The organism is Brevibacterium sp. CCUG 69071 (assembly GCF_021023135.1).
Classification (GTDB): domain Bacteria; phylum Actinomycetota; class Actinomycetes; order Actinomycetales; family Brevibacteriaceae; genus Brevibacterium.
In genome coordinates, this window is record NZ_PGFV01000003.1 from 400,546 (window position 1) to 515,888 (window position 115,343).

The following is a 115,343-nucleotide window of genomic DNA, read 5'->3' on the forward strand; positions in this document are numbered from 1 at the left end:
TCGCGCCCTGGCCGGGCTCGTCGGCGGACTCACGGTGTCGAACCTCGTCGGCGTCCCGCTGGGCACCTGGGTGGGCACGCAGTACGGGTGGCGCGCGACCTTCTGGGCCGTCGCCGTCGTCACCGCGCTCGCTGCGGTCCTCATCGCCGTGACCACCAGGTCGACGAAGGAAGAGCGCGCCGAGGCGGAGCTGCACCTGCCGACCCTGCTCAGGGCCGAGCTCGTGGCCTTCAGAGGCCCGCGGATCTGGTTGGCCCTGGGCACGACGGCGCTGTTCCAGGCCTCGGTGTTCGCCGCATTCTCCTACTTCTCGCCGCTGCTCACTCAGGTCGCCGGACTCTCCCCGGCTCTGGTCCCCGGTGTTCTCGCGGCCTTCGGGATCGGCTCGTTCATCGGCGTGGTGGTCGGCGGCAGGCTCGCCGACCGCAGCATCTTCGGCAATATCATCGGCAGCCTCGCGGCCCTGGCTCTCAGCCTGCTCGCCCTGTGGCTCGTCGCCGACAACGGCTGGGCCACGATCGTCATGATCGTCCTCGTCGGTGCCAGCGGTTTCTCGATCGCCGGAGCGCTCAATGCCCGCGTCTTCCAGATCGCCACTCAGGCGCCGACCCTCCCGGCGAGCGTCAACACCTCCGCCTTCAACGTCGGCAATGCCGCGGGGCCCGCACTCGGCGGGGCGGTCATCGCCCTCGGGTGGGGCTTCAGAGCCCCGGTTCTCGTGGCGATCGTTCTCGCCCTGGCCGCCCTGGCGCTCGTCTGGGTGGCCCTTCGCGTCGAGCGTTCCTGGCACGCGAGCGATGGGCCCGCTCCTGCGGCGCCGTGCCCCGGTGCCGCACAAAGCGCAGCAGAGTCATCCCGCCGGGAAGAGTCCGCACTTCCTTCCGAATCCACCCGGTGCTGTCGAAGCTAGATTCGGTTCCCCACAGCGGGACCCCTGCGCCGAGGCTGATGGGAGCGAGCTTGATGATCAGCTCTTCGATCTCGGACCGCAGGCTCGCGGCCACCGCACCGCCTCCGACGAGCCAGATCCCGAGGCCGGGTTCGGCCTTGAGCTCACGGATCCGTCCCACCGGGTCCTCGCCGATGACTTCCACGGCGGAGTCGGGTTTCGCGGTCAGAGAGCTCGAGATGACGAGATGTCGCAGATGCGGGTAGGCGTCCGAGAGGCCAGCAGCCAATCCGACCTCGAAGGACCGCCGCCCTTCGACCACGCTGTCGAAATGTCTTCCCGATGCTGTCAGCCCCATCGCCTCTCTTGCCGGACCGGGCAGCGTCTCCGGGTACTCCTCGCGGAGGAAGGAGACATAGTCCTCGGTGATCGGCCACCAGCTGCTCGGGTCGCCTCCATCGGGTCCGGCGATGAAGCCGTCGAGGGACATCGCGACGAAATAGGTGAGGGTGCGTACTCCCGCCGTCATCGCTGCCCCTCTCCGTCGTCGCTGGGCGGCTGCCAGAGTTCGATCCGATTGCCCTCGGGATCCTGGACCCAGCCGAAGCGTCCGACCCCGGCCAGCTCCTGGGTCTCGGGATCCACCTCGGCGCCGGACTCCCGGACCTGAGTCAGCATCCTATCGAGATCGGGGACCCGGAAGTTGAGCATGGTCTGCTGCTGTCCGAAGCCTTCGGAACGGGACCCGAAGTAGTCGGTGTCGGCATCGAAGGTCGCGATCACCGTGGGACCCTCCGGCTGATTCCACAGGCCGTGTGCACCGAGGTCGATGCCGAGAACGTCCCGGTACCAGGCCAGCATGGACTCAGGATCCTGCGCTCGTAGGAAGTACCCGCCGATTCCGCTCACTCTCTCCATGGACCTACATAAAGCCCGCCAGCGCCTCGAAGTCGCGGCCTCGGCGACGGCCGATGTCTCAGCCGACCGCCGAACGTGCCATTATGGACACGCCTGCCAGGAATAGGGACTCCCCTCTACTGTGTTAGATGCAGAGACGATGGACGAAAGGACGTTCTATGAGCAAGTTTGCAGTGACCAACGCCAACACCGGTGAAGTGGAAGAGGAGTTCGCCTCCGTCCCCAAGGAAGAGATCCCCGGTTACATCGATCGTGCCCATGAGGCCCACCTTGCGTGGAAGGAGACCCCGCTGCATGAGCGCGCGGCGATCCTGCGGAAGTTCGCCGACCTCGTCGATGCCAACGCCGAAGAGATGACCGACGTCATCGGTCGTGAGATGGGCAAGATCAAGAAGCAGGGCCTCGGCGAGGTCGACAAGGTCGCTCGCACCGCTCGGTGGATGGCCGACAACGCCGCCGCCAACCTGGCCCCCACCCACCTGGCCGCCGCGGGTGCGGCCAGCAGCTACGTCCGCCACCAGCCGTTGGGCGTGCTCCTGGGCATCATGCCGTGGAACTTCCCCTACAACCAGATCGCGCGCTTCGTGCTGCCCAACCTCATGGTCGGCAACGCGATCATCATGAAGCAGGCCTCGATCTGCCCGAAGTCGTCCCAGTACTTCGAGGAGCTCCTCGTCGAGGCGGGTCTGCCGGTGGGCGTGTACCAGAACATCTACCTCGATTCCTCCCACGCCGAGGAGGTCCTCAAGGACTTCCGCGTCAAGGGCTTCTCGCTCACCGGCTCCGAGGGTGCGGGTGCTTCGGTGGCCGCGATCGCCGCGAAGTACTACAAGCGCGCGGTCCTCGAGCTCGGCGGCAACGACCCCGCCGTCGTCCTCGATTCGAAGGACGTGCCGGCCCTGGCCCAGAAGCTCGTCGGCCTGCGCCTGGCGAACGCCGGTCAGGTCTGCACCTCGCCCAAGCGCATGATCGTCGTCGATGATCTCTACGACGAATTCCTCGCCGAGGCGGTCAAGGCCGCCGAGGCGACGAAGGTCTCGGACTTCGACGACCCCGAGGTCGGCATGGGCCCGGTCTCTTCCGAGGGTGCTCTCAACGAGATCGTCGAGATGATCGACAAGGCCGTGTCCGACGGCGCCACGCTGCACACCGGCGGCAAGAAGCTCGACCGTCCGGGCTGGTTCATGTCCCCGGCCGTGATCTCCGACATCGACCCGAAGTCGGACCTCGGCTGCAACGAGCTCTTCGGACCCGCCGTCATGGTCTACCGGGCCAAGGACGAAGAGGATGCTCTGCGTCTGGCCAATGACACCGAATACGGCCTGATGAGCTCGGTGTGGACCGATGACCTGGAGAAGGGTGAAGCCTTCGCCGAGAAGATCAACGCCGGCATGACGCTGATCAACTCCCACATGGAGTCGGGACCGGAGTACCCGTTCGGCGGCATCAACCGTTCGGGCTACGGCCGCGAGAACGCCCAGTGGGCGTTCCAGGCGTTCACCAACGAACACCTCATCCGCGTGCACGCCTGACCTAGTCGGGCACCGAGCACAGACGAAGATCCCGTCGACAGCGTTCACAGCGCTGTCGGCGGGATCTTCTTGTGCGAGCTCTGTCTTACGAGCTTTTCGAGTGGAGGTAAGGGGACTCGAACCCCTAACCCTCTGCTTGCAAAGCAGATGCGCTACCAATTGCGCCATACCCCCGGGTACTGGCAGATTTTACTCGGCCGCCGAGACTCCCGCAACGGAACTGTCGAGGACGTAGAAGGGCACTCGGCTCAGACGCTCACTTCAGCATAGAGAGCCGAGACCAGAGGTGCGAGTTCCGGGGTCTCCCGCGCCTCGGCGAGAGTCTCCTCGAGCACTTGGTCATGTGTCGGATGAGCCTCGGCGAGCAGCTTCTCCCCGGTATCGGTCAGCTCGGTGTAGATGCCGCGCCGATCGTCGTCGCAGAGAACTCGGGTGAGCAGACCACGATCCTCGAGACGGGTGACCAGACGGGTCGTCGCACTCGAGGACAGCGCCGCGGCACGGGCGAGCTGTCGCATCCGCATATGCCAGCCGTCTTGCCGGCTGAGCGCGTCGAGAACGGTGAATTCGACCACGGACAGTCCGTGCTCGCGCTGCAGGCAACGCTCGAGCTCGGTCTCGATGAGACCGTGCAGAGCCGCCAATGTGCGCCAACCGCGGGCTCTGATTTCGACCGCGTCATCCCTGATGCCCACGTGATTCTCCTTCGCTTCCTGTTCTCTCCAGAATACACCACTTGCGCACATAGTCCGCGTGTGCAACTATTTATACCGTTGCGTCTGCAATTAGTGCACACGCGGCATATTGCGTACGCACAGTCACCATTCGCATAGTCATCGTCCGCGCCGCCAAGTCTCCGACGGCATCTGCCTCGCCTGAAAGGTTCGCATCACCATGCCACTCGCACTGCTCGCACTCGCCATCGGCGGGTTCGGAATCGGACTCACGGAGTTCGTCATCATGGGTCTGCTGCCCGAGGTGGCCGCCGACTTCGGCGTCACCGAAACCGTCGCCGGCTACCTCATCTCCGGCTACGCCCTGGCCGTCGCCATCGGCGCCATCCTCGTCACCGTGGCGCTGACCCGCGTCAACCGCAAATTCGCCCTCATCGGACTCATGATCCTCTTCATCATCGGCAACGCCCTCTCGGCTCTGGCCCCGAGCTACGAGGCGATGATGCTCGGACGCATCGTCGCGGCACTCTGCCACGGCGCCTTCTTCGGCATCGGCTCCGTCGTTGCGGCCTCACTCGTCGCACCGAACCGGCAGGCCTCCGCCATCTCGATGATGTTCGCGGGCCTGACCAGCGCCAATGTGCTCGGAGTGCCGCTCGGTACCTTCCTCGGCCAAGCCGCAGGCTGGCGCTCGACCTTCTGGGCGATCTCCGTCATCGGCATCATCGCCCTCATCGGCATCGCCGTTCTCATCCCCGCCGCAACGACTCAGGCGAACAGGACCGGGAGCATCCTCGGCGAGTTCCGGATCTTTGCCTCCGGACAGGTCTGGGCCTCCATCGCCATCACCGTTCTCGGCTACGGTGGCATGTTCGGAGCCTTCACCTATATGGCCTTCACGCTCACCGGGGTCTCCGGCTTCTCCAGCGCGGCCGTGCCCTGGCTGCTCGTCCTCTTCGGGGTCGGACTGTTCATCGGAAACTTCTTCGGGGGACGTGCCGCGGACAGGAACCTCGGAGCCACCCTGCTCACGCTCTTCATCGGACTCGCCGTCATCCTCGCCGTATTCTCGCAGGTCGCCGGCAGCCAGGTCGCGACGATCATCGCGCTGTTCCTCATGGGCGGATTCGGCTTCGCAACGGTGCCGGCGCTGCAGATGCGCATCATGCGCCATTCCGGTGACGCCCAGACGCTGGGGTCCGGTGCCAACATCGCCGCCTTCAACATCGGCAATGCCGTCGGCGCGTGGATCGGCGGACTGACGATCGCCGCAGGTCTCGGCTATGCCTCGCCGCTGTGGGCCGGGGCACTGGTCACCGTCGGCGGGATCGCGGTTCTGCTCCTCGCGGGGGTCGCTCGCGGTGGAGAGCTGCGGCGTGCCGGAAGAGAGGCGGCGGAAGTCGAGGAGGGCGACCGAGTCTCCAGTTCGGTCTGATCCCGGCACGCTCGTCGCTCGGCACGCCAGACGAGCGGTCGGCCGATGCTCTGACCGTCAGCCGACGCCCTCTGACCGTCAGTCGAGCTCAGGTTCGACGCGGATCGCCTCGGCGGCATCGAGAGCGAGTTCGATGCTCTCCCCGGCGATGTCCACGGCAATCGACGAGGCCGCGGAGCTCACCGAGACCACCCGCAGCTTCGTACCGATGACGATGCCGCGTTCGTCGAGGTAACGCAGCAGCTCGGGAGAGCGATCGGAGACTCGGACGACCTCGACCTCAACTCCCGAGTCCGAGTCGGCCAGCGGTCGGCTGGGGAATTCGGCGGTATGTCCCTCGGCATCGGGGATCGGGTCGCCGTGCGGGTCGCGGGCCGGCCTGCCGAGGACGATGTTCATCCGCTCGAGCACGAGATCCGAGACCGCGTGCTCGAGCCGGTCGGCCTCCACATGGACCTGATCCCAGGTCAGACCGAGCGCCTCGACGAGGTAGGTCTCGACGATGCGATGGCGCCTGACGATCTCCACGGCGATCTGCCTGCCCTCGTCGGTGAGCGTGATCTGACCGTAGGGCTCGTAGTCGATGTAGCCGTCACGGGCGAGCTTTTTCAGGTTCGCCGAGACCGTCGAGGCGGTCACTCCCAGCTGCTCGGCAAGGTCCGTGGTGGCGGGGCGACCGCCCGGCCACTCATAGGCCTTCCAGATCAGGGTGACGTAGTCCTCGACCATCCGGGTGACGGGAGGGCGCGGCATCGTGCTCATTCTACGCACGCACCCGTTCGGATGTCTCCGACTCCTCTTCCACCTCGGCGACGACCTGCTCCGGACGCCGGAACGGAGCACGCAGGGTCGGCACGATATCCCGACGATGGATGATGAGGAAGACGATCGCCAGTCCAGCCTGGATCGCCGAGAGCACATAGCGTCCGGTCGTGTCCGTGATGAAGAACTGCAGCCCGAACAGTGCGGCGAGCCCGAGCGCGGGCACCCAGTGGAAGCGCAGGGCCAGAATGATCGCCACACCGAGGATGGTCTGCGTGGCCGTGAGCGTGAACTCCTCGATCTGCCGACCGTCCAACGGCAGCATGACGTCGCCGCCGCCGAACAGGTGAGCGACCGGCAGCGAGCCGACGAGCAGACTCCACTGGTTGACCTTCGAGGCGATGAGGGTGCCGATGGCGGCCCCGCCCATCCCACGCAGGGCGAACATCGCGGCGATGATGAACTCGGGTGCCTCCGAGGCCAGCGGGGCCAGCCACTGGACGAGGAAGTAGCTGTCGATGCCCAACGCCGACCCGGAGGCCACGAGCGCCTCGGCGAAGGGTTCGGCGGAGGTGAGGATGATCGCGGCAGAGACGAGGAACATAGCCACCACGGTGATCCGACGGGCCCGGGTGGGCATCTCGACGATGAGGGCGGCGGCCCCGACGAATTCCTCGTTCTCGTCACCGGCGGCCGAACCCGCCCGCCACAGGTAGGCGATGAAGATCAGGATGAGTGCGATGCCGAACCAGACCGGAATGCTCCCGAGCAGCGGGATGGCGAAGGCGATGACGCCGAGGATGACGAGGAACCCGATGTCCATGCGGCTGCCGGATTCCAGACGCAGCGAGGTCTGCACCGGTGACTTCGTACGCTTGGCGATGCGGCGGGCGACGAGAAGGGCGATGACGACGACGAGCGGCCAGCCGAAGCCGAGCAGAAGCCGATTCGATCCGGTCATGTTCGCCGCGGCGAAGTGCAGATACTCGGGATCGGACCCCGAGCGGAAGGCGTAGTAGAGGTCCACGGCGTACTCGGGGAGCACGGCGATGAGCGCCAACAGGGCGATGGCCAGAGCGCCCGAGATGTCCTTCTGCGCCGCCTCGGCGGCCCAGGCCAGCAGGAACGCGGCGGACACGATCGCGGCTCCGAAGGCCAGGAGTTCCAGCGGCGGTGCGAGTTCGATGCCGGTGATCCGCAGGATCAGGGCGGGTGATGCGATGACGAGGCACAGAACGATTCGTCTCACGATTGCTGCAGGCATTCAGTCTCCAGGGACGTGCCGCATCCCGGGGAAGACCTCGGACACGACAAGCGGCCGAAGGTCTCGTTCGCCTGCCGGTGGCAGGTGCGTCGCCGGGCGGATCATCGTGATCGCCAGTATGTCGACGAAGCGCGTCCCACTCATTCGCTCTCAAGAATGCGCGGGGCGGAACTACTCCCCTTCGACATCAAGGCTGTCGAACCCGGTCCCGGTGTGTCTACGCACAACTGAGACTTAGACACGCCTAACAATTTCCGAGGCCCCGCTGTTCCGCGTATCTGCGCGGAACAGCGGGGCCTCAGCCGGTCTCCGATGTGTTTCGGATCACCGGCGTGATCGCTTGGGATCAGCCGGGGGTATCACCTGCCGAGATCACTCGGCGGGTGAGCCTTCCACCGGTTCGACCACCTCGGCGGGGGTGTCGTCCTGGTCTTCTGGCTTGCGAATGAAGAACGCGAGCACGACCGGCACGAGCGCGATGATCGTGGCCAGCAGGAAGGCCGAGTGCCCGCCAGGAGCACCGGCCTCCGGGATCGAGCGCCCGGCGGCCTGCCCCGAATGCAGGGCCGCGGAGTAGATCGAGATGAGCAGCGCCGTTCCGGCCGCGCCCGCGACCTGCTGGAGCGTGTTCAGCGCCGCCGAACCATGCGAGTACAGGTGCCGTCTCAGCGATCCCAGGGAAGCGGAGAACAGCGGGGTGAACGATCCGGCCAGGCCCAGGGACATGACGATCTGGATGATGATGAGCAGCCAGATCGATGTGCCCACACCGACGTTCGAGTAGGCGAACATCGCGGCCGCGATCATGATCGTGCCCGGCACCAACAGCGTCTTCGGGCCCTTGGCATCGTAGATCCGACCCATCACGGGCCCGAGCAGGCCCATGAGCACGGAACCGGGCAGGAGCACCAGCCCGGACTGGGTGGCTCCGAGGCCGACCACGCTCTGCAGGTAGAGCGGCAGCAGCGAGAACGTGCCGAACATCGACAGGGCGACCACGGCCATGATGATGACGGAGAGGACGTAGTTGCGCGAGTTGAAGACCCGCAGGTCGAGCAGCGCCCGGTCACCGCGCTGGAGCACAAGCTGCCGCCAGACGAAGAGTCCGAGGAAGACGATTCCGCCGCCGATCATCGCCCAGCCCAGTCCTGCCGCGGAGCCGCCGCCGGATTCGCCGCCGTGGCCTCCGCCGAACTGGCTGAGGCCGTAGACGATGCCGCCGAAGGCGAAGACGGACAGGACGATGGAGACGACATCGATGGGTGCGTGGGTGGACTCACCGAGGTTGGTCATCCACTTCGCTCCGAGGCCGAGGGCGACGAGAGCGATGGGCAGGATGATGCCGAAGAGCCAGCGCCACCCGAGGGAGTCGAGCACGATTCCCGACATCGTCGGTCCGATGGCCGGTGCCAGGGAGATGACGAGTCCGACACGGCCCATCATCCGTCCGCGCGAATGCGCCGGCACGACGTTCATCATGGTCGTCATCAGCAGCGGCATCATGATGCCCGTGCCTGCGGCCTGGACGACCCGGCCGACGAGGAGCAGGAAGAATCCGGGCGAGACCATGCAGATGAGCGTGCCCGTGGAGAAGAGGATCATCGCGGCCAGGAAGATGTGGCGCGTGGAGAAGCGTTGGATGAGGAAGCCGGTGGTCGGGATGACCACGGCCATGGTGAGCATGAAGGCGCTGGTCAGCCATTGTCCGAGCTCGGGCGGGATGCCGAGGGTGGCATTGAGCTCGGGGATGGCGATCGCCATCGTCGTCTCGTTGAGGATGGCGACGAAGGCGGCCACCAGCAGCAGCCAGATGACTCGCATGCCGGCAGGATCGATGGCATCGCTGTGCGACTCGGGCGCGCGTGAATGAGTGGCGTCGCTGGACAAGGAGGTGCTCCGATCGGAAGTGTCGTATATCGCCCCGGCCTGGGCGGAATGTGCTGCCGCGATCGCTGACGCTGGCAGACAAAGCAGTCAACGGCAATCAACGTTAGCTTATTCCGCGATGGTGAGAATATGGGGAGAACCCCACTTTCGGCGGAGTTCCGCCGGGGGGCCGGGTCCGGGGACCGCGGCTGGGTAGCTCGGCCGGGCACCGCGGCCGGTGCCTTGCGGTGCGACGTCATCCGCACACCGCCGCGTGCGTCAGAGTTTGCTGAGCAGAAATCTGCTGTTGCCTCGTATTCATGTTCCGCCTGTTAGCGTCGACGCCGGAAGCACTATGGCTTCCATCACAATGTCTAGCGGAACGAATGGATGAGTGAGTATAACTCTCAAGATCGTCACCACGAAGACCCCGGCGGCTGCGATGATCGCAGGCACCGCCGTACTCGGCACCAGCACCTACGCAATGGCCGCCGAGACCTCAGCACCCGCCGGCACGACCGGCGCTCCCGCATCAGCATCGCCGCAGGCGGAGAAGAAATTCGACAGCATCGGCGACTTCCTCAAGCACTTCAAGGGCCAGAGCCTCACGAACTCCCAGGGCGGTTACCAGGGCGAATGCGTGAGCCTGATCTCCCGCGCTCTTGAAGAGGTCCACGGCGTCGACCACGGTGCCTGGGGCAATGCCATCGACTACCAGAAGGGCAGCTCAGGCGGCCAGCAGATGGAGAAGAACGGCTTCAGCTGGCACACCGACCAGAAGTTCGAGAACGGGGACATCCTCGTCTGGGGCCAAGGTCAGAACACCACGGTCTACGGACACATCGCCATCTACTACGACGGCCAGATCTGGCAGCAGAACTTCAACGGGGACAAGACCCTCCACCCCTATGACGGCGAAATCGACGCCTACCTGGGCTACTGGCGAGCCTGAGGGACTCGTCCTGAGTACCCTCGGTCACCGGCCGATCCGCTCCTCGGTCCACGCGAAACTCGAAAACACCGTCTCGGGAGACGACCTTTTCGAGGTAACTGTTGACTGAAGAGCTCACACGACGATGCCTGAGGGACTCGTGAAACGACTCAGGCTCCGAACCGCAATGGTTCGGAGCCTGAGTCACGAGTGCTGTCTCAAAACGCTCGAGTGGAGGTAAGGGGACTCGAACCCCTAACCCTCTGCTTGCAAAGCAGATGCGCTACCAATTGCGCCATACCCCCATTGGGTTCTCACCCTCACACCGAGTCGGTGTGTTTGGACCATTCGGCTTGGGCAGATTGGTTCTGCTGCCTCCACCTGAAGAACACTCCGAGCCCCACTAGCGTGAGACCGCCGAGAATCCACCTTTTCATGATCCTCCTCGAAAGGAAGTGGGCCTACCTGGACTTGAACCAGGGACCTCTTCGTTATCAGCGAAGCGCTCTAACCGCCTGAGCTATAGGCCCTTTTCCGGGGGTGAACCCGAAGTAAAACTGTACCCAACCAGCAACGACAAACACAAATCCGCCGTCAGTGACGCCTCTCACAGCATCCGTGCCCCAATCACCTGGGAAGCGTTCGGGCGTTGAGCAGGCCGCACTCGGCCAGCTCAACGCCCGAAACCTGCTCAACGCCCGATACGGACGGAAGAGGGACGAAGCCTCAGTCGTCGGTCAGCGTCAGGTGGAAGCCGCCGGCGATGAGTGAGCCGATGTTGTAGATGAAGGCTGCCAGCGTCGACAGCGCAGTCATCAGCACGATGTTGATCACGGCGATGATGAAGCCCGCGGCGACGACGCGGCCGAAGCCGAAGATGCCGACGATGCGCTCGGCCGATTCCGCACCGGCCAGCTCGCTCATCGTGGTCTCGAGACCGCTCATCACGCCGGTGGCCTGAAGGACGACCCACAGCACGATGAAAGCGACGATGGTGGCGATGCCGATGGCCACGGACATGAGGAAGGACATCTTCATGACCGACCACGGATCGACGGCGGCCACGGTCAGGCGAACGGTGCGTGGGCCTTTCTTCTTCTTGCCCTTGCCGTTCTCGACCATGTTCTTCACGCCCATCTTCACGCCGCCGGAGCTGGCGCGGACGGTGTTGGCCGCAGAGCCCATCACCGAGGTGGCCGTGCGGTTTCCGCCCGAGGAGCCCTGGGATCCTCCCGTGGACCCCTGGGAACCGCCGGTCGCTCCCTGTGACCCCTGCGCACCCGACTGGGCTGAGGGTGCCGAGCCGCCCTGATTCTGAGCGGACCCACCGGGGGCAGAGCCGCCTCGGGGAGCGGATCCCGTCGAGGGCGCACGATTGGGCTTCGGGGAGGCCTTCGGTGCCGGTGGGGCGACGACGGTGGCCTTCTCGGAGGCCTGCGACGACTGCGCGGACTGCCCGGATCCATTTGCGTCGGACTTCGCCGAGTTCGACGAACCCGAATTTCCTGCCGATCCCGAGCTTCCCGAGGTCTTGTCCTCGTTCTTCGATCCGCCTGCCGTCAGGCGGGTGGAACCGCTCGACGTGCGTATGATCTTTCCTGAGCCTGGCTGCTTGCTATCGCTCACTCTTCCACATCCTCGCTGCCGGTCTGAGGCTGATCGACCTCGGCCTCCGGTACCTCAGCTTCGTCATCGTCTATCTCTTCGACCGCCGTCTCGGGTCCACGCGTTACAGCGATAATACGATCATTCTTGCCCGGTTTCGCGAACACCACACCCATCGTGTTGCGTCCCTTCGCCGGAACTTCGTCGATGCTCGACCGAACGATCTTACCCTTCTCCATGACGACGAGGACTTCCTCACCCTCATCGACGATGAGTCCGCCTACCAAGTCTCCGCGCTGTTCGGTGATCTTCGCAACCCGGATACCCAGACCGCCACGACCCTGCAGGCGGTACTCCTCGACGGGGGTCCGCTTCGCATAGCCGGCCTCGGTGACGACGAAGACGTAGGTGTCGGGCTGGACGACATCCATGGTCAGCAGCTCGTCATCGTCCTTGAACTTCATTCCCGTGACACCGCCGGTGACGCGTCCCAGGGGCCTGATCGAATCGTCGTCCGCAGCGAAGCGGATCGACATGCCCTTGCGGGAGATCATCAGCAGGTGATCCTCGGATCCCACGATCCGAGCCGAGACCAGCTCATCGGGCAGACCCTTGTACTCGCGGAGGTTGATCGCGATGACCCCGCCGGTGCGGTTCGAGTCGTATTCGCTCAGGCGGGTCTTCTTCACGACACCGGACTTCGTGGCGAGGATGAGGAATTCGGCTTCCTCGTAGTCGCGGATGGAGAGCACCTTCGCGATCGTCTCACCCGGCTGCAGCGCCAGCAGGTTCGCCACGTGCTGGCCCTTGGCATCGCGTGAGCCCTCGGGCAGCTCATAGGCCTTGGCCCGGTAGACGCGACCGGTGTTCGTGAAGAACAGCAGCCAGTTGTGCGTCGAGGTGACGAAGAACTGCTCGACGACGTCGTCGCCGCGCAGCTGTGCTCCCTTGATGCCCTTGCCGCCGCGGTGCTGAGCACGGTAGAGGTGGCTCTGGGTCCGCTTCGCGTAGCCGCCGCGGGTGATGGTGACGACGACTTCTTCCTCGGGGATGAGGTCTTCCATCGACACGTCCCCGTCGAAGCCGGCGAGGATCTTCGTGCGGCGGTCGTCGCCGTAGCGTTCGACGATCTCGTCGAGCTCCTCAGAGACGATCTCGCGCTGGCGCGCGGGGGTTTCGAGGATGTGCTTGTATTCGGCGATCTGCGCCTCGATCTTGTCGGCCTCTTCCTGGATCTTCAGACGTTCCAGGGCGGCCAGGCGGCGCAGCTGCAGATCGAGGATCGCATTGGCCTGGACCTCGTCCACCTCGAGCAGCTCCATCAGTCCGGACCGGGCCTCGTCCGAGGATGGGGACCGACGGATCAGGGCGATGACCTCGTCGAGGGCGTCGAGGGCCTTGAGGTAGCCGCGCAGGATGTGGGCGCGTTCCTCGGCCTTGCGCAGGCGGAACTGGGTCCGCCGCACGATGACCTCGATCTGGTGCTTGACCCACAGGCGCAGGAAGGAGTCGAGGCTGAGCGTGCGCGGCACGCTGTCGACGAGTGCGAGCATGTTCGCGGAGAAGTTCTCCTGCAGCGAGGTGTGCTTGTAGAGGTTGTTGAGCACGACCTTCGCCACGGCATCGCGCTTGAGCACGATGACCAGACGCTGACCGGTGCGACCCGAGGACTCATCACGCAGATCGGCGATGCCCGCGACCTTGCCGTCCTTGACGTAGGAGGCGATCTTCGCGGCCAGGGTGTCGGGATTGACCATATAGGGCAGCTGCGTGACGACGAGGCAGGTCCGACCCTGGATCTCCTCGACCTCGACGACGGCGCGCTGGGTGATCGATCCGCGACCGGTCCGGTAGGTGTCCTCGATGCCTTTGCGGCCGAGGATCGTCGCGCCCATCGGGAAGTCCGGGCCTTTGACGAGGCCCAGCAGCGCCTCGAGGGCCTCTTCCTTGCTCGCCTCCGGATGGGACAGCAGCCATTGAGCGCCCGCGGCAACCTCGCCGAGGTTGTGCGGAGGGATGTTCGTGGCCATGCCCACGGCGATGCCCGAGGAACCGTTGACCAGCAGGTTCGGGAACCGGGAGGGCAGCACCATAGGTTCCTGGTTGCGGCCGTCGTAGTTGTCCTGGAAGTCGACGGTGCCCTCTTCGATGTCCCTGACCATCTCGAGGGCCAGGGGAGCCATCTTGCACTCGGTGTAACGGGGAGCGGCGGCTCCGTCGTCACCCGGGGAGCCGAAGTTGCCCTGGCCGGCGACCAGCGGGTAGCGCATCGTCCACGGCTGCACGAGGCGGACCATGGCATCGTAGATGGCCGTGTCGCCGTGCGGGTGGTACTGGCCCATCACATCGCCGACCACACGCGAGCACTTCGAGAAGTTGCGATCGGGGCGGTAGCCGCCGTCGAACATCGCGTAGAGCACGCGCCGGTGGACGGGCTTGAGACCGTCCCGGACATCAGGCAGGGCACGACCGACGATGACGCTCATCGCGTAATCGAGGTAGGACCTCTGCATCTCGAGGTTGAGATCAACCTGTTCGACCCGGTTGATCTCGGTGCCGATATCGTTCTCGTCAGCCAATGTGGGCTCTTCCCTTGTGTCTTAACCGTGTGGGACGGCGGTGAGTGGATTTCTCTGAGTCTGTGGGGGCGTCGGATCCGAGCATTGCCAGTGGGCGCAGCGCCACCGGATTCCGTCGGTTCGGATCAGATGTCGAGGAAGCGGACGTCCTTCGCGTTCTCCTGGATGAACCGGCGGCGCGAATCCACGTCGTCGCCCATGAGCACCGTGAAGATCTCGTCGGCGACGATCGCATCGTCGAGCGAGACCTGCTTGAGCAGACGGTAGTCGGGATCCATGGTGGTCTCCCACAGCTCCTCGTAGTTCATCTCGCCCAGACCCTTGTAGCGCTGGATCGCGAGGTCCTTGGGCAGGCGCTTGCCCGCAGCCCGACCGGTCTCGAGCAGTCCGTCGCGTTCCTTGTCCGTGTAGGCGAACTGGTGCGGAGCGTTCGACCACTTGAGGCGGTAGAGCGGAGGAGTGGCGAGGTAGACGTAGCCGTGCTCGATGAGCGGCTTCATATACCGGAAGATCAGCGTCAGCAGCAGCGTTGTGATGTGCTGACCGTCGACGTCGGCATCGGCCATGAGCACGATCTTGTGATAGCGCAGCTTCTCGAGTTCGAACTCTTCGCCGATGCCCGTGCCGAAGGCGGTGATCATGGCCTGGACCTCGTTGTTGCCCAGAGCCCGGTCGAGCCGAGCCTTCTCCACGTTGAGGATCTTTCCGCGCAGCGGCAGGATCGCCTGCGTATTCGGATTGCGTCCCTGCGTCGCCGAACCGCCGGCGGAGTCACCCTCGACGATGAAGACCTCAGAGATCGTCGGGTCCTTCGACTGGCAGTCCTTGAGCTTTCCGGGCATTCCCGAGGACTCGAGGAGTCCCTTGCGGCGGGTGGCTTCGCGGGCCTTGCGGGCGGCGAGCCTGGCCTGGGATGCCTGCAGCGCCTTGCGGACGACATCCTTGGCCTGGGCCGGGTTGGATTCGAACCAGTGGCCGAGCTCATCGCGGACCACGCGCTGGACGAAGCCCTTGACCTCGGAGTTGCCGAGCTTCGTCTTCGTCTGGCCTTCGAACTGCGGATCGCCGAGCTTGACCGAGATGACCGCGGTCAGACCTTCGCGGATGTCATCGCCGGTGAGGTTGGGGTCCTTCTCCCGGATGAGCTTCTGCTCACGGGCGTAGGCATTGACCAAGGAGGTCAGCGCAGTGCGGAAGCCCTCTTCGTGGGTGCCGCCCTCATGCGTGTTGATGACGTTGGCGTAGGTGTGGACGGATTCGCTGTAGGCCGTCGTCCACTGCATGGCGATCTCGAGCGCCAGCGTCTGCTCCTCTTCCTCGGCCTCGAAGACGATGACGTCGGGGTTGACGAGCTCGGCCTTCTTCGTCGAGTTGAGGTACTGCACGTAGTCGAGCAGACCGTGCTCATAGAGGTAGGTGACCTCACGCGGCTTGGATTCGGTCTCCTCGTTCTCATCGATCTGGACCTCGTCGTCGTCGACCTGGACGTGACGTTCATCGGTCAGGCTGATCTTGAGGCCTTTGTTGAGGAAGGCCATCTGCTGGAAGCGCGCCCGCAGGTACTCGTAGGAGAAGTCGGTCGTCTCGAAGATCGAGCCGTCCGGCCAGAAGGTCACGGTGGTTCCGGTCTCCGAAGTTGCCTCGCCCTGGCGCAGATCACCGGTGGGAACACCCTGGACGAAGTCCATGTTCCACGTGTGGCCGTCGCGCTTGACCTCGACCTCGAGGCGTTCGGACAGGGCGTTGACGACGGTCGAGCCGACGCCGTGGAGGCCACCGGCCACGGCGTAGCCGCCGCCGCCGAACTTGCCGCCTGCGTGGAGCACGGTGAGGATCACCTCGACGGTGGGTTTGCCCTCGGTCGGGTGCATCGCCACCGGCATTCCGCGGCCGTCGTCAACGACCTTCACTCCTCCGTCGGCCAGGATCGTGACCTCGATATGGTCGCAGTAGCCGGCCATGGCCTCATCGACGGAGTTGTCGACGATTTCCTGCACGAGGTGGTGGAGACCGCGTTCCGAAGTCGAACCGATGTACATGCCAGGTCGTTTGCGAACTGCTTCGAGTCCTTCGAGTACCGTAATGTCCCCGGCATCGTAATGGGGTTGGTCCTCGGTCGTCATATGACTCCTTGTTCGGCTGGGCGCTATCAGCTCACCATTCTACCGCGCCGGGAGCTCAAATGCCCGTAAGAGGCCTGAGAAGGTGCATTTCCGGATTTTTCATGCGCCCGGTGTACCCCCGGGCACGAAAGGGAGCGGCTGTCGCCGTTTAAGGGCCTCTGTGGTTCGCGCGATCTCCTCGCCGAGGTGGCCCGAAATTTCGCGGAGGTGATTCAGCCGAAGGTGTCCCGGGGCCCCCGACCCGCGACCGAGCGGCGGCCCCGCTTGAAGCTGCGTCCGGCGGGACCGCGGATCTCGATCTCGGTGATCGTCTGCGAACCGAGTCCGGCCTCGAGCTTCTTCAGGATCGTCGGCTTGAGCACGCGCAGCTGGGTCGCCCAGGTCGTCGAGTCCGCGGCGATGATGAGCAGGGGCGGGGAGAAGTCGACGGGAGTGCAGTGCATCGCGACCTGCGCCCCGACGAGCTGCGGCCACCTGCCGAGCACCTTGCCGATATCGATCGAGGACGACCAGCCGCGCTCAGAGTTCAGCGAGTCGAGCACCGAGGACACCGCTGCCGGATCCCGCCGGTCCTTGCCCGATCCCGAGTAGACGGCTTCCCCGCGCAGACGTGAGCGTCGCCGGTGACGAACGAACTTCGCCTCGCTGACCTCCATCCGGCGGACCCGGTCGAGTGCCTCGAGTGCGGCGACCGGGGTGGAGAAGTCACGTTCGAACCCGCTCACGGAGTCTCCGCACCCTCGGACTGCCGCGGAGCTGCATCGGCGCCGTCTGTCGAGCCCTCGGTCACCGCGGATCCATCCGCGGAATCGTCCGGAGATCGATCCGCGGAATCGTCCGCAGCCCCCACCTCGGTGTCGGTCCGACCGCGCAGCGTCTCCTGCCCGATGCGCCTTCCCTCGAGGCCATCAGGCAGATCTCCGTCGACGGCCGCGGTGACGAAGACCTGCTCCGCCGAGGTGATCCGGGAGGCCAGACGGTTCCGCCGTCCGGTATCGAGTTCGGCGAAGACGTCGTCGAGGACGAGGATCGGCTGCTCGGCGACGGAGCCGGCATCGGCGCTGAGCAGGTCCCAGCCGGCCAGCTGCATGGCCAGGGCCAGAGACCAGGTCTCGCCGTGCGAGGCATAGCCCTTGGCCGGATGATCGCCGATGGTCAGGGCGAGGTCGTCCCGGCCGGGCCCGTGGAGGGTCAGTCCGCGTTCGATCTCCGTGGTCCGGCGTCGTTCGAGGGCGGCCAGGAGCAGTTCGCGGCATTCGGCCGCCGATTCGGCCTGCGAGTAGTCGATGCGCGAATCGTAGCGGGCCCGGATCCCCTGGCGTTCGAGCCGGGCGTCGGCGGCGATATAGGCGAAGTTCTCCTGCAGCGGTTCGACGATGTCGGCCAGGATCCGCTGGCGGCCGTAGACGAGTTCGGCCGCCGAATCCGCGTAGGCCATGTTCCAGATATCGAGTGTGGCCTCGAGGCCGGGGTCCCGATCCTCCCGCAGACGTTTGAGCAGGGCGTTGCGCTGTTTGAGTGCCCGCTCGAAGTCGGTGATGACCGAGGAGAAGCGCGGATTCCGAGCGACGACGAGGGTGTCGATCCAGGACCGGCGCTCGGCCGGTTCCCCACGGACGAGACTGAGGTCCTCGGGGGCGAAGACCACGCAGGAGACGAGGCCGAGGATGTCCTTGAGCTTGACCGGGGAGCGGTTGACCCGGGCCCGGTTGGCGCCCTTCGACTGGATCGAGACTTCCACGGTGGCATGCCGCTGGTCGCGATTGACCAGGGCGGAGACGGTCGCGGTCTGAGCGTTCTCATGGACCAGCGGAGCATCGAAGGCCACCCGGTGCGATCGCTGATGAGCCAGATATCCGATGGCCTCGACGATGTTCGTCTTGCCGGTGCCGTTGTCGGCCACGAAGGTGGTGACTCCGGGTGCGAACTCGAGATCGAGCTCAGGATAGGACCGGTAGTCACGCAGTGAGAGCCGCGATATCCACATTCAGATGCGGGTGGGCATGAGCAAGTATCGGTAGGACTCGTCGGCCGGGGCATCGAGTTCCCGCTGCCCGGAGATGATGACGGGCTTCATCGGCTGGGTGAAGGAGAAGTTCACGTAGGGGCTCTCGATGGCGGCGAGGCCTTCGGCGATGTAGTGCGGGTTGAAGCCGACCGTGATCGCCTCACCCTGCAGGGTCGCCTCGACGGCCTCGGAAGCCTGGGCATCGTCGCCGGTGCCGGCGTGGAGGGTGAGCATGCCGTCGCTGACCTCGAAGCGCAGCGGGGTGTTGCGTTCGGCGACGAGGGAGACACGGCGGACGGCCTCACGCAGAACGCCGGTCTCGACGATCGCGTGGATCGGCACCGAGTCCGGGAACAGCGAGCGGACCTTCGGGTATTCGCCCTCGACGAGGAGGGAGGTGGTGACTCGTCCCGCCGAGGTGAAGGAGATGAGGTCCTTGCCTGCATCGGTGCTCAGACCGATGGTGACATCTCCGCCGAGGGACTTCGAGACGTCGGAGAGCGTGCGTCCGCGCAGCAGGGCGACGGCCGAGACGTCCGGGCGTCCGGGGTTCCAGGTGAATTCGCGGACGGCCAGGCGGTAGCGGTCGGTGGCCAGGAGTGTGACCTTCTCGCCCTCGATCTCGACGCGCACGCTGGTGAGGATCGGCAGGGTGTCGTCCTTCGAGGTCGCGATCGTGACCTGGGAGACGGCATTCTGGAATTCTCCGGCGGAGACGGTGCCCGAGTCGTCGGGGACCTGCGGCAGCGCCGGGTATTCGGCCACCGGCATCGTCATCAGCGAGAACCGGGAGGATCCGCAGGTGACGTCGACCTTGGAGTCGATCTGCTCGAGGGTGACTTCCTGATTCGGCAGGGCCTTCGAGATGTCGGCGAGGAGACGACCGGAAACGAGAACGGTCCCGGCGGTGACGACATCGGCGGCGATCTCGACCCGGGAGGAGACTTCGTAGTCGAAGACGGCCAGACGCACGGTTCCGCCCGCCTCGGCGGTGATGAGGATTCCGGTCAGCACCGGTGCGGAGGGACGGTTGGGCAGAGTCTTGGTCGCCCAGGTCACCGCGTCGGCAAGGACGTCGCGGTTGACTTTGAACTTCAGGGGGGATGCTTCGGCGTTCACTTTACTCCTTCGGGGCGGCCACCCGACCTACTCAAGACTCTGGCTGACGACACGGGCTGGCGTTGCTCGGAAAACTTTACACAGCCTATCCGATATCTGCCCACCGGAGCAGGGGCAGGAAAAGTTCACAGAACCCGTGCCAGCCCCTCGCCGAGGCGGTGCTGAGAAGGCTCGGAAGTTCCCGAATCTCGGATTCGAGAATCGATCCCGACGGGATGTTCGAATAGTCGAAGCGTGCCTGTGTGACTCGAGAGCAGTTCGCGCTCGAGGCTCATCGTCGAGCCGAGCAGTCGGTGGCGGTCGCCCTCTTAAGAGTTGAATTCACTTGGTAGAAGTATCAGCACCTGTGGAGTGTGTGGATAACCTCTTCTTACGCCTGAGTAATCAAGGGAAGGAGCGCCTTGGCTGCCTGTGGATCCCCTGTGCAGGCCGAGGTCGCCCTCGGTGCGCCCTTGTGTAAGCACAAGCATGTAGTTCACATCCGTCCACTCGAAGTCTCGAGTTGTCCACCATCTTATCCCCAGTCAGGAGCATTTCTCCCCAGGCTTATCCACAGATGTGTACGACGCGTTCTAGAGGCGGTGCTGTTGTTTGATGCGGTTTGTTAGTTCGGTGACCTGCGTGTAGACGGCCCGCCGTTCGGCCATCTGAGTTCGAATCTTCTTGTTCGCATGCATCACCGTGGTGTGATCGCGGCCGCCGAAGGCCTGCCCGATCTTCGGCAGCGAGAGATCGGTGAGCTCGCGGCAGAGGTACATGGCGATCTGCCGGGCCGTGGTCAGCGTCCTGGATCGCGAGGTGCCGCACAGGTCATCGAGGGTGAGACTGAAGTAGGCGGCGGTCTGGCCCATGATGTCGGCTGCCGTGATGGCGGGGGTGTCGTCCTGGGTGATGAAGTCCTTGAGCACGGTCTCCGCCAGGGACACATCGACCTGCTGGTCATTGAGATTGGCGAAGGCAGTGACGCGGATGAGCGCCCCCTCGAGTTCGCGGATATTCGAGGACACCCGCGAGGCGATGTACTCCAGCACGTCATCGGGAACGTCGAGCTGGTCGCCGGCGGCCTTGCGCCGCAGAATCGCGAATCGGGTCTCCATGTCCGGCGGCTGCACATCGGTGAGCAGACCCCATTCGAAGCGGGAGCGCAGCCGCTCCTCGAAGCCTTTGAGCATCTTCGGCGGCTGGTCCGAGGTGATGACGACCTGCTTGGCCTCGTTGTGCAGGGCGTTGAAGGTGTGGAAGAACTCCTCGACGGTCGCATCCTTTCCCTGCAGGAACTGGATGTCGTCGATCATCAGGAGGTCGACCTCGCGGTAGCGACGCTGGAAGGCCGGCCGCAGGGAGTTCGAGGTCCGAGAGGATCCGATCGTGTTGATGAAGTCGTTGACGAACTCCTCGCTCGAGACGTACTTCACGCGGATCTCGGGGAAGAGCTGTGTGGCGTAGAAGCCGATCGCATGCAGCAGGTGGGTCTTGCCCAGACCCGATTCGCCGTAGATGAAGAGAGGGTTGTAGGCCTTGGCCGGGGCTTCGGCAACGGCGAAGGCCGAGGCATGGGCGAAGCGGTTGGAGGCACCGATGACGAAGGTGTCGAAGGTGTACTTGGGGTTGAGCTGGGAGACGCCGGGAACGTCGACGGGCGGATTCATCGGGGCGGCGGTCGCCTCGGCGATCTTGGCCTCCCGATCGGAGATCCCAGGGGATTCCGGCCTCGGCTGCGTCGTCGTGCGTGCAGTCGCGGGGATTCCCTGCTCTGCGGGCTGGGCCGGCGCTGTGCTGTGGTCGGCGGGGGCCACCTCGGCGGGCATCGATTCCGGCACCGAGCCGGGTGCGCCCACCGAAGGCTGCGCGACCGACTGCTGCCCCGGCTGCGTCGCCGAGGTGGAGGTGACCGGGTCGATCTCGATCGGTGAGCCCGGGGTGGGCTCGCCGATGAGGTCCTCGAATCGGATCGGCACGTCGAGTTCCGGGTCGACGACGAAGCCGAAGGTCACATCGAAGCCGAGGACCTTGGAGAACTCTCTGGTCAGGGGTCCGAGCAGACGAGTCTCGATGGTGCGGCGGGTGTGTTCGTCGCGGACGGCGAGGAGGACGAGGGCGTTGTCGACCAAGGCTTTGGGCACGGCCAGAGACAGGAAGCCCTTCTGATGGGCACTGAGATCGGCATCCTGATCCAGGGTCGAGACCACCGTTCGCCATTGGCTGATGAGCTCATTCTTGGAGTTCGACACCGTCACTCTTCCTCTGCTGTTTCGAAATCGACTTCTGCACAATCCACACCTGTGCATGACTTCCACATAGTTTTCCACAGTTTGTGGACTGCTGACGAGTGATCCGAGCAATACTCCACATGAGTGGATAAGCATGTGGAAAACTACACGGTTGTGACTTGTGGAAGCCGCCCGGCAACGGGAAGGTGAATCACGGTGAATGGTTGACAACCGTGATCTGAAACATGCCCGATCGGTTTGACCGCCCGGTTTGCGTCTCGCTAAGATGGAGTGTCCTGTGTACCGGGCTTCATCCGATTATCTTGAATATCTTTTGGCTCTTATGCACAGGAGTGCTCGGCGGTCGAGACTCGCACCGCCGTTTTTTGTGAGAACGCATCGGCGTTCGCCCGCAACCTAGAAATCGGAGACTGAAGTGAGCAAGCGTACCTTCCAGCCCAACAACCGTAAGCGCGCCAAGAAGCACGGCTTCCGTCTGCGCATGCGCACCCGTGCAGGCCGTTCGATCCTCGCCGCACGTCGTCGCAAGGGACGTTCCGAAGTTTCGGCCTGAGCGTGCTCACTGCTGCACACCGGATCCGCAGCGGCGATGACTACAGACGAGTATTCAGAGCCGGCATCCGGGTGCGCTCCGAGCACCTGATGGCGCACAGCCTCAGAGAAACCGATGATTCCCACGCTGTCCGCGTGGGTTTCATCGTATCCAGGGCCGTGGGAAACGCCGTAGTCCGCAATCGGGTCAAACGGCGGCTGCGCGAGATCATGCGAGTCCGGTTGGACGAGTTGGCACCCGGAACACTGTTCGTGATCCGCGCCCTGCCGCAGGCCGGGGAGAGCGAGTTCGCCGTCCTCGAATCCGAGGTCGAGACGCTGCTGACGAAGGCAGGGAAGAAGCTGGCGGGACGTGGACGCCGAACATGATCTGAAGCATGAGTCGGAGGTTCCGCGCCGACCGGCAGGATTCTGGCCGAGCCTGTGGTGGCTGATCAGGATCGGGCCGCGGATGCCGTTCGTGTGGTTCATCCGGGCCTATCGGATCGTCATCTCCCCGCTCTACGGTCAGGTGTGCCGCTACTATCCCAGCTGTTCGATGTACGGCCTCGAGGCCTTCGAGATACACGGAGTTCTCAAGGGAATGGTGTTAACTGGGTGGCGAATACTGCGCTGTAATCCTCTTTCCCACGGCGGAGTCGACCACGTGCCCGGTTCGGCTCGTCAAACCCGCTCCCAGACGATGCACACCGATGACGGACAGTGAGGCCCGGCGAGGGCCGCTCGAAGGCGGCCCAGTGTCGCGAACACCTGTGAACAATGGCAAAATGAACGACGCGCAAGAGTCGTTGTAACGAGGAGAACTGAATGGACTGGATGGACAAGCTGCTCTACCCGCTGCAGTGGGTAGTTGCTTGGATCCTCGCGATCTTCCACGAGATCTTCACCGCGATCGGCCTGCCCGCCGACGCCGGTTGGACGTGGGTGCTCTCCATCGCCGGGCTGACCGTGGTCATCCGTGCCGTGCTCATCCCGCTCTTCGTCTACCAGATCAAGTCGCAGCGCAAGATGCAGCTCCTGCAGCCGGAGATTCAGCGCCTGCAGGCCAAATACAAGGGCAAGAAGGACCAGTACTCGCGTCAGGCCATGGCCGAGGAGCAGATGAATCTGTTCCGGGACAACAAGACCAGCCCTTGGGCCTCGTGTCTGCCTCTCCTCGTGCAGATGCCCATCTTCTTCTCGCTCTTCCGCGTCATCCACAACATGCCGAACGTGGCCGACGGATCAGTCGGCGCAATCGGCGGTTTCACTCAGCAGCTCGCGATCCAGGCTGAGAGTTCGTCGGTCTTCGGCATCTCCCTGTCGGCGACGTTCACAAGCCCTGGCATCGGCGTCAAGCTGCTCACCGGTGTCCTCATCGTGATCATGGCCGCGACCATGTTCATCACGCAGAAGCAGATGATGGCGAAGAACATGTCGGAGGCCGCGATGGCCAACCCGATGATGCAGTCACAGAAGATGCTTCTCTACATCATGCCGCTCGTCTTCGGCATCGGCGGCATCTACTTCCCGCTCGGTGTGCTCTTCTACTGGCTGGTCTCGAACACCTGGACCATGGCCCAGCAGCACACGGTGATCCGCAATATGCCCGCTCCCGGTTCGAAGGCCGAGAAGGAGATGCTCGAGCGCAAGGCTCGCAAGGGCAAGGCTCCCAAGACTCCCGAAGCCAAGGCCGCCGCCGGTGAGCCCGTTGTCGAAGAGGCCCCGAAGAAGAACGGCCAACGACAGCAGCCCGTGAGCAAGAACCGCAAGAAGAACAAGAAGCGCTGAGGAAGAACATGACTGAAGAGAACCTCGACACGAGCGTGGACGAGACAGACGAGAGCACGGTCAAGACGTCTTCCGACGACACCGCAGCCGAATCGACAGAGGAGAGCTCGTCGAAGCCGACGCGCGCCGAACTCCTCGAAGAAGAGGGCGAGATCGCCGCAGACTACCTCGAGGAGCTGCTGGATCTGGCCGACATCGACGGTGACATCGACATCGATGTCGCCGACGGACGAGCACAGCTGTCGATCGTCTGCGAAGACGATGAGGATTCGAACCTGCGCACACTCGTCGGCAAAGAGGGGCGCACCCTCGGAGCGCTCCAGGAGCTCAGCCGTCTGGCCGTGCAGACGAGCACGGGACAGCGTTCGTGGCTGATGCTCGACATCGACGGCTTCCGCAACAGCCGTCGTGATGAGCTCATGAAGAAGGCGCAGCGTGCCATCGCGGAGATCAAGGACAGCGGTGAGGAGTTCGCCTTCGCACCGATGAACAGCTTCGAGCGGAAGATCATCCATGATCAGGCCGCGCAGGCGGGTCTGGTCTCGGAGTCTGAGGGTGAGGGCGACGGACGGCACGTCGTCATCCGTCCTGCCGATGACTGAGTCTTCCGCGATCGAGGTTCCGCCCGTCGGCACCGAAGAATACTTCGGCGCCGCATATCCGCTTGCACAGCGTTACGCCGAACATCTGGCGACCACTGGGATCGAATGGGGGCTCATCGGTCCCAGGGAGATCGACCGCCTGTGGACTCGGCACATCCTCAACTGCGCCGTCGTGGCCGAATACATCGAAGACGGTGACGTCGTCGGCGATGTGGGCAGCGGTGCAGGTCTGCCCGGTATCCCCATCGCGCTGCTGCGGCCCGAGGCGAAGGTTGTTCTCATCGAGCCGATGGAGCGGCGTGTCGAGTGGCTGAGAATGGTCATCGATGACCTGGGCCTGGAGAATGTGCGCATCGTTCGCGCCCGTGTGGAGGAGCTCGTCGACGAGGAGATGTTCAGCGTCGTGACTGCCCGTGCGGTCAAGGCGATGACGACGCTCATCGAGTGGACCCATGAGGTCATCGGACCCGAGGGCCGGATCCTCGCGCTCAAGGGGGCCTCGGTGGAGGCGGAGCTCGCCAAGACGAAGAAGATGCTCAAGCGCTACCGACTCTCCCAGCCGCAGATCCACCTCGTCGACAGCGGCGGGATCCTCGATGTCCCGAGTCGTGTCGTCGAGATCGTGAAGAAATAGAACCCAGTAGATTTGGTCTAGGCTGAATATAGCTTTGTAAACCCGATGGATGATGGAGTGCGCCGAATGCCGATCATGGACGAGTCGTCTCCCATAGGGGCTGCGATCGCACGGGACAATCGTCGTGCCGATCGACTGTCCCAGGCGAGCTTCCCGCCTCCGGATTCGACGCGGGTGTTCACGATCGCCAATCAGAAGGGCGGCGTGGGCAAGACCACGACAGCGGTGAATATCGCCGCCGCCTTGGCGAATCAGGGGCTCAACGTCCTGCTCATCGACATCGATCCTCAGGGCAATGCGAGCACCGCCTTGGGCATCGATCACTACTCAGAGGTCACGAGCATCTACGACGTCATCATCGATGATGTGCCGATGCGTGATGCGGTGGCGCAGTGCCCTGACTTCGAGACCCTGCGGTGTGTGCCCGCGACCATCGACCTCGCGGGAGCGGAGATCGAGTTGGTGTCGCTGGTGGCCAGGGAACAGCGGCTGCAGCGTTCCTTGGGGATCTATCTCGATGAGGAAGCCGCCGCCGGCAACCGAGTCGACTATGTGATCATCGACTGCCCGCCGAGCCTGGGGCTCCTCACCGTTAACGCCTTCGTCGCCGCTCGTGAGGTGCTTATTCCGATCCAGTGCGAGTACTACGCGCTGGAGGGCCTGAGCCAGCTGCTGAAGAACATTCAGCTGATCCAGAAGCATCTGAACCCGGAGCTGGCGATCACGACGATTCTTCTCACCATGTACGACGGACGGACCAACCTCAGTGCGCAGGTCGCCGATGATGTGCGCACCCACTTCCCGGAACAGGTGCTGGGGACCGCCATTCCGCGTTCGGTGCGGATCTCCGAGGCACCCAGCTATGGGCAGACCGTGATCTCGTACGACCCTCATTCCAGCGGCGCTTTGTCCTATCGGGAAGCGGCCGAAGAAATCGCCAATCGAGGAGTAAGCCGTGGCTGAACGTAAGAAGCGGGGTTTGGGACGTGGGCTCGGTGCTCTGATCCCCGACGCTAACTCCAGTGATCGTCCAGTGGACGTCTTCTTCTCCGGCGGCGACTCCGAGCAGTCCAAGGATGCAGAGACCGAGGCGAAGAGCCCTCGTGCGGCCAGGAACGATCCTGCGGCGTCGATGCAGTCGTCGCGGCGGCGTAAGCCCAAATCTGGGGCCGCAGCGAAGTCCTCGGAGCCCAAAGAAGCGGGTTCGAAGGCCACTGCGACGAAGGCCTCCGGTTCCAAGGCCGCGAAGCCAGCGGCAAAGCAGACCGCTGCGAAGAGCGCTTCCGGCACCAAGAGCACTGTCGGAGCCAAAGCAGCTGCAGACACAAAGACTGTTGCCTCCAGCAAGACTGCTTCCGGCACAGGGCCCGCTGCCGGTGCCAAAACTGCCGCGAGCACCAAGAGCACTCCTTCGTCGACAACCACCCGGAAATATACTTCGAAGGCGGAACCGGCGCGCAAGACTGGGACCGCAACGAAGTCCGAACCGGTTGCGAAGTCCGAACAAGCTGCGAAGTCCGAACCGGCTACGAAGACGACTCCAACGACAAAGAGCGCTGGTACGACCGCAAGCTCAGCTTCGAAAGCCTCCGGGTCGCGGACAACTGAGTCAGAGAAGTCCGCTGCAGGGGCAACGACGGCCTCTCCAAACGTCTCTGCGTCTCAATCCTCCGACGACGTGCTGGAAACACATCCAGGTGTCTATACGTCTTCGGGTGCCGCCGCACTCGACGAGTCAAGTGGGCACGACAATGACTCTGAGGATACTACGAACGTAGTTGCATCTTCCGCTGAGCCTCCGCAATCGAATGAGTCTTCGGTGACCGATGACGCATCGGCAGAGACTGCTTCTGAGACTCCAACGCCCGCAGAGCACGATTCAGCAGGCACCGAGGCCTCTGATGGCGGTGCGGACGACGATCCTAGTGATGACAGTGGCTCAGGAGAGCTGGATGGTGTTGAGTCGATCCCAGACACCGAGTTCGGTGAGATCGATGTCGAGCTCATCGATGCCAACCCTCGACAGCCGCGTACCGTCTTTGATGAGGATATGCTCGCAGAGCTGGTCCACAGCATCCGTGAGATCGGTGTGTTGCAGCCTGTCGTTGTCAGGCAGAAGCCGAGCGATCCGGGTCGGTTCGAGCTCATCATGGGCGAACGGCGCCTTCGGGCGACGAAAGACGCCGGGCTGTCGTCGATTCCTGCAATCATCCGCTATGTCGAGGATACGGATCTTCTCCGGGACGCACTCCTTGAGAACCTGCATAGAGCGGAGCTGAATCCCCTTGAAGAGGCAGCCGCGTACGGCCAGCTGCTGGAAGACTTCGGATGCACCCAGGAAGAGCTGTCCGAGCGTATTGGACGCTCGCGACCGCAGATCTCGAACACTCTGAGACTTTTGCGGCTCCCCCCGCTCGTGCAGCGCCGGGTAGCGGCAGGCGTAATTTCCGCCGGCCACGCTCGTGCGATCCTAAGGCTCCGCGATGCAGAACATATGGAGGTGCTCGCCCAGCGTATCGTTGCTGAGGGCCTCTCTGTCCGCGCGTCGGAAGAAGCCGTTGTGCTGCTTAATCGCGGTGACTCGGTAAATGTTTCACGTGCAACATCGAAGGTTTCGCCTGAGTTCCTTGAAGTCGCTGAACGCCTGGGCGATCGTCTGGATACAAAGGTGAACATCACTGTCGGAAAGCGCAAAGGCAAGCTCAGTGTTGAGTTTGCGAATCAGGAAGATCTTGATCGGATTCTGACATTGCTTGGCATTTCGCAGGCCGAGGAGTAGGCGTACTTGATGCGGTGAGCTCCCGTTGGACCATATTCGGTCCGACGGGAGCTTTTTGCTGTGCTACTTGAACGCTTCGGTTCTCGATCTGCGGGTCCTACCTCGATGGTGACACCGATCGTAGAACTGCTGTTCGTTGGTTCCTTCGTGATGCTTCTTGCCGTTGATGGTCGCGTTCGTTGGCCCGAGCGTAAGTGAGAGCTGTCGCTTTAGTGCCTGATATGTTGGGCCAACTAAGGTGTTGTGTTGGTAAGCAGATGGCCATGAGTGTCGAGCCGAGGACACCTGCTCGAAGTTGCCTCTTGATCGAGGTTGCGGTTTGTTTTGCATTTACACCTCGGGTTCGCGAAAGGCATCGGGTTGGATTCCACGGGTAGTGTTTCACGTGAAACGCAATCGTGCTCATGCTGCTCGGACCGATGTTATTGGAGTCGAACTGCGCGAATTGAACTAAGTGCGTGGCCTAACGCGAGAGGTGCTGCCCGACCGCTTCGTACGTTTTCTTATGAGTCGGCGCCCCGCCAGGAGGATCGTGATGTCATCAATCGATGTGGCTACCTGCGGTGTCACCTCGCTTTGCTATCCAACTTGAGACTATTCCTTCATCTTCCGAACATTGTTTCCCCTGCTCGATCCCGAATTCGCGGCTGGCGGTCTGGGTAGGGTGATGTTTGCGCAGAGCCGTTCCACTTGTTTCACGTGAAACGGAGGTAGAAACGGTTTCCGCGGTAGTGACCACCCCGATGTTGACACGTCTTGGTGTTGGGAACGTTGGTGATGTCCTTGTTTGCTGGCGCCATCGACTCCCCGGGAACTGGGCCGCGCTATCGTGCTGGGTCCTCCGCTATGGCCAGTTGGGGACGCCGTCCTCCGATCGGCCGGAAGCAGACGCATATGAGTAGTCTGCGTTGCTCGGATGGCTGTAAATGGTCAACTACCGGTACGGCGCCGTTTCATGTGAAACATAACTACCACGATTGCGCTGGTTCAGAACCTCTGGACGCAGGCGGAACTCCTGTTCGTGAATCTCTAGTAGCATCGTGACTTCCCGATACGGGCTCGACTTGTAACGGCATTTCGCATGTTTCACGTGAAACATTGACCTAAGAGTTGAAGAAGCATGATTCGAAAGCTCGACATGGGAACAATTGTATTGTTCTGCTTCGGTACAAGTTGTGCGGATTGTAATGTCTGGTCGGGTTAGATGGATCCAATTGCGGGCTCTGGCGGGCCTCGGGTAGCCAACTTCGTTGTCGGCAACAGTCTCTATGAGGCGGGGTATCTGCACGCGCGGTGAAACCTGATTCATCTGGTTGTATCTATTAGTTGGGGGGAAATGGGTTATGCCCTCTAGCCGTCCCACGAATCGCGGCAAGATCGGAAGCAGCGCTGGGTCCCCATGCAGTGTGGTCGAAAGGTGTTCCCAATCGTCTGTATTATGCGTCTGAACTGGACCGGCTTGGTGTCCTGGTTGTCTCGAGCGCAGTTTGGGTTAGTGAGTAGAGTGAATTGGCTGCGCCCAGTTGAGCACCGCACGTGGAAGAAGAGGGTGTCCGATCTATCCCGCAAATAGGGTTCGGGGGTGGGCACGTTCGAAGCGGGACGCGTTCCCCGTGTTTCACGTGAAACACGGGGAACGCATCGAGTTTCGGTGTGTTGGATGTTCTAGCGCTTGATGTGCATGTGTAGCTGTATGTCGATCTTGTTTCACGTGAAACGATCCTCGGCTCCGCTATCTTAAGCCGATACTCTTCCTGGACTGGGATCCAGGTTGTTCCTGTAGATACGGGAGGTTTGTGACGTCTGCATTTTCCCGTCCACAGACACTGTGATGGAGAGAGGATTCGACGTGGGGGCTCCGACGCGGAGGGATCCAGGGCCGGGACCTTCTAGTGCGGGGTGGCTCTAACGCGGTTGTCGGGAGGCGGGATGTAGTTTATCTCATTACGCAAGTCGAATTCTTTATGTTGGTGGTGCTGAACGATGGCGATCTCAAGTGCCATAGCGGGCCTGGTGCTGCACCGCCCGAGCCGCGGGCGCTCTACCGTCCCCTAATGATGCTTGCGACGGGCCCACGATAGTTTGGCGACGCATCAACCGCACCTCGATGATGGTCGGTGGTGCTACCGCCCTCGGTCAGGCGATCAGTGATTGCTGTCGGTAGACGATTGCTTGTATAGGGCTCAGTGACAAGGGCTAGTTCATGCTTCTTGCTTCTAGCGGCATGAGTAGTTTGGGACTGATGGCTGTTTCACGTGAAACAGCGGAGTGGGTAGGGTCTGGCTCTCGATCGATCCGTGGTGATTGTTCTATGTGTCCGCGACACTTGTGGCGACCGGGATTTGCTGTGGCAGAGGAATAGCGAGGGCGGCTGGCTGGGTTCGCGTTGAGGATCGGGAGCCCACCCAGCGGTGACGCCGGTGACATTGGCACAGCCATAGACGCAGGGTTAAGAATAGGCGAAAGAGCAAGCGTAATGATTCGGGGAAGAACAGGCTTAGACGCTGTAGCCCTCTGACTTTGAGGAGAAGGTTGCTAATCGATAGTGGGGCGGCTCGCCAGGTGTCTAATCAGGCAAGCACTGAGTCTGCCGTCCCGAGGCGTGCGGTGAGTTGTTCGGCAGGCGCTGTCAGCCGGTCAGAAGGAGTTGTTTCACGTGAAACGAGTCGCGAGAAACGGGAGGCGACTCAGTTGTAGGCTTTGATGGCTGCGAGGTTGAGCGTGCCCGTCTCCGGGTCCGCGTCCTCTTTTACGTAGAGGCGCTGAAGTGCCGCAGCGATACCATCCGCTATCACGTCTCTGACCTCGCCATTTTCGAGGTTGTCGCGATCCTTCTCGTTGGTGAGATAGCCAGTGACGACATGGATCTTTGGAGTGCGGAGTCGCTTCAATGAAGACCAAGTTCGTGCATGAGTTCGGCAGTCCAACATTCCGGTGCGGGCGACGACTTCGCTCTGCACGAGCTCTGCCAGTCGTTCACCAGTGGGCGAGTTCATCTCCGGTTGCCGTTCGTGGCCGAAGAAGAATGTCGCTACTCCGTTTGCGTCCTTTGACTTATTCACGTCGGCAGTGACCGTGATGACGGCGGAAGCACCCAGTTGATCGGCTTTGTTCACCTCGGCCGCGTCTCCCTGCAGCACCAGTGCTCCAGCTCCGACCGCTTCCAAGCGCCCGGCAAGGCGGGTTGCTATATCGCTGGTGATCTGTCGTTCCAGGTCTGCCTGCTCTTCGGTCATCGGCAGGGATTCGAAATCTACAACTGTAGTGGCGGCTTCGACGATGAACGTCCGTCCCGCCAGGGACGTGCCGGACGCGGCTACTCGAGCACTCTCTTCGAGTGCGAAGAGGTTTCCCGTGTCCTGATCGCGGTCGATCGCGCGCATTCCGCGCAGGGTCTGCGGGCCGGCGACGCCATCGACCTTGGTTCCCAGGCTCATCTGCAGCTCTTTGACTGCCTGTTCGGTGAGCGCAGCGTATTCGGCGTCGATGCGTCCTGGATAGAAGCCGAGTCCTGCGAGCTTCCTCTGGAGCTTGAGCACGTCGTCGCCTGTGAGCACCCTGACGGGGTCATAGCGGAGGACACGGTCGCCGATTTGATACCGAGCTCGTTCGAGCTCTGAAAAGGTCTCAGGGCCCATCACACCGTCGCAGAGTATGCCCCTAATCTGCTGGAACTGGCGAACACCGAGTTCGAAGGAGCGGTCGAATTCGGGCGAATCGGATCGGCCGACATTGAGCCCCAGTCGTGCCATCTGAGATTTGATGTTGGGTAACATCTCAGAGGTGTCCCCGCGCGTGAAGCGCGGCAGCGGGTTGTGGGTCAATGGTTTGCCAATCTTCTGTACTGCATGCCTAAGAACGTGCGCCTCGGTGCTGATACACCGAAGGCGCCTGTTGATAGTACAACAGGCGCCTTGGAAGTTGATCAGATGAACTCGGAGAGCTCTTCCTCAAGTGCCGGTTTTGGACGCGCTCCGATGATGGTCTTCGCCACCTCTCCGTCCTTGAAGACGTAGAGAGCTGGGATCGAGGTGATCCCGTAAGTGCTCGCGGTTTCGAGGTTCTCGTCGGTGTTGACCTTGACGACTGACAGCTTTTCGCTGTTCTCTTCGGCGATCTGGTCGACGATCGGGCTGACCATGCGGCAGGGGCCGCACCAGGGAGCCCAGAAGTCGACGAGCACTGGCTTATCGGACTTCAGAACGGTTTCTTCGAACGTGGCATCAGTGACTTCTGTCGACATGAGCTACCTTTCTTCAAACGATGGTCTTAAGCGAGAACAGCGGTGGTTCCGGTTTCATTCCCAGCGCACAGGGCGGCCCTTCGCACTGGGTTCAGATTCTGATACGAGTGATGTTTGTCAGGATCCGATCGGTGCCGCCACGACAGCCTCGCCGAGGCTGTCAGCGGACTGCTTCGCGGCGGCCTCGAGGTCGGCGAGGTAGTGCTCGGCATCGAGAGCGGCTGAGCAGCCTGAGCCGGCCGCGGTAATGGCCTGACGGTAGACCGAGTCGATGACGTCTCCCGCAGCGAACACTCCCTCGACGGCAGTCTTCGAAGAGCGTCCCTCGACATTGAGATACCCGTCTGGTCGCAGGGACAGCTGATCAGCGAACAGACTCGTACGCGGATCCGATCCGATCGCCACGAACAGACCGGTGACCGGCAGTTCGGAGGTCTCACCGGTGACGGTGCTGCGCACGGTGAGTCCGGTCAGGGCATCGTCTCCGTGGATCTCGGCGACCTCGCTGTCGAGGAGGAACTCGAGCTTCTCATCGGCATTCGCCCGATCCTGCATGGCCTGGGAGGCACGAAGCTCCTGGCGGCGGTGGATCAGAGTGACCTTGGAGGCAAAGCGGGTGAGGAAGGTGGCCTCCTCGAGAGCAGAATCGCCGCCGCCGACGACCGCGATGTGCTGATCGCGGAAGAAGAAGCCGTCGCAGGTCGCACACCAGCTGACTCCGTGTCCGGAGAGCTTCTTCTCATTGGGGAGGTTGAGCTCGCGGTAGGCAGAGCCGGTCGCAAGAATGACCGCCTTGGCCGTGTAGCGGGCACCGAGAGCGGTCTCGATCTCGTGAGCACCGGGATTGAGCTTGAGGGTCGAGACATCGTCATAGACGACCTCGGCGCCGAACTTCTCGGCCTGCTCGCGCATGCTTTCCATCAGTTCGGGGCCTTGGACTCCTGCGGGGAAACCCGGGTAGTTCTCGACATCGGTCGTGTTCATCAGCTCGCCGCCGGCGGTGACGGAGCCGGCGATGACGACAGGTGAGAGGTTCGCGCGGGCCGCATAGACGGCAGCGGTGTAGCCGGCCGGTCCCGACCCGATGATCACCAGTTGAGTATCAGTCATGTGAATGGATCCCTGTTTCTGCTCGCTGTTCTCGGTCCGTCACTGGGGACGGCGCGGAATGTCTATCGTATGTGTAACCGTACGGTGCTGGCGACTATTCCGCAGTCAAATGGGGCGCACAGCAAGCGGCATGCCCGCTCCGTTAGCGAGAGGCCGGCGCTGCCTCACGCCGATCGACGCTCGTTGAACTCGCCGCTATTTGAATTCGACGGTGTTGATGGTCGCCTTGTATCCGCCGGAGGCACTGGGCAGTTCCGTGATCCAGAGGATGAGCTTGTCGGTCTCGACGTCGTCATCGAGCTTCACGGTCGCGCCGCCGTCGGAGTCGAACGACCCTTCTCCGACCTTCTTCGCGTCCTGCGGGTCATCGCCTGAGAGGATTTCGAACTTTCCGCCCGAGCTCTCCGAACTGACCTTGACCTCCTTCACGGTCGTCTCGTCCTCGAGTTCGAAGAGGAGTCCGACTCCGGACTTGAGATTGCCGAACTCCGCCGAGTTGTACCGGTCGGTGTTCCATCCGCCCTTGGTGTCCGGAATGACGAGTTCTGCTTCGTCATCGTGTTCCTCGTCGTCCCCTTCGGGGTCGAGTGCCTCGACGGACGCGATCTTCGGAGGGGTCGCCTTCGGCTCTTCCTTTTCCTGGCCTGCGTCGTCGCCGGATTCGGTCGGCTCTGAGGTCTCGGCGACCGGACCCGAGTCGCCGCCGTCAGAGTTGAGGTTGATGGCGACGATGCCGATGACGATGGCTGCGAGCACGACGAGTCCGAGCACCAGCCAGAGGAACGGCTTTCGCGTAGCTGCGGGGTCGCGGTCCGAGTCGCCGTTCGAAGACCCGCCTGATCCGCTTCCTGCAGCGGATGCGGTGCTCGGGGCGGACGCTGTGGCGGCAGCTGCTCCGGAACCGGCATGGCCGCTGGCTCCTGACCTCGAGGCGCCTGCTGCGGCTCCTGCGGTTCCGGCGGCTGCTGCCGCGGCACCCGCACCAGCGGCTGCAACGCCTCTGCCGGCGCTTGCGGAGCGCTGATCGCCGGCGGCCCGGTTCGAGGTTGCGTCCCTCTCAGCGCGTGGGCGTTCGCTCTGCTGCTGACGCGGCACGCCTGCCGCTGTGCGATTCTTCGGCTGGTGGGAGTTCGACGTCTGACCGGTGCCGATACTCGAACCGGTGCCGGCACTCGAACCGGTGCCGGCATTCGAGTCTGCGACTTCGCCCGCGACGGAGTCGGGTGAGAGTCGGCGCATCTGTTTGGGCGGAGCGGCGGCGTTCGCCTCTTCCTGCCTGGCGGCCGAGCTCTCCTCGAGGGCGGCGAGACGGCGGCGAGCCTCCTCTTCCTTCGCCCGTGCGATGCGACGCTCGCGTTCGTACTCCCGCAGTTGATGCTCGCGCTGCTGTTCATTGGTTTCGAACATTCCGCCGAGGAACCAGGAGCCGTCATCTTCGTCATCCATGATGACTCGGGTGTCGTTGTCGTCCTCGTCATCCTCGGCGACGATGTCGATGGCCTGCGTGGTCGGGTCGGACTCCACATCGTCGCGATTCATGATCGGAGTCGTGACATTCTCGTCGTATTCGCGCTCGGCATAGGTCGAATACTGGGAGTAGGTCTGTTCGGGCTCCCACTCATCCCAATCCTGGGCGGCGTTGTCGAGCTGCTCCTTGGCGATGGGGAAGCTCGAGGCCTCACGCATCTGCATGCGATCCGCATAGCGTCCGGTGGTGTTGCCCGAGACCCCGGCGGCCAGGCCGCGGGTGCCGGGGCGGGTGATGCCGATCCGCACCAGCGCAGCCTGGACCTGGTCCTCACTGGCGGTGGTGCCGCCGATCGTCTTCGACCGTGGGGCGGGCAGGCTGGTGGCCTCATCGAAGCTGCGCGGCGACTGCTCGAACAGAGTGTCGTTCTCCGCCACCGGAGCTCGATTGACGTACCGCAGCAGGCCGGCATCCCACTCGTCGATGTAGCCGAGGATCTCGGCAACGGAACCGGGGCCGGGATCGGAGCCGGTGATGATTCCGCTGACGAAGTCATCGAGTTCATCGGAGATCTCGGGATTGAGCGACTTCGCTCGGGCGATGCGTGAGTTCTCCCGCTCGGCGGCCGGAATCCCATCGAGCGGCTCATCGGCGGGCCAGTAGCCCGTCAGAGCCGCATAGAAGAGCCGGATCAGGTCGAGGGCATCCTGGCGTGAGGCCTTCGTCGGTGTGTAGTCCTCGGGGCCGATCACCTCGGTGCCCAGGCCGAGAGCGGCGTCGATCCCGATGCCGGAGACGAGCACCCCGCCCTTCGAGGTCAGGCCGATGACTCCGGGATGGAGGAACATGTGGAACAGGCCTCGCCGGGCGGCGGTGACGAGCACCGACCCGATCTCGCCGATGAGCGCGCAGGCGGCATCGACGGGCAGCGGGGACTTGGGAAGGATCTGGCCCAAGGGGGTCGCAGCGATGCGCTTGGACACGATGTAGTCGAGTCCGTTCGAATGGCCGACGTCGAGTGTCGGTGCGATGCGCTGATCGCCGAGGATCGATACGCGGCGGGCGGCCTCGAGGACATCGGTGGATCCATCGGCATCGGCGACGTGGATGAGCACGGGCTCGTCGAGGATCGCATCGAGGCCCGTGCAGACGGCACCGACCCCGGGATTATCGAGGAGCCATCGGCGATCGACCGTTGATACGACGTAACGACCGGCGACGACCATGCCGGGTTCGATATCGATCAGGGTGACCACCTCCGCGGGGATTCAGGGCTCAGGCTGCTTTCCTTAGTTTTCCAGCAACGACGCCAATAATCGAATGCAACTCTCTGACTTTGAGCAAATAACAAGCCCCGATGAAGAATAGGAGCATCACGATGCCGACGAGTGCGGAGCTCAGGAACGCCTGCCAACGCCCGGCGAGCGAGAAGTCGGGGAAGAAGTAGAGCAGCCCGAAGCCGGCTCCCGCTGCGACGATCGCGGCGATGAGGAACTTGAGATGAGAGGTCAGGATCGTCCGCAGGTCGATCGAGCCGAGGCGTTTCGACAGGATCGAGAACGAGAGGATCATCGCGAACAGATACCCGAGGCTCATCACCAGGCCGATGATCGCCACCGTCACCGACTTCGGGAAGATCGAGGCAGAGAGCACCGCGAGGGACTGGAAGACGATCTGCGGCAGCTGGATGAGGAACGGGGTCTTCGCGTCCTCATAGGCGTAGAACACCCGCTGGGCCAGATAGTTTGCGCTGAATGGCACGAGCCCGAAGACCATGGTGACGATGACGAGTCCGATCGCCATGGCCTGCTCGCGCCCTGCTCCGGCGATGACCATGGCCACCGGAGAGGCGAGGACGATGAGCGCGGCGGTGGCGAAGGCATTGACCAAGCCGACCATCCGCACCCCCATCGAGAAGTCCTGCACGACCGCCTCGGTGTCCTGATTCGCTGCATCCCTGCTCAGCGAGGTGAACAGCGCCGTGGCCAGTGAGACCGCGATGAGCGAATGCGGAAGCATGAACACAAGGTAGGCGTTGGTGTAGGCCGCATTCGAGGCATTGCCGTCGCCGGGAATCGAAGCCCCCGAGGCGACACGCGAGATGACGAGGAAGCCGAGCTGACCGATGAGCATGGCCGCGAAGGTCCAGAACGCGACCTTGCCGGCCGTACCCAGCCCGACCCCACGGAAGCCGAAGGTCGGCTTGTACTTGAAGCCGATGCGCTTGAGCGGCCAGATCAGGATGAGTGCCTGGGCGGCCACACCGAGTGTGGCAGTGCCGGCGATGAGCGCGATCTTGTCCGGAGACCACGTCGCCAAGGTGTGCGGGGACGCCTCGTTGACGCCGAAGACGAGGATGAAGGCGGCGAGGCCGATGATCGCCACGACGTTGTTGAGCACGGGTGCCCACATGTAAGGACCGAACGAGGACTTCGCATTGAGCACCTGGCCGAGCAGTGTGTAGAGGCCGTAGAAGAACAGCTGCGGCAGACACCAGTAGGCGAAGGCCGTGGCCAGAGCCATCTGCTCGGGACTCCAGCCCGAGGAGTAGAGCCAGACGAGCAGCGGGGCGGCGAGAGTGGCGATGACGCTCACCCCGGCCAGGATGAGGAAGGACAGGGTGAGCAGCCGGTTCGTATAGTCCTCGCCCCCGTCCTTGCGCTTCGAGGCGCGCACGAGCTGCGGGACGAGCACGGCGTTGACCACACCGCCGGCCAGCAGCATGTACAGGGTGTTGGGCACCTTGTTCGCGACGTCGAAGGCGTCGGCCTGGACGGCGGTGACGCCGATCGCGGTCGCCAGCATCGAGGCCTTGACCAGGCCGAGGATCCTCGAGGTCAGAGTCCCGGCGGTCATGATCGCCGAGGATCTGGCCAGGGATGAGAAGCTGGACAAGCTCTACCTCTTTTCCGGTTCGTCGTTCTTCGCGCGTGCCATCGCATCGGCGAGCTGCTCTTTGGGGATCTTCGGGCGACCGCGCCTGATCGTCTTGACCAAGCCGATCATGAATACTGCGGCCAATGCCAGTCCGACCACGGCGGTGCCGATGTTCTCCCAGTCGGCGCGAACCCTGACCAGCAGCGATTCGTCCTTCGGCAGGACGGTCCCGTCGCCGGTGACCATTTCGATCCGCGTCGGCACATCGGCGTTCGCCAAGCCCTCCACGGGCACGTCCACACGCATCGTCTCCGCAGGTGGGACCGCAACGGTCTCGGTGGTCTGGGCGCGCAGCTGCGGGGTCTGCGGTTTCATCCGGATCTGCAGCTTCGCCTCGGCGGTGGAGTCGTTGACGATCGTGACCGGGATCGTCGTCTTCTCGCCGGTGACGAGGAGGACCGAGGATCCCTTCTCGAGGTAGAGGCTGTCCATCGCCTGCTGACTTCCGGTCTGGGCCTTGGAGGCACAGCGATTGGCGCTGCCGCCCAAGGTCCAGGCCACCGAGGTGCAGCTGAGCAGCTCGCGATCCATCCGCGTATCGGCACCCTCCGGGTCGGTGAAGACGCTGTTGAAGCGGGCCTGCGTGGCGCGGGTCCGGGCCAGCGACTGCAGGGCACCGGCACCGATGCCCTCGGCATCGTCGGCGGTCTGCAGGAGGCCGCGGGGTTCGGCATCGGTGCCGAGCAGCTCGTCGACCCCGGTCGGGTCGACCCACGGTGTGGAGGAGAGAGCGTCGATCGTCTCGGCCCAGTTCGCCGAGGCGGCCGTCCGCGGCAGCGGAAGCAGCAGGTGGCGCGTCCGGTAGGGGGCTTCGGATTGGATCGCGGCCGTTGTCGCGACGAGCTCCGAGACCCCGGCGGCGGGATGCTTGGAATCGATCACCTCGGCGCTCTGCTGGGTCAGTGCAGAATCGGAGACGAAGGTCTCGATCGTCGTCTCGCCGTCTTCGGTGGTCGGTGTCTGCGAATGCGCATCGTCACGGATTCCGGTGATCGAGGGCTGTTGGAGGTCATCGATGATCGCCGCCGCGTTGCCCGATTTCTGCAGCTCGTGCAGGGAGTTCCTGTCGGAGGTGCCGGCGAGCGGCCAGGCGATGTCCGTCTTCGCCTCCGGCAGGACGTCCTTGACGATCTCTCGCTGGTCCTGAGCGAAGTCGTCGAGCTTGTCCAGCCCACCCTCGTTGAGTCCGACGAGGTCGGGATCGCCGTAGGGCAGAGCGATGACCGTGTGTTTGCGCGCCTCTTCGAGGAAGTCCTGATACCAGTCGTCGAGGCGTTTGCGCTGGTCTTCCCTGGCCTTCTTCTCCTCGGCGCTCTCCTCACCCTCATCGCTGCCGTCGGCGTTCGCCTCCGGTCCCGGCGGTGGTGTCGCGGCCTCATCCGTTCCCTCCGGGGAGGGCTGTTCGCTGGGCGGCTGCTCCGCCTCGTCTTCGGGCGGCGGTTCAGCCACGGCGGCTTCGAAGGAGGCGATGACCCGCGGGTCGAGCGCGAGACCCAGCTCCTTGTGGTCGAGGAGATCCTTGATCGTGCTCAGCGACCCGCCTTCCCCGATCGCCTCGTCGAGATCGTCGGGGGTGATGATCCCGTCGGCGGTGTGGCCGGGCAGGGTCACCGGCGCAAGCATGCTGACCTTGGTCTTGTCGAACTTCGGGCTCGGGTACCAGGTGGAGAAGCCGACTCCCGTTGCGAGCAGGCCATTGGCGTCGGCGAGTTGCACGGCCAGTCCGCGCGGGCCCCAGGACGAGACCGGCGAGGATTTCGGCAGGCCGAGCTGATCGGCGGGCACGGAGATCGTGAATTCGTAGGAGGCGCCGGGGGCGATGGAGTCATCGAAGGTCGCATCCACCGAGGTGACCGGGTCCTTGTCATCATCGTCGGAGTCCTTCGCCGCCTTCGCTGCCGCCTTCCGGGCCTCGGGGCCGTTCTCGCCGAGATCGGCGATCATCCGATGCTGGGACTGATCGGTCTTCCATGCTTCGATCCGGTACTCCGCATCGAGATTGCGGGTGGACATGGCCAGACCGAGGTTGGGATCGGTGATCGCCTGGTCCGTGGAGTTGACGATCAGCCCCCGAACCTTGAGAGTGCCGTCCTCATCGACCCACGGAGTCACCTCGTCGAGGGTGATGGAGACTCCCGAGGAATCGCCGGAGCCATCGGCACCGTCGGCACCGCCCGTCGAATCCGCCGTGCCTGTGCCTGAGTTCGTGCCGTCGGTGTCGGCCTGAGCGGCTGCGCTCGCCGCTGCGGGAGCCGCGCCGAGGAGCGGAAATGCGAAAACCGACCCTGCCAGCAACAGGATCGAGCTCAGCAGGGCGGTCAGGAAACGCATACGGCTAATGGGTTTCACTGCTCCAATCGGGACACCATCGGACGGGCGGCGGCGACGATTCGACGTTCATTGGCGAACGAGAGCCTCGAACGCAGGTCATTGAAGGGAACCCATGCGGCATCGATCGCTTCCTGGTCAGGATCATTATCCACGGTCAGAGTCCCCGAGCGGGCACGCAGCAGGAAATGGTGGACGAGTTTGTGGATCCGGATCCCGGTCACGGTGAACCAGTAGTCGACGGTGCCCAGCGGGCAGATGATCTGGCCGAGGATCCCGGTCTCCTCCTCCACCTCACGGCGGGCCGCCTCGGCGGGGGTCTCCGTTCCCTCGAGATGACCCTTGGGAAGGCACCATTCGATCCGGCCCGCCCGGTTGATTCGGGCGATGACGGCCACGCTCAGCTCCGGGCGTGAGAAGTCGACGACGATGCCCCCGGCGGAGATCTCCTCCACCGTGGTGCGACGGGACGCTCTGGGTCCCGGTTTGGGCATCGGTGTGGTCATTCTCCTACCTTAGTAGGCGATTCTTGGAAGTTTCGTGTCACGGCCTCCCGGTAGGCTGGTCACACCCCGGTCCCTGGCCTCATTTTCGGGGTCGATGAATTGTGAGAAGAACGCGAGAAGAAGGAGCTCGGTGGATCCGCAGACCGCGCACGCCCGACTGCATGACAAGCTCGATGAGCTCGAGCACATCCTCGGCCCGCTCGGGCAGCGCTTCTCCGAGGCCGGGTTCGAGCTCGCGCTCGTCGGCGGCTCCGTCCGTGATGCGCTGCTCGGCCGACCGATGCCCGACCTCGACTTCACCACGGATGCCCGTCCCGATGACATCCTGAGCCTGATCTCCGGCTGGGTCGATACGCACTGGGATATCGGCCGCGAATTCGGCACGATCGGGGCGATGAAGTCCGGCGTGCAGATCGAGATCACGACCTACCGCGCCGAGGCCTACGAATCCTACTCTCGGAAGCCCGAGGTGCGCTTCGGCAGCGATCTCGACGCGGACCTCGTGCGCCGCGACTTCACGATCGGGGCGATGGCGATCCGCCTGCCCTCGAAGACCTTCGTCGACCCGCATCACGGATTCGACGACCTCATCGCCGGAGTGATCCGGACGCCCGGGGCCGCCGCCGACTCCTTCTCCGACGATCCCCTGCGGATGATGCGGGCCGCCCGCTTCACCGCCCAGCTCGGACTCGCCCCCGCCGCCGAGGTGGAGGAGGCGATGCGGAACATGGCCGAGCGGATCTCGATCATCTCCGCCGAGCGTGTGCAGGTCGAACTCGTCAAGCTGATGACCGGAATCGACCCGGCCGCGGGCATCGACCTGCTGGTGCGCACTGATGTCGCCGACCATGTCCTCCCCGAAGTTGCGGGACTGCGGCTCGAGACCGACGAACACCACCGGCACAAGGACGTCTATCAGCATTCGCTGACGGTCCTGCGCCAGGCCGTCGAACTCGAGGAGCGCTATGCCGCGCGGCAGGGGGAGGCCGGACTCGATCCGAAGGACCCGCAGCACCTGAGCGTGCCCGACTTCACCGTCCGCTTCGCCGCCCTCATGCATGACATCGGCAAACCGGCGACCCGCAGGTTCCAGCCGGGCGGTGCCGTGACCTTCTATCACCACGATGCTGTGGGGGCGAAGATGACGGCGAAGCGGATGAAGGCGCTGCGCTTCGACAAGGACACGACGAAGGCGGTCGGCCGCCTCGTCGAGCTTCACCTGCGCTTCTACGGCTACGGCGATGCCGGGTGGACCGACTCGGCCGTGCGCCGCTACGTCACCGACGCCGGGCCGCTGCTCTCCCGCCTGCACATCCTCACCCGCGCGGATGTGACCACGCGGAACAGGAAGAAGGCCGATCGGCTGGCCTTCGCCTACGACGATCTCGAGGCACGGATCGAGGCCCTGGCCGAGCAGGAGGAGCTGGCGGCGATCCGCCCCGACCTCGACGGGCGGCAGATCATGGCGATCCTCGACATCGCGCCCTCGCCCTTGGTGGGCAAGGCGTACAAGCACCTGCTCGAGCTGCGGATGGAGCACGGACCTCTGGGCCCGGAACGCGCCGAGGCGGAGCTGCGGGCCTGGTGGGCCGAGAACGGTCCCGCGGAGTCAGGGGCGCCGGCAGAAGGCGGGTCCGCGGGGACTGTGGACTAAGTCGATCTCGCGGGGACTGTGGACTGAGACACTCCCGCGGCGAACGAGGTCTGAATTCTCACCCCCGACTGTTGCAAGCTCACGCGGTGCTGATAGCTTCGGTTTCAGATGAATCTGTGCTCGGCGTCACATGCGGTGTCGTCGACGAGAACGTGAGGAGATCACAATGACGGTGACCGACGATTTCCGGGCGGCCAGGGACACGCTGATCGAGCTTCGCAGCGACTATGAGGCCGCGCGTGAGCGTTTCGAATGGCCCCGCTTCGAACACTTCAACTTCGGCCTCGACTGGTTCGACCGGGTGGCGGAGAACAATGACAGTCCGGCTCTGTGGATCGTCGAGCAGGACGGCTCCGAGGGCAAGTGGAGCTACGCCGAGCTCTCGGCCCGTTCGAATCAGGTCGCGAACTTCCTGCGCCGAGCCGGAGTCAAACGCGGTGATCACGTGATGGTGATGCTCGGCAACCAGGTTGAACTCTGGGAGACGATGCTCGCCGGCATCAAGCTCGGTGCGGTGCTGCTGCCGACGACGACTCAGCTCGGGCCGATCGATCTGAGCGACCGTGTGGAACGCGGCCAGGCCGAATTCGTCGTCGCGGGCGTTGCGGATGCCGCGAAGTTCGATGATGTCGACGCCGAGGTGGTCCGCATCATCGTCGGTGGTGAGGCTTCCAGACAGCAGGACTGCGCCTACTCCGAAGCCGATGAGGAATCTACCGACTTCGATCCGCAGGGCAGGTCCCGCGCCGACGATCTCCTGCTCCTCTACTTCACCTCGGGCACGACGTCGAAGGCGAAGATGGTCGCCCATTCGCATGTCTCCTACCCCGTCGGGCATCTCTCGACGATGTACTGGATGGGCCTGCAGCCCGGAGACATCCATCTCAACGTCGCCTCTCCGGGCTGGGCGAAGCACGCGTGGTCGAACATCTTCACCCCGTGGATCGCCGAGTCCTGCGTGTTCCTCTACAACTACACGCGGTTCGACGCGAATGCGCTGATGGAGACCATGGACCGGGTCGGCGTGACGAGCTTCTGCGCCCCGCCGACCGTGTGGCGGATGCTCATCCAGGCGGATCTCGGTCACCTGAAGAACCCGCCGGCGATTGCGCTCGGCGCCGGTGAGCCCCTCAACCCTGAGGTCATCGACCGGGTGAAGAACGACTGGGGCGTGCTCATCCGCGACGGGTATGGGCAGACCGAGACGACCCTGCAGGTCGGCAATTCCCCCGATCAGGAGCTCAAATACGGCTCGATGGGCAAGGTCCTGCCCGGATACGACGTCGTCCTTATCGACCCGGCCACCGGGGAAGAGGGCAATGAGGGAGAGATCTGCCTCCGCCTCGATCCCAGGCCCCTGGGACTGACGAGCGGCTACTGGAGCAACGACGAGAAGACCGCCGAGGCCTTCGAAGGGGGCGTCTACCACACCGGTGACGTGGCCGAACGCGATGAGAACGGCTTCATCACCTACGTCGGACGCGCCGATGACGTGTTCAAGGCCAGCGACTACCGGCTCTCCCCGTTCGAGCTCGAGAGCGTGCTCATCGAACACGACGCGGTCGCCGAGGCGGCAGTCGTCCCCTCGCCGGACCCGGTGCGCCTCGCGGTGCCGAAGGCCTATGTGGTCGTCTCCGAACGGTACGAGGCGAATGCGGACACGGCGCGCGAGATCCTCGCCTACTGCCGCGAGCATCTGGCACCGTACAAGCGGATCCGCCGCCTCGAGTTCTCGGACCTGCCGAAGACCATCTCCGGCAAGATCCGCCGCGTCGAGCTCCGAGCCCGTGAGGACCAGCTCCACCCGTTCAGCGGAGAACCGGCCGTCGCGGGCAAGGAGTACGCCGACACGGACTTCGACCTCAAGGGCTGAACCCGGGAGGCTGTCGAGCCCGGCGCTCGCGGGCCCCACCGCCGGTCGATTCGGCTCAATCAACGCGGAGCTCGAAAAAGTCGTCACCAGCGACGACTTTTTCGAGCTCCGCATTGCTGTCCGGGTGGGTACCGGTTTCTGGGCGTCGACTGACCGTCTGCGGCAACGACTGACCGGCGTTTTCGCGGGAGGTAAGGGAAGGGCAAGTCATTGAATGTGAGCAATGCCGCACTCGGGGTAGTTGATTCCTCGCCGAGGGGCTAAAATTCCTGGTGAGCAGGGTTGCGGCATGTTACCGGCCATACCGCCGAGTAACTACAGGGGGTGCCGCAGGTGTCGATTCAGCGGTTTTTCACGATCTACTAAAGATCGCGTGCGACACTGAAATGCATCTCTGACCTTATCGAACCTCGTCGCCACGCAATGCGGCAGGCTGACTGACCTGGAGGACCTTGGGTGGCTAAGGGACAAAATCAAGCCAGAACCAAAGGCAAGAAAACAAAGAATCTTCTCAACTACCCGCGTGCGGGTGTGAGCGGATGGACTCGTTTTCTGCCCAGCATCCGCGTACTCGTCGTCGGCGGACTCAGCCTCATCATTGCTCTGTGCGTGCTGTTCTCCATCGGCTATGCGACCACGGATGTCCCTGAGCCCAACCTCGAGGCGACCGGTCAGACATCGACCATCTACTACAACGACGGCAAGACGCCCATCGGCCAGTACAAGGTCGAGGATCGCAAGTCCGTCCAGATCGACGAGATCTCGGAGCCGATGCAGAAGGCTGCCATCGCAGCCGAGGACACCTCGTTCTACGAGAACCGCGGCATTTCGATGAAGGGCCTCTCGCGTGCCGTCGTCGGCGTGGCGACGAACAAGTACGCCGGTGGCGGTTCGACAATCACTCAGCAGTATGTGAAGAACTTCTACCTGACGAATGAGCACTCCTTCGATCGCAAGATCAAGGAGATGTTCATCTCGCTGAAGATCGATCAGCAGCAGAGCAAGGACGAGATCCTCGCGAACTACCTCAACACGATCTACCTGGGTCGTCGTTCCTACGGCATTGAGGTCGCGGCTCAGAACTACTTCGACAAGCCCGCCAAGGATCTCAACGTCAGCGAGTCGGCACTGCTGGCCGCGATGATCCAACGACCCGGTGTCGCCGATCCCTCTGAGAATCCCGAGGCCTACCAGGGTCGCTTCGACTATGTCGTCCAGTCCATGGTCGACGAGGGCTTCATCACCGAGGAGCAGGCCGCGAAGGTCGAGATGCCCGACGTGAAGAAGGCCAACAAGGAGTCTTCGCTCTCGGGTCAGAAGGGCTACATGTGGGACTTCGTGCGCCGTGAGGCCATGGCGAAGCTTGACATCGACGAAGCTCAGCTCGATCGCGGTGGGTACAACATCGTCACGACCTTCGACAAGGATCGGATGAAGCAGGCCGAGAAGGCCATCCAGACCCTGCCGTCGAATCAGCCGAAGGGGATGCAGGCCGGTCTCGTCTCGATCGACCCGGACAACGGCGGCATCGAAGCCTTCTACGGCGGCAAGAACTATCTCGATCAGGCCTTCAACGCCTCGACCCAGAGCCATGTTCAGGCAGGCTCGACATTCAAGCCCTTCGCCCTCGTGGCCGGGCTGGAGAACGGCGTGCGACTGACCGATACCTACCCGGGCAATCCGACGACATTGAACAACGACGGAACGCCGTGGCCGGTGCAGAACTTCGGTAACTCAAGCTATGGACCCGTAAGCCTGCTCAAGGCCACGCAGAACTCGATCAATACGGCCTATGCCGCACTCAACGTGCAGGTAGGACCCGACAAGACCGTCGATGTCGCACAGCGAGCCGGACTGAGCGGCAACTGCACCGATGAGCAGATGTCCTCGGGCGACACCGGCCAGTGCACGATCGAACTCACCCCGAACGCGGCGAACGTGCTCGGAACGCCGAGCGTCAAGCCCATCGACATGGCCAACGCCTATGCAACCTTCGCCTCCAACGGCGTTCACCACGAGACTCATGCGATCAAGAACGTGACGCAGGGCGCCGAGGACAAGGAAGTGTACAAGGCTGAGACCAAGGGCAAGCGCGTCTTCGATAAGGCCGTGGCCGCGGAGACGTCCTACGCTCTGCAGCAGGTCGTCAACGGGGGCTCGGGCAGCTACGCCGCGAACCTCGGTCGTCCCGCAGCCGGTAAGACCGGTACGACAAGCAGCAACAAGGCAGCCTGGTTCACCGGGTACACTCCGAATCTCGCGACCTCGGTGGTCCTCTACCGTGAGGTCGACGGGAAGTCTGTGTCCATCGGCGCCTACGGCGGTCGCAGCGAGGTCACGGGCGGTTCCTTCCCGATCCAGGTCTGGACCACCTATATGAAGGGTGCGCTCGAGGGCGAGAAGGTCGAACAGTTCCCCGAGCGCGGAACCCTGCCTGACAAGCCGAAGCCGGAGAACACGAACGCTCCGGCGGCTCCGCCGAAGACACGCGCGCCCAGCGGAAGCAACAGCGGCAGCGACGGTGGAAGCGGATCCGGGAAGACCAAGGCGCCGGTCGAGGAGCCCAAGGACGACGAGGACAAGAAGAAGGACTCCGACTCCAAGGACGACGGCAAGGACTCCAAGGATGAGGACGGCCGTGAGGACAACGGCTCCTCGAAGGACTCGGACAAGGGTTCTGATGATGGCAAGGAGAAGCCTGCGCCTTCGGTTCCCGCTGATCCACCGAAGAAGCCGAAAGATAGCGAAGGCAATTCCAACGACAGTTCTGGCGGTGGATCATCAAACGGTTCGAACGACAATAAAGAAGGTGAGCTCGGAGGCGATGACTGACGCCCGCTGACCGCTAGCATCGAGTCATGCCTTCGAAGCCCAGCACCCGGATCGCCGAGCCACTGCTCGGCGGTCCGGACGGCATTCACCTCGCTGCTGCCGGAGCCGGATTCCGCCGCGGACAGGCCTATGTCCTCGCTGGCCTGCTCGGCCTGACGACCTTCCTCGCCCTCGCCCTGCAGGGTCCGTGCCTGAGCTCGGGATACGAACAGCCGGCCGCCTCGGCGAGGATGTGCGCGGGACCGCTGTCCACAGCGTTCCTCGGCCACGTCAACCCCGAGGTCGACGGCCGCTCCCATGGCGGCATGGCCGGTCTCTCGGTCCTCGAGGCACGACTGGCCGACCTCATGCGGCTGATGACCGACGACGTGTCGGTGTTCATGGTCGCCGTCCTTCTGCTCAACGTCCTCGGCATCGCCGCGCTCGGCGCCGGTCTCCTCGTGCTCGCTCGGAGCCGCGCCTGGCTGGTGGGGATCTTCGCCTCCCCGCTCATCCTCTTCACCCTCGGCTCCACCCTCGACCCGGTCGCTCTGGCGCTGGCAGTGTGGGCGATGGCGCTCTTCGCAGGCTCCCCGCCCCTGCGACCTCGTCCCTGGCTGTCGGGTCTGCTCCTCGCCGTAGCGGCCTTCATCAACCCGCTGGCACTCCTCGTCCTCCTCGCCCTGACCCTGTCGGGTCCGCACCCGGCTGGCCGTCTCGCACCGCGCAGCCCGCAGATGATGCTCGCGGCGGCAACGATCACCTCGGCGATCCTGCTCGTCCTCAACGGCGACGCCATCGACCGGGTCATCCACTGGCTCTCCGACGCCGTCGACGGGGGCTCCTTCGCCGCGATCCTGCTCATGGCACAGCTCGGCGACGCCGAGGTGTGGGCGCCGGTGTGGATCATCGGCAGCCTCGGTGTGGTGGCCGCGGTCGCGATCTCACTGTTCATGGTCCGCAGGTCCGGGCTGGACCCAGCAGTCTCGGCCTGCCTGCTCATCGGCGGCTGCCTGCTTCTGGCCCCGGGCCTGATGCCCTGGGACAGTCTGTGGCTCCTGCCCTTTCTCGTCCTCGCCGTCCACCGCTGGTGGGTGCTCATCGTCTGGGCGTGCGCGGAGACCGTCTTCGCGATCGGAATCCAGCTCGGAGACATCATCGGCTTCGACACCGACAAGGGACTCGAACCGGCGTTCGTCGCCCTCTTCACCCTGCTCCGCCTCCTCGCCCTGGTCCTCGTCGTCATCTTCGCCGGTGAGAACCTCTACAGACGGCGGATCCGCGGTCGCCTGCGACCGGTGGGACCGCCTCGGCGCAGGGACGGCGAAACCCACCCCGACGCCGCTGACCCCGGTGATCGGCTGTCCCCGGACGAACCGCCTCGGCGGGGATCTGCGGCGACCGTGGCCGGCGACCCGGACGAGACCGGCGCCCACGATGCCGACGGCGTCCGAGGTGGGCAAGGGCACGGGAATCGGACATGACAGGCCGGGCCGAATTCGACTAGACTAGGCAGGTCTGTTCCCATTTCGCGCCCATCGCGGGGGACGGAGCGGACATGCATATACCCTCCTGCCATGGAACGACCATGGCCGCAAAGACCAGAGGAGGTGGGTGACACATGCGTCATTACGAGCTCATGCTCATTCTTGACAACGAACTCGAAGAGCGGACGTTGGCTGAGACCGTGGACAAGCTGATCAAGGTTGTCCCGGCTGAGAACGGAACCGTCGACAACGTGGACATCTGGGGACGTCGGCGCTTCGCCTACGACATCCAGAAGAAGTCCGAGGGCTACTACGTCGTGGTTGATTTCCACGCCGAGCCTGCAACGACCAAGGAACTCGATCGCCAGCTCGGACTCAACGAGTCCGTCCTGCGCACCAAGATCCTCCGCCCCGACGCCAAGTAAGGCGTCACGCTACCTCGCTTCAAGGAGCATTCAATGGCAGGCGAAACAGTCATCACGGTCGTCGGGAACCTGACAAGCGATCCCGAACTGCGCTTCACACCCAACGGTGCTGCTGTCGCAAACTTCACCGTGGCCTCGACGCCGCGTATCTTCGACCGTCAGGCCAACGAGTTCAAGGACGGGGAAACCCTGTTCCTGCGCTGCTCGGTCTGGCGTGAAATGGGAGAGAACGTCGCCGAATCCCTGCAGCGGGGTACCCGGGTCATCGTGCAGGGCCGGCTGAAGTCACGGTCCTTCGAAACCAAGGAAGGCGAAAAGCGCACCGTCATGGAACTGGACGTCGACGAAGTCGGCCCCAGCCTGCGACGCGCAACCGCCCAGGTGACGAAGAACCAGAGTGGCGGAGGCGGCAACTCCTATGGCGGCAACTTCGGCGGAGGACAGGGTGGTGGCTCCCAGCAGGGCGGCTTCCAGCAGCAGTCCTCCGGCTGGGGCAGCAATCCGCAGCAGGGCGGCCCTCAGGGCGGCCAGCAGCAGGGCGGCGGCCGCCAGGGTGGTTACAGCCAGGGCAACAACGGACCGGCGAACGACCCGTGGGCATCATCGAGTCCACAGAACGACAACGGCGGCTGGGGCAACCCGGGGGCCGATGAACCCCCGTTCTGACCACGTTCTTAGACATTTCGTAAACAGGAGATACTCATGGCAAAGCCAGAGATCCGGAAGCCTATCAAGAAGAAGGCTAATCCGCTCAAGAAGGGCGAAGCGGCGACGATCCACTACAAGGACACCGCTACGCTCCGTAAGTTCATTTCCGACCGCGGCAAGATCCGTGCTCGTCGCGTCACCGGCGTGACCGTGCAGGAACAGCGCGTCATCGCAAAGGCTGTGAAGAACGCCCGCGAGATGGCACTTCTGCCCTACTCGAGCTCAGCTCGCTGATCGAAGGGAGAGAAACATGCCTAACCGCAAAGTGATTCTGAACCAGGAAGTCGACGGCCTCGGTGCCGCCGGCGATGTCGTCGAGGTTCGTGCCGGATACGCACGCAACCTGCTGCTGCCCCGTGGCTGGGCATCCGCATGGTCCGAGGGCGCAGAGAAGCACATCAATGCTCTCCGCAAGGCTCGTCAGGCCAAGCAGATCGCCGACCACGACGAGGCTGTCAAGGTCAAGGGCGAGCTGGAGTCCAGCTCCGCTCGCATCGAGATGAAGTCCGGCAAGAACGGCCGCCTGTTCGGCGCCGTCACCCCGGCCCTCGTCGCCGAAGCCCTGCAGGCCGCGACCGGACACGACTTCGATCGTCGTCAGGTCGCCCTGACCGGTCACGTCAAGGCGCCCGGCAGCTACACCGCTGTCGTCCGCGTCAACGACTCGATCACCGCGAACGCCAAGTTCGAGGTCATCGGCAAGGCCTGATCCACCGGATCGGCTGAGTGGGCCCGAGCGATCGGGTCTGCTCACCGGGCTGCGTCCCAGTGATCAACAGCTATACAACGCCGAGGCGGTACCCCATGAGGGTGCCGCCTCGGCGTTTCTGTGTGGGTGGGAGTTTTCGGGCGGGGCGTGTGGGCGTGGGGGGTGTGACGTGAGCGTCTCGCGGGGCTCGAGGCGTGTGGCGTGAGCGTCTCGCGGGGCTCGAGCGTTACGTCCTACAGGGAGTGACACATCGGCGCAGGAGTGACACGTCCTACCGGAGGGACGGGGCGTTGTGTCACGCAGTGTAGGACGTAATGCGCGCCCGGTACGCGACGGCGCGTGGGATGCGCGCCGGGACGCTACGGCACGCGTTATGTGCCAGCGTCAGACACTTGCACCCGGGCACGTGCCAGTGCCCAAGCACGTGGGCCTCAGGCGAAGAGCTTCTGACCGATCATCGTGTCGCCCTCGGCCACCCCGGGTGGGATCGCGAAGAGCGCCGAGCCCTGATGCTGCAGGTATTCGGTGAGCAGGTCCTTCTGCGCCATCTTCTTCAGGATCGGGTAGAAGTTCGTCCGTGGATCGCGCACATAGGCGATGAAGAACAAGCCGGCGTCGAGGCGGCCGAGCGAATCATTTCCATCGGTGTAGTTGTACCCGCGACGAAGCATGAACCGTCCGTCGTTGTGCTCGGGGGCGACGATCGAGACATGGGCCCGGGGATCGATGGCCGGTTCGCCCTCGGCGTCCTTCACGGCGAAATCGAGCGGGGTGAACTCCTCGTCGGCGTCCGGTGCCGCCACTGACTGCGGCGCCCCGTAGCGCTTGTCGCGACCGATGATGTCCTCCTGCTCGCCCAGGGAGACGCGATCCCAGATCTCGAGGAACATGTGGATCTTGCGCGCCATGAAGTAGGTGCCTCCGGCCATCCACCCGTCCGAGGCCGGATCGTCGCCGGACTGGACCCACAGATGCTCCGCGAGCTGCTTCTGCGCGTCCTCGCGTTTGAGGTTGTTCGTCCCGTCCTTGAAGCCGAAGAGATTGCGCGGCGTCTCCTGCGACGTCGAGGTCGAGGAGGTGCGTCCGTACCCGATCTGGCCCCACCGCAGCTTCGCCGTGCCGAAGGCGATCCGAGTGAGATTGCGGATGGCGTGGACGCAGACCTGCGGATCGTTCGCACAGACCTGAACGAGGAGATCGCCGTCGGATTCGTCGGACCGCAGCGCCTCGTTGGCGAACTTAGGCACCCCATCGCCGAGGATGGCAGGCATCTTCGACTTCAGTCCGAACCGGTCCCTGCCCGACTTCGACTCGAAGAGGGTGCGCCCGAACCCGAAGGTGATCGTCAGCCCACTGGGCGGATAGCCCCACACCTCGCCCGAGTCCTTCGGCGGGAGTTCGGTGTTCGCGTCCGGAGTGCCGCCGACGAGGTCGCCCGCCGCCATCTGCTCGGCCGCGACGGTCCAGTCCTCGAGGAGGAACGTCAGGGAGTCGATGTCCTCGTCGACGATGTCGAAGGCCGCCGTGTACATATTGTCCTGAGCCGGCGTGAGGATTCCCTGCTGCACCTCCTGCCGGAAGGGGTAGCTCAACTGCGTCGCGGAGCGTTTGTGTTCCTGAGAGGCCCGCACGCCGTACCCGACGGCGCCACCACCGACCCCGGCGATGCCGAGGGCCCCGGCGGCCCCGCCGAGCGCGAAGAGGCGTCTGCGACCGATGCCGCGGAACCGTCCTTCGCCTGCCCCTGTCGGGCTGTCGGACTTCGGCGATCCGTCAGCTCCCGCTGGTCGGCCAGACCCCGCCGAGTCACCCGACTCAGCGGGTTGGGCGGTCCCCGGCGATCCGGCGGGTCCGACGGTCTCCGCCGAGGCGGAACCCGCAGATTCCGCCTCGTCGGACTTGTCGCTGTTCGTCATTCGCTTCTCGACCTCAGTGCAGGACCGTTCCGCTGACCCTCGACAGGGGTTCGCTCAGGGCGTTGACCGCATCGGAGAACTCCTGCTGGGTCTTCGTGTAGTCGGTGTCCTTCGGAGCTTCGCCGGCGTCCTTCTGCACGCTGGCGACCTTCGAGTAGTCCTTGTAGAAAACGTTGCCGTCGTCGTCCTTGCCGTCCGTCTGCTTCTCGAGCAGCTCGTTGACCTTGTCGAGGTTGTGGGTGATGCGCTTCGCGAGATCCGGATCCTGCTCCTCGACGAGCTTCTCCACGTTGCCGTAGGCCACCTCGGCGCCTTCGACGTTCGCGTTGAAGTCGTAGAGGTCGGTGTGGGAGAAGGTCTCCTCCTCGCCGCCGATCTTCGACAGGGCCACCTCTTCCATGAGGTTGGAGGCACCGGTGGCGACATCGGAGAGCTTGAGCTCGAACTTGCCGCTGGCCCCGTCGACCTTGCCGTAGACGAGGTCGTAGAGCGTCTGGGTGTCCTCGCCCAGCTGATCGGCGACCTTCTTCCGGTCGGCCTCGGATTCGAAGGCGAACCCTTCGGACTTCCCGGCGAAGAGATCGGCCTCGATGCGGTGCCAACCGGTCCAGTCCTTGAGGACCTCGGGGTCGTTCGGCTTCTTGCCGGCGTCGGCCGACAGGTCCTGCACGCGTGCGTCCAATGCACCATCGAGGTCACCGGCCTCCTTGACGCCGAAGGATTCGGCGGTCGGCTCGATGCGCTCGTAGTGCTGCCTGGCCAGCGGGAACAGGGCCTTGGCCTTCTCGGTGTCGCCCGAGGTGTAGGCGTCGGTGAACTCCTTCGTCGCATCGACGAGCTGCCCGACCTGGTCCTTGACGTAGCCGGTGTAGTTCGTGATCGCCTCGTCTTCGGCTGCCTGGACGTCATCGGAGACCGTAACCTCTTCGCCTTTGGTCACGGCGAGTTCGGCCAGTCCGACGAAGTCGCCGACCATGTTCGGCTTGCAGGCCGTGTAGTAGGTGCCTTCGTCCAGAGCCGTGGTCAGCGTGGCGGTCGTGCCGGGGCCGATGTTTTCCCGTTCCGATTCGATCTGCAGCTTGTTCTCGGCGAGGACTTCGAACTCGTTGGGCTTGGTGCCGTTGTTGGTCACCGTGAACGTCACTTTGCCGGACGGGAACTCGGCCGGGGAGACATCGCAGGAGTCGTCGGTGATGGTCACCGTGACACCGTCCCCGTCTCCGTCGCCGGAAGCGGACTTCTGATTCTGGAGATTGTCGGTGCAGGCCGCCAGTGAGAGGGCCATGAGCGTGGCTGTCGGGAGGGCGAGCAGAGCGGTGTGACGTTTCATTGTCATCCTTGAGTGGTGTGGTGGGGCATTGACTGATGGGGCGGACGGGTCACCATCGGGGCTCTCCGGTGTCCGGAGGGCCGGCCGAGGGTGTCACCGGGTTCTCGCGGCTCTCGCTTGTGGCGAGTGAGGGAGAAGTCTGTGTGCTCGATTCCCCCGCCGATGTGCCGGCGGGTCGTGTGCGCCCGTGGACCTGGCGGGCGAAGAGGACGACGACCGGGACGATGTAGACAATCCATCCGATGGTCTGCAGCACTGTCGGTTGCACGTTGACCTGGAAGATCGCCTGGCCGAGCATGTAGAGCCAGTAGATCGGGGAGCCCGGTCCGGGCAGGGCGCCGCTGAAGTCCCAGGCATGGTTCATGATGCCCGGCAGCACTCCCGCCTCCTGGAGGTCCCCGATCCCGTAGGAGAAGATGCCGGCGGCGACGAGGATGAGGAAGTAGCCGGTGACCGAGAAGAAGAGCTTCATGTTGATGCGTCGGGAGCCGCGGTAGATGATCCAGCCGAGGACGACGGCCAGGATCAGTCCGACGATGACCCCGGCGGTGGTGGCCAGGACGCTGTTCTCCACCGAGGAGCGGACCGTGGCCCAGATGAACAGTGCCGTCTCCGCGCCTTCGCGGCCCACGGCGAGGACGGCCAACCCGACGATTCCCCATCCGGAGGATCGCTTCGACAGGGACCCGGCCATCGAGGACTCGAGTTCGCCCTTGAGATGCCGGGAGTGCTTGCCCATCCAGAAGATCATGCCCGTGACCAGAACGACGGTGACGATCGAGAGGCTGCCGCCGATGATCTCCTGCGCCTGGAAGGTCAGCGTCTTCGGACCCCAGGTCAGCAGGGCACCGATGGTCAGCGGGATCAGGGCGGCCAGGCCCACCCCCAGCCAGAGCTTGGGCAGCACATCCCGACGGTCGGTCTTGACGAGGTAGCCGACGAGGATGCCGATGACGAGAGTGGCCTCAAGGCCCTCACGCAGGGCGATGAGGAGATTCGCGACGAACATCCGACCTTCTTCTGTCTGTTCGCCGAGGTGGCAGGGATGTGTCGCCTCGGTGGTCCATTGATCAAGATAAATTGCATGAATTTAGCCTTACCTAAGGCTTCAGCGAAATCAGTGTACATCCGTTGGCCGGGGTTACGTTCGACAGGCGGGTGTGCAACAGTGGATGACGCGACATTTCCGGGCCCGAGTCGCCCTTACACGAACGAACGGAGCACCCATGGGAAGGCTGTTCATCAGCGCCACCAATCGGCTGATCGCCGCGATCGTTCTCGGTGTGATCGCCGGAATCCTCGTCGGATTCGGGGCCGGAGCAGCCCTGGGCGCCTTGGTCGGCATCACCGTGGTCACGACGGTGTTCGTCGTCCTCGGCACCGTGGTGCTGTGGCCGATGGACGCCGAGGCGACCCGGTCCAATGCGAAACGTGAGGACTTCCGGCCCGTCGTCGACGAGGTCGTCATCACCGTGGCTCAGCTGCTGGGCATCGGCGGCATCGTCGGCCTGCTGATCCTGGGCGGATCGGATGCCGGTGCGTGGCCGGCCGCGATCGCCCTCCTCGGCGTGTTCATGTCCTGGGCGGGTCTGCAGCTGCTCTATTCGGCCCGCTATGCGTTCCTCTACTTCGACCGCCCCACGCCATCGGGGATCGACTTCAACACGGGCACCACCCCGAACTACCAGGACTTCCTCTACTTCGGCTTCGCCGTGGGGATGACCTTCGGCGTCACCGACACGAGCGTGTCGACCACCGAGATCCGAGCCGTGGTGCTGCGCCACAGCCTGCTCTCCTACGTCTTCAATGCGGTCATCCTGGCCACGGCGATCAACCTCGTCGTCGGTGTCTTCGCGGGGTGATCGCCCGGGTCACACCGGCGCCGAGGCGGTGCTGCACCGGTCGACCGGAGCTGAGCTCAGGAGATTCGGGCCGTGCCGAGGCGGTCGTGCTTGCCTCAGCTCCTGCTGAGATCGGTGACGAGGGAGTCGATGAAGGATTCGCAGGCGGCGATCTGGCTCAGTTCGATGAACTCGTCGGGGGCGTGGGCCTGGGCGATGTCTCCGGGGCCGCAGACGACGGTCGGGATGCCGGCGTTGGAGAACAGGCCCGCCTCGGTGCCGTAGGTGACCTTGTCATCGGTGGCGATGCCGCCCCAGCTGGCAGCCAAGGACACGATTTCTGCATCGGCCGGGGTCTCGCAGCCGGGGGCGGCAGCGGTGACCGTGAAGTCGACGCCGGCGGCCTCGTTCTCGGCAGCCATCTGCCTGCCCAAGCGCTCGGCCTCGGCGCGGAAGCGGGCGATGAGGGCCTGCTGGTCGACGGCACCCAAGGACCGGAATTCGAACTCGACGCTCGCCTCGGCGGGGATGGTGTTGATGGCGATTCCGCCGGTGATCGTGTTCGCGGTGACCGTCGTGAAGGGCACGACATAGGCGTCGTCGAAGGGTCCGTCGGTCCGGAATTCGGCGGCTACGGCGTGGACGAAGGCGACGAACTCGGCGGCGTAGGCGATCGCATTCACGCCCTCCGGGGTCAGCGAGGAATGGGCGGCGACGCCGTGGAAGTCGACGCGGAAGACGTTCATCGACTTGTGGCCGCGGATGACGCGCATGCTCGAGGGTTCGCCGACGATGCAGCCGCGCGGGGCCAGGCCTTTCTCGGTGATCGTGTCGACGAGGTCGATGGCGCCGACGCAGCCGATCTCCTCGTCGTAGGAGAAGGCGAGATGGATGGGTTCGGCGAGCTTTGCGGAGGTGAGTTCGGGAAGCTTGGCGAGGATGACGCCGATGAAGGACTTCATGTCTGCGCTGCCGCGGGCATAGAGCTTGCCGTCGCGGGTGTCGGGGGTGAACGGCTGACTCGACCAGTCCTGGCCGTCGATGGGGACGACGTCCGTGTGACCAGAGAGGACGATGCCTCCGGAGGTGGAGCCGTCGGCGGCGGGAATCGTGGCCAGGAGGTTTGCCTTCGTGCCTTCGGCATTCGGGATGCGCTGCGAGCTCAGTCCGGCCGCTTCGAGGCGGGCTTCGACATGATCGATGAGCGGGAGGTTCGTGTCCCGGCTGGTCGTATCGAATCCGATGAGTTCGGTGATTTCGCGGATGGTGGCCTCGGCAGGCTGTGCTGACACGGCTGCTCCTGACTGTGCTCGGAGGTGATTCGGCGGTCGCCTGGGGGTGGTGCCTCAGGGGTGAGGGGTCGACGACCTGACCAGGACACCTTACGCTCGCTGTCTTCGGCGCGGTCCGCGCGGGTCAGACTGCGAGATTTCGGCACAACGACGTGAGACTGGCTGAACGACGCGGGAACGACACAACGACGCGGGAGCGACACAACGACGTGAGACTGACACAACCTACCGGAGCACCTGTAGGTTGTGTCAGTTCTAGGTGTGTCAGCTTCGCTGAGGGGTGCGCAGCGGTTCGGCGAGGGGTGCGCAACCGCTCAGCGAGGGGTGTGCAGCGGTTCGGCGAGGATGAGCAGGGCATGATTGCGTGCCTCAACCCCGGACTCCGGGATCGCCGGGGCCAGCTCGGAGCGCATCGCCGTCCTGCTGGGTTCCGGCATGGTCAGCTGTGCCGAGTGGGTGAAGATCATCGACAGCCACGCGTCCGCGGTGAAGTGCAGCGCCTCGTCGAAATGACGCACACTCGCGGTGAACCCGTGCCTGTGAAGGTCCTCGAGCGCCGGGTGGTCGACCGGGGCGAAGCGGTCCGGTCCGGAGGAGCTTTCGTCTGCCTGCGAATCCGCGGCGTGCCCGAGCGTGGCGGTTCCTCCCTCGGGATGAAAGCGATCGGCGATCGCGGTCAGGCGCTCGCTCACCTCTCCGAGGGCCTGAACGTCGTTCCAGGTCAGGGCCAATCTTCCGCCTGAGGCTAGGATTTCGCGGATACGTGGCAGGGCTATTGCGGGGTTAACCCAGTGGAAGGATTGCCCGAAGGTCACGAGGTCGAAGGTCCGGCCCACCGCCTGCCACTGCTCGAAGGTGCTGATCTCGACGGGCAGACCCTTGGCTGCGGCGATGGCCGCCATCTGATCATCGGGCTCGACGGCGAGGACGTCGGCACCGGCAGCGGCGAGCTGCGTTGCGAGGATTCCGGTTCCGGAGCCGACATCGAGAATGCGCAGGACCTCTCGCCGAGGAGGTTCGACTGGAGCACCCTCACCGGCCTCGAGGATCGCCGCGATGAGGGATGCGGGATAGCGCGGCCGGAACCGGTCATAGTCCTCGGCCACCTGGCCGAAGGATTCCGCCCGACCGCGATCGTCGAAGTACGCCATTGTCCGAGCCTAATCGCCATCATGTCCGTTTGGGTTCAGAAGTCCGTATCCTCGGCGCGCGGGAACTCGGCGAAGGTGCCGCCGCCCTTCGAACCCTCCTGCGGTGCCTGGCCCGACAAGTTCCCAGCCGCGGCACAGCCCGGGGATGCCCGCCTCGGCGGTCGGCTTCGCTAGAGTCGGTGAGAGGAAAAGGGGGAATGATGTCGATCGACAAAGCACCGAATGTGCCGCAATTCGGCGGCGGCCCGGCCGAACTCACGCCGGAGGATCAGGAACGGGCACGCGGCCTGCGCCGGATGCGCACTCTCGCGCTGTCTCTGCTCATCCTCGCGACGCTCATCTTCCTCTCCACCCACCTCTTCACCGACAACACCGGGGTGTGGGGCTTCGTCTCCCGCGCTTCCGAGGCGGCGATGATCGGCGCAATCGCCGACTGGTTCGCCGTCACCGCGCTCTTCCGGCACCCCCTTGGCCTGCCGATCCCGCACACCGCGATCATCCCCCGCAAGAAGGACACCCTGGGGGCGAGCCTGTCCGCGTTCGTCGCCGCGAACTTCCTCCACGCCGAGGCGGTGTCGACGAAGATCCGGTCCGCTCAGGTCTCGCACCGGGCCGGAGAGTGGCTGAGCAAGCCGGGCAATCGGGACATCGTCGTCGACCGTGCCGCCGGGGGTCTCGAATATGTCCTGGCCCGCATCAACGACGACTCGGTTGAGGCGCTGACTAGGAACGTCATCATCCCCAGACTTGTCGCCACCCGCAAGACTCCGGTGCTTGCCCAGCTGCTGCGTCAGATCGTGCTCGACGGCGCTCACCACAAACTCGTCGACCTCATCGTCGCCGAGGCCTACACCTGGCTCAACGACAACCCGCAGGTCATCGACGAGATCGTCCACAACCGAGCACCGTCCTGGGTGCCCGACTTCGTCAACGAGCAGCTGGCCAACCGTCTGCAGCGCGAAGTCCTCGGCTGGATCGCCGACGTCCGCGACAATGAATACCACAAGGCTCGCCAGGCCTTTGACGCCTGGCTCGTCGACCTCTCCGACGATCTCGACTCGGAGTCCTCGCTGTCCCAGAGGGCAGAGGTCATCATCAACGACCTCCTCACCCAGGACGGCGTCGTCGGTTCGGTGCTCGAGATCTGGACCTCACTCAAGCAGCTGCTCCGCCAAGCCATCGTCGACACCGACGGCGAGGTCCGCGGCCGGATCTCCGAGCTGATCGGCGAATTCGCCCAGCGCCTGCAGACCGATACGGAGTTCGCGACGAGGATCGACGACCAGATCGCAACGACCGCCGGAGACCTGGCCGAGAGCTTCGGCCCCGAGATCGCCAGCGTCATCTCCGACACCATCGAACGGTGGGACGCCAAGGAGGCCTCGGATCGGATCGAACTCTACGTCGGCCGGGACCTTCAGTACATCCGCATCAACGGCACCGTCATCGGCGCACTCGTCGGACTGCTCATCCATACGGTCATCGTGCTGCTGCCGGGGTGAGTGGAGTGAGGGGGTGACGGGCTGAGGCACCGGCTCACGAGAGCAATGGAAGACAGAGCAGAACCTGGGCATTCAACTTCGTGAAACGAAACGACCCGTCGCTCAGAATCTCAGTTTCTTCACCGAGATTTCGACCACGAAGTCAACGTCTGATCGCGGGATCGTCATAGCTTCTTTGACCATGCAGACTCCCTGGTCGGCCAAATACCGTGCGCCGTCGGGAATGAGGACGTTACACCGATGTCACCCGGTGGCGTCTTGCTCGGACCTCTTGGTGAGTTTACCCGAACAGTTCACATAGAGTAGTTCATTTGAAATGGAGCTTCGAGGACATCCACCACGCAACCAGCATAGGCGGGTAATCGCCTGTGGGTCCATTGTTTTGCGCAAGCAAACCGTAGCCTCGTCATGGACCGGGACTACAAGAATCAGACTCTCACCGACGAGGCCACGACGTTTGGCCGGCACCACTCCGGGGGCATCGGCTACCTCGATTCGCGTCCGTCGACCGCGGCGCGAGGGAGCACCGCTCATCCGCCGAGGTACGCGTCTTGTACTCGGGAATCGCCGAGGAGATCCGTAGCTTCACCCTCGAGCGCGACCGACCCGGAGTCGAGCACATAGGCACGATCGGCTAGGTCGAGGACCTGGCGGGCGTTCTGCTCGACGATGAGGACGCCCACCCCTCGCTCGCGAATCGAATCGACAGCGTGGAAAACATCCCAGGTCAGCATCGGTGATAAGCCAGTGGAGGGCTCGTCGAGCATGAGCAGCCGGGGAGCGCTCATGAGTGCTCGCGCGATGGCCACCATCTGCTGCTGGCCCCCGGACATAGTCTCGGCGATCTGCGTGCGACGCTGGCCGAGGATGGGAAAGATCTCCATGATCTCGGCCTCGGTGAAGCCCTCCCTACCACGACGGCCCCAAGCGCCCATGCGGAGATTATCTTCAACGGTCAGGGTGCCGAACAGAGCGCGGTGCTCCGGAACCAGCGTGAGGCCCTGTTTGGCTATGCGGTGGCTGCCAAGGCCGTTCGCTGTTTTGCCAGCGAAGCGGACCTCTCCTTTTGAGGGCCTGAGCTCACCGGCAATTGTCTTCAACGCGGTCGACTTTCCGGCGCCGTTGGCACCGATGACGGCTACCACCTCACCCTCACCGACCGAGAGTGAGACGCCATGGAGGATCTCCAGCCTGCCGTATCCGCTGTGCACCTCATCGATCTCAAGTAGCATCGTCATACTCCTTCCCCAGATAAGCTTGTATAACCCTGGGGTCGGCCATTACCTCCTCGACCGCACCCTGTGCGAGTACTGACCCTTGGTCCATCATGATCAGACGGTCGCTCAGACGCCGGACGGCGGCCATGATGTGTTCGATGAAAATGAAGGTGACGCCTTCCTCGCGACGCAGCTCCTCGATGAGATCGAGCACGGGCCCGCGTTCGGTCGGGACCAGACCGGCGAGTACCTCGTCGAGGAGCAGGACTCGGGGCGATAGCGCCAGCGCTCGGGTGAGTTCGAGGCGCTTCTGCACAGCCGTCGGCAGTGAGGCCGAGATTTTTTCGGCCCAATCCTCCAGCCCAGTACGCACGATGAGTTGCATTGCTTTTTCGCGCGCCCGACTCTCCGACCGGACGCCTCTGCTCTGTACGGCCACGGTGATGTTCTCGAACAGCGTCATCGTGCCGAACGGCCGCATGAGCTGGAAGGTGCGCACCAGACCGGACTTGGCCAAACGGTGCGTCTTCGCGCCCGTGACATCTTTGCCGTCCAAATGAACGCGTCCGGAATCGGGTGCAAATGCACCGGTGATGCAGTTGAACAGGGTGGTCTTGCCTGCCCCGTTCGCGCCGATAATGCCGAGGATCTCACTTTCGTCAACATGCATGCTCACGTCTTTGAGTGCGTGGATGCCGTGGAATGACTTCGCGATCGAATCGATGGTCAACAGGCTCATTTTCGGCTCCTGGTCACTATGGTGCCCACGATTCCCTTGGGCAGAACGAGCACGCAGGCGATGAGGATGACTGCGTAGATGACGATGTCGAGACCGCTCTGGCCCGACAGTAAGGCCAGCCATTCGGGTGGGTTGCGAAGGAGGGCTGCCACGAGATCGCTGAGCGGGGCGACGATGATCGCTCCGACCAGTGGCCCCCAGAGCATCCCGACCCCGCCGAGCACAGCGGTGATGATCGCGTTGTTCGACACCGCGTGACCGAACGCGATCTCCGGATCGACGAACATGTAGAACTGTAGGTACAGGGTTCCAGCGGCCGCGGTGATCGCCGCAGAGATGGCCGTGACCGTGAGTTTGTGCCTGAGAACGGGGATGCCGATGGCGGCGGCAGCCATCTCATCGTCGCGCGTGGCGATCGTGAAACGTCCGGCTCTGCTACGCAGGAAGACCATGCTGACGATGAGGGCGACCAGGAGGAAACCCGTGCCGATCCAGAAGTAGTTCGGTGAGTCTGCAGAGAACTGGAACATGCCCCAGTTGTCGCCCTGGAGAACCGGAACGGTGAAGCCGAGCGTCCGATGCAGGCCATCGTTACCCATGACGAAGAGGCGCAGCATCTCAGCGAAGGCGAAGGTGGACAGTGCATAGTAAGCGCCCTTCACTTTGTATCTGAGCGCAAGATAGCTGATGCCCACGGCCGCGGCTGTCGCCACCGCCATGCCGACGATCATGCCCAACCACGGGCTCATACCGACATCAAGGAGGAGGAACGCCGTCGTATATGCGCCGATGCCGAAGTAGGCTGCGTGACCGAAGCTGAACATGCCTCCGAATCCGCTCATCATGTTCCAGCCGATGCCCATGAGCGCGAAGATGATGACGCGCATCGCCACGCTCAGCTCCGCCGGCGTGAGGATGAAGGGCAGGAGGGCTCCGACGACCGCGGTGAGGGCGAGCAGGAACCAGTTCCACCTCATGCTCACGGTCGACGCGGCCATCGGCGTGGATGTCCTGCGGGAGACGCTGGGTGCCTGTGCGGCTGTGGATGTGCTCATGATGCCCTTCCGAAGATTCCCTGCGGTTTGGCGAAAAGGACGATGAGGAAGACGACGAAGACCGTGAGTAGTGGTGACTGTCCCGGGAAGATGAGCCCACCGAGCTGCTCGGTGAGACCGACGACGAGCCCACCGACGAGTGCTCCGGGAACATTGCCCATTCCGCCGAGGACCACGACGACGAACGCTGTGAGGTTGAAGACGGACCCTGCGGTGGGTTCGATGGTCGTGAACGTGGAGACGAAGGTGCCTGCTGCCGCGGTCGCTGCCGCCCCGAGCCCGAAGGTGAGGACGTAGATGAGCTTGACGTCGATCCCGACCAGCCGGGACCCCTCCGGGCTCGCGGCCACCGAACGGATCGCTGTGCCGATGCGGGTCTTGTGGAGCACGAGCCAGAGCAGTGCGACGAGGACGAGGGCGCCGATGAACGCGTAGATGCGGCTGAGGTCGACCGAGGCTCCCAGGAAACTGACCCCGTGATCGCCGGGCAGTTCGACAGACAGCGGCGTCGGACCGAAGATCATGAGCAGCAGATTCTCAATCGCAAGCGCGAGGCCGATGGTGACGAGCAGCTGGGTGTGGATCGGTGCCTTCATGATCGGGTTGAGCAGTGTGCCCTGCACAGCTGCGCCGAGGACGAACATCGCGGGAACCGTGATGAGCAGCGCCATGTACGGGTGCAGCCCGAGCCCGGAAACTGCCGCGTAGGTGAGGAACATGGAGAGCGCGACCATCGCACCGTTGGCGAAGTTGATGATGTGCAGGACCCCGTAGACGAGGGTCAGTCCCATCGCGATGAGACTGTAGATCCCACCAGTGAGCAGACCGGTGATCAGTGCCTGGAAGAGCACCGTGACGCTGCCCGAGACTACCCCGGCCAGCACCGAGGCAGTGACGACCATGGCCAAGGTCACCAGCAGAGTGCGTGGGGAAGGCCCGTTGTAGGTGCGTTTCGGTCTCGCGGGCGCCTCGGCATTCGGTGCAGGGGCAGACGGCGTGAGGGATGCGGCAGGCGACTGTGCCATAGATGAATCCTTAGTTCTGGGCCGAGGTGGGTGGAGCCGGGAAGGTATAGACGGTCTCCGCGAGATCATTCGGGAAGACGGTGCGGATCGCTCCGTCCTTCACTTGGAGCACGGACACGGCCGCATGGGAGTTCTGCCCGGTCTCATCGAAATCGATGCGCCCGTCATTGACGACCACGGGTTCGTAGTCACTGTGCGATATGGCGTCTCTGATCATCTGCGGGTCGGCACTTGCTGCCTCCTCGACCGCCTCGGCGATGACGTTGACGGCGTCATAGCTCAGGGCCGCGCTCGCCCGCATGGGGGCACCGAAACCCTTGTCGAACCGTGCGGACAGAGCTCTCGCACGATCGTCGGTGACATCGAGTCGATAGTTCGCGTTGAGATACCCGGCACCGCCGTTGGGAGCATCGTCGATGAACTGGGTCTGATCGAATCCGCCGTTGGCGACTCCGTAGACGGCTTTGACCTCGGGGGCGATCGAACTGATCGCCTGGGAGATGAGCAGGCTGTCGCGGTAGTAGCCGGTCACCGCCAGGACATCGACCCCGCCGGCCACCGCCTGCTGTACCTGAGTGGAGAGATCGCTCGAGGCCGGGTCGTAGCTGATGGCACTCGGCACCTCCATGCCCAGCTCTTCGATTCTGTTCGCGAACGCCTTCTCAACAGCCGTGCCGTAGTTGCCCTGTTCGTAGAGAACTCCGACCTTGGTGACGTCCTCTCCCGAGTCCTTCGTCATCTGGTCGAGGTACTCGGCCGAACTCTCGCCCATCATCGACCCCGAGGGTTGGATTCGGAAGGAGTACTTGTAACCCTGCTGCAGGATCGAATCGAGGGCGGCGACGTCCATGACGAAGGGGACTTCGTTGCGCTCGGAGACGGAGGAGATGTTGGCGCTGGGCCCGCTTTCGAAGGAACCGATCAGCGCCGAGGCTCCTTCTTGGATGAGCCTGGTCGCTTCGCTCTGCGCGGTCTCCGGCTCGCTCTTCGTATCGACCGATTCGATTCTCAGCGGGGCTCCGTCGAGGGATTCGATGCCGCCGGCCTCATTGATCTCATCCACTGCCATCTGCGCGGCGAAGCTCATCTGCTGACCGTCCGCGGCGTTCGCGCCCGAGAGAGGGTGAAGAGAGCCGATGACGACTTCCTTTGCCGTGTCGTCGGGGTGGTCACCGCCCAATGCCGCCGAACCTTGGCAACCGACCAGCGCCAGCAGGGAGGCGGCAACAGTCGGAACGAGAATCAGCTTCGTCGCTGCCTTCACAGTGCCTTCTTCCTTCTTCATTGAGGACGTTCCATTTAACGGAACAAATGTATCGTGACTCTCGGGAAGCATATATGAATGATCGCGAAAATGCCATATTTGCGCGGAGGATAATTCGGTATGCTCAGCTTTAGCGTTCCATTGAAAGAAACGCCAGTTGCGATGGTGTCGTTGAAGCTGGCTCAGCCCAGAAGGCAGCTGTGGGAAGCCTCTCCCAGCAGACGCATTGCGAGTGAAGTGGGGTCGATGACCGCCACACCGGCTCCCTCGACGGTGGTCTCGACGGCAGAGCAGCCATTGAAGAGCACGGAGACCTCCTCGGCGGAGGCGCTCTTTGCCACCTGGGTCACGGCAGCGTTCCACTTCTTGGTGTCTGCGATGTCCGCAACGTCGAGATCGAGGACGTAGGCACCCCGATAGGAAGCCTCGAGGCCGTACCGGGCGATAGTGGCCGAATATTCGTCGGCGATCGCCTGATTGCGGGTCATCACAGCGAACGTGATGCCCAGCGAGGCGAGAAAGCCCGCGCTCAGCCGGGTGATGCCGAACACGGGAACCTCGGTCTCGGTCTGCAGCGCCGAGAGCCCGGGGTCGAGGACGCAGTCGAGCAGAAGGGCATCGAATCGGGTGGAATCGGTCTGCGCTCCGAGCTCTATATTGAGCTGCTCAGAGCGAGTCAGGTCCTCCGTCGACGCCAGCTGCGTCGGCCCGCCGGCCTCAGCGGGCAGGTTCTCCAAGGCGATTCGGCAGTCCTCAGGCGCCAGGCGGTCATAGCGTGCCTGTCGGCGTTCGATCTCTTCGATGCTGACTGTGATCGGTGTGATGGCGCGGATGTGCATGGTCTCTCCTTGTGCTTGTGTTCGGTGAGTGTTGTGGGGGTGGGTGCGAGTTCCCAAGGCTGGGCGCGGATCCCAGGTGTCGTGCGTCGTGGGGTTCGGCGCCTCTTCAGCCGAGGAAGCCCACGTCCGCCATGTCCGTGATCTGCCGCAGGTTGGCGACTCCCGTGGCGATCCTCTCCGCTCTCTCCGGTCCTACGAGGGCGTTGGCCTTGTCGATGATCTGCTCCTTCGAGAAAGGGAAATGATCGGCATCGCCGATCGAATTCGGCACCTGCGCCGAGGTGGTGCGGTCGTTCCCGTTGGTGATGGTTACGCGAGCACCGCGCTCGGCAGGGCGTCTGGAGTCGATCTGGTTGTCGAACTCGATGCTTACGAGTTCCCGCAGCCGAGCGATCTCCGGATCGTCGAGGTGTTCAGGGGAGAACGACTCGGGCCGGCAAGCGCCCTTGACGAGAGCAACCGCGACGACGTGCGGGATGGAGAACATCGCAGCCAGTCTGGTTCTCGGTCTGTGTTCCTGCAGCTGCAGCGCCAGAGCATGGGTGTCGACCTGGATGCCGCTGATCGAGGCGGGGTCGAATTCGCCCGAGAGGGCCAGCTCGATCGCGGCATCGGCCGGAGGGTGAGTGTAATTGCACGACGAGTGGCGCTTGAAGTAGCCGCCGGTGATCTCCCAGCGGGTTCCGAGCTCGGCCGTGATCTCATCGGTCTCTATCGTGCCGAGCAGATCATCGAATGTGGCTAGCCCTGTTGCGTCCGTCGAACCGAGGCCGGCCATGACGATTCTGGCGGCCGTCAGGCCGTTGTTTCCGGCGACGCCCATCCAGGTGTTGCGCACGAACGAACCGCTCAGGGCGCTGGAGAACGGGGTGGCGAGCGCGAGCCCGGCGGCAGCATCCATGGCCTGGGCCATTTCGGTCGGGGAGAATCCGTGGAGACGGCCGACGGAAACGGCCGCCCCCACGGCTCCCCAGTGTCCGTGAGGGTGGAGGCCGGGACGGGGGCTGAAGTTCCGTGCGATCCGCGTGGCCACCTCATAGCCGGCCAACAGCGCGGACATGAACTCGGGACCGGAAGCGCCGAGGTGCTGGGCCTCGGCGAGCGCTGCGGGAAGCACGTGGGCGCCGGGATGTCCGCGCGCGTACTTGTTGCCCTCGTCGAGTTCGAGTACACACAGGGCAGAGGCATTGAGCGCGATGCTCGTTTCGGGCAGGGAGCGCAGATCGGTGCCGAGGATCGAACTCGGTCCCTCGGACTGCGGCCAGACCTTCCGTAGGTCGCGCAGTTCGGGGGTGTTCATTCCGGCAGCCGCCACGGCGAAGGAGTCGATGAGATTCTTTTCGAGCGCCTCGCGTACCCGGTTCTCCATGGTGTCGATGTGGATCTCAGCGGCGAAATCCGCCAGGTCATTGAGGACCCGAGCGTGCATAGGATTCCTTTCAGCGAAACATAAAAGTCGCAAGGGACTTCGTTGTCAGACCGAGTGTATACCTAGAAGTTCGACGGTCAACTGACACTTCAACAGACACAGATGTTGTTTTTGACGCTACAATGGTCCGATGACTGAAACGACTGACAGTGCCGCGGTTCCGGCAGATTCGACCACTGCGAGAGTCACAGCGGTCCTCCTCGCCTTCGCCGGAGCGAAGGCCCCCCTCGGCATTACGGAGATCGCTCGGCGCACGAATCTCAGCAAGGCTGTCGTGCACCGAATCGCTCAGACGCTGTGCTCGAACAGCTTTCTTTGGCAGGACCCCGAGACCAGGAAGTACCAGGTTGGAATCGCGGCCTTCGCGCTTGCGGATTCGGCGAACCAGACCTCGCGTTTCCGCCAGGCGGGCATGGAGATCCTCGCCGATCTGGCTGAGGCCTGCGAAGAGACGACGACGCTGTCCGCGCGCATCGGTCATCGTCGTGTCTATACCGGACAGGTCGAGAGCAGTCAGCTCGTGCGCATCTCCGTCGACGTCGGGCGGACTCATCCGCTCACGGTCGGCGCCTCCGGAGCCGCCATCCTCGCCTTCCTGCCCGAGAACGAGATCGAGGCGGCGTTGAGGATGCCGGTCCCGGCTCTCAGGGACGCCACCTTGACCGAACCGGAGCAGCTGCGCGCCCGTCTCGAAGCCGTCCGCCGGGAGGGATTCGCCCGAACTACGGGTGAGCGGATGCGCGATTCTACGAGCTTCGCCGCTCCGGTGCGCAACCGACTCGGTGAAGTCATGGGTGCGATCAGCATCGCTGCACTGACCTCCCGGCTGACTCCGGACAGGGAGAGCGACCTGGCCTCTCAGGTGATGGAGGCAGCGAAGGAACTCTCGGCACGTCTGGCTCATCCCTGATACCGCGTGCGCTCCGCACACCACTGACCACGCCACCGACCACGCCACCGAACCGAGGCGCATGTGCGCATGCGCCTCGGTTCATCGATCTCGAAGGAGGGAGCACGTCTCCGTGCCATCCGTCACCGCCCCACCCCTGACCCTGCTCTACGTTCCGGCCGACAGGCCTGATCGCGTCGAAAAGGCGCTGGCATCGAGCGCCGATGTCGTGGCCGTCGACCTCGAGGACGCCGTGGCGCCGGAGCGCAAAGAGCAGGCGCGCGAGAACGTGCTCGACCTGCTGAGCGACGGTCCGCAGGGCCGTCATGTCCAGGTTCGGATCAACCCGCGCGGTTCGGACTGGCATGAATCCGACCTCGACTGCGTTGCTCACCTCCATGTGGACATCGCGATTCGCTTGCCCAAGACGATTGCGCCGGAGGACGTGCAGGCTGTTCGGCGACGCACGGGTGCCAGGGCGATCCATGCCCTCATCGAATCGGCGCTCGGGGTCGAGCGTGCCTTCGAGATCGCGAGTGCAGGGGTAGAGAGCCTCGGCTTGGGTGAGGCGGACCTGCGTTCGAGTCTCGGACTGCCCGCCGGATCACGCGGTGATGAGGGGTTGACCTGGGCGCGCGCACGGATCGTCAATGCCGCAGCGGCCGCCGGGCTGGTTCCGCCGATGATGAGCGTGCACACCCGTCTCAAAGACGATGAGGGGCTGCGGCGCTCGAGCGAGTTCGGCAGGAGCCTCGGCTTCCTCGGACGCACCGCGATCCACCCATCCCAGCTCGAAACGATACGCGCGGCCTTTCTTCCCAACCGGAACGAACTCGCCACGGCTAGAGCGACGCTCAGACGCCTCGACGGCGCCCGAGTGGACGGAGCGGGGACTGTGCTCCTTAACGACGGATCCTTCCTCGATGTGGCAATGGTCGAGTCCGCCGAGCGGACCGTCTCCCTCGCCTCGGCGAGCGAATGATGTTTCGTTCAGCGAAACGGCCATTGTTTAGTCTTGCTGATTTCGCTCCCTCGCGCTGACACTATTTATCTGAAAATCATGTCTGATCTGGGATAATGCTGACATGTGACAAACATACACGGATCGGATACTGTTTCTTTCAGTGAAACTCTAGGCTCCCTCATCGGTGAGGAGATGACTCGTCGCTGAGGGCTGGAGGACGATCCGGTTGAACTTCCGGATCAGACGAGGGAGAGAAACTGTGAGCAATCAACAATCCGCTCCTCTGGACGGCATCAAGGTCATCGATGCCTCGACGATCATCGCGGGTCCGCTCTGCACGCAGATCCTCGGCGACAACGGCGCCGAGGTCATCAAGATCGAGCATCCGTCGAAACCCGACGGCCTCAGGGGACACGGTTATCAGAAAGACGGCCAGCCCATCTGGTGGAAGGAAGTGTCGCGCAACAAACGCGGCATCGCCCTCAACCTGGGCAGGCCGGATGGGGCAGAGGTGCTGCGTCGCCTGGCCGCCGGCTCAGACGTCCTCGTCGAGAACTTCCGGCCGGGGACGCTCGAACGGTGGGGAATCGGGCCCGAGGAGCTCCACGAGATCAACCCGGGGCTCATCATCGTCCGGATCACCGGGTTCGGACAGGAAGGCCCGTACTCAGCGCGGCCTGGTTTCGGCACCCTTGCCGAATCGATGAGCGGCTTCGCACACCTCACCGGACCCTCCGACGCCCCGCCGAGCCTCCCGGCCTTCGGTCTTGCAGACAGCATCTGCGGAATCGCCGCCTCTTCGGCGACCATGATGGCGCTGCGTCACCGAGACGCCACTGGGGAGGGGCAGGTGGTCGACATGAGCATCCTCGAACCCATCCTCACAGCCGTCGGGCCCTCACCGACGGTCTACCAGCAGCTGGGCGTCATCGGGCAGCGCAACGGCAATCGCTCGGTGAATAACGCCCCCCGAAACACCTACCTGACCTCCGACGACAAGTGGATCGCGATCTCGACGAGTGCTCAGAGCATCGCCGAACGCGTCATGCGCCTCGTCGGGCACCCTGAAGTCATCGACGAGCCCTGGTTCGCCAGCGGAACGGGACGCGTCGAGCACGTCGACCTCCTCGATGACTATGTCTCCCGATGGGTGGCAGAGCGTGAGCTCAAGGCCGTCGTCGACGCCTTCACCGAGGCCGGCGCGGCCATCGCGCCCATCTACGATGCCGCGGACGTCGTCAGCGACCCCCATATCCGCGAAACCGAGATGCTCACCGAGGTCGACGACCCTGACCTCGGCCCACTGCTTCAGCACAACCTGCTGTGGCGGATGTCGAAGTCACCCGGCTCGATCCGCTTCACCGGACGTGACCACGGTGCCGACACCGACGCTGTGCTCCGCGAAGCCGGGTACGGAGACGAGGAGCTGAACAATCTGAGAGAAAGCGGTGCGATCAAATGACCGATCAACTCGTCGAAGCGATCAGCCAGGGCCTACGGACCTATGACCTCGCGCGACAGCTGCGCGTGGGAATGCCGCAGTCCCCCAACCACCCCCAGTTCTGGCATGTGCTGCCGCGTCGCCACGGTGACAAGGTCCGTGCCGATGGAGGCAGCGCGGCCAATGACATGATCACCACCGGCACCCATGTCGGCACCCATATCGATGCGCTCGCTCACGTCAGCCAGGACGGACGGCTCCACGGCGGACAGGATGCCGACGACGCCTGCCTCGGCGGCAAATATGTCGAACACGGCGTGCACACGATCGAGCCGATGATCCGACGCGGCGTCCTCATCGACGTCGCCGCGCACAAAGGAGTGGCCACCCTCAAGGGCGGCTATGAGATCACCCTCGAGGACGTCCACGCGACACTGAAGGCCCAGGGCACCGAGGTGCGCCGGGACGACGTGGTCCTCATCCGCTCGGGATGGGGTGCGAAGTTCGACGAAGGAGACGCCTTCGTCGGCGGTCCCACCGGGGTACCCGGCATCGGGGAGGAAGTCGGACACTGGCTCGCCGAGCAGGGGATCCATGCCGCCGGCGCCGATTCCATCGCCTTCGAATGTCTCCGGCCCGGAGCGGGCCACGGACTGCTTCCCGTCCACCGAATCTTCCTCGTGGAGAACGGAATCTACATCATCGAGGCCATGAACCTCGAAGAGATCTCCGAGCACCGAGCCTACGAGTTCACCCTCGTGCTCGTCCCGCTCAACATCTTCGGTGCGACCGGTTCGCCGGTGCGCCCCCTGGCGGTGGTCGCCGGTGACTGAGACGACCCTGTCACAGCACATCGCCGCGTTCGCGCAGGCAGCGACCTTCGACTCCCTGCCCCCCGAGGTCGTCGACAGCGTCCGCGGGCGGATCCTCGACACCCTGGGCATCTGCCTCGCCGCCACCGCGTTGCCGACGAGCCATGCGGCCATCGACTGGGTAGGTCACCAAGGGGGTATCGCCGAGGCCACGGCCTTCGGTCTCGAGCAGAAGGTCCCGGCCGCCGGCGCCGCATTCGTCAACGGAGTGCTCGCTCATTCCCTGGACTACGACGACACCCACCTGCCCTCGGTCCTCCACCCCAGCGCCTCGACGATCCCAGCCGCCCTCGCAGCGGCCCAGGCCAATGAGTCCAGCGGCGAACAAACCATCGCCGCCATCGCTGTGGGCATCGAGGTGGCCGTCCGGCTCGGTATGGCCGGCTATGACAGCGAAGCGGGGAACTCCGTGTTCTTCGAACACGGTCAGCACGCCACCTCGATCACTGGAGCAATGGGGGCCTCTGTCGCGGCCGGCATGCTCCACGGCCTCGACGAGGCGGGCCTGGCCGATGTGCTCGGGGTGACCGCTTCGATGGCTTCGGGCATCATCGAGTCCAACCGGACGGGCGGGACCGTCAAGCGTATGCATGCCGGTTGGGCCGCGCATTCGGCGGTCTCGGCAGCGCAGCTGGTGCAGCGAGGCTTCACCGGTCCGCCCACGGTCCTCGAAGGACGATTCGGCTTCTTCGAAGCCTGGCTGCACGGCAACTTCTCCGCCGAGGAGATCACCGAGGGCCTGGGCACAACATGGTCCGTTCCCTCGATCTTCTTCAAGCCCTATCCGGCGAACCACTTCACTCACGCGGCTATCGACGCCGCCCTCGCGCTGCGGGAGAAGGGTCTCGTCCCCTCCGACATCGATAGCGTCGAGGTGGGTGCTGCCACAGCGCCCGCCCGCACCATCGGTGAACCGATCGAGGTCAAACGTGCCCCAGAGACCGGCTACATGGCACAGTTCAGCGCCCCGTTCGTCGTGGCAGCCGCCCTCACCGGAGGCGGTGGACTCGGACTCGGCCTTGACGACTTCACCGATGACCGTGCCACCGACCCGGCAATGCGGGAGATCATGGCCAAGGTCAGTGTCACCGCCGATGCGGAATGCGACGAGATCTTCCCTCACCAGTTCCCTGCGGTGCTGCGGGTGCGCACGAAGGACGGTCGGGAACTGGTCGAAAAGGTGCTCGCCAATCGCGGCGGCCCCGACCGGCCGCTGAGCTTCGAGGAACTGGCAGCGAAGTTCGAAGACAACGCCGCACGTGTGTGCAGCGAGGAACAGCTTGCGGACATGCGCGACACGATTGTCCGGTTCGAACACCTCGCCGAGGTCTCCCCGGCTCTGAAGCTTGGCCTTGAGATCCACGTGCCACCACTCTGACCACCAACACACCGACTCACCACCGGGCTGGGTCCGTACCTCGCGGCCCCGTCCGGGATCGGACAAGCAACTCGCCGATTCGGGATCCGATCGGACCGGCACCCAACGTATTCAAAGGAGAAATCATGTCGGACTACGACCTGCTCATCACCAACGTCAAGGTCATCGGCGCGAACGCGGAGCCCTTCCACGGTGACATCGCCGTCAAGGACGGTGCTGTCGCGGCCCTCGGTGCGGGAATCGATTCGCAGCGGGCCGAGCGCGTCGTCGACGGTCAGGGCAAACTCGCATTTCCCGGTGCAGTGGACGCCCACCAGCACTGGGGCATCTACAACGAGCTGCGCGAAGATGCTGCCTCCGAATCACGCGCTTCGGCGCAGGGCGGTGTGACCACGGGGATCACTTATATGCGCACCGGGCAGTACTACCTCAACCAGAGCGGCCCGTACAAGGAGTTCATGCCGAAGGTGCTCGAGGCCAGCGATGGCCAAGCCCATATCGACTACACCTTCCACGTGGCTCCCATGTCGAAGGAACACATCTCGGAGCTGCCGGTTCTGGCCAAGGACTTCGGGATCACCTCCTTCAAGATCTTCATGTTCTACGGCGGCTTCGGACTTCACGGCGCGTCATCGAGCCAGCGTGACTTCCTCATGTTGCCCGAGGGCGAGAACTACGACATCGCCCACTTCGAAGCGGTCATGCGCGGAGTTCAGAAGCTGCGCGACGAACTGCCCGAATACGCCGACGAGATCTCCCTGGGCCTGCACTGCGAGACCGCGGAGATCATGCGCGCCTACACGCAGATGGTCCGCGATGAGGGTGAGCTGACGGGGCTCGAAGCCTACAGCGCCGCGCGGCCGCCGCACTCCGAGGGACTGGCCATCACGATCGCCTCCTACCTCGCGCACGAGACCCAGCTGCCGACGATCAACCTGCTCCACCTCTCCTCGGCCAAGGCACTCGAAGCCGCTGTGCTCATGGGACGCACGTTCCCGCACGTGAATTTCCGGCGCGAAGTCACGATCGGGCACCTGCTGGCCAGCTACGACTCGGCTGCCAACATCGGCGGGAAGGTCAACCCGCCGCTGCGTTCGCAGGACGATATCGAAGCACTGTGGCAGCACCTGGCCGCAGGTGACGTCGACTGGGTCGTCAGTGACCATGCCTGCTGCAGCGAGGAGGACAAGTTCGGACAGGGCGAGGACAAGGACGATGTGTTCGCCGCCAAGTCCGGATTCGGCGGTGCCGAATACCTCCTTCCCGGACTCGTGGGCGAGGGGCTCAAGCGCGGCGTCTCCGAACAGCGGATCGCGCAGCTGCTCTCCTGGAACCCGGCCCAGCGCTTCGGACTGACGAAGAAGGGCGATATCGCCATCGGCTATGACGCCGACATCGCGCTCGTGGACACGACCAAGACCACGGTCATCGCCCCCGAGCACTCAGAATCGACTCAGGAATACACGCCGTTCGAGGGCTTCACCCTCGAAGCCGCGGTGACAGACACCTTCGTCCGCGGCAACCACGTGCTCCACGAGGGCGAACTTGCCGATGAGGCCATCGGTCGCTTCATTCCCCGCGGGCCTGGAGCGAACTGAACCGAAGCGCCGCGCCCCGTGGTTCGACCTCGGGAGCACAGAGACTGAGATCCATCACCGGGAGGAATGACGTGAGCACGAGCGAAATCGACGGACCAGATGTTGTCGTGGCTGGAGCCGGAGGAGGACTGGTGGCCGCTCTGCGGGCAGCCGAGGCCGGACTTTCGGTTCTGGTTCTCGATTCGAATGAGAGCTTCAGACGCGGCAACAACACCTCGATGTCCACGGCCATGATTCCGGCGATGGGGACGCGATACCAGAAGGAGGCGGGAGTGCGCGACAGTCCGCAGACCTTCCTTGACGATGTGTCCGCGAAGACCCACGGGGACTTCAACTCCGTGGCCGCGGGTGCCTTGGCCGAGTCGAGTGCTGAACTCGTCGAATGGTTGGCAGACACGGTGGGCCTCGACATCTCGCTGGTGACGAACTTCGCCTATCCGGGGCACAGCGTCATGCGCTGCCACACGATCCCAGGGCATTCCGGGGCTGCGATGCTCGACGGCATCCTTGCCGCAGTCAGAGCATCGGACCTCATCGACATGTTCGTTCCGGCGCGGCTGGTCGATTTCCTCACGGAAGGCGACACCGTCACCGGTGTCGTCGTCGTGACACCGGCGGGTCGAGAGGAGATCCCGACTCGTGCCGTCGTTCTCGCGACGAATGGCTACGGTGCAGACGAGGAGCTGCTCGGCGAGAACATCCCTGAGATCTCCGAGGCGATCTACTACGGCAGCGAGCACTCACGCGGTGATGCCGTGCGGATCGGTCAGCGGTTCGGTATTGCCGTGGACTACCTCGATGCCTACCAGGGACACGCGGGTCTCGCGATGCCCGCGGCATCTCTGGCGACCTGGGCCACCGTTATGCACGGAGGATTCCTGGTCAACAGCAATGGTCTGAGGTACGGAGACGAGACGAAGGGGTATTCCGAATACGCCGCCGAATCATTGAAGCATGCGCAGGAGGGGTCATGGATCATCATCGACCAGCGGATCCATGATTCCTGTCTCGAGTTCGCCGATTATCAGAACGTCGTCCAGAGCAACGGTGTGCGTTGGGCCGAGAGTGTCGAGGAACTGGCTGAGATTAGCGGCATCTGTGCCGAAGGCCTGAACAGCACTCTGGAGACGTCGCGAGCATCGGCGGCCGGTTCACCCGATGACTTCGGCCGTGAGAACTGGGAGGCACCGTTGGAGGGTCCACTCGCCGCGATCCACGTGCGCCCCGCCCTCTTCCACACCCAGGGTGGATTGCGCATCGATGCTTATGCACGCACCCTCCGCGAAGACGGATCACAGCTCAACGGCCTCTACGCAGCGGGCGGGGCGGCCGCCGGAATCTCGGGTCACGGAGCTAGCGGCTATCTGGCCGGCAACGGACTGCTCCCGGCCCTGGGGTTGTCCTTTATCGCAGCATCACACATCGTCTCGTCTCTGAGCTGAAACGACCTGTAAACCGCATCGTAGTAGGTACCTCTGCTGCGTGAGCTTCGGAGAACGGGTGGCTGAACGCTTGACCTGTTCGACTGCTGAGATGAGTGTTCCGCGAATACAACATTCATGTTTGCCTGGCTTCTCTCCGTCGTCACCTCGGGTTTTCCTCGCCGAGGTGGCGGGACGGCTTCATGGTCGCGCAGGTTCAGGTGCGAAAACCTGGAGACATGACAAATTCTCAGCTTCCCGCCATCATCGCGGCCTCACACGTGACCAAGCACTACAACCAGACCTATGCGCTCGCCGGCGTCGATCTCAGCATCGGACTCGGCGAATCCCTTGCGATCATGGGCCCCTCCGGGTCCGGCAAGACCACCCTGCTGCACTGTCTGGCCGGAATCATTCGACCCGACGAGGGAGTCATCCGGCTCCAGCCCACCGATCGCACCGCCGCAGCCGAGATTACCTCCCTCAAGGATTCCGGACGGACCGCTCTGCGCCGGGAGGTCTTCGGCTTCGTGTTCCAACAGGGCCTGCTCCTGCCCGAACTCACCGCCGAAGACAACGTCAGCCTGGCCGCAATGCTCGCCGGCATGACACGAGTCGAGGCCACCAAGCACGCACACGCCTGGCTGCACCGACTCGGACTCGCCGAGCACCTCGGCAAGCGAATCGGCCAGCTCTCCGGCGGCCAGGCCCAACGCGTGGCAATCGCCCGCGCCCAGGTCACCCAGCCCGTGGTCACCTTCGCCGACGAACCGACCGGTGCCCTTGACTCCAGAACCTCCGCCGAGGTGCTCACCGAACTCCTCCACTCGACCGTCGGACGCGGCTCGACCTTGGTCGTCGTCACCCACGACGAAACCGTGGCGGCCCGCTGCTCACGCATCGTCCGCCTCGCCGACGGACGCATCGTCTCCGACACGGCGAATCAGTCGGCCGTGCACGACCCGACCCGGGACCAGCCGACCGTCTACCGGTCGGCCGAGAACACCCGCTGAGCGCTGCCCGACTGCGCAGCGGCGCACTCGACCTCGCCCCGAACGAACACACCGCACGTCCCGCTCAAAGGAGCCCTTGTGTCCACTGCCCTCCGCGTCGCCCCTCTCGTCCTGGGTCGCAAGACGCTGACATCCTCGAACGCGCTGCTCGTGGCCGGCGCCTTCTTCGCCTGCACCACCCTGTTCCTCACGGTCGCCGCCGGCGCCTGGATGTTCTTCCAGATTCCCCCGTCGACCGACCCGGCCGCGCAGGGACTCGACGCGACCTACAAGATCCTCGCGACCTTCGCGACAATCCTCCTGGTCATTCCGGCGAGCACACTCGCCTCCGCCTCGGCGACCCTGTCCGCGCGACGCCAGGACGAACGGCTGTCGACGATGTCCCTCCTCGGCGCGAAACGATCATCCATCGTCGGCATCGCCGTGGCCGAACCCCTGGTGCCCGCGATCTGCGGCATCATCCTCGGTGTGATCGGATACCTGGGACTGGCCTGGCCGGTCAGCTATATCCACTTCCTCGGCTCGCCCATCGGCTATGAGAACCTGCTCATGCCCCCGCTGCTCGTCGCCGGGGTCATCGTCTTCCTCATCCTCGTCTGCATCGCCTCGGCGCTCATCGGACTGCGCAAGGTCGCGATCTCACCCCTGGGTGTGCGGACGAAGGCGCTGGAGCGGAAGTTCCCGATCGTCCGCGTCATCCTCACCGTGGTCGCGATCATCATCCTGCCCTTCCTCGTCGCCCTCGCGAAGGGCGGCAGCTTCGGGTTGGGAGTGCTGATCGCTCTGTCCATCGGGGTCTTCGTTCTCGGCCTCATCGTCGTCGACCTCCTCGGCGGGCTTCTCATCAGATGGTTCGCTCATCTCAGCGGCAATCGGGCGAAGACTCCCGAGCGTCTCATCGCGGCCCGGCTGGTCTCGGACGAGCCGAAGCGGTTCTGGCGCCGGGTCTCCGGTCTGGCCATGACCGCCTTCGTCGCTGCGGTCGGCGGCAGCGGCATCTCGCTGATGCTGTTGGGAATGGAAGCCGCCGATGACCCGAACGCCGGAATGCAAACCGCCGACATCATCCTGTTCCAGGACATCTTCACGGGAGTCCTCCTCGTCATCGGCATCTCGATCCTGCTCATCGCGGTCTCCGCCATGATCAACCAGGTTGCCGATGTCTATGATCGTGCCGACACATTCCAGGACCTCTACGCCGCGGGCATGGACCCGGCCACAATGCACCGCGCCATGGTTCGCGCCGTACTGGGACCCGTCATCTGGGTGTCGCTGCTCGCCGGTGGTCTGGGGCTGTTCCTCGTCCTCCCGCTGGCCGGTGCGGCGCTGGTGCTCAAACCGGTCACCTTCCTCACGATCCTCGCCAGCGTGGTCATCGGAGTCGGCATCATCCGCCTCGGGCTGCAGGTGGCCAAACCGATCCTCGTCTCTGTCGCCACCGCGGGGCGTTCGCGGGAGTGAGGCGAGGGTCGGGTGGGCCGTCCGGCTCGGTCTCGGGCGGGGCTGGCGAAACATTTATGGTTGCTAACGCCCATAAATAGGTTAGGGTGAACTTAGTCGGCAGAGAACGTGTCGACCCCACCTTCAGCCGCTCGGCGTCGCCGCCCCACCGACAGGACGTGATCATGACAGATGATCCGCACGATTCACCCACCACTGTGACCGATGATCCGCACGATTCACCCGCCCCTGCAGCCCAGGTCCGCCCGCAGGTGAAGGTCCTTCTCACGATCGTCTTCCTCGCCTATCTCGGGCAGATGACACTCAACCCGATCATCGCGCCCTTGGCCAGGGAAGTCGGTCTGGCGGAGTGGCAGATCGGGGTGACGATCAGCACCGCAGCGATCATGGTGGTGCTGACCAGCCAATTCTGGGGCCGCCGTTCCCAATCCTGGGGCAGGCGGACCGTGCTCATCACGGCCCTGAGCATCGCCACGATCGCCACCGCCGCCTTCGCGTTCGTCTCGCAGCTGGGAATGACCGCGGTGCTCGGCGGATCCGCGCTGTTCACCCTGTTCCTGCTGCTGCGCGGCATCGGCTTCGGCTCCGCGATCGCTGCGATCCCGCCGACCGCCCAGGCCTATATCGCCGATGTCACCGTCGACGAGGCGGCCCGCGTCAAAGGCATGGCCGGAGTCGGCGCGGTCCAGGGCATCGCGATGGTCGCCGGTGCCGTCGTCGGCGGTGCACTCGCCGGATTCGGCCTGCTCACCCCGCTCGTCGTCGTGCCGATCCTGCTCGGAGTCGGGCTCGTCCTCGTCCTGTTCGTCCTCCGCCGCGAACCCCGCCACGAACTCATCGCCGACCCGGCCCGCATCCGCCCGGCCGACACCCGCGTCTGGCCGTTCCTGCTCGCCGGTTTCGGCCTCCTGACCTCCCTGGGCTTCATCCAGGTGATCTGCGGCTTCATCATCCAGGATCGGCTCGCCCTCGACGCCGAGACCACGGGACTGGCCACCGGCGGAGTCCTCCTGGCGGCAGGAATCGGGATGGTCGTGGCCCAGAGCATCATCGTCCCCCGCAGCGGATGGACCCCGCCGACCCTGCTTCGCGTCGGTGCCGTCATCGCCCTGCTCGGCTTCCTCATCCTCATCCCGGATCTGGGACTGTGGTCCATCGTGGCCGGAATCCTCCTCATCGGCCTCGGCCTGGGCATCGGAATGCCCGGATACACGGCCGGGCCGACCCTGCTGATGAACCGCGAGGAACAGGGCGGCCTGGCCGGACTCATCGGCGCCACCAACGGCCTGACCTTCGTCGTCGCACCCACCGCGAGCACCGCGCTCTACGGCCTGTGGCCGCCGCTGCCGGTCATCGTCGGCGCGGTCGTTCTCGGCCTCGTCGCCGTCTTCGTCTTCGCCCACTCCCGCTTCCGTCGCCTGCCCGATGTGGCCGCGGTCGACGCCGACAGGCTCGCCCGAGTGGCGGAAGGCACAGGCGCGGGACAGGCCACCCTCGGAGACTAGGAGTCCGCACGCAGGCGGAGCAGAGGTTATGGTCGAGGTATGGAGCTGAAACCGTCGGCCGCTGAGGGCCCGGACCATGTGCCGAGCGTGAGGATCCGCCCGGCCGCGCGCGCCGAGGTGGGCCGAGAGTGAGTCCGGCAGCGGGCAGACGCGGACGGCCGCCGCGGGTGACGCGGGAGCAGATCGCCGAGGCGGTGCTCGAGGTGGGATTCCCCGACCTGACCTTCGCCGCCGTTCGCCAGCACCTCGGCGTCGGAGAGACGACCCTGTTCCGGCACGCTCCCGACCGCGAGGAACTGATCAGGATCGGTCTCGAGCGCGTGCTCGAGAGCATGGAATGGCCGAGCCTCGATGGCACCTGGCGGCAGATGCTGCGATCGACCGCGCTCGCGGCCTGGAACGTCTTCGAAGCCCATCCCGGATCCGCGACCGAAGTCTCCAGCGGCACCGTCCCGGCCACAGCCATGGAGTACATGGGCACCGTGAGCGCGGTGCTGCTGCGGCACGGCTTCACCGCGACCAACGCGGTGCTGGCCTGCGACCTCGTCTTTGACCTCGTCGCCGACAACCGACGTGGGGTCGAGCACATCGATGCGATCGTCCCCTCCTCCAACAAGGGACGGGAGAGTCTGCGCGAGCTGGTCCGTCCCACCGCCTCGGTGCGTCCGGCCGAAGTACCCCCGGAGCCGGCAGAGGAGGAGCGCGAAGCCATCGCCGAGGCGATCCGGGGGTCGATCTCGGCCGAACCCCTCGACTGGTTCCTCGGGAAGCTCGAGGTCGTGCTCGACGGCATCGAACGGTCCCTGGCCCCACCGACACCGACCGAAACCGGCTGACCTGGGACGGAGCAGACCGCCTCGGCGAGGGGTGGGATCCGATGACCGAGGAGCTCCTCGGTCATGTCATGGGCGCGTCCTAGCATGGTGCTCGAGGGGCCATCGAAGGCACACTCCGAGGCCGGGTACAGTTGGAGGGCGCCGCCGCCGGGCACCTGCCCGGGCCGCAGTCGAGGGGCCGACCAGCTTGAGGAAGAGGAAGACGAGTGAGCAACGACCAGGGGTATGACGGCCTGAGAACTCCGCCGCAGGATGTCGAGGCGGAGCAGAGCGTGCTCGGTGCGATGCTGCTGTCGAAGGATGCGATCGCCGACTGCGTCGAGACGATGAGCGGCGACGACTTCTACAAGCCCGCTCACGAGACCATCTACGAGGCCGTCCTCGACCTCTATTCGAAGGGTGAGCCCGCCGATTCGGTGACGGTGGCGAACTATCTGACGAAGACCGGCGACCTCTCCCGCGTCGGCGGAGCCGCCTACCTGCACACCCTCATCTCCTCGGTGCCCACGGCCGCCAACGCCGGCTACTACGCCGCGATCGTCAGCGAGCAGGCGGTGCTGCGCCGCCTCGTCGAGGCCGGCACCCGCATCGTGCAGATGGGCTACGACGCCGAGGGCGACACCGACGACGTCGTCAACCTCGCGCAGTCCGAGATCTACAAGGTGACCGAGCGCCACACCACCGAGGACTACGTCATCCTCTCCGACATCCTCGGCGAGGTGGCCCAGGAGATCGAGCGCAACGGCGACACCGACGGACAGACCGCCGGTGTGCCGACCGGTTTCACCGAATTCGACCTGCTCACCAACGGTCTGCACCCGGGCACGATGATCGTCATCGCCGCCCGCCCCGGTGTCGGCAAGTCGACGCTGGCCCTGGACTTCATGCGCTCGGCGGCGATCCATCACGGACAGGCGGCCGTGTTCTTCTCCTTGGAGATGGGCAAGAACGAGCTCGTCATGCGCTTGCTCTCGGCGGAATCGGAGATTCCCCTGCAGAACCTGCGCCGAGGCGAACTCAGCCCCCATGACTGGACCACCCTGGCCGCGACGGAGTCCCGGATCAATGACGCCCCGCTGTTCGTCGACGACTCCCCGAACATGGCGCTGACCGAGATCCGTGCGAAGTGCCGGCGGCTCAAGCAGCAGCATGATCTCAAGATGGTCTGCGTCGACTACCTGCAGCTGATGAGCTCGGGCAAGCGCGTGGAGTCGCGTCAGCAGGAGGTCTCCGAGTTCTCGCGGTCGCTCAAGCTGCTGGCCAAAGAGCTCGAAGTCCCGGTCATCGCGCTCTCGCAGCTCAACCGAGGCAGCGAGCAGAGGACGGACAAGAGGCCGATGATCTCGGACCTGCGCGAATCCGGATCGATCGAGCAGGACGCGGACATGGTCCTCCTCATCCACCGTGAGGACATGTACGACAAGGAGCACGAACGCGCTGGCGAAGCCGACATCATCGTCGCCAAGCACCGTGCCGGTCCGACGGCCGACATCTCCGTGGCGTTCCAGGGCGCGAAGTCCCGGTTCGTCAACATGCCGCAGTAAGGTTCAAGAGTCGTCGACCGATGGGAGCATCTATGCCACCGAGCAAAGCGCGCAGTCTGCTGACGCTGCTGATCATGGTGGCGGTGGTGTTCATCGGCTTCGCAGTGGCATTCGCCGTGACCTACCTGTGGCCTTCGCTGCTCTTGGCGGGCATCATCATCGCCTGCTGCGCGTTCATCGTGGCTCTCATCGGCGTGTACAAGGCGATGGGCCGCAGATGGCCGCTGTGGCTGGTCGGACCCGCCGTCGCGATCGCCGGCATCGGGACGATCATGCTCGCCGAAGACCTTGCTCTGGCCAAGGTCGGTGAGCTCACCGAAGTCGTCGTCGTCGACCACACCGTCAAGCACGAAACCGTTCACGATTCCACCGATCCGAGCCGAGACGTCTACACGCACGAGTACACCCTGGAGAAGACCGACGGAACACCGGTCGACCAGCCGATGATCTACCGCGGCAAAGACGGCTTCGACGATATCGACGAGGGCGACACGATCACGGTGATGATCGACCCCGAGGGAAATGCCCCCACCGAGCCCGCCGACCAGGTGGACCTGCCCGCCGATATCGGCATTCTCATCGTCGGTTCGGTGCTGAGCATCGGAGCCTTCGGCGTGTGCGTCCTCGTGGCGGCACTGAGATCGCGGGAACCCCAGCGGGTGCGGTAGCCCCGAGGCGACTTCCACCCTGTCCTCAGCTTCGAACCCCGAACTCGGACCCGCCTTCTCATAGTTCAGTGAACACTGTATGGTCAGTGTATGCTGACTATCGCTTCGAGGCTCGATGCTATGAATCGACTCGGTCGCGCCATGGCCGATTCCACCCGATCGCGTATCCTCCTCTCCCTCCTCGACGAACCCGGCTACCCGGCCCAACTGGCCAGAGACCTGGAGCTGACCAGGACGAATGTTTCGAACCATCTGGCCTGCCTGCGCGGATGCGGCATCATCGTCGCTGAACCCGAAGGACGACAGACCCGCTATGAGATCGCCGACCCCCACCTGGCAGCGGCACTCAATGCCCTCGTAGAGGTGACCTTGGCCGTCGATGAGAACGTCGAGTGCCTCGACCCGGACTGCGCGGTCGAAGGGTGCTGCGAGAACTCGGTGACCCGATGACGGCGACCGACGTGAACCCGACCTCGAAGGCGGTCCGGCCATTGCCGAGCTCGGCGCGGGCGGCGACTCTGCGACGACGGGTCCGGATCATCGTCGCGATCACGATCACCTGGAACGTCATCGAAGCCGTGGTCGCGATCGCCGCGGGAGGAGCAGCCTCCTCGGCGGCCCTCATCGGCTTCGGTCTCGATTCGATCGTCGAGGTCCTCTCCGCCGCGGCCGTGGCCTGGCAGTTCGCGGCCCCGAACCCGGAACTCCGAGAGAAGACGGCCCTGCGGGTGATCGCCGTGTCCTTCTTCGCTCTCGCCGCATACGTCGGCCTTGACGCCGTGCTGTCTCTCACCGGCCTGCGGGATCCCGAACACTCCACCGTCGGCATCGTCATCGCAGCCCTCAGCCTGCTCGTCATGCCTTTCCTCAGCTGGTTCGAACGGCGCACCGGACGCGAACTCGGATCCGCCTCGGCGGTGGCGGACTCTAAACAGACCCTCATCTGCACCTACCTCAGTGCCGCCCTGCTCGTCGGGCTGCTGCTCAATAGCCTGCTCGGTTGGGCATGGGCAGATTCCCTCGCGGCCTTGGTCATCGCGGTCTTCGCGGTGCGGGAAGGCCTCGAAGCCTGGCGGGGCGATGCCTGCTGCGCGGCTCCGGTCGCCGTGCTCACGGGAGAGCGCGAAGCCGAGTCGTGCTCCTGCGCCGATGAGGAGGCGTGCCGCTGCGGCTGAGTTACTGGGGTGAGGGCACTCGCTGAGTATTCTCAGGGCAGGGGATCAGTCGTCGAACTCCACGTCGACTCGTCGCGCCTGGCGCAGGGCACCGATCGCCTCCGCCTCGGCGGTCAAGGCCTTCTTCTCTTTCGTGTGCACCGTGTCGAACAGTGAGATCGTGACGGTGAAGTTCGAGTTTTTCTTCCGCCCTCGCCAGGTTCCGGCGATCCTCCCGTCGACGAGCACCGCTCCGGGTTCGCCGACGGTCTTCCACACCGTGGAGTGATGAACTTTGTCGACGATCGTCTCCCGGTCCCTCATCTGCGTATACGGGTCTCGGGGTGGCAACAGACGGACTCCCCGTGGCATCTGCGCGGAATGGAGAGCATTGACATCCTCGGTGAGCATCCACGTCTTCCGCCCGAATCGGATCTCGGTCAACTCACCCTCGAGCAGGTCCCACCAGGCCGCAGCCTCGGTGGAGCGAATCCCGAGCCAGGCAGCGAAATCCGCCCGTGTCGAAGGCCCATAGCAGTGCAGGTAGCGACACAGCAGGTCCGCACGGGCGGCGTCGATCGTCGATGGGTCGAGGTCCGTTTGGCGCGATTTCTTCGGCCGGTCCAACCACTCATCGACGAGCACGAACGGTGCCGTGTTCCCGTCCCGGGGAGCGAAGCAGAGAATCTGGCGCAGCGTGAGAATCCGAATGCAGAAATGCACGGCTCCCTCGCCGAGGCTCTGATTCTTTGCGTACGGCCCCTCCTTTACCCAGATCTTCCGCTGCCCGACGGTCAGCGAGTCCGCCATCGCGCGGGCGAGCTCCTCGCCGAGTTCGGTGATGGTCATTCGTTGACCGCGGAGGATCCCGTCGATCGCCTCCTCCGCGGAGTTGACGAGTTCACCGAGCTCCACACCGAGATCGTCAACGGACTGCTCGACGCCGAGGACGAAGTGACGCAGCGACTTCTCGGTTCTCGGGAGCACACCTGCGGTGAAGAGATCCAGGTCCGAGGCGGGGAAATAGAAGGGCGCACCGCGCATGCACCAGCTCTGCAGGAGGGTCCTTTCTTCGGCCACGGCCGAGTCGAGCCTTTCGCGGGACATTCCCTCCACTCGGGCGTACAGGGCGGTCAGACCGGAACCCGGCGGGCTGTTCTGGATCCCGCACGCGCCGGCGGCCCTGAGGAGGTCCCGCTCACCCAGTCGGCCGTCGAGGTGATGTGATGCGAGCCGAAAGGCGATGACCTCGTCCCTGGCAGCGGTTTCATCCATACACCGAGACTAACTTCCCATCCGGCCTGCGTACCATTGCTGACATGGACACCACGCCCAACGACCTGCTGGTGCTGCTCACCGTCTCCCGCTCCGCCAAGTTCGCCATCGCCGCGCACACCCTCGGGGTCAATCACACGACGATCTCGCGGCGCATCGCCGCGCTCGAGAAGGCCCTGGGCGGACGTGTGCTCTCCCGTTCGGCCGAAGGATGGGAGCTGACCGACCTGGGCGCCGAGGCGGTCCGAGTGGCCGAACAGGTCGAAAGCGCCGTGCGCGGCCTCGGTGATTCTGGGCAGGCACCCGACTCGGTGACGGGAGTGGTGCGGATGACGGCGACCGACGGGTTCAGCGCCTATGTCGCCTCCCCGGCCGTGTCCAAGCTGCGCAGGACTCACTCGGGCCTGAGCGTGGAGATCGTCACGGTCACCCGCCGCGCTCTCCAGCAGCGTTCGGGACTCGACATCGAAGTCGTCGTCGGCGAACCCCAAGTCCACCGCGCCGAAGCGTTCAGACTCGCCGAGTACGAACTGGGCATGTACGCCTCGCGAGACTACCTCGCCGCCAACGGCACCCCGGCCACGGTCGACGAACTCATCGAACATCAGCTCGTGTACTTCGTCGATTCGATGCTCCAGGTCGACGACCTCGATGCGCCCCGCCGCCTGGTACCGGGCATGAAGGACGGTCTGACCTCGACGAACGTCTTCGTCCACGTGGAGGCCACGCGGGCGGGCGCCGGAATCGGATTCCTCCCGTGCTTCATGGCCGACCTCCACCCCGACCTCGTGCGACTGTTCCCCGCCGAGCTCTCCGAAAGACTCCCGTACTGGCTGGTGCTGCGCCCCGACTCCCTGCGCCGCCCCGCTGTCGCGGCCGTCGTCCAGGCGCTGCGGGAAGAGGCGGTCGCCCACCAGGAAGCGCTGTTGGGCAGAGGAGGAACCTCGGGAACCACGGCGGAGGATCAGAAGTGAGCCGATTCCTTGGTCAATTCCTCAGCCGATTCCGCAAACGCTGACGTCGTCGCTGCCGAGATCCATGGCGAAGACGATGTGGACGGGTGAATCGTGCCGCAGGGACGTATCAAGGCGCATGCCGACCTTCTCGGCCACCCGCTGGGACGGCGTGTTCTCGCAGTGGATGACCGAGACGAGCTGCTTCCCAAGACCGTGTGAACGGGCGTGATCGCGGCAGGCCAGAGCCGCCTCGGTGGCATAGCCCTGCCCCTGAGCCGAGGACTTCACGTGGTAGCCGAGCTCAAGATGAGGAGCACCGTTGACCTTCTGCCAGGTGAGTCCGCAGTCGCCGATGAACTCGCGCTCGTGCGTCTCCACGGCCCACAGCCCGAAGCCGTGTTCGGCATAGTTGGCCAGATTCCATTCGATCCACGCGGCCGCCTCGGCGCGGGTCTTGGGTGCGGGGTAGTGCATCATCACCGTCGGATCGCCCAGCATGGCCGCCATCTCATCGAGGTCGTCGGCCCCGAGCTCCCGCAGGCGCAGGCGGCGTGTTTGAATGGTGGTCACACGCCCAGCCTAACTCCGGGCCCGCAGCGTGTCGGCGTCACGAGTCGGGACTGCATCGAACCGGCGTTACGACTCGGGCCTGCACCGAACCGGCGTCACGAGTCGGCAGACGACCAGGCGAGGCACAGGGCTCACACCGATCGAAGGGACGACGATGGCACGGACCATGCAGGTCAACGACAGCATCGAGATCAAGGCCGACGCCGAGGTGATCTGGTCCCAGGTCGCCGACCCGACGCAGATGCCCCGGTGGAGTCCCGAGAACACCGGCGCAGGCACGACGGCGATCGGCCGACCTCTGCAGGTCGGCGAGGTGTTCGACGGCACCAATCGGCGCGGCCGAGCCACCTGGGTGACCGAATGCGTGGTCACCGATTCGACTCCGGGCCGGCGCTTCGCGTTCACCGTGCGCAAGATCGGACCGCGCTCGCCGTCGCTCGAGGGCGCCAATGCCAGCTGGTCGTATGACTTCGAGGACCTGGGCGGATCAACCAGGGTCACCGAGACCTGGCACGACGACCGACAGGCATGGCCGGGTTGGGCAGCCTGGGTCTTCGACCGCATCGTCACCAAAGGCCGGTCCTTCGCTGACTTCCAGCGGCTGAACATCCGTAAGACCCTGACGACGATGAAAGACGATTTCGAAGGGCGTCGCTAGCCGACGAGCAGCGCCGAGTCCGTGCCGACGCCGAGGTGGGACCGCGGTTCGTCCGACGCCGAGGTGGTTCCCCGATACCCGGGATGATCCGCAATATCGGCGGAACTCGACGGAAACGAGGGCGAAACATCCCCTGGCTACGCTGAGCTCATGCCTGAACTGACGCTGGGAAGCGAACACCATGAGAAGCCCGCGAAACCACAGAGTGCCGGTCGCCTCGGCGATGGGATGAACTTCTATACGCGCAAATGGGTGCGGCCCGAGGATCTCAACGCCAACGGCTCCCTCTTCGGCGGCAGCCTGCTGAGGTGGATCGACGAGGAGGCCGCGATCTACGCGATCATCCAACTCGGCAACCCCCGCGTCGTGACCAAGCTGATCTCCGAGATCGAATTCGAGGCCTCGGCACGGGAAGGCGACCTCATCGAAATGGGTCTCGTCGCCACCCGATTCGGTCGAACTTCGCTGACGATGCGGGCGCGGGTGCGCAATATGATCACCCGCAAGTCCATTCTGAGCATCGACCAGCTCGTCTTCGTCGGGGTCGACGAGACGGGAACTCCCATCCCGCACGGCTACTCCACGATTACCTATGACCGTGATCGGATGTCCCTGCCTCCGGCCTGATCTCATAGGTGAACCAGCCGCGGTACTCATAGACCCGCCCGAGTACCGGCATGTCCACGGTGAGCTCGATGCGCTGCCGCTCTTCGCCGTCATCGAAGCGCTCGCTCAACCTGATGCCGGGACGAAGCGGGCCGGGAACGGGAAGACGGAGACGTCCGAGCCGCAGGATCACCTCGGCGCTGCTCAGGCTCAGGTGATCCTTCGTCACCGCCACGTCGAAGCTCGCCTCGACGAGAGCAGGCCGACCGAGCACATCGACGACGCGACCGCCGCGCCCCAGATGGACGGCATCGCGCATCGACCAGCTGCGTCCGCCCAGATCAAGGGTCCTCGTGGCGGTCTGCTCTCCATCGACGGTCCGGTTCTCGACCCGGAACGGAACCTGTCGATGCATGCCGGGAGCGATCACATGAGCGCGACCCAGAACCGCCAACGCCGGCCACAGCCACCGATGGCGGGTCCCGAAGCACTCGAACACGCCCTCGCCGATTCCGACCGATCCGGCGGGAACGGCTGCGAAGTACCTCTGCAGCACCGGGTGAAGTCGCGATCTCCGCGCTCCGAGCGCACGCTCGTAGGGGGATTCGAGCGCTCGTTCGTCCGGGGGTTCGAGCGTCCACTCGTCCGGGGATTCGGTCATGACCTCGGCACCTCGCTTACACCGATCAGGCTCCCACCGATCAGGTGCGCCCCAGATACGACAGGGCGGCGACGACCTGGGCCTTGGTCGCAAGTTCGAGGGTCGGATCGATCACCGGGGCGAACTGCGGGGAATGGTTGGCGGGGATGTCCGTGAGCACGGTTCCCGCCTCCTCGGCCGCCCGATACTTCTCGGGATCGGCCGAGCCGACGAACCAGTAGACATAGGGAACGCCGAAGGCGTCCGGGATCTCACTGAAGTCCTCCGAGGCGGTCGCCGGGCTGGCCTGCCGGACCACCTCGGCGCCGAAGCAGTCGGTGAACGCAGCGGTCACGGTGTCAGTGGACTCGGGCGGGTTGTCGGTCAGCGGGAACTGATCGTAGTACTCGAAACTCGGGTCTCGTGGGGATCCGGCGGCCGCACACTCGCCGCGCACGATCCGTTCGATGGAGGCGATGATCCGCTCCCGGACGGCGGTGTCGTAGGTGCGCAGGTTGAGCAGAAGCTGGGCTCGATCCGGGATGATGTTCGACTTCGTTCCCGAGTTCGACGCCCCGACCGTGACCACCGCGAACTCACCCGGTTCGGTCTCGCGGGAGACGATGGTCTGCAGACGCAGCACGATCGTCGCGGCGAGCACCACCGGATCCACCGACAGGTGCGGCATCGACCCATGGGCGCCGCGGCCGAACACGGTGATCCTGACCGAATCCCCGGCCGAGAGCACCGGTCCGGACGCGGTTTGGATCTGACCGGCGGGCTGGGGCATCACGTGCTGGGCGAAGGCGATATCGGGTTTCGGCACCTTCGCAGTCAGGCCGTCGTCGATCATCGCGCGTGCCCCGGCGGCGTTCTCCTCGGCCGGCTGGAACAGGGCGATGTAGGTGCCCGACCAGGCGTCGCGGTTCTCATTGAGCAGCCGGACGGCGCCGAGGAGGGCGGTGATGTGCATATCGTGCCCGCAGGCATGCATGACGCCCTCGATCGTGGAGGCATAGTCGAGGCCGGTGTCCTCGGAGACGGGTAGGGCGTCGATGTCCGCACGGGCCAGCACCGTCGATCCGGGCCCGTTCTCGATCACGGCGACGAGTCCGGTCTCGGAGATGTGCTGGACACTCAGGTTCATGTTCTCCAACTCCGAGGCGATCCGCTGTACCGTTGCGTTCTCGTCGAGGCTGACCTCCGGGTGGCGATGGAAGTCCTTGTAGAGCTCACGCTGCCAGTCCGATTGCGAGTCGAAGCGCTCCAGGAATGCTGCTGTCGTCAATGGTCCTCCTCTGGTTCGACCGCGGGTGGGAACTCCAGGCGCGGATGGGTCCTACGCTATCAATCGTCGAGCAGCCCGAGCCGGACGAGATCCTGGCGCAGTGACTCCGCATCGGTGAACACGAGGCCTAGAAATCCGAGTCGGTTCGCGGCCTCGATGTTCGCAGGCAGGTCGTCGACGAAGACGGTGCGGGCGGGATCGAGTCCGAAGCGATCGGCGAGGACGTGGAAGATCGCCGGATCGGGTTTGATGAGCTTCTCCCGACCCGAGACGACCACGTCCTCGAGTTCGCTGATCGCCGGCGCCGCCGCGGGTGCATGGTGGAAGGTCTCGGCCGCCCAGTTCGAGAGTCCGAGCAGCCTCGTGCCGGACTCCTTGAGTTCGGCGACGACCTCGGCCATGCCGTCGATCGGACCGGTCAGGGACTTCGCGAAGTTCTCGTAGTACAGGGAGACGATCTCGCCGTGCCGAGGATCGGTCTCCGCGGCCCGGGCGACCACCTCGGCGACGGGGACGCCGGAATCGGATGCGGAGTTCAGGGCCGCGAAATCGGCCTCGGCGGCGAAGGCATTCCACTCCTCCCGGCTCATCCGATCGGCCAGGGGCAGGGCCTGATCCCAGCCGATGAGGACATTGCCGAGGTCGAAGACGACGGTCGTGGGTTGCGGAATTTCGGTCTGCGGCATTGCGGCACCACCTTCGGCTGGATTCTGATTCGGACTCCTACGCTACAGACACTTCGCCGGCGATGCGCACGGCGCTCGCCGCACAGCGGAGTCGCACGGCGCTCGCGGCACGGCGTTCGTCACGCAGCGGGAGTCGCTGCGTGGTGCGCACCCATTGTGGAAACGCCCGAGCGCGCTTAGGTTGGAGGCATGTTGGACTATGCGCCGCTGCAGATCCGCGTGAAGACACCGCGACTCGAGCTCGTCGGCGCCGGCGATGACATGCTCGAACAGCTCATCCCGCTGGTCCGCGAAGGCAAGGCCTTCGCCGAGCCCGCCCCCTACGACGACCCGATGTCCTTCTACGAGTCCGATCCGGAGACCCGCGTGAACAGCTGGCTGCAAGGAGTCTGGCGGGCTCGCGGTCGGTTCACGCCGTCCGAATTCCGTCTCGGCTTCGCCGTGCTCGTCGATGGCCGCGCGGTCGGGATGCAGGACCTCATCGCGGAGAAGTTCGACACCTGCGCCACGGTCCTCTCCTTCTCCTGGCTCTCGACCGATGTGCGCGGCCGCGGTCTCGGCACCGAGATGCGCAGCGCCATGCTGCACCTGGCCTTCGCCGGTCTCGACGCGCGGGAGGCCGCATCCGATGCGTTCACGGCCAACATCGGCTCGAACCGGGTATCCGAATCCCTCGGGTACGAACCCAACGGCGTGGAATGGGACACCCGCCGAGGTGACCCCGCCCTGCTGCAGAGATGGCGCCTGACCCGTCAGGCCTGGCAACGCCGCCGCCGTGACGATATCGAACTCAGCGGAGTCGAGGAGTTCCGGGAGATGCTCGCGGCCCAGTGATTGCGGGTCAGTGACCTCGGCGCCGTGACCTTGGGACAGTGACGTTGGGACAGTGACTCCAGGACCTGAGGTCCGCGATCGTGTCGATGTCGGATCCGTCCCCGAGATCCCCGCATTCGACCTGATCGACGAGATGCCGGTTCGCCCGTATCCACGACCGAGCCGCCTCGTCGCCGGTGGCTTCAGCAGTGGCGGCCTGCGCGTTGCCCAACGACATCACGACGGGGTGCCCCGGGCGTCCGGCCCAGGCGGCCCGGGCCACCCGAGCAGGATCGAAGTCGGCGACCAATCGCCGGAGCACCTCGGCGCCGACCCCGGGTTGGTCGACGAGCATGACCGCGACGGCCGTCGCCGAGGTGGTCCCGGCCAGGGCATCGATCGCTGAGATCCCGGCCCGCCAGGACGCCGACATCCCCGTCGCGGCATCGGGCACGGGGACGAGCTCGAGCGTCGGGGCGGGCGGGCAGGGTGACCCCGGCGGTGGCGGGGAAGCCGATGGTTCGGCCGGGTCGTCCGATTCGGGTGGCACCGCCTCGGCGAGGTGGCGTTCGATCTCAGCGAATCCCGGTCCGGCGGTGACGACGGGATGCAGCCCCGCGGCGACGGCGGCCCGGACGGCACGGACGACGAGCACCGAATCGTCCCACGGCAGCACCGCCTTCGGCCCGAGGCCGAGCCGTCGACCGCTGCCCGCGGCGAGGATGAGCGCGATCGACGTCATGTGGCGATCGTCTTGCCGTCATCCGGTTCGGCCGAGTCCACCCCCGCTTCGACGAGCCCTGCCCAGATCGTGTCCCTGGTCAGAGGCGTGGAGGTGAAATCGACGCCGGTCGCATCGCGCACCGCATTCGCCAGGGCGGGGGCGACGGGATTGAACGGGGATTCGCTCATCGACTTCGCCCCCTGCGGACCGAGCTCATCGGAGGTCTCGGCGAAGTACACCTCGGTGTGGGGCAGGTCCGCGAAGTTCGGGGCCTTGTACTGGCGGAGGATGTCGGTGACGGGTTTCCCGTTGCTTTCATCGATGACGACCTGCTCGTACATGGCCGCGCCGATCGCCTGGGCCACCCCGCCTTCGATCTGTCCGCGGCACTGATTCGGGTTCATCACCACCCCGGCGTCGGCGGCGTGGACCGACTGCAGGATCCGCAGCTCACCGGTGGACATGTTCACGGCGACCCGGAAGCCGTGCACGTTGAACGCCACCGACCGTGGAGTCCCGCCCCAGTATCCGTGCCCCGTCGGCGGCTGACCGGTGCGGGCGATGTGCTCGGCGCGCAGGGTCTCCAGCGGGATCGAGCGCTCACATCGGATGGGCCCGACGATCGCGGCGAACTCGCCGCACAGCTCGGCCGAGCCGGCAACGACGGCCTGATCCCCGGCGATGACGACCTCCTCGGCACTGACACCGAGTCGCGGGGCGGCGAGCTTCTGGAGGACGGTGATGAGATCCTTCACGGCCGCCTCGTTGGCGCGGCCGGCGATCGTCGTGCCCGTCGATCCGAAGGCCCCGGTGTCGTGGGTGACGACATCGGAATCGGACTGCTTGAGCCTGATTCGATCGGTCGTGGTCTTGAGCATAGTCGCGGCCAACTGGGCGTGGACGGTGGAGGTCCCGTTCCCGAACTCCGCCGTACCGACCCGCAGCTCGAAAATGCTGTTCTCGGCGAGCTCGATATCGGCGTGGGCGATGTGCCCGCGCGGGGGTGCGGTCGCGATCATGGCGATGCCGTGCCCCGTGCCGATGCGCCATTCCTCGCTCAGCTCCTCACCGTGCCCGGCGGCGATGTGCTCCTCCCACCGCTGCGCACCCCGCTCCATGGCGTGATTGACGAGATCGATGCACTGGTCGAGACCGTAGCTGCCGATGAGGAGATCTTCCTCGGGTTCGTCGTGGGGGCCGAGCATCGGGTCGTTCGGACCGACGATGTTGATCCTGCGCATCTCCAACTCGTCGATGCCGAGCTTGCGTCCCACGGTGCTGATGGCCGATTCGACGGCGAAGATCATCTGGCTCAGCCCGTAGCCGCGGAACGCCCCCGAGGGCAGGGTGTTCGTGTAGAGGACCATGGCGTCGACCCGTTTGTTCGGGGCGTTGTAGACCGCGATCGATTCGCCCACCCCGTGGAAGAGCACTCCGGGCCCGTGATTGCCGTAGGCCCCTGTGTTCGACCGGACATCCACGGCCAGGGCCGTGAGCTTCCCGTCCCGGTCGGCTCCGACGCGGATGCGCATGCGGAAGGGATGGCGGACGGTGGTGGCGGTGAAGATCTCCTTACGTGTGAGTTCGAGTTTGACCGGGGATCCGGTGGCCATGGTCGCCAGCAGGGCCACGTCCTCGCAGAGGACCTCCTGCTTCCCGCCGAACCCGCCGCCGACCCTCTCGCAGTAGACCCGCACCCGATCCGGATCCAGGTCGTACAGACTGCTCAATGTCCTCCTGACCAGGAAGGGGATCTGAGTGCTGCTGCGGATGACATAGCGGCCGTCCTCGTCGATCCAGCTGATGCACCCGTGGGTCTCGAGAGCCATGTGCGAGAGCCGCTGGGTGCGGTAGGTCGCCTCATGGGTGGCCGCGGACTCGGCCAGGGCGGCCTCGACATCGCCGCGGTGATGATGCACCTCGGCGAGGACGTTGTCCTGCGGATGCGCGATGCCCGGGTCCTCTCCGTCCTGCCCGGTGCCGTCCTGTCCGGTGCCGTCCTCCCCGGCACCGTCCTGCCCTACATCGACCGCCTCGGGGTGGATGACCGGGGCGCACGGGGAATCGGCGGTCTCGACGTCGAAGACGGCCGGCAGGTCCTCGTAGTCGACCTCGACGAGGCGGACCCCGCGTTCGGCGGCCCGCTGCGATTCGGCGACGACGACCGCGACTCGCTGCCCGTAGTAGCGGACCACATCGTCGAAGACCCGGGTGTCCTTCGGGTCATCGCCGACGAGCTCGTGCTGGGCGGTGGAGAAGCGCTTGCTCGGGGCATCCTCATGGGTGAGCACGGTGACGACACCGGGTTCGGCCAGAGCCCGACTCGTGTCAATGCCGCGGATGCGGGCGTGGGCGCGGGTGGAGTGGACGAGAGCGGCATGCAGAAGCGGGGCGGGCAGCTCGTCCGGGTCCATGTCCATGGTGTAGCGGACCGTGCCGGTGACCACGCCGGGACCGGCCAGGGCCCCGGTGCTCGACCCGACGCCGCGGTTGCCGGGATCGATGTTTCGGTGCCCGGCGATCGCATCCTCGATCGAGCGGTAGCCGGTGCAGCGGCAGACATTGCCCTTGAGCGAGCGGGGGAGGTCCTTCTTGTCCTCCTCCGTCATCGAGGCGACCGTGCAGATCATCCCCGCGGTGCAGAATCCGCACTGGAATCCGCCGGCGTCGAGGAAGTTCTCCTGCACCGGGTGCATGTGCTCGGGAGTGCCGAGTCCCTCGATCGTGGTCACCGTTTTGCCCGCGGCGCGGTGGGCCGGGTAGATGCAGCTGTGGACGGCTTCGTCATCGACGATCACGGTGCACGCTCCGCAGTCACCGCCGTCGCAGCCCTTCTTCACTCCGCGGGATCCCTTTTCGCGCAGCCAGGTGCGCAGGCATTGGCCGGGTTCGGGGTCGACCGGAACCGGGCGACCGTCGACGGTGGCGGTTCGGCGGCTCTCGACGGTTCGGCTGTTCTCGGCAGTTCCGCTGTCGGCGGCTTCGGAGTTCGTGTCCTCGTTTCTCACGCTGGCCTCCTCGTCATTGAGATGTCTCCGGTGCGGTTCGGAATCGTCTGCCAGGCGAGTAGTTCACCGAGGATCTCCTCGCCGAGGCGATGCGTCATCGCCTCCCGCCACCGCGGGCTGCCGTGGATGTCGTCGTGCCAGTTCCCCTCGACCGCGGCGTCGATTGCCGCGTGGAGCCCCGCCGAGGTGGCCGGATGGTTGGCGTCGTCCCCGAGCTCGACGATGTGGGGGCGTTTCGTCGAGGCCGTGAGCGTCAGGCGGATTCGGCCGTCGTCGAGGAGTCGGCCGATGAGCAGCGCCGCCGAGCGGCCGCGTTCGGTCAGCGAGATCCGCCGGAAGGCGCAGGGCTGTCTCAGGGTCGCGATGTCGAGGTGGAAGCTGCGGATGAGCTCACCCTCGCACAGCGCCGTTCGCGCTTCGCCGAGCACGAGATCGGCGACGGGCAGGCTCCGACGTGAGCCGCTCGGGCCCAGCAGCAGAGCGGTGGCATCGAGGCCTGCGAGCAGGGAGATCATCGGCCCGGCCGGCAGGGCTGTGGCGACGTTGCCGCCTATGGTCGAGGCGTTCCAGATCTTCCACGAGGCGACGAAGGAGTCGCAGCACGGAGCGAAGAGATCGAGACCGGGCAGTTCTGAATTCGGAACTGCGGAACTCGGCTGTGGGAGATTCCCCGCTGAGGCGAAACCGTAGATCTCGGCGATCCGGCAGGTCGCGGCGATCTCGAGTTCCCCGACGCGGCCGTCGACCTTCCCGACACGGCTGTCGCAGGTGTTCCACCGGGTAGGCTCCCACCCTGCTTCGGTGATGTCGAGCAGTCTCGTCGGCGCGCCTCGTGTGATGTCGGTGCCGTAGGAGAAGAGCACGGTGCCCCCGGCCAGCCAGCTGTCACCGGGGCGCCAGGAATCGGGATCCGCGCAGCTGAGCACTTCGTCGACACAGGTCATGTCCATGAGTGCACCCCCTGTCGGTGAGCGGAGGTCGCCGCGGAAGCGGTCGTGGGTGCCGTGGTCGAGGTGGGCCCCGCGGCAGCCTCGGAACCGGTCGATCGGGAGGTGCGTGCGTGTGAGGGGCGAGGGCGCTCGCCGTGCACGGGCCCCGAGGTGTCACGCAGCTGCGCGATCCCTGTCCGGTCCGTCCGGCCGTGGGTGCAGGCGATGAGTTCGGCGAGCACGGCGACGGCGACCTCCTGCGGGGTTCTCGCCCCGATGTCGAGGCCGATGGGCGAGTGCAGGGCGGCGAAGTCCTCCCAGGGCAGTCCGCCGTGGAGCAGCTCCTGCGCTCGCCTCTCGTGAGTGGTCCTCGAGCCCATCGCACCGACGTAGGCGAGGTCCATCCGCAGTGCCTGGTCGAGGACGGGCAGATCGAATCGCGGATCGTGGGTGAGCATGATGACGGCGGTCCGGGAGTCGACGCGCCCGGCGGCGCATTCGCGGGCGAAGTGTTCCCCGGGCAGGTCGACGATGACCTCATCGGCCCCGGGGTGGCGGTCCCGGGTCGCGAAGATCGGTCGCGCATCGCAGACTGTGACCCGCAGATCGAGAAGGGCCGCTGCTTGGGCGATGGCGGTGGAGAAGTCGTTGGCGCCGTAGATGAGGATCCGCGCCTGGGGACGGCGGGATTCGACGAAGAGCCGGCGCACGATCGGGCACTCGGGGCTCGACTCATCGCGCACCTCGGCGATCCCGCAACCGCCGCGGCGGATGAGCCCTTCGACGACAGAGGCGGCGCGTCCCACCTCGGCGCGGAAGTCATTCGGCAGTCCGAGTTCGGTCGGACGATCCGACTCACCGACTGAGCCCTCGCCGAACGGTCTAGTGTCGGCGGGCAGACAGGTGCCTTCGGCCAAGGCGAGAGGGGTCAGCCGGGAGCGCTCGCCGATCGTCGAGTCCGCCGCTTCGGCAGGCAGCTCGCGGATGAGGGTGCCCGAATCGACGGCTTGCGACCCCGCATCGAGGAGCGAGCCGAGAGCGGAGGCAACGTGGATGAGCGGTTCGACGAGGACGCGGATGTCACCGCCGCACATGAGGCCGACGGACAATCCCGAGTCGTCGCCGAAACCGAAGTCGCAGACCTCCGGCTCGGCCACGTCGATGCAGGTGAGAGCGGCGTCGACGATCGCGGATTCGACGCAGCCGCCGGAGATCGAACCGATGGTCAGGGCGTCATCGCGGACGGCCATGGAGGTGCCGATGGGGCGGGGTACGGAGCCGGAGACGGCGATGACGGTGGCGATGGCCCACCGATCGGGGGCGTCGAGGCATGACGAATAATCTGTGAGGCGATCCAACACGGGGCTACCTGTCCTTCCTGTAGCGCCCGGTAGATAGCCCAAGTTCGACCTTGAACTCGCCATAGGCAATACGTGTATTCTAAATCACACATTTTCGCCAGGCAACAGGTTCTTTCCGCATAGTGAAGTTCGAGTGTGCATTGTGAAGTTCGAACGCGGAGTCGGAGGAGAGCATGAACCGCGATGACCTGCTCGCCGTCGTCGAGGACCGCGCTCGGAATCCATGGGCCCTCGCCGGAGCGATTCCGCACGGTGCGCGGGAGGTCGGAGGCGAGACGAGGACGAATCTCACCTGCGGTGACCGGGTCGAGCTGGCGCTGCACCTCGTCGACGAGGGTTCCGCCTCGGCCGGCAACCCTGGAGACGAAGACGGCGATGGCGGAGGTGTCGACGATAGCGGTAGGAGTGGCGATGTGGGCAGGGACGTCGGTGGCGACTCACGTGAGGCTGTCGACCGTGAGGGCGGTCGCGTGTTCCTGCGAGGGGCGACCGCCGGCTGTGCCCTCTCGACCGCTGCCGGGGACATCCTCGCCGAGGTGATCGATGGGTGGTCGCGGCACGATGCCGCGGCGCTGCTCGCGGAACTCGCCGATGCGCGCCTGCGGGGCAGGGCCGTGAGCGAGGAGGCGTCGGCGCTGCTCAACACCCGCGCTGCCGGTGGCCAGGCAACCTCGGCGGAGGATCTGAAGGGACTGGCGGAGATGGAGGTCGTGCCGCTGCGACGCCGGTGCATCGCTTTTCCGTGGAAGCTGGCCGCGGACCTGCTCGCGGACGATCAGCCGGGCGGGTGACCGGTCGGGCCGGTGACCCTACTTGTTGCGGCGATCTCGGCGGACGGCAACGATCAGGGCCGCGACGAGGGACGCGAGAGCGAGGCCCCAGAGCAGGGTCGCGAAGTCGTGGAACGGCGGCAAGGGGGCCAGGACGAAGCAGGCGACGGCGAGGAGCAGCAGGGCGAGGATCCACCGCGTCGTCGCGCTCAACCTCATCACTCGTCTCTGCATGCCTTTGACATTACGAAAGCCGCCTTGCCGTGTCAACGGTCGACGGCGGTGAAACGAGAAAACGACGACTCCCCGGCCCGATCATCGGTCATGATCGAAAGTTCGATCGTGACCGCGTCGGAGGCGGGGAGCCGCCGGTGATTCTCAAAAAGTCTCAGGAACGAGACTCACCTGAGTCTCAGAGGGGGCGAACGCTGGTGGCCTGGAGGCCCTTGGAACCCATCTCCGAGTCGAACTCGACGTTCTGACCCTCGGTGAGCTCGCGGTAGCCGGTGGCGTCAATTGCGGAGAAGTGCGTGAACACATCAGCAGAACCATCGTCAGGCTGGATGAATCCGAAACCCTTTTCCGAGTTGAACCATTTCACGGTACCTGTAGCCATAATCTTTGTATCCTTATTTTTTAACTGGTGACCGCCGGGGCGGTCTTGGTGGTCGGATCCGGTTGAGGATCCGGCTTCCCCGTCGGATGGTCCGAGCATTCTGCTCAGGTCCGGCGGAAATCTGTGGGTGTCACCGTTGTTCCGTCATTTGCGCTGATCTGATCTGTCGCTGATCTGTCGTGTCCTGGTTGCCGACAGAAGCTGACTCGGCGGACAGCTGTCTCAGGCGGATTCGGGAATCGGTCGGTGTCGATAGCACTGGCAAGTGCTGGATGAGAGTCGTCAAGCGAGGGGGATTGAAAGGTCAAAAGAGAGTATGAGAGGCGCGGACGGTAGACACGCGCCGAATCGGCAACAGCACGACACCAAGCGAATCTACCTACGCTGCCGGTGTCACACGTTCGACACGATCTCGTGGCCGAACAGTGTCCAGCCTAACAGAGACTTCGGGGCCCTAATGCCACCGAGTTCGAAGAAATCATGTTTAGGATTGTATGCAATCTGCTGCCGGCATTGGAGAGAAGAGATTTGGAGTTCGCCGACCCCGGCTCACGCCACGACCCAGGACCACACCGCGACTCGCACTTCGAGGCCGGTCCGCGCCCTGAACCCGGCCCCAGGCGCAGGCGACGCCTCGCCCGCAAGTACCGTCGCCGCCGCGCCGTCGTCGGCATCCTCGCGGTCCTCGTCATCGCGGTTCCGGTCACCATCGTCGCCGTCGTCCACAACCTGTCGAGCAACATCTCCTCCTCGCAGCTGCGGGCCGGCGACGACAACTCGGTTCCCGAGAAGCTCACCGATGAGACGAACGTGCTCATCCTCGGCTCGGACACCCGCGAACTCGACACCAACGGCTACGGCAGTGCCGAAGGTGCCCGCAGCGACGCGATGATCCTCGCCCACGTCTCCGCCGACTCCTCCCGCATCGATGCTGTCCAGATTCCCCGGGACACCACGCTGGACATCCCGGCCTGCGCGGACACCGGATCGGGCGCCTCGGCGGCGGTGCACGGAATGATCAACTCGGCTCTCAATGCAGGCCCCGCCTGCTCCGTCTCGGCGGCCGAGGCGCTCACCGGCGTGCGCGTCGACCACTTCATCGAGGTCAATTTCGACGGCTTCGCCACCATCGTCGACGCCCTCGACGGCATCACCGTCGACCTCGACGAACCGCTCCACGACACGAAGGCGAAGCTCGATCTGCCGGCGGGTGAGCAGACGCTCGACGGCACCGATGCCCTGGCTTTGGCGAGAACCCGGCACGCCGTCGGCGACGGCAGCGACATCTCCCGGATGGGCAATCAGCAGATGGTGATGGAGTCGATCATCGACCGGGCGAAGAGCTCCCAGGTGCTCTCGCGACCCGACCGGCTCTACGGGTTCCTCGATGCTGTGACCTCGGCTCTGCGCGTCGACGACGATCTCGATTCGGTCGGCTCCTTGGCCTCGCTGGCCGCGACCGTGTCCTCGGTGCCGAAGGAGGACATCACCTTCGGAATCATGCCGTGGGCCCCGGCTCCGGAGAATGCGAACCGCGTGGTCAAATCCGCCGCGGCGGACGCCGTGTTCACGGCCCTGAACGAGGATCGCCCGATCGCCGATCTGCTCGGCTGAAAGGATCGTCGGCCAGATCTGGGTGAGCGCGGGCCCGCTCCATACTCACGTGGGCCAGCTCCGGACCGACGCGGGCCCGCTCTAGACTGACACCGTGACGATCGCCGAGCTTGCACCCCTGCTGCTGGGCATCGGCGCCCTCGTCACGCTGGGAATCGTCTTGGCCATGGGACTCGTCGACCGCGAATTCGAGCGAGTCATCGCGGTCGCCGGCATCGTCACCGGCACCTGCATGACAGTCTCGACCCTGTCGATGCGCCGGTTCGCAGCGAACCTGCGCACCGGTGCCGGGGAGGTCGAAGCCTGGCTGTCCCTGGGCGCCCGACCTCGGCAGTCCGTGCAACGGCTGCGACAGGACTCGATCCGGGAGGCCCTGCTGCCCAATCTCGACCAGACGAAGAACACCGGACTCGTCACGCTTCCCGGCGCCTTCGTGGGCGCGCTGTTCGGCGGTGCCTCACCTCTGGAGGCCGCCGAATTCCAACTCGTCGTCCTCGCCTCCCTCGTCCTCGCCGGAGCCATCACCGCCGTGCTCGGCACGCACATCGCCGCCGGATCGACCCGGCTGCCAGCGCCCGAATGAGCCCAGGTGAAATCGGTGCGGCCTGATCGGGCCTGAGGCGGCCCGAGCGAATCCGAACGAACCTGATTGTGACGGCGAAGTCGCCCCCGTCCAGAGAGCATTCATCATCGGCTCCTAGACTGGGGCGCATGTCTACGATCGAAATCACGCAAGACAACTTCGAGTCGACCATCAACGACAACTCGATCATCCTCCTCGATTTCTGGGCCGATTGGTGCGGTCCCTGCAAGCAGTTCGCTCCGGTCTTCGAACAGGCTTCCGAAGCCAATCCCGACATCGTCTTCGGCAAGATCGACACAGAGGCGCAGCAGCAGCTCGCCGGTCTCTTCGCCATCTCCTCCATTCCCACGCTCGTCGCATTCCGCGAGGGCATCGTCGTCTTCGCTCAGCCCGGAGCCCTGGCCGCTCCCCAGCTCGAGCAGGTCATCACCGCCGTGAAAGGCCTCGACATGGACGAGGTCCGTGCCGAACTGGCCAAGCAGGACGAAGGAGTCGACGCCGAGGCGGCCTCGGCCAACACCGTCCCCGACGGGATCCCTGCCTCCGAGGAACCCGGAACCGAGAGGTGAGCGCAGAGCAGCAGGCGGCCGATACCGGAGTCCCCGACTCCGTCGCCGCCTGGGAGGAGCGCTATGCCGGAACCGAGGACTCCATCTGGTCCGGCAATCCGAACGCGGCCCTCGTCGACACGGTGACCGGCCTCGAACCGGGCCGAGTCCTCGACGTCGGCTGCGGTGAGGGCGCCGACGTCGTCTGGATGGCCGAACATGGCTGGTACGCCACCGGCATCGACCTCTCGACCACCGCCATCGACCGCGGCCGGAAGGCGGCCGAGGAGCGCGGGATCGCCGCACACTTCGCCGTCGCCGACGTCTCCACTTGGGAGCCGGCAGTCGATGACTCTCGCCGAGGCGGCTTCGACCTCGTCGTCGGATGTTTCCTCCACACCCGGTTGCCCGATACTCGGGAGGAGCTGCTGACCAAGGCCGCCGCGCATGTGGCTCCCGGCGGTCGACTGCTGCTCGTCTCCCATGCGGCCATGCCGCCCTGGGCTGCCGCGCACAACGAACAGCTCGCCCACGGTCTCGACCACCACCACGAGCCGGTCACCCCGAACGGCGACTATGCGCTGCTCATCGGGGCCAGCCCGCATCGCTGGGAGATCGAGCTCGGCGAGCTGCGCACCCGTGAGGTCACCTCACCGGACGGGGAACCTGCGGAACTCGAGGACAGCATCCTGCTCGCCCACCGCATCTGACCGCTCACGCAGGGACACGCAGGGACCGCCTCGGCGAGTACCGCCTCGGGGAGTGAGGGCACCGATCCTCACCTGAGGAGACACCACTCGATCTGAGGCTGTCCTTGCTGTCCGGACCGGCTCGAAAAGGGCTATCCTGGTGCCATGGCTCGGTTCAGCTTCCTCGAGTGGCCGGTACTCCGGCAGTTCCGCACGTCCGACACTTCGGGCCGCGGCGAATCGGTCACGTCCCAAAAGACCCGGGACACCACTGCGCGCACCTCCACGGCCGACAAGGTCGTCCAATCCGTCTGTCCGTACTGCGCCGTCGGCTGCGGACAGAAGGTCTTCGTCAAGGACGACAAGGTCGTCCAGATCGAAGGCGACCCGGACTCCCCGATCTCGCGCGGACGACTCTGCCCCAAGGGGGCGGCGAGTGAACAGCTCGTCAACTCGAAAGGCCGCGTCACCGATGTTCTCTATCGAGCTCCGAAAGCCAAGGACTGGCAGAAGCTCGATCTGAATACCGCGATCGACATGATCGCTGACCGCTTCATCGAAGCCCGCCGCAATCATTGGGAGGACTTCGACGACAAAGGTCACCCGCTGCGTCGCACGATGGGGATCGCCAGCCTCGGCGGGGCGACGATCGACAACGAGGAGAACTACCTCGCGAAGAAGCTCTACACGGCGGCGGGCGCGATTCAGATCGAGAACCAGGCGCGTATTTGACACTCCGCCACGGTTCCCAGTTTGGGAACCTCGTTCGGGCGAGGCGGCGCCACACAACCCGTCCAGGATATGGCGAATGCGGACTGCATCATCATCCAGGGATCCAACATGGCCGAGTGCCACCCAGTGGGCTTCCAATGGGTGAGCGAGGCCAAGGCCCGAGGTGCCCGCATCATCCACGTCGATCCTCGTTTCACGCGCACCACCGCGATCGCCGATAAGCACGTCCCGATTCGGGCGGGCTCCGACATCGTGCTGCTCGGTGCGCTCATCAACCGGGTCCTGCATGATGGCACCTACTTCGACGAGTACGTCCGCGCCTACACGAACGCGACGAACCTCATCAGTGACAACTACCAGGACACCGAGGACCTGGGCGGACTGTTCTCCGGATACGATCCGGAGACGAACTCCTACGACAACTCGACCTGGTCCTACCAGACCGACGAGGCGGGCGCCCCGGTCACCGACCCGAGTCTCGAGGACCCCCGGACCGTGTTCCAGATCCTCAAGCGCCACTACGCCCGCTACACGCCGGAAATGGTCGCCGACAACTGCGGCATCAAACCCGCCGACTTCGACTACCTCGTCGAGTCGATCACCCAGAACTCGGGTCGCGAACGCACCACCTGCTTCGCCTATGCGGTCGGGTGGACGCAGCACAGCCTCGGCGCGCAATTCATCCGCACCGCCTCGATCCTCCAGCTCCTGCTGGGCAACATGGGACGCCCCGGAGGCGGCATCATGGCGCTGCGCGGGCACGCCACGATCCAGGGCTCGACCGACATTCCGACCCTGTTCAACCTGCTGCCCGGCTACCTGCCGATGCCCAGCGCCGGAGCCCACGACCGCTTCGACGACTACGTCGCCTCCGTCGGCACCCCTGAGACCCACAAGGGCTTCTGGTCCAATGGGCGCAGCTACGCGGTCAACCTGCTCAAGGCCTGGTGGGGTGACGCTGCGACGCCGGAGAACGACTTCGCTTATCACTACGTGCCGCGCATCAACGGCGCCCACGGCACGTATCAGACGCAGGTGCGGATGCTCAATGACGGCGTGGACGGATATTTCCTGCTCGGGCAGAACCCGGCCGTGGGATCGGCGAACGGCCGCATGCAGCGGATGGCGATGAGCCACCTTAAGTGGATGGTCGTCCGCGACTTCAGCCTCATCGAATCCGCCACCTGGTGGAAGAACGGGCCGGAGATCGCCACCGGCGAGCTCAAGACCGAGGACATCGAGACCGAGATGTTCTTCATGCCCGCCGCCAACCACACGGAGAAGGCCGGCACCTTCACGCAGACGCAGCGCCTCGTGCAGTGGCGGCACAAGGCCGTCAACCCGCCCGGTGATGCGCAGAGCGAACTCGACTTCTTCTTCGAACTCGGCCAGCGGGTGCGCGAGAAGCTCAAGCACTCTGAGGACCCCCGTGATCGTCCGCTGCTGGACCTGACCTGGGACTACCCGGTCGACGAGGAGGGTGAGGTCGAACCCGAATCCGTGCTCGCCGAGATCAACGGCTATTACGTCGGCGGTGAGAAGGACGGGCAGCCGCTGGATAACTTCAACCAGATGACCGATGACGGCACCACGGCCGGAGGCTGCTGGATCTACGCCGGCATCTACGCCGGCGGGGAGAATATGGCCGCCCGCCGCAAACCGCGCTCCGAACAGGACGAGACCGCCGCCGAATGGGCGTGGGCCTGGCCAGCGAACCGTCGCATCCTCTACAACCGCGCCTCGGCGGCCCCGGACGGGACACCCTGGTCGGAGAGGAAGAAGTTCGTCTGGTGGGATGCCGAGGCCGGGAAGTGGACCGGCAAGGACGTGCCCGACTTCCCCGTAGACCGGGCGCCCCAAGCGCGCTCGGACAAGGCCTACGGCGGGACCGCGAACCTCGACGGAGACGATCCGTTCATCATGCAGGCCGACGGCAAGGGCTGGCTCTTCGCGCCCAGCGGCATGGTCGACGGGCCGCTGCCCACGCACTATGAGCCGCAGGAATCGACCGTGGCCAACCCGCTCTACGATCAGCAGAACAGCCCCACCCGCAGGGTCATGCGCCGTGAGGACAATCTCTCGGCACCCGGCGCCGGCTTCCCCGGCTCCGAGGTCTACCCCTATGTGTTCACGACCTATCGACTGACCGAACACCACACCGCCGGCGGCATGTCCCGGTGGCTGCCGTATCTGTCCGAACTGCAGCCGGAGATGTTCTGCGAGATCTCCCCGGAGCTCGCCGCCGAGGTGGGACTCGAGCCCTACGGATGGGCCACCTTGGTCTCTCCGCGGGCCGCGATCGAGGCCCGCGTGCTCGTCACCCGCCGGATGAATCCGCTGACCATCGGCGGCAAGACCGTCCACCAGATCGGTCTGCCCTACCACTGGGGCGTCGGGGGAACCGCAGCCGTGGTCGAGGGGGATTCGGCCAACGACCTCCTCGGCGTGACGATGGATCCGAACGTGTTCATCCAGAACAGCAAGTACGTGGCCGGCACGATCATGCCCGGCAGGCGTCCGCGCGGTCCCGAGCTCGTCGACTTCGTCGAGAAGTACCAGCGAGAGGCCGGGCTGAGCCCGGAGTCGGGCAACCAGCTCATCACCGCCAGCGACGAGAACGTGGAACGCTCCGCGGCCGCCGACTCCCCGGCGCACCAGGGCGGCCACCCGCACCGAGGTGGGGATTCGGCCGTGGGTGTCAGCCCCGGCAAGACCCTCGGCGCCGAGGCGGGCGAGGAAGCTGAGAGCACCACCGACGGTTCCGGTGGGACCGGTTCCACCGACGGTTCGGCAGATGGTTCCGGCGGAACCGCGAGCGCCGATGATCGGTCGGGACGCGTCGACCTGCGCCCCGCCGAGGCGAATCGGAAACCCGCCGAGGCGCGCGATGAGCCGAGCGAGACAGCCGATGCCAACCGCGCCGTCGACGGGGACCCCACCGACGGAGATCCGGACCGGGGCTACATCGGTGAGGACGCGGACGCGGCCGAGACGGGCCGCCTCGGCGAGGACGACGGCCCTCGGGTGGACAATGGGAACAGCAGCGAAGGTGAGGAGGACTGATGTCGGCACCGACACGTGACGGGGGCGCCATCGCCGATGGTCACTGGCATGACACGACGCACCATCGCAAGGGATTCTTCACCGATACCTCGATCTGCATCGGCTGCAAGGCCTGCGAGGTCGCGTGCAAGGAATGGAACCGCAACCCCCAGGACGGGACCTTCGAACTCCTTGGCTCCTCCTACGACAATACGGGCAGCCTCGGCGCGAACACCTGGCGCCACGTCGCCTTCATCGAACAGGATTCGGAGCGGATCGAGAAGGCCCGGGAGTCCGGGCGCAAGCTCGTCAACCTCGGCATGCCGAGCATCCGCCCCCGGACCGATGAGTCGGCCGGTGCCCAACCGCTCGACGGCGCCCTCGGGGCGGCCGCGTCCGGATCCTCGGGGACTGCCGGCGACGCGAACGGCCTGCCCTCGACGCCGCCGCTGGGCATCGACCTGCTGGCCCCCGGCGCCCTGGAGCCCAGCGACCCGGAGAACATCGCCGCGCTCGACACCACCCCGCCGGACACCGCGGACTTCCGCTGGCTGATGTCCTCGGACGTGTGCAAACACTGCACGCACGCGGGCTGCCTCGATGTGTGCCCCACGGGCGCCCTGTTCCGCACCGAGTTCGACACGGTCGTGGTGCAGAACGACGTCTGCAACGGCTGCGGCACCTGCGTGGCCGGCTGCCCCTTCGGCGTCATCGAACGCCGCGACGACGGCACCATCAACACGCCGACCGATCGTGACGATCGCAAGGCCGCGGACATGGATGTGCCGAACAAGAACACGGCGAACAAGTGCACGCTCTGCTACGACCGCCTCGTCGAGGGTCAGGAACCGGCCTGCGCGCAGACCTGCCCGACCCAGTCGATCAAGTTCGGCGACCGGGATGACATGGTCTCCCAGGCTCATGCGCGCGTCGCCGACCTCCACGCCAAAGGCCTGACCGAGGCCCGCCTCTACGGAGCGAACCCCAACGACGGGGTCGGCGGGACCGGATCGGTCTTCCTCCTCCTCGACGAGCCCGAGGTCTACGGTCTGCCGCCGGATCCGCGGGTGGCGACGAAGGACCTGCCCGGCATGTTCGCGTCCGCAGGTGTCGCCGCACTGGGCATGGTCGCGGCCGCGGGACTGGCGTTCCTCGGGAGCCGGCGTTGAGCACATCCGAATTCGATTCCTACCGCCCACCTGAGCCAGAAGGCGGTCGCCGGAAACGTCGCCGAGGCGGTCGCGGGCCCGGTGACGGTCGCGACGGTCAGGGTGGACCCGGCGGTCAGGGCGGCTCAGGCGGCGGTAGACGCGGTCAGGGCTGGAAGAACCGCGGTTCCGACGGCAATCGTGAGATGCCGATGGTCGAGGACGTCGAGTTCACGTCCTACTACGGCAGGCCCATCGTCAAGGCTCCGCCGTGGGGTCACGAGATCGCGCTCTACCTGTTCCTCGGCGGACTGGCCGGCGGGTCGACCCTGCTGGGACTCGGCGCTCAATTCACCGACCGTCCGGGGCTGCGGATCGCCAGCCGGATGACGGCGATCACGGCGACCGGAGTCGGCGGAGCAGCGCTCGTCGCCGACCTCGGACGACCCGAGCGGTTCATCAATATGATGCGCGTGGTCAAGGTGTCCTCGCCGATGAGTCTGGGCACCTGGATCCTCTCCGGCTTCGGCGTCGGAGCGGGGGTGACCTTCGCGATCGAACTCGACCGGGTGACCGGGGAGAAGCTGCTGCCCTTGGGGCCGCTGCGCCGCCTTCTGCATGCGATGGAGACTCCCGCGGCCCTCGAATCCGCGCTGTTCGCGACACCTCTGGCCGCCTACACCGCTGTGCTGCTCGGCGATACGGCGGTGCCGACCTGGAACGCCGCCGGACGCAACGGTCTGCCGTATGTGTTCGTGTCCTCGGCGTCCCTGGCCGCAGGCGGTGCCGCCATGGCCCTGGCGCCCGTGCGGGAGACCGGGCCGGCCCGCCTGCTCGCGCTCATGGGGGCCGCCGGTGATGTCGTTGCGATGGATCGGATGAAGAAGCGAATGCACCCCGCCGAGGTGGATCCGATGGAGGAGGGCGAACCGGGGCACAAGCTGCACCGGGCCGAGACGCTGCTCATCGCCGGTGCCGTCGGTGCCGCCGCCGTCGAGGTGGGGGCCAGGGTATTCGCGAAGAAGCTGGACGGTGGTGCAGGGTCCGGCTCGGGACTCGGTGCTGGTTCGGGACTCGGATCCGGCCGGCGCAGTTGGAAGACCCGAGCTGTGCTGCGAGCCGTGTCGGTCGTCTCCGGTGCGGCACTGGCAGCCGCCTCGGCGTATACCCGGTTCGGGATGCTCGAGGCCGGCATCGACTCGACGAAGGATCCCCGGCACGTCGTCGAACCGCAGCGCGCTCGCCGCGAGGCCAGGCGCGCGGCCGGCATCACCGACGACTCGATCACCACCGGAGTGTAGTCGTTCACCGTGGTTTCCGAGATCTCCTCACACGCTCATGACTTGTCGTGTGATGACGCATCCAGCCATCGGAACGAATCGTCGATGGCCACGGCCTTGACGTGTGCTTCGAGCAGAGCGTCTCTGTCGTCCGAGAACGGATCGGCGTCCAGCACCATCAAGTTTGCTCTCCCGCCGGGTATGATCTCGCCGATGCCATCGTCGAACCCTCCTGCACGAGCAGCAGCGAGCGTGAGTGAACTCAAGGCTCGGGCAGGCGTGAAGGCTCGTTCGAGATGATAGACCTTGGTCCCCGGCTTGAGTGCTGATCGGGTGGTCAGGGCGATGAACAGGTTGTGGGAGGCCAAATGAGGCGCGGTCGGGGCATCGGTCCCCAGGGCCATGTGCACGCCGGCCTCGCGGAACTTGTGCCAGGGAAAGCCGGACTCCGCACGTTCACCGCCGAGCATCGTCATCCAGTTGGCCATGATCGCCGGATCGCAGTGCACAGGCTGCATCGAGGCGACAACTCCGAGTGCCGCCATCCGACCGATAGTCTCATCGGTCACCGACTCGAGGTGTTCGATGCGTGGTGCGCGAACTTTCGGTCCGTTGGCTCGTATGCATGCGGCGACGAGATCGAGTGCGATCTCGCTGGCATGGTCACCGATCGCATGCATGGCGAGGTCCAGACCATGAGCATCCGCCGCAATTGCAACGGGCGCAGCTGAACCGAACGACCATATCGGATCGGCGTGCGATCCATCAGAGTATGGCTCCCGCATGGCCGCCGTGCAGGCGTCGATCACACCATCGAGTATGAACTTGACGCCGACGATGCGAAACCATTCGGATCCAGGAATGGCGGCGATCTGATCGCGTATCTGCGCCGCTCGGGCGACTGACTCGAGGTCTCTCTGCGGATCGCCGGTGGGGCGAAGCAGCCAATAGCCGACGACAGGAAACGGCAGGCGACTGTCACGGTTGAGCCGTCGAACGAACGTGGCCGCTTCTGCCTCGCCCACTGCCATATCGGTTGCTGCGGTGACTCCGTTCCGCAGGTAGACATCGAAGGCGTTGTCAAGAAATCGATCCCGGTCGTCATCGGTCGTGATGGTCTCGAGATACGACCACGCGTACTCGACCGCAGCGTTCTCGAGGAGGAAGCCGGTGGCCTCGCCGTTGTTGTCTCGAACGATCTTGCCGCCAGGAGGGTCGGGCGTCTGTGCGTCGATGCCCATCGCAGTCAATGCGGCCGTGTTCACCCACGACGAATGGACGTCGTTGGAATCGAGGAGTACCGGCAGATCGGCGATCGCCTCGTCGATCATCGCTGCTGTCGGTCTGCCGCCGGGGACGGCTTCGAACATCCAACCCGAACCGAGAATGTAGTCGGCTTCCGGCTGTTCCTCGCGCCTGCTCCTCAGGCGATCACGAATCTCGTCCAGATTGGTGCAGTCGCGCAGCTGAACCTTGTCGATGGTCTGGCCCAACATCAGCAGGTGAGTGTGCGCTTCGACGAAGCCAGGGGTGACGAGGGCTCCGTCGAGGTTGATCTCCTCCACCGTGTGCTCCGGCGCGGTGGTCGTTTCGGCTATGTCGAGCACGGTCGCACGGTCGCCGACAGCGATGATGCGACCCGAATCGAAGGCCACCGCATCGTTGATCGGCGCGTGCTCGTGGCCGGTGAAGACTGTGGCATTCGACAGTATTGTGGTCATGGCGTCCTTTGCGTGGGTGAGGGGCGGCGGCGAATCGATCAGCGCGTGGGTTCGACTTCGCCGAGGTGGGTGAGCGTTTCCTCCACTCCGGTGGAGACCCGTGCGATGAGTACCGTGGGAATGATGAGAATGAAGCTGACGATGCCCATGCTCACTCCAAAGGCCGGAATTCCCGCACCGTCGATGACCCACGCGCCGATGATCGGAGCAAAGCTCGAACCGACGATGTAGGCGCCGATGAGAGGACCGGACCATCTGCCCCGCGCGTCGAGTCCGGCCGCGGTGGCGATGAAGAGGACGAACGCGAAGGCGTAGATGGTGTTGACGACGACGATGAGCACAGCCAGCGTCTGAGGATCACCGGTCAGACCGATCCAGATCTTCGTCGCCCCGCCGAGGAGGAGGGCGATTGCCAGCGGCACTGCCCGTCCGATCCGGCGACCGCTCAGTGTCACGATCACCATGGCGCCGGCCCCGACCCCCGCTGCCGCGCTGAGAGCGAACCCGAGACCTTGTTCGCTCAGGCCGGCAGCGTTGCCGAGGGTGGGAGCAAGTGTCCACACTGCGTCTTCGCTGGTGCCCCAGAGAGGGAACACGATGAGCACTCCAATCCCGGCGAAGAGCACACGTCGCGGTGCATTCGTCGGTACCGTCGGAGACTCGTCCGCAACGTCAACGATCGCGAGCTCCGGAGTGTTGGGTAGCCAGATCGTGACGGCGAGAGCTATTAGAGACAACAGCGCAAGTGCCCCGAACACATTCGCCTGCGCAAGACCGAGCATCGGGATGACGGCAAGCACCACCATGACCAACAGACGATTGACCACTCCGCTCGTCGCACTCACCCGATTGGGGTTGCGCAGTGCTGCGATAGCGGCTCCCGAAGTCGAAATCGCAGTACCGACACCGATGGCGCCGAGAATGAAGGTCGCTACGACCCAGCCGGAGTGTGTGACAATCGCGGCCGCTCCGAAGCCGACGACCGCAACGATGAGTCCGACCGCGGCCAAAGATCGACGATGTGATCCTGCTGCAGCGCGTGATGTCGCCAGTCCGATCACAGCCGATGCGAAGAGTCCCCACGTGAGGATGTTTCCCGAAGCGACGACATCGAACCCGACCTGCTCGAAGACCGACATGATCAGCGGCGCAAGATTGGCCATCATCAGGCCAGCCAGCGAAACGAGGAAAACGGCACTGCCGTTGCCCATACGCAGCGGGACGCGTGGGTCGTCGACGGGTGACAGCTGGCGCGCAGGTGCAGAACTCATGGGGGCCTCTCTGCCCGGGGAAGAACGACTATTAAACGAAAAGTTTTCGGTTAACTAGAATAGTGCATGCAGTGAGAGAGAATGTCAACCAGATCACATCGTCGTCTGAGAGAGAGACTGCTTCATGGCTCGACCGGTATCACCGCTTCTCAGCCCGGAGAAGATCGCGTCTGCCGCGATTGAGATGGTCGATGCAGGGCACGAGCTCAAGATTCAACCCTTGGCCAAAAAGCTCGGAGTCAGTCTGTCCTCGCTCTATCACCACGTGGATGGTCGCGAAGGCATCATCCAGGCGATGCGCGAAGTCCTCAGCAGGCAATACGAATTCAACCCCTCTATCGGAGAGGCATGGAGAGATTCGCTGCGGGAGGGGGTGAATGCTCTTTGGCGGTTGTATTCGGACCACCCGCGGGTGATGATCCATCTGCTCGGGGTCACCATTCACGAATCGGACACAATGCGACTCTACGAATCTCTCGTCGAGTGTCTGCAGAAGTCGGGATTGCCCGACAGTGAAGTTCTCACCACTTTGGAAGTGCTGGATGCATTCGCGTTCGGAGCTGCACTTGACGCACTCTCGCCGACGACGATCTTCGCGCCAAAGGATGCGGGATCGCCGATGTCCGAACTGCTCAGACAGCATCCGTCGGGCCGAGAGCGGAACGAGCTGCTCTACAAGCGCGGCCTCGACATCATCTTCGCGGGAATCGAATCACGAATAGGATGAACCGCGCGCCTTGCGCTGCCGGTCACGGATCTCTGAAATCGAACTACCGCACGTGGACGCCCGAGCCGGCGACGATCTCGCCGATGACCGGATAACCCGGAAGCTCGCCGACAACGAGCAGTCCGCCCGAGGTCTGGGCGTCTGCCAGCAACAACAGATCGTCCTGGGCCACCGAGTCGTCCGCGCTCAGGTGAGGGCGCACCCAATCGAGGTTGCGCCGGGTACCGCCGGAGACGTACCCATCGGCGATCGACTCGTCGACTCCGTTGAGGCGGGGCACCGCGGCCGCGTCGATGACCGCCCCGACCCCCGAGGCTCGAGCCATCTTGAACAGGTGACCGAGCAATCCGAAGCCGGTGACATCGGTCGCCGCCTTGATGCCCGCAGCCACGGCGGCCCGCGATGCCTCGGCGTTGAGCTCGGCCATTGTCGCCACGGCCTCGTCGAAGTACTCGCCGGTCTGCTTATGGCGGTTGTTGAGGATCCCCACGCCGATGGGTTTGGTCAGGGTCAACGGCAGGCCCGCCTCGGCGGCGTCGTTGCGCATGAGCTCACCGGGGTGGGCGATGCCGGTGACGGCCATGCCGTACTTGGGTTCGGGGTCGTCGATCGAGTGCCCGCCGGCGACTGGGCAGTTCGCCTGTCCGGCGACGTCGAGCCCGCCGCGCAGCACCTCGGTGAGCAGCTCCATCGGCAACTTCTCCCGGGGCCAGCCGACGAGGTTGATCGCCGTGACCGGCGCCCCGCCCATCGCGTAGATGTCGGAGAGAGCGTTGGCGGCGGCGATGCGGCCCCAGTCGTAGGCATCGTCGACGACTGGGGTGAAGAAGTCTGCGGTCGAGAGCACCGCAAGATCGTTGCGAACGAGGACCGCCGAAGCGTCATCGCCGTCATCGAGGCCGACGAGGACCTCTGGCGCACTCTGTCCGGTCAGGCCCCTGACCGCGTCCTCGAGCTCGCCCGGCGGGATCTTGCAAGCGCAGCCTCCACCGTGAGCCAATGAGGTCAGGCGTTCCTGGGTGGCAGTCATACGGTGAGACTAACATCAAGGCGCAACAGCCCCGCAGAGCCGGCCCGATTGGCCTAAGAACTCCTCGATTGGAGTCCGTCAGCCCGCCCGCACCCAAGGGACCTCCGCGCTTCATCGCGGGTGCGCACTCCTGCACATGCAGGCCACGCTGGCGACCTCACAGGCAGCATGGCTGTCCGCCGTTGACGAGTGGATCAACGATCTCGATATGCGCTCAGACGGCCGCGAGATCCGCCGCAGGGTCGCCCGCATCCTCGGTTTCGACGTCGACTGGAAGACCCTGACGACGAGTATATTCACCTGGGCAGCGATGGCTGATCCCGCCGGTATTAAGCTCACACTGCCGACCCACCCCTGGATGCGAACAACTGGATCGATGGCCACTAGGCACATATCAAGGCGCCTCTTCCCGGAAGATTCTTCTCGGGTGGTCGGGGGCGCTGTTTCGAATGTGGCGTGGCCGGTCTCGATGCCGATGGTGTAGATGTCCTTGACCGCGGGCCAGTCCGAACTGATAGTCCCGCGAATATGGATGTCGCTCATGGCGCTAGTTGTGTGTGAAGGTTCTCGACTCGCTTTTTGATGTCTTCGCGAACGAGGCGCATGCGCTCAATGCCCTCGATTCCCCGCTCAGACGGTTCGGCGGTATCCCAGTTCTCGATTTGCGTGCCTTTGGGAACGTTCACAGTTGCTTCACGGCCAAGGGCGATGACGATATCGGCGGCTTTCAGATCAGCCTCAGTCACCGGTTTCGGCCTGCCCTGACTGATGTCGATGCCCAGCTCGGCCAGCGCCTGCACCGACAAGTCAATGAGAGCACTGCCGGACTTGGTTCCTCCCGAACGCACGTCGACCGTGTCGCCGGCGATGCTGCCCATGAGGCCGGCGGCCATCAGTGATTTGCCGCCGTTCTTCACACAGACGAACAGCACACGCAGTGGGGTCGTCATTCCGCCTCCCGAACGGCGGAGCGACCATGGGCCAGTCCCGTGGGGATGCCGATGGTCACCGGCTCTGTTGGTACGCAACAGCCTGCATCGTCCTCAACGGTCGTTGCAGGTGCGTCGCAGGAGGATCCGATATCGGCAGAGCAGACGCCGGTCTCGGGTAGGACGAGTTCCACCCTGTCGGCTGCTGTCTGATCGCCGGCGAGTGCGGCGACGATAGACCGGACTTGTTTGTACCCGGTGAACATGAGGAACGTGGGAGCCCGTCCATAGGACTTCATGCCCGCGATGAAGAAGTCCTTCTCCGGGTGAGCCAAGAGCTTGGCTCCGTGGGGTGCGACGGTCCCGCAGCTGTGATACTCCGGATCGATGAGCGGGCCCAGCTTGGTGGGTGCTTCAACAACAGGATCGAGATCGAGGCGGATCTCTCTCAAGAAATCGAGATCGGGACGGAACCCTGTCGTCGGGACTATTCGATCAACGTCGAAGGAGACCGGTCCATCAGGTGTGGTCCCGGTGACGGCGAGTCCGTCGGTGGAGTTCAGCTTAGTGATGGTCACCGAGGTGTGGACCTCGATTCGGCCGGTTTCCACGAGATGGCGCAGGCGGGCACCCAAGGCCCCGCGAGCCGGTAGACCATCCTGGTCACCGCCGCCGTAGACAGTGGAGGGATCAGCGCCGCGAATAGCCCAGGTGATGCGGGTACCCGGTGCAGTCTCGCTCAGCTCTCCCAGTGCCAGCAGTGTGTTGGCAGCCGAATGGCCGGAACCGACGACGAGGGCGTGCTGCCCAGCAAACTGGTCACGGTCGCGCCCGAGCACATCCGGCAACGGCGATGTAACACGACCTGCCTCTCTAGTAGCTGTCTCCCCGATGGCAGGAAGACCGGCTTGTCCGAGAGGGTTCGGCGACTCCCACGTGCCGGAGGCATCGATGACGGCCCGCACGTGATGATCCTCGATCTGACCGTCGGCCTTTTGTACGCGGACGAGGAAGGCCCCATTCTCGCGGCCAGGGGTGCGTGTGCGGTCCATGCCGACTCGACTGACCGCGATGACCCGGGCTTGAGTATGGATCGTCTCGCGCAACTGAGGGGTCTCAGCCAGAGGTGCCAGGTAGTCGGTGACGAGTTCTGCTCCGGTAGGCAGGTAGTCACCATCTGGTTCTTGCCAATCTGTTGACTTCAGCAGTGTGCGTGCGGCGTCGTCGATGTTGTATTTCCATGGGGAGAAGAG

Annotated in this window: 98 protein-coding genes, 3 tRNA genes and 2 pseudogenes (2 of these 103 only partly in view); 52 read left to right on the forward strand and 51 right to left on the reverse strand. The window is 64.7% G+C overall.

Annotated elements, in window-relative coordinates; translation table 11 throughout:
* On the forward strand, window positions 1–910 hold the 3' portion of the coding sequence (locus CV023_RS11030) for a Cmx/CmrA family chloramphenicol efflux MFS transporter (protein ID WP_230745683.1). It extends 422 nt beyond the left edge of the window; the window shows 910 of its 1,332 coding nt (coding positions 423–1,332); the start codon falls outside the window, past its left edge; it ends in the stop codon at window positions 908–910.
* 1 nt (window position 911) lies between these two features.
* On the opposite strand, the pseudogene CV023_RS11035 reads toward CV023_RS11030, so the two are convergent.
* Window positions 912–1,418: pseudogene (locus CV023_RS11035) on the reverse strand (dihydrofolate reductase family protein); the annotation flags it as partial.
* Window positions 1,415–1,807: a VOC family protein gene (locus tag CV023_RS11040; RefSeq protein WP_230745684.1), complete on the reverse strand. Its 393-nt coding sequence runs from the start codon at window positions 1,805–1,807 to the stop codon at window positions 1,415–1,417. The pseudogene CV023_RS11035 and the gene CV023_RS11040, both read right to left, overlap by 4 nt.
* Before the next feature lie 128 nt (window positions 1,808–1,935).
* Between CV023_RS11040 and CV023_RS11045 the strand changes: the two genes are divergently transcribed.
* Window positions 1,936–3,339 carry an aldehyde dehydrogenase family protein gene (locus CV023_RS11045; protein ID WP_269067307.1) on the forward strand — a complete coding sequence of 468 codons (1,404 nt, stop codon included), beginning with the start codon at window positions 1,936–1,938 and terminating at the stop codon, window positions 3,337–3,339.
* A gap of 101 nt (window positions 3,340–3,440) precedes the next feature.
* Here CV023_RS11045 and CV023_RS11050 read toward each other — a convergent pair.
* Both CV023_RS11050 and CV023_RS11055 read right to left on the reverse strand, forming a co-directional pair.
* Window positions 3,441–3,513: transfer RNA gene (locus tag CV023_RS11050), tRNA-Ala, on the reverse strand.
* A 74-nt stretch (window positions 3,514–3,587) separates the two neighbouring features.
* The gene (locus tag CV023_RS11055; protein WP_230745688.1) at window positions 3,588–4,034 is read right to left on the reverse strand and encodes a MarR family winged helix-turn-helix transcriptional regulator; all 447 of its coding nucleotides are present in this window, start codon (window positions 4,032–4,034) and stop codon (window positions 3,588–3,590) included.
* Window positions 4,035–4,233: 199 nt separating this feature from the next.
* On the opposite strand from CV023_RS11055, the gene CV023_RS11060 reads away from it, so the two are divergent.
* Window positions 4,234–5,448, forward strand: a complete 1,215-nt coding sequence (locus tag CV023_RS11060; protein ID WP_230745690.1) for an MFS transporter — start codon at window positions 4,234–4,236, stop codon at window positions 5,446–5,448.
* Window positions 5,449–5,526: 78 nt separating this feature from the next.
* Here the strand turns inward: CV023_RS11060 and CV023_RS11065 are convergent, their stop codons facing one another.
* The 3 genes from CV023_RS11065 to CV023_RS11075 form a co-directional block, all read right to left on the reverse strand.
* On the reverse strand, window positions 5,527–6,201 hold the full coding sequence (locus tag CV023_RS11065) for a metal-dependent transcriptional regulator (RefSeq protein WP_230745692.1): 675 nt from the start codon (window positions 6,199–6,201) through the stop codon (window positions 5,527–5,529).
* Between the two features lie 10 nt (window positions 6,202–6,211).
* On the reverse strand, window positions 6,212–7,474 hold the full coding sequence (locus CV023_RS11070) for a sodium:proton exchanger (protein ID WP_230745694.1): 1,263 nt from the start codon (window positions 7,472–7,474) through the stop codon (window positions 6,212–6,214).
* 372 nt (window positions 7,475–7,846) lie between these two features.
* On the reverse strand, window positions 7,847–9,295 hold the full coding sequence (locus tag CV023_RS11075) for an MDR family MFS transporter (protein ID WP_230745695.1): 1,449 nt from the start codon (window positions 9,293–9,295) through the stop codon (window positions 7,847–7,849).
* Between the two features lie 439 nt (window positions 9,296–9,734).
* Here CV023_RS11075 and CV023_RS11080 point away from each other — a divergent pair, with 439 nt between their 5' ends.
* Window positions 9,735–10,292, forward strand: coding sequence for a CHAP domain-containing protein (locus CV023_RS11080; RefSeq protein ID WP_230745697.1), 558 nt, complete (start codon window positions 9,735–9,737; stop codon window positions 10,290–10,292).
* A 211-nt stretch (window positions 10,293–10,503) separates the two neighbouring features.
* Here the strand turns inward: CV023_RS11080 and CV023_RS11085 are convergent.
* The 9 genes from CV023_RS11085 to dnaA form a co-directional block, all read right to left on the reverse strand.
* Window positions 10,504–10,576 (reverse strand) — tRNA-Ala (locus CV023_RS11085).
* 151 nt (window positions 10,577–10,727) lie between these two features.
* Window positions 10,728–10,801: transfer RNA gene (locus tag CV023_RS11090), tRNA-Ile, on the reverse strand.
* Between the two features lie 196 nt (window positions 10,802–10,997).
* The gene (locus tag CV023_RS19025) at window positions 10,998–11,897 is read right to left on the reverse strand and encodes a DUF3566 domain-containing protein (protein WP_230745699.1); all 900 of its coding nucleotides are present in this window, start codon (window positions 11,895–11,897) and stop codon (window positions 10,998–11,000) included.
* The gene (gene gyrA / locus CV023_RS11100; RefSeq protein ID WP_230745700.1) at window positions 11,894–14,455 is read right to left on the reverse strand and encodes a DNA gyrase subunit A; all 2,562 of its coding nucleotides are present in this window, start codon (window positions 14,453–14,455) and stop codon (window positions 11,894–11,896) included. The genes CV023_RS19025 and gyrA overlap by 4 nt, the downstream gene beginning before the upstream one ends.
* Before the next feature lie 125 nt (window positions 14,456–14,580).
* The gene (gene gyrB, locus CV023_RS11105; RefSeq protein ID WP_230745701.1) at window positions 14,581–16,578 is read right to left on the reverse strand and encodes a DNA topoisomerase (ATP-hydrolyzing) subunit B; all 1,998 of its coding nucleotides are present in this window, start codon (window positions 16,576–16,578) and stop codon (window positions 14,581–14,583) included.
* Window positions 16,579–16,790: 212 nt separating this feature from the next.
* Window positions 16,791–17,303, reverse strand: a complete 513-nt coding sequence (locus CV023_RS11110) for a DUF721 domain-containing protein (RefSeq protein WP_230745703.1) — start codon at window positions 17,301–17,303, stop codon at window positions 16,791–16,793.
* A complete protein-coding gene (recF, locus tag CV023_RS11115; RefSeq protein WP_230745705.1) occupies window positions 17,300–18,565 on the reverse strand; it encodes a DNA replication/repair protein RecF in 1,266 nt (421 codons plus the stop codon). The genes CV023_RS11110 and recF overlap by 4 nt, the downstream gene beginning before the upstream one ends.
* Window positions 18,566–19,705, reverse strand: a complete 1,140-nt coding sequence (gene dnaN, locus CV023_RS11120) for a DNA polymerase III subunit beta (protein WP_230745707.1) — start codon at window positions 19,703–19,705, stop codon at window positions 18,566–18,568.
* Window positions 19,706–20,277: 572 nt separating this feature from the next.
* Window positions 20,278–21,936, reverse strand: a complete 1,659-nt coding sequence (dnaA, locus tag CV023_RS11125; RefSeq protein WP_230745709.1) for a chromosomal replication initiator protein DnaA — start codon at window positions 21,934–21,936, stop codon at window positions 20,278–20,280.
* A 415-nt stretch (window positions 21,937–22,351) separates the two neighbouring features.
* Between dnaA and rpmH the strand changes: the two genes are divergently transcribed.
* From rpmH to CV023_RS19145, 8 genes are all read left to right on the forward strand, one after another.
* Window positions 22,352–22,489 (forward strand): 50S ribosomal protein L34, encoded by a 138-nt coding sequence (gene rpmH / locus CV023_RS11130; protein ID WP_166975345.1) that lies wholly within the window; start codon window positions 22,352–22,354, stop codon window positions 22,487–22,489.
* 2 nt (window positions 22,490–22,491) lie between these two features.
* Entirely contained in the window at window positions 22,492–22,857 is a 366-nt protein-coding gene (gene rnpA / locus CV023_RS11135) for a ribonuclease P protein component (RefSeq protein ID WP_230745711.1), read from the forward strand.
* Entirely contained in the window at window positions 22,841–23,194 is a 354-nt protein-coding gene (yidD, locus tag CV023_RS11140; protein WP_230745713.1) for a membrane protein insertion efficiency factor YidD, read from the forward strand. The genes rnpA and yidD overlap by 17 nt, the downstream gene beginning before the upstream one ends.
* A 101-nt stretch (window positions 23,195–23,295) precedes the next feature.
* Entirely contained in the window at window positions 23,296–24,258 is a 963-nt protein-coding gene (gene yidC, locus CV023_RS11145) for a membrane protein insertase YidC (protein WP_230745714.1), read from the forward strand.
* 8 nt (window positions 24,259–24,266) lie between these two features.
* Entirely contained in the window at window positions 24,267–24,860 is a 594-nt protein-coding gene (locus tag CV023_RS11150; protein ID WP_230745716.1) for a Jag family protein, read from the forward strand.
* Window positions 24,853–25,494 (forward strand): 16S rRNA (guanine(527)-N(7))-methyltransferase RsmG, encoded by a 642-nt coding sequence (rsmG, locus tag CV023_RS11155; RefSeq protein ID WP_230745718.1) that lies wholly within the window; start codon window positions 24,853–24,855, stop codon window positions 25,492–25,494. Before CV023_RS11150 ends, rsmG begins: the two co-directional genes overlap by 8 nt.
* A gap of 66 nt (window positions 25,495–25,560) precedes the next feature.
* Window positions 25,561–26,457: a ParA family protein gene (locus tag CV023_RS11160; RefSeq protein WP_230745720.1), complete on the forward strand. Its 897-nt coding sequence runs from the start codon at window positions 25,561–25,563 to the stop codon at window positions 26,455–26,457.
* Window positions 26,450–28,273 (forward strand): ParB/RepB/Spo0J family partition protein, encoded by a 1,824-nt coding sequence (locus CV023_RS19145; RefSeq protein WP_442859937.1) that lies wholly within the window; start codon window positions 26,450–26,452, stop codon window positions 28,271–28,273. Before CV023_RS11160 ends, CV023_RS19145 begins: the two co-directional genes overlap by 8 nt.
* 2,687 nt (window positions 28,274–30,960) lie before the next feature.
* Here the strand turns inward: CV023_RS19145 and CV023_RS11170 are convergent.
* The 7 genes from CV023_RS11170 to CV023_RS11200 form a co-directional block, all read right to left on the reverse strand.
* Window positions 30,961–32,049 carry a peptidoglycan-binding protein gene (locus CV023_RS11170; protein ID WP_230745722.1) on the reverse strand — a complete coding sequence of 363 codons (1,089 nt, stop codon included), beginning with the start codon at window positions 32,047–32,049 and terminating at the stop codon, window positions 30,961–30,963.
* 149 nt (window positions 32,050–32,198) lie between these two features.
* The gene (gene trxA, locus CV023_RS11175; protein ID WP_230745724.1) at window positions 32,199–32,516 is read right to left on the reverse strand and encodes a thioredoxin; all 318 of its coding nucleotides are present in this window, start codon (window positions 32,514–32,516) and stop codon (window positions 32,199–32,201) included.
* A gap of 117 nt (window positions 32,517–32,633) precedes the next feature.
* Window positions 32,634–33,626, reverse strand: coding sequence for a thioredoxin-disulfide reductase (gene trxB, locus CV023_RS11180; RefSeq protein WP_230745725.1), 993 nt, complete (start codon window positions 33,624–33,626; stop codon window positions 32,634–32,636).
* 195 nt (window positions 33,627–33,821) lie between these two features.
* Window positions 33,822–36,350: a virulence factor MviN gene (locus CV023_RS11185; RefSeq protein ID WP_230745726.1), complete on the reverse strand. Its 2,529-nt coding sequence runs from the start codon at window positions 36,348–36,350 to the stop codon at window positions 33,822–33,824.
* 19 nt (window positions 36,351–36,369) lie between these two features.
* Window positions 36,370–37,989 (reverse strand): murein biosynthesis integral membrane protein MurJ, encoded by a 1,620-nt coding sequence (murJ, locus tag CV023_RS11190; RefSeq protein ID WP_230745727.1) that lies wholly within the window; start codon window positions 37,987–37,989, stop codon window positions 36,370–36,372.
* 3 nt (window positions 37,990–37,992) lie between these two features.
* On the reverse strand, window positions 37,993–40,362 hold the full coding sequence (locus CV023_RS11195) for a DUF6049 family protein (RefSeq protein ID WP_230745728.1): 2,370 nt from the start codon (window positions 40,360–40,362) through the stop codon (window positions 37,993–37,995).
* Between the two features lie 14 nt (window positions 40,363–40,376).
* Window positions 40,377–40,865 carry an NUDIX domain-containing protein gene (locus tag CV023_RS11200; protein ID WP_230745729.1) on the reverse strand — a complete coding sequence of 163 codons (489 nt, stop codon included), beginning with the start codon at window positions 40,863–40,865 and terminating at the stop codon, window positions 40,377–40,379.
* 130 nt (window positions 40,866–40,995) lie between these two features.
* Here CV023_RS11200 and CV023_RS11205 point away from each other — a divergent pair, with 130 nt between their 5' ends.
* The 8 genes from CV023_RS11205 to rplI all read left to right on the forward strand — a co-directional run bounded on the left by CV023_RS11205 (window position 40,996) and on the right by rplI (window position 50,532).
* Window positions 40,996–42,519, forward strand: coding sequence for a CCA tRNA nucleotidyltransferase (locus CV023_RS11205; protein ID WP_230745730.1), 1,524 nt, complete (start codon window positions 40,996–40,998; stop codon window positions 42,517–42,519).
* A 166-nt stretch (window positions 42,520–42,685) separates the two neighbouring features.
* Window positions 42,686–44,392 (forward strand): AMP-binding protein, encoded by a 1,707-nt coding sequence (locus CV023_RS11210; protein ID WP_230745731.1) that lies wholly within the window; start codon window positions 42,686–42,688, stop codon window positions 44,390–44,392.
* Window positions 44,393–44,923: 531 nt separating this feature from the next.
* On the forward strand, window positions 44,924–47,224 hold the full coding sequence (locus CV023_RS11215) for a transglycosylase domain-containing protein (RefSeq protein ID WP_230745732.1): 2,301 nt from the start codon (window positions 44,924–44,926) through the stop codon (window positions 47,222–47,224).
* Between the two features lie 26 nt (window positions 47,225–47,250).
* Entirely contained in the window at window positions 47,251–48,687 is a 1,437-nt protein-coding gene (locus CV023_RS11220) for a hypothetical protein (RefSeq protein ID WP_230745734.1), read from the forward strand.
* Window positions 48,688–48,824: 137 nt separating this feature from the next.
* Entirely contained in the window at window positions 48,825–49,115 is a 291-nt protein-coding gene (gene rpsF, locus CV023_RS11225) for a 30S ribosomal protein S6 (RefSeq protein WP_230745735.1), read from the forward strand.
* Window positions 49,116–49,148: 33 nt separating this feature from the next.
* Window positions 49,149–49,781 carry a single-stranded DNA-binding protein gene (locus tag CV023_RS11230; protein WP_230745737.1) on the forward strand — a complete coding sequence of 211 codons (633 nt, stop codon included), beginning with the start codon at window positions 49,149–49,151 and terminating at the stop codon, window positions 49,779–49,781.
* Between the two features lie 36 nt (window positions 49,782–49,817).
* Entirely contained in the window at window positions 49,818–50,057 is a 240-nt protein-coding gene (gene rpsR, locus CV023_RS11235; protein WP_135537718.1) for a 30S ribosomal protein S18, read from the forward strand.
* Between the two features lie 16 nt (window positions 50,058–50,073).
* Window positions 50,074–50,532, forward strand: a complete 459-nt coding sequence (gene rplI, locus CV023_RS11240) for a 50S ribosomal protein L9 (protein ID WP_230745739.1) — start codon at window positions 50,074–50,076, stop codon at window positions 50,530–50,532.
* 431 nt (window positions 50,533–50,963) lie between these two features.
* On the opposite strand, the gene efeB is transcribed toward rplI, so the two are convergent.
* The 3 genes from efeB to efeU are packed head-to-tail and all read right to left on the reverse strand — an operon-like array spanning window position 50,964 to window position 54,787.
* On the reverse strand, window positions 50,964–52,448 hold the full coding sequence (efeB, locus tag CV023_RS11245; protein WP_230745741.1) for an iron uptake transporter deferrochelatase/peroxidase subunit: 1,485 nt from the start codon (window positions 52,446–52,448) through the stop codon (window positions 50,964–50,966).
* A 13-nt stretch (window positions 52,449–52,461) separates the two neighbouring features.
* Window positions 52,462–53,778, reverse strand: a complete 1,317-nt coding sequence (gene efeO, locus CV023_RS11250) for an iron uptake system protein EfeO (RefSeq protein ID WP_230745742.1) — start codon at window positions 53,776–53,778, stop codon at window positions 52,462–52,464.
* Window positions 53,779–53,827: 49 nt separating this feature from the next.
* Window positions 53,828–54,787 (reverse strand): iron uptake transporter permease EfeU, encoded by a 960-nt coding sequence (gene efeU / locus CV023_RS11255; protein WP_230745743.1) that lies wholly within the window; start codon window positions 54,785–54,787, stop codon window positions 53,828–53,830.
* Between the two features lie 217 nt (window positions 54,788–55,004).
* Between efeU and CV023_RS11260 the strand changes: the two genes are divergently transcribed.
* Entirely contained in the window at window positions 55,005–55,640 is a 636-nt protein-coding gene (locus CV023_RS11260) for a DUF1345 domain-containing protein (RefSeq protein WP_230745744.1), read from the forward strand.
* A 95-nt stretch (window positions 55,641–55,735) separates the two neighbouring features.
* Here the strand turns inward: CV023_RS11260 and argE are convergent, their stop codons facing one another.
* Both argE and CV023_RS11270 read right to left on the reverse strand, forming a co-directional pair.
* On the reverse strand, window positions 55,736–56,911 hold the full coding sequence (gene argE, locus CV023_RS11265; protein ID WP_230745745.1) for an acetylornithine deacetylase: 1,176 nt from the start codon (window positions 56,909–56,911) through the stop codon (window positions 55,736–55,738).
* A 314-nt stretch (window positions 56,912–57,225) separates the two neighbouring features.
* Window positions 57,226–58,062, reverse strand: coding sequence for a class I SAM-dependent methyltransferase (locus CV023_RS11270; RefSeq protein WP_230745746.1), 837 nt, complete (start codon window positions 58,060–58,062; stop codon window positions 57,226–57,228).
* Between the two features lie 21 nt (window positions 58,063–58,083).
* On the opposite strand from CV023_RS11270, the gene CV023_RS11275 reads away from it, so the two are divergent.
* Together CV023_RS11275 and CV023_RS11280 are read left to right on the forward strand one after the other, a co-directional pair.
* Window positions 58,084–58,236 (forward strand): hypothetical protein, encoded by a 153-nt coding sequence (locus tag CV023_RS11275; protein WP_230745747.1) that lies wholly within the window; start codon window positions 58,084–58,086, stop codon window positions 58,234–58,236.
* 26 nt (window positions 58,237–58,262) lie between these two features.
* On the forward strand, window positions 58,263–59,564 hold the full coding sequence (locus CV023_RS11280; RefSeq protein WP_442859938.1) for a DUF445 domain-containing protein: 1,302 nt from the start codon (window positions 58,263–58,265) through the stop codon (window positions 59,562–59,564).
* Between the two features lie 530 nt (window positions 59,565–60,094).
* Here the strand turns inward: CV023_RS11280 and CV023_RS11285 are convergent.
* From CV023_RS11285 to CV023_RS11315, 7 genes are all read right to left on the reverse strand, one after another.
* On the reverse strand, window positions 60,095–60,802 hold the full coding sequence (locus CV023_RS11285; protein WP_230745751.1) for an ABC transporter ATP-binding protein: 708 nt from the start codon (window positions 60,800–60,802) through the stop codon (window positions 60,095–60,097).
* Window positions 60,786–61,520, reverse strand: coding sequence for an ABC transporter ATP-binding protein (locus CV023_RS11290; protein ID WP_230745752.1), 735 nt, complete (start codon window positions 61,518–61,520; stop codon window positions 60,786–60,788). The genes CV023_RS11285 and CV023_RS11290 overlap by 17 nt, the downstream gene beginning before the upstream one ends.
* On the reverse strand, window positions 61,517–62,575 hold the full coding sequence (locus tag CV023_RS11295) for a branched-chain amino acid ABC transporter permease (RefSeq protein WP_230745753.1): 1,059 nt from the start codon (window positions 62,573–62,575) through the stop codon (window positions 61,517–61,519). The genes CV023_RS11290 and CV023_RS11295 overlap by 4 nt, the downstream gene beginning before the upstream one ends.
* Window positions 62,572–63,600, reverse strand: a complete 1,029-nt coding sequence (locus tag CV023_RS11300; protein ID WP_230745754.1) for a branched-chain amino acid ABC transporter permease — start codon at window positions 63,598–63,600, stop codon at window positions 62,572–62,574. The genes CV023_RS11295 and CV023_RS11300 overlap by 4 nt, the downstream gene beginning before the upstream one ends.
* Before the next feature lie 10 nt (window positions 63,601–63,610).
* The gene (locus tag CV023_RS11305) at window positions 63,611–64,885 is read right to left on the reverse strand and encodes an ABC transporter substrate-binding protein (protein WP_230745755.1); all 1,275 of its coding nucleotides are present in this window, start codon (window positions 64,883–64,885) and stop codon (window positions 63,611–63,613) included.
* 161 nt (window positions 64,886–65,046) lie between these two features.
* Window positions 65,047–65,703 carry an aspartate/glutamate racemase family protein gene (locus CV023_RS11310; protein ID WP_230745756.1) on the reverse strand — a complete coding sequence of 219 codons (657 nt, stop codon included), beginning with the start codon at window positions 65,701–65,703 and terminating at the stop codon, window positions 65,047–65,049.
* A 106-nt stretch (window positions 65,704–65,809) separates the two neighbouring features.
* Entirely contained in the window at window positions 65,810–67,132 is a 1,323-nt protein-coding gene (locus CV023_RS11315) for an MmgE/PrpD family protein (protein WP_230745757.1), read from the reverse strand.
* Window positions 67,133–67,262: 130 nt separating this feature from the next.
* On the opposite strand from CV023_RS11315, the gene CV023_RS11320 reads away from it, so the two are divergent.
* From CV023_RS11320 to CV023_RS11390, 15 genes are all read left to right on the forward strand, one after another.
* Entirely contained in the window at window positions 67,263–68,042 is a 780-nt protein-coding gene (locus tag CV023_RS11320; protein WP_230745758.1) for an IclR family transcriptional regulator, read from the forward strand.
* Window positions 68,043–68,154: 112 nt separating this feature from the next.
* A complete protein-coding gene (locus CV023_RS11325) occupies window positions 68,155–69,003 on the forward strand; it encodes an HpcH/HpaI aldolase/citrate lyase family protein (protein ID WP_230745759.1) in 849 nt (282 codons plus the stop codon).
* 241 nt (window positions 69,004–69,244) lie between these two features.
* Window positions 69,245–70,447, forward strand: coding sequence for a CaiB/BaiF CoA transferase family protein (locus tag CV023_RS11330; protein ID WP_230745760.1), 1,203 nt, complete (start codon window positions 69,245–69,247; stop codon window positions 70,445–70,447).
* The gene (locus CV023_RS11335; RefSeq protein ID WP_230745761.1) at window positions 70,444–71,259 is read left to right on the forward strand and encodes a cyclase family protein; all 816 of its coding nucleotides are present in this window, start codon (window positions 70,444–70,446) and stop codon (window positions 71,257–71,259) included. Before CV023_RS11330 ends, CV023_RS11335 begins: the two co-directional genes overlap by 4 nt.
* Window positions 71,252–72,676, forward strand: coding sequence for an MmgE/PrpD family protein (locus CV023_RS11340; protein ID WP_230745762.1), 1,425 nt, complete (start codon window positions 71,252–71,254; stop codon window positions 72,674–72,676). The genes CV023_RS11335 and CV023_RS11340 overlap by 8 nt, the downstream gene beginning before the upstream one ends.
* Window positions 72,677–72,801: 125 nt before the next feature.
* A complete protein-coding gene (locus CV023_RS11345; protein WP_230745763.1) occupies window positions 72,802–74,274 on the forward strand; it encodes a dihydroorotase in 1,473 nt (490 codons plus the stop codon).
* Between the two features lie 71 nt (window positions 74,275–74,345).
* Complete coding sequence (locus CV023_RS11350; RefSeq protein ID WP_230745764.1) at window positions 74,346–75,716, forward strand: FAD-dependent oxidoreductase; 1,371 nt, start codon at window positions 74,346–74,348, stop codon at window positions 75,714–75,716.
* 218 nt (window positions 75,717–75,934) lie between these two features.
* Window positions 75,935–76,708 (forward strand): ABC transporter ATP-binding protein, encoded by a 774-nt coding sequence (locus CV023_RS11355; protein WP_230745766.1) that lies wholly within the window; start codon window positions 75,935–75,937, stop codon window positions 76,706–76,708.
* A 78-nt stretch (window positions 76,709–76,786) separates the two neighbouring features.
* The gene (locus CV023_RS11360) at window positions 76,787–78,169 is read left to right on the forward strand and encodes an FtsX-like permease family protein (RefSeq protein ID WP_230745767.1); all 1,383 of its coding nucleotides are present in this window, start codon (window positions 76,787–76,789) and stop codon (window positions 78,167–78,169) included.
* A 164-nt stretch (window positions 78,170–78,333) separates the two neighbouring features.
* Window positions 78,334–79,674: an MFS transporter gene (locus CV023_RS11365; RefSeq protein ID WP_230745768.1), complete on the forward strand. Its 1,341-nt coding sequence runs from the start codon at window positions 78,334–78,336 to the stop codon at window positions 79,672–79,674.
* Window positions 79,675–79,802: 128 nt separating this feature from the next.
* On the forward strand, window positions 79,803–80,510 hold the full coding sequence (locus CV023_RS11370; protein WP_230745769.1) for a TetR/AcrR family transcriptional regulator: 708 nt from the start codon (window positions 79,803–79,805) through the stop codon (window positions 80,508–80,510).
* A gap of 206 nt (window positions 80,511–80,716) precedes the next feature.
* Complete coding sequence (gene dnaB, locus CV023_RS11375; protein ID WP_230745770.1) at window positions 80,717–82,054, forward strand: replicative DNA helicase; 1,338 nt, start codon at window positions 80,717–80,719, stop codon at window positions 82,052–82,054.
* A gap of 32 nt (window positions 82,055–82,086) precedes the next feature.
* Window positions 82,087–82,722, forward strand: coding sequence for a hypothetical protein (locus tag CV023_RS11380; protein ID WP_230745771.1), 636 nt, complete (start codon window positions 82,087–82,089; stop codon window positions 82,720–82,722).
* 90 nt (window positions 82,723–82,812) lie between these two features.
* The gene (gene cmtR / locus CV023_RS11385) at window positions 82,813–83,172 is read left to right on the forward strand and encodes a Cd(II)/Pb(II)-sensing metalloregulatory transcriptional regulator CmtR (RefSeq protein ID WP_230745772.1); all 360 of its coding nucleotides are present in this window, start codon (window positions 82,813–82,815) and stop codon (window positions 83,170–83,172) included.
* A complete protein-coding gene (locus CV023_RS11390; RefSeq protein ID WP_230745774.1) occupies window positions 83,169–83,897 on the forward strand; it encodes a cation transporter in 729 nt (242 codons plus the stop codon). Before cmtR ends, CV023_RS11390 begins: the two co-directional genes overlap by 4 nt.
* 45 nt (window positions 83,898–83,942) lie before the next feature.
* On the opposite strand, the gene CV023_RS11395 is transcribed toward CV023_RS11390, so the two are convergent.
* Window positions 83,943–85,151, reverse strand: coding sequence for a winged helix DNA-binding domain-containing protein (locus tag CV023_RS11395; RefSeq protein WP_230745776.1), 1,209 nt, complete (start codon window positions 85,149–85,151; stop codon window positions 83,943–83,945).
* Between the two features lie 44 nt (window positions 85,152–85,195).
* Between CV023_RS11395 and CV023_RS11400 the strand changes: the two genes are divergently transcribed.
* Window positions 85,196–86,125 carry a LysR family transcriptional regulator gene (locus CV023_RS11400; protein WP_230745777.1) on the forward strand — a complete coding sequence of 310 codons (930 nt, stop codon included), beginning with the start codon at window positions 85,196–85,198 and terminating at the stop codon, window positions 86,123–86,125.
* Window positions 86,126–86,146: 21 nt separating this feature from the next.
* Here CV023_RS11400 and CV023_RS11405 read toward each other — a convergent pair whose 3' ends face one another.
* The gene (locus CV023_RS11405) at window positions 86,147–86,677 is read right to left on the reverse strand and encodes a GNAT family N-acetyltransferase (protein WP_230745779.1); all 531 of its coding nucleotides are present in this window, start codon (window positions 86,675–86,677) and stop codon (window positions 86,147–86,149) included.
* Between the two features lie 154 nt (window positions 86,678–86,831).
* On the opposite strand from CV023_RS11405, the gene CV023_RS11410 reads away from it, so the two are divergent.
* The gene (locus CV023_RS11410) at window positions 86,832–87,335 is read left to right on the forward strand and encodes an SRPBCC family protein (protein WP_230745781.1); all 504 of its coding nucleotides are present in this window, start codon (window positions 86,832–86,834) and stop codon (window positions 87,333–87,335) included.
* Between the two features lie 228 nt (window positions 87,336–87,563).
* Window positions 87,564–87,962 carry an acyl-CoA thioesterase gene (locus CV023_RS11415; protein WP_230745870.1) on the forward strand — a complete coding sequence of 133 codons (399 nt, stop codon included), beginning with the start codon at window positions 87,564–87,566 and terminating at the stop codon, window positions 87,960–87,962.
* Here the strand turns inward: CV023_RS11415 and CV023_RS11420 are convergent.
* From CV023_RS11420 to CV023_RS11430, 3 genes are read right to left on the reverse strand one after another with little or no spacing between them, the layout of a single operon-like run.
* On the reverse strand, window positions 87,922–88,602 hold the full coding sequence (locus tag CV023_RS11420) for a DUF4166 domain-containing protein (RefSeq protein ID WP_230745783.1): 681 nt from the start codon (window positions 88,600–88,602) through the stop codon (window positions 87,922–87,924). The genes CV023_RS11415 and CV023_RS11420 overlap by 41 nt on opposite strands.
* 40 nt (window positions 88,603–88,642) lie before the next feature.
* Complete coding sequence (locus CV023_RS11425) at window positions 88,643–89,869, reverse strand: amidohydrolase (protein WP_230745784.1); 1,227 nt, start codon at window positions 89,867–89,869, stop codon at window positions 88,643–88,645.
* Window positions 89,870–89,928: 59 nt separating this feature from the next.
* Window positions 89,929–90,555 carry an HAD family hydrolase gene (locus CV023_RS11430; RefSeq protein ID WP_230745786.1) on the reverse strand — a complete coding sequence of 209 codons (627 nt, stop codon included), beginning with the start codon at window positions 90,553–90,555 and terminating at the stop codon, window positions 89,929–89,931.
* Window positions 90,556–90,744: 189 nt separating this feature from the next.
* Here CV023_RS11430 and CV023_RS11435 point away from each other — a divergent pair, with 189 nt between their 5' ends.
* On the forward strand, window positions 90,745–91,389 hold the full coding sequence (locus CV023_RS11435; protein ID WP_230745788.1) for a GNAT family N-acetyltransferase: 645 nt from the start codon (window positions 90,745–90,747) through the stop codon (window positions 91,387–91,389).
* Between the two features lie 7 nt (window positions 91,390–91,396).
* Here CV023_RS11435 and CV023_RS11440 read toward each other — a convergent pair whose 3' ends face one another.
* The 4 genes from CV023_RS11440 to CV023_RS11455 are packed head-to-tail and all read right to left on the reverse strand — an operon-like array spanning window position 91,397 to window position 97,387.
* Complete coding sequence (locus CV023_RS11440) at window positions 91,397–92,110, reverse strand: nucleotidyltransferase family protein (protein WP_230745789.1); 714 nt, start codon at window positions 92,108–92,110, stop codon at window positions 91,397–91,399.
* Window positions 92,107–95,100, reverse strand: coding sequence for a molybdopterin-dependent oxidoreductase (locus tag CV023_RS11445; RefSeq protein ID WP_284934588.1), 2,994 nt, complete (start codon window positions 95,098–95,100; stop codon window positions 92,107–92,109). Before CV023_RS11445 ends, CV023_RS11440 begins: the two co-directional genes overlap by 4 nt.
* Window positions 95,097–96,050: an FAD binding domain-containing protein gene (locus CV023_RS11450; protein ID WP_230745791.1), complete on the reverse strand. Its 954-nt coding sequence runs from the start codon at window positions 96,048–96,050 to the stop codon at window positions 95,097–95,099. Before CV023_RS11450 ends, CV023_RS11445 begins: the two co-directional genes overlap by 4 nt.
* Complete coding sequence (locus tag CV023_RS11455; RefSeq protein ID WP_230745793.1) at window positions 96,041–97,387, reverse strand: XdhC family protein; 1,347 nt, start codon at window positions 97,385–97,387, stop codon at window positions 96,041–96,043. The genes CV023_RS11450 and CV023_RS11455 overlap by 10 nt, the downstream gene beginning before the upstream one ends.
* Window positions 97,388–97,563: 176 nt before the next feature.
* Between CV023_RS11455 and CV023_RS11460 the strand changes: the two genes are divergently transcribed.
* On the forward strand, window positions 97,564–98,181 hold the full coding sequence (locus CV023_RS11460) for a hypothetical protein (protein ID WP_230745794.1): 618 nt from the start codon (window positions 97,564–97,566) through the stop codon (window positions 98,179–98,181).
* A gap of 18 nt (window positions 98,182–98,199) precedes the next feature.
* On the opposite strand, the gene CV023_RS11465 is transcribed toward CV023_RS11460, so the two are convergent.
* Complete coding sequence (locus tag CV023_RS11465; protein WP_230745796.1) at window positions 98,200–98,394, reverse strand: hypothetical protein; 195 nt, start codon at window positions 98,392–98,394, stop codon at window positions 98,200–98,202.
* 178 nt (window positions 98,395–98,572) lie between these two features.
* The gene (locus CV023_RS11470; RefSeq protein WP_230745797.1) at window positions 98,573–98,776 is read right to left on the reverse strand and encodes a cold-shock protein; all 204 of its coding nucleotides are present in this window, start codon (window positions 98,774–98,776) and stop codon (window positions 98,573–98,575) included.
* Window positions 98,777–99,289: 513 nt separating this feature from the next.
* On the opposite strand from CV023_RS11470, the gene CV023_RS11475 reads away from it, so the two are divergent.
* The 7 genes and pseudogenes from CV023_RS11475 to nrfD all read left to right on the forward strand — a co-directional run bounded on the left by CV023_RS11475 (window position 99,290) and on the right by nrfD (window position 108,433).
* A complete protein-coding gene (locus tag CV023_RS11475) occupies window positions 99,290–100,390 on the forward strand; it encodes an LCP family protein (protein WP_230745798.1) in 1,101 nt (366 codons plus the stop codon).
* A 94-nt stretch (window positions 100,391–100,484) separates the two neighbouring features.
* On the forward strand, window positions 100,485–100,973 hold the full coding sequence (locus tag CV023_RS11480; protein WP_230745799.1) for an ABC transporter permease: 489 nt from the start codon (window positions 100,485–100,487) through the stop codon (window positions 100,971–100,973).
* A gap of 128 nt (window positions 100,974–101,101) precedes the next feature.
* Window positions 101,102–101,542 carry a thioredoxin gene (gene trxA, locus CV023_RS11485; RefSeq protein WP_230745800.1) on the forward strand — a complete coding sequence of 147 codons (441 nt, stop codon included), beginning with the start codon at window positions 101,102–101,104 and terminating at the stop codon, window positions 101,540–101,542.
* A complete protein-coding gene (locus CV023_RS11490) occupies window positions 101,539–102,231 on the forward strand; it encodes a class I SAM-dependent methyltransferase (RefSeq protein ID WP_230745801.1) in 693 nt (230 codons plus the stop codon). Before trxA (CV023_RS11485) ends, CV023_RS11490 begins: the two co-directional genes overlap by 4 nt.
* Before the next feature lie 144 nt (window positions 102,232–102,375).
* Window positions 102,376–105,555, forward strand: a pseudogene (fdnG, locus tag CV023_RS11495) (formate dehydrogenase-N subunit alpha); the annotation flags it as partial.
* A gap of 449 nt (window positions 105,556–106,004) precedes the next feature.
* A complete protein-coding gene (locus CV023_RS11500) occupies window positions 106,005–107,153 on the forward strand; it encodes a 4Fe-4S dicluster domain-containing protein (RefSeq protein WP_230745802.1) in 1,149 nt (382 codons plus the stop codon).
* The gene (gene nrfD / locus CV023_RS11505; RefSeq protein ID WP_230745804.1) at window positions 107,150–108,433 is read left to right on the forward strand and encodes an NrfD/PsrC family molybdoenzyme membrane anchor subunit; all 1,284 of its coding nucleotides are present in this window, start codon (window positions 107,150–107,152) and stop codon (window positions 108,431–108,433) included. The genes CV023_RS11500 and nrfD overlap by 4 nt, the downstream gene beginning before the upstream one ends.
* A 35-nt stretch (window positions 108,434–108,468) precedes the next feature.
* Here nrfD and CV023_RS11510 read toward each other — a convergent pair whose 3' ends face one another.
* Window positions 108,469–110,133: an amidohydrolase gene (locus tag CV023_RS11510; RefSeq protein ID WP_230745806.1), complete on the reverse strand. Its 1,665-nt coding sequence runs from the start codon at window positions 110,131–110,133 to the stop codon at window positions 108,469–108,471.
* Window positions 110,134–110,171: 38 nt separating this feature from the next.
* Window positions 110,172–111,404, reverse strand: a complete 1,233-nt coding sequence (locus CV023_RS11515) for an MFS transporter (RefSeq protein WP_230745808.1) — start codon at window positions 111,402–111,404, stop codon at window positions 110,172–110,174.
* Between the two features lie 124 nt (window positions 111,405–111,528).
* Here CV023_RS11515 and CV023_RS11520 point away from each other — a divergent pair, with 124 nt between their 5' ends.
* On the forward strand, window positions 111,529–112,131 hold the full coding sequence (locus CV023_RS11520) for a TetR/AcrR family transcriptional regulator (RefSeq protein ID WP_230745810.1): 603 nt from the start codon (window positions 111,529–111,531) through the stop codon (window positions 112,129–112,131).
* A 43-nt stretch (window positions 112,132–112,174) separates the two neighbouring features.
* Here the strand turns inward: CV023_RS11520 and selD are convergent, their stop codons facing one another.
* Window positions 112,175–113,161 (reverse strand): selenide, water dikinase SelD, encoded by a 987-nt coding sequence (gene selD, locus CV023_RS11525; protein WP_230745812.1) that lies wholly within the window; start codon window positions 113,159–113,161, stop codon window positions 112,175–112,177.
* Window positions 113,162–113,297: 136 nt separating this feature from the next.
* Here selD and CV023_RS11530 point away from each other — a divergent pair, with 136 nt between their 5' ends.
* Complete coding sequence (locus tag CV023_RS11530; RefSeq protein ID WP_230745814.1) at window positions 113,298–113,645, forward strand: hypothetical protein; 348 nt, start codon at window positions 113,298–113,300, stop codon at window positions 113,643–113,645.
* A gap of 55 nt (window positions 113,646–113,700) precedes the next feature.
* Here CV023_RS11530 and CV023_RS11535 read toward each other — a convergent pair whose 3' ends face one another.
* Both CV023_RS11535 and CV023_RS11540 read right to left on the reverse strand, forming a co-directional pair.
* Window positions 113,701–114,111, reverse strand: coding sequence for an arsenate-mycothiol transferase ArsC (locus CV023_RS11535; RefSeq protein ID WP_230745816.1), 411 nt, complete (start codon window positions 114,109–114,111; stop codon window positions 113,701–113,703).
* Window positions 114,108–115,343, reverse strand: the 3' portion of a protein-coding gene (locus CV023_RS11540) for an FAD-dependent oxidoreductase (protein ID WP_230745817.1). The gene runs 165 nt beyond the window's last position; 1,236 of the gene's 1,401 nt are visible here — the last part of the coding sequence; its start codon lies off the right edge, out of view — the gene reads right to left on this strand; its stop codon occupies window positions 114,108–114,110. Before CV023_RS11540 ends, CV023_RS11535 begins: the two co-directional genes overlap by 4 nt.

Coding starts and splice junctions, on each gene's coding strand:
- CV023_RS11040 (WP_230745684.1), bottom strand. CDS start 1,807: ATGGAGAGAGTGAGCGGAATCGGCGGGTACTTCCTACGAGCGCAGGAT.
- CV023_RS11045 (WP_269067307.1), top strand. CDS start 1,936: ATGCAGAGACGATGGACGAAAGGACGTTCTATGAGCAAGTTTGCAGTG.
- CV023_RS11060 (WP_230745690.1), top strand. CDS start 4,234: ATGCCACTCGCACTGCTCGCACTCGCCATCGGCGGGTTCGGAATCGGA.
- CV023_RS11065 (WP_230745692.1), bottom strand. CDS start 6,201: ATGCCGCGCCCTCCCGTCACCCGGATGGTCGAGGACTACGTCACCCTG.
- CV023_RS11070 (WP_230745694.1), bottom strand. CDS start 7,474: ATGCCTGCAGCAATCGTGAGACGAATCGTTCTGTGCCTCGTCATCGCA.
- CV023_RS11075 (WP_230745695.1), bottom strand. CDS start 9,295: ATGCGAGTCATCTGGCTGCTGCTGGTGGCCGCCTTCGTCGCCATCCTC.
- gyrB (WP_230745701.1), bottom strand. CDS start 16,578: ATGACGACCGAGGACCAACCCCATTACGATGCCGGGGACATTACGGTA.
- recF (WP_230745705.1), bottom strand. CDS start 18,565: ATGTGGATATCGCGGCTCTCACTGCGTGACTACCGGTCCTATCCTGAG.
- yidC (WP_230745714.1), top strand. CDS start 23,296: ATGGACTGGATGGACAAGCTGCTCTACCCGCTGCAGTGGGTAGTTGCT.
- CV023_RS11150 (WP_230745716.1), top strand. CDS start 24,267: ATGACTGAAGAGAACCTCGACACGAGCGTGGACGAGACAGACGAGAGC.
- rsmG (WP_230745718.1), top strand. CDS start 24,853: ATGACTGAGTCTTCCGCGATCGAGGTTCCGCCCGTCGGCACCGAAGAA.
- CV023_RS11160 (WP_230745720.1), top strand. CDS start 25,561: ATGCCGATCATGGACGAGTCGTCTCCCATAGGGGCTGCGATCGCACGG.
- CV023_RS11170 (WP_230745722.1), bottom strand. CDS start 32,049: ATGTTACCCAACATCAAATCTCAGATGGCACGACTGGGGCTCAATGTC.
- trxA (WP_230745724.1), bottom strand. CDS start 32,516: ATGTCGACAGAAGTCACTGATGCCACGTTCGAAGAAACCGTTCTGAAG.
- trxB (WP_230745725.1), bottom strand. CDS start 33,626: ATGACTGATACTCAACTGGTGATCATCGGGTCGGGACCGGCCGGCTAC.
- CV023_RS11195 (WP_230745728.1), bottom strand. CDS start 40,362: ATGCGTTTCCTGACCGCCCTGCTGAGCTCGATCCTGTTGCTGGCAGGG.
- CV023_RS11200 (WP_230745729.1), bottom strand. CDS start 40,865: ATGACCACACCGATGCCCAAACCGGGACCCAGAGCGTCCCGTCGCACC.
- CV023_RS11210 (WP_230745731.1), top strand. CDS start 42,686: ATGACGGTGACCGACGATTTCCGGGCGGCCAGGGACACGCTGATCGAG.
- CV023_RS11220 (WP_230745734.1), top strand. CDS start 47,251: ATGCCTTCGAAGCCCAGCACCCGGATCGCCGAGCCACTGCTCGGCGGT.
- rpsF (WP_230745735.1), top strand. CDS start 48,825: ATGCGTCATTACGAGCTCATGCTCATTCTTGACAACGAACTCGAAGAG.
- CV023_RS11230 (WP_230745737.1), top strand. CDS start 49,149: ATGGCAGGCGAAACAGTCATCACGGTCGTCGGGAACCTGACAAGCGAT.
- rpsR (WP_135537718.1), top strand. CDS start 49,818: ATGGCAAAGCCAGAGATCCGGAAGCCTATCAAGAAGAAGGCTAATCCG.
- rplI (WP_230745739.1), top strand. CDS start 50,074: ATGCCTAACCGCAAAGTGATTCTGAACCAGGAAGTCGACGGCCTCGGT.
- efeB (WP_230745741.1), bottom strand. CDS start 52,448: ATGACGAACAGCGACAAGTCCGACGAGGCGGAATCTGCGGGTTCCGCC.
- efeO (WP_230745742.1), bottom strand. CDS start 53,778: ATGAAACGTCACACCGCTCTGCTCGCCCTCCCGACAGCCACGCTCATG.
- efeU (WP_230745743.1), bottom strand. CDS start 54,787: ATGTTCGTCGCGAATCTCCTCATCGCCCTGCGTGAGGGCCTTGAGGCC.
- CV023_RS11260 (WP_230745744.1), top strand. CDS start 55,005: ATGGGAAGGCTGTTCATCAGCGCCACCAATCGGCTGATCGCCGCGATC.
- CV023_RS11270 (WP_230745746.1), bottom strand. CDS start 58,062: ATGGCGTACTTCGACGATCGCGGTCGGGCGGAATCCTTCGGCCAGGTG.
- CV023_RS11275 (WP_230745747.1), top strand. CDS start 58,084: ATGTCCGTTTGGGTTCAGAAGTCCGTATCCTCGGCGCGCGGGAACTCG.
- CV023_RS11280 (WP_442859938.1), top strand. CDS start 58,263: ATGTCGATCGACAAAGCACCGAATGTGCCGCAATTCGGCGGCGGCCCG.
- CV023_RS11285 (WP_230745751.1), bottom strand. CDS start 60,802: ATGACGATGCTACTTGAGATCGATGAGGTGCACAGCGGATACGGCAGG.
- CV023_RS11290 (WP_230745752.1), bottom strand. CDS start 61,520: ATGAGCCTGTTGACCATCGATTCGATCGCGAAGTCATTCCACGGCATC.
- CV023_RS11295 (WP_230745753.1), bottom strand. CDS start 62,575: ATGAGCACATCCACAGCCGCACAGGCACCCAGCGTCTCCCGCAGGACA.
- CV023_RS11300 (WP_230745754.1), bottom strand. CDS start 63,600: ATGGCACAGTCGCCTGCCGCATCCCTCACGCCGTCTGCCCCTGCACCG.
- CV023_RS11305 (WP_230745755.1), bottom strand. CDS start 64,885: ATGAAGAAGGAAGAAGGCACTGTGAAGGCAGCGACGAAGCTGATTCTC.
- CV023_RS11310 (WP_230745756.1), bottom strand. CDS start 65,703: ATGCACATCCGCGCCATCACACCGATCACAGTCAGCATCGAAGAGATC.
- CV023_RS11315 (WP_230745757.1), bottom strand. CDS start 67,132: ATGCACGCTCGGGTCCTCAATGACCTGGCGGATTTCGCCGCTGAGATC.
- CV023_RS11320 (WP_230745758.1), top strand. CDS start 67,263: ATGACTGAAACGACTGACAGTGCCGCGGTTCCGGCAGATTCGACCACT.
- CV023_RS11335 (WP_230745761.1), top strand. CDS start 70,444: ATGACCGATCAACTCGTCGAAGCGATCAGCCAGGGCCTACGGACCTAT.
- CV023_RS11345 (WP_230745763.1), top strand. CDS start 72,802: ATGTCGGACTACGACCTGCTCATCACCAACGTCAAGGTCATCGGCGCG.
- CV023_RS11355 (WP_230745766.1), top strand. CDS start 75,935: ATGACAAATTCTCAGCTTCCCGCCATCATCGCGGCCTCACACGTGACC.
- CV023_RS11365 (WP_230745768.1), top strand. CDS start 78,334: ATGACAGATGATCCGCACGATTCACCCACCACTGTGACCGATGATCCG.
- CV023_RS11380 (WP_230745771.1), top strand. CDS start 82,087: ATGCCACCGAGCAAAGCGCGCAGTCTGCTGACGCTGCTGATCATGGTG.
- cmtR (WP_230745772.1), top strand. CDS start 82,813: ATGCTGACTATCGCTTCGAGGCTCGATGCTATGAATCGACTCGGTCGC.
- CV023_RS11390 (WP_230745774.1), top strand. CDS start 83,169: ATGACGGCGACCGACGTGAACCCGACCTCGAAGGCGGTCCGGCCATTG.
- CV023_RS11395 (WP_230745776.1), bottom strand. CDS start 85,151: ATGGATGAAACCGCTGCCAGGGACGAGGTCATCGCCTTTCGGCTCGCA.
- CV023_RS11400 (WP_230745777.1), top strand. CDS start 85,196: ATGGACACCACGCCCAACGACCTGCTGGTGCTGCTCACCGTCTCCCGC.
- CV023_RS11410 (WP_230745781.1), top strand. CDS start 86,832: ATGGCACGGACCATGCAGGTCAACGACAGCATCGAGATCAAGGCCGAC.
- CV023_RS11415 (WP_230745870.1), top strand. CDS start 87,564: ATGAACTTCTATACGCGCAAATGGGTGCGGCCCGAGGATCTCAACGCC.
- CV023_RS11420 (WP_230745783.1), bottom strand. CDS start 88,602: ATGACCGAATCCCCGGACGAGTGGACGCTCGAACCCCCGGACGAACGA.
- CV023_RS11430 (WP_230745786.1), bottom strand. CDS start 90,555: ATGCCGCAGACCGAAATTCCGCAACCCACGACCGTCGTCTTCGACCTC.
- CV023_RS11435 (WP_230745788.1), top strand. CDS start 90,745: ATGTTGGACTATGCGCCGCTGCAGATCCGCGTGAAGACACCGCGACTC.
- CV023_RS11440 (WP_230745789.1), bottom strand. CDS start 92,110: ATGACGTCGATCGCGCTCATCCTCGCCGCGGGCAGCGGTCGACGGCTC.
- CV023_RS11450 (WP_230745791.1), bottom strand. CDS start 96,050: ATGGACATGACCTGTGTCGACGAAGTGCTCAGCTGCGCGGATCCCGAT.
- CV023_RS11460 (WP_230745794.1), top strand. CDS start 97,564: ATGAACCGCGATGACCTGCTCGCCGTCGTCGAGGACCGCGCTCGGAAT.
- CV023_RS11465 (WP_230745796.1), bottom strand. CDS start 98,394: ATGCAGAGACGAGTGATGAGGTTGAGCGCGACGACGCGGTGGATCCTC.
- CV023_RS11470 (WP_230745797.1), bottom strand. CDS start 98,776: ATGGCTACAGGTACCGTGAAATGGTTCAACTCGGAAAAGGGTTTCGGA.
- trxA (WP_230745800.1), top strand. CDS start 101,102: ATGTCTACGATCGAAATCACGCAAGACAACTTCGAGTCGACCATCAAC.
- CV023_RS11500 (WP_230745802.1), top strand. CDS start 106,005: ATGTCGGCACCGACACGTGACGGGGGCGCCATCGCCGATGGTCACTGG.
- CV023_RS11510 (WP_230745806.1), bottom strand. CDS start 110,133: ATGACCACAATACTGTCGAATGCCACAGTCTTCACCGGCCACGAGCAC.
- CV023_RS11515 (WP_230745808.1), bottom strand. CDS start 111,404: ATGAGTTCTGCACCTGCGCGCCAGCTGTCACCCGTCGACGACCCACGC.
- CV023_RS11520 (WP_230745810.1), top strand. CDS start 111,529: ATGGCTCGACCGGTATCACCGCTTCTCAGCCCGGAGAAGATCGCGTCT.
- selD (WP_230745812.1), bottom strand. CDS start 113,161: ATGACTGCCACCCAGGAACGCCTGACCTCATTGGCTCACGGTGGAGGC.
- CV023_RS11530 (WP_230745814.1), top strand. CDS start 113,298: ATGCAGGCCACGCTGGCGACCTCACAGGCAGCATGGCTGTCCGCCGTT.
- CV023_RS11535 (WP_230745816.1), bottom strand. CDS start 114,111: ATGACGACCCCACTGCGTGTGCTGTTCGTCTGTGTGAAGAACGGCGGC.